Below are 115,343 nucleotides of genomic sequence, written 5' to 3'. Positions count from 1 at the left end.
ACCTATTTAATTATATCATAGTTAGATGAGTAAAAAGTGTTTATAAAAAATTTTTAAATAATTATATAACTAAATATTTATATAACCTTAAATTTTTCTCCTTCAAATTCAACTACATCTCCCGGTCTTATTTTTTTACCTCTTTGCGTACAAACTTCACCATTAACTTTTACCATTTCCTCTAAAACATAAATTTTTGCTTCTGATCCTAATGAAGCTACTCCACACCATTTTAAAAATGAATCTAACTTTATAAACTCAGTATTTATTTTTATTTCTTGCATAATTACTTAATCGGTGAATATTTATACTTTTTTTATTCACCGATTTACACCTCCATTTTTATCTTATTAATCTAACTGGTAAAACTAGATATTTAGCATTTTCCATATTTTTCCCTTTTATTACACATGGACTTACGCTTGATGTCATTTGCATAACCACTTCATCATCTTCCATATTCTTTAGAACATCTAATAAATATCTTGAATTAAATGCAATTTGTATATCTCCACCTTGCATATTTATAGATACTTCTTCTCTAACTTTTCCCAATTGAGAATTCGATGTTATAACTAATATATCTTCTTGAACATCTAATTTTATTAAATTACTATTTCCATCTTTAGCCATAAGAGAGGCTCTTTCAATACAACTTTGTAATTCTTGTTTATCCACATTTATAAGAATTTTATATTCTTGAGGTAAAAGAGATTCATAGTTAACATATTTTCCATCTAATAATCTTGAAATAACTTTTGTTTCGTTTAGATTAAATAGAATATGATTATTAGTAAATGTTATTCTAACTATATCTGATATATCTTCTAATATTTTTGAAACTTCATTTAAAGTTTTTCCTGGAATAACGACTTCTATTTCATTATCATTATCTAAAAATTCATTTTTAACAGCTAATCTATATCCATCTAAAGCAACTAAATTAAGAGTTTTGTTTTTAACTTCAAAAAGAATTCCTTGCAATATTGGTCTAGTTTCATCTTGAGCTATTGCAAATGCTGTTCCCTTAATCATATTTTTTAATATATTTTGAGGAACTTCAACTGTTAAGTTTTCATTTATACTTGGTAATAACGGATAATCTTCACCATCCATATAAACTAAGTTAAAGACTGACTTTTCACAAGTTATTTGTATAATATTATTTTCTAAAGTTTCTATTTTTACTTCTGAGTTAGGTAATTTTCTTATTATTTCACTAAATATCCTAGCATCAATAACTATTTTACCTATTTCTAAAACATCAGCTGGTAATTTAGTTTCTATAGATACATCCATATCAGACCCTATTAAAGTTAAGCCATCTTTATTTGCATTTATGTATATACCTTCTAAGATAGGCATCGTTGTTTTACCTGTTATAGCTTTCGTTACTATAGAAATAGCTTCTTGTAATTTTTGTTTTTCACATATAAAAATCATAAAATACCTCCTAATTTATAAACAATGATTAATATATTAAATAAGATAATATAGATATATTATTAATAATAATAGTAGTAGGGGCTGTTGATATGTGGAAAAGTACCTCTAACCATTAAAATTACTAAGTTTTTTATAAAAAAATATTGTGGATAAGTATAGCAAAAAAAACATACATTATCCACATTATTAACATTAAATATAATTTCTAAAAGTTATCCACACCTAATTCTAAAAAAGTTATGTACATCTGTTGATTAATTTTGAGTGAGTTTCTTTGTTATATCATTTACTGTATGTTGTAAGCTTTCATCAGTATTTAAACTATCAGAAATTTTTTCGTAAGCATGAATTACAGTAGTATGATCTCTCCCCCAAATTCTTCTCCTATTTTTGGCAATGACATATCTGTAAGTTTTCTACTTAAATACATAGCTATTTGTCTAGGATAGGACACGTTTCTAGTTCTTCTTTGAGACTTTAAATCTTCTACTCTTAGATTAAAGTATCCTGAAACGACATCTTGAATTACATCTATAGTAATATTTTTATTTTGCTTATTTGAGATAATATCTTTTAATGCTTCAGTTGCTAGATCAACAGTTATTTCTCTATTGGTTAATGAGGAATAAGCAACTATTCTTATTAAAGCGCCTTCTAGTTCTCTAATATTTGATTTAATTTTAGTAGCAATATAAACCATAACCTCATTTGCCACATTAAGGTTTTCTACATCAGCTTTTTTCTTTAAAATTGCCATTCGAGTTTCAAAGTCTGGAGCCTGAATATCGGCAATAAGTCCCCATTCAAATCTAGAACGTAATCTATCTTCTAAAGTAGGTATTTCTTTTGGTGGTCTATCTGATGATAGGATTATCTGTTTATTTGCTTCATGTAGAGCATTAAATGTATGGAAAAATTCTTCTTGAGTTCTTTCTTTTCCAGCAATAAATTGGATATCATCTATTAAAAGAACATCTACGTTTCTATATCTATTTCTAAATTCTTCGTTTTTATCATCTTTAATTGCATTAATAAGCTCGTTAGTAAATTTTTCAGATGAAACATAAGCTACTTTTGCACTTGAATTATTTTGTAATATATAATGACCTATAGCGTGCATTAAGTGAGTCTTTCCAAGACCAACGCCTCCATAAATAAAAAGAGGATTATATGCTTTAGCTGGGGCTTCAGCAACAGCTAAAGATGCAGCGTGAGCAAACCTATTACTATTACCAATTACAAATGAATCAAACGTATATTTAGGATTCAAAGTACAAGACATTTCGTCATTTACAGTAATAGATGCTTGATTTCTAACTTTTATTTTTTTTATTTCAACTTCTTCTTCTGCTTCTTGAAGCTCAGATTCAATTAAAAACTCTACTTTATATAATTTAGAGCAAGCAGCTTCTATTGAATTTACAACCAAGTCTTTATATCTTTTCTCCAAAATATCTTGAGTAAAAGAATTTGGAACACTGATTTTTATTTCGTGGGAAGATATAGAAATTGGTTCACAACTTTTAATCCAGGTGTTAAAGCTAACTTCACTCATTTCACCTTTAATAATATTTAATGTTTTTTCCCATAATAATTTAAGCTCAGTATCCATTGTATATCCTCCATAAAAAATAATTTTGAAATAATATAATAACAATATAGTAACAATATATCAACATAATTATTAACAGGTTATTCAGATTGTTGATAATAAATATATAAATATTCACATGTTAATAATTATGGTGATAAAAAAATAAAACAAAAGTTATCCACAAACAGATGATAATAAGTTTTTAACATTACTAACACTAGTATATATAGCTATTATTGTGTCTAATAAGTTTAAATTGCTATAATTTTTAGAAAAAATAAACAAGTTATCAACAATTTAATCCACAACTGTGGATAAGTATCCTTGCTAACAAATTTATTCACAGTCAATATTAATAATAACATAAGTTAAATAAAGGATTCAAGAAGTTATCCACAAAAATGTGAGTTAATATTTTCATTTATCAACAGGATAATGGAAATTATAGTGTATTGACAGGAAAAGGTGATATATATATAATAATAAAGTAAATTTAAAATACGAATAATATAGTTATTTACTATATATAAAAACATTTAAAGGGGGTGTAATGAAATGTTCATGACATACCAACCAAAAAAGAGACAAAGAAAAAAAGAACATGGTTTCAGAAAAAGAATGAGTACTCAAGGTGGAAGAAACGTTCTTAAAAGAAGAAGACAAAAAGGAAGAAAAAAATTAACAGCATAAGGGCCGCAATAAGTGGCCTTTTTTCTGCAAATGCAGGAAAAAAAGAGGAGGATGTAAGTTCTCATGATTTATAGAATAAGAAAAAATAATGAATTTAGAACTGTATATAAAAGAGGGAAGTCATTAGCTAATGGGCTTTTGGTTCTATATATATTTAATAATAGAAGAAATATAAATGAAGAAGGACACTATTATAATAGGATAGGAGTTTCTGTAAGCAAGAAAGTAGGAAACAGTGTAATCCGTAGTAGAAGTAAACGATTGATAAGTGAGAGCTATAGGCTTAATTGTGAAAACTTGAAAAATGGATATGATTTTGTATTTATTGCAAGAACTTCAATTAAGGATAAAACGTATTTTGAAGTAGAAGATGCAATGAAAAAACTTTTTTCAAAGGCAGGATTATATAATTAATGAAAGAATTAATGCTAAAGGCTATAATATTGTATAGGAAATATATTTCACCTACAAGACAACCATGCTGTAGATACATACCAACTTGTTCACAATATGCTATTGATGCAATAACTAAGTATGGGGCAATTAAGGGTGGATTTTTATCTATAAAAAGAATTTTAAGATGTAATCCATTTTCAAAAGGTGGATATGATCCAGTTAAATAAGGGAGGGAAGACATAAAGTATGATGTCGTTTTTATCGCCAGTGGCGGACTTTTTAGGGAAAATTTTTAATGGCTTGCATGAATTTATACTTCAATTATTTCATATGCAGCCAAGTGGGGTATCTTATGTATTAGCAATTTTCATTTTTACATTAATAATAAGATTACTTATATTACCACTAAATGTTAAGTCAACTAGATCAAATGCAAGACTTCAAGAAATTCAACCAGAATTACAAAAGTTGCAAAAGAAATATGCAAATGATCCTCAAAAAATGCAATTAGAATACTCAAAATTAATGAAAGAAAATAAAGTAAGTATGTTTGGAGGATGTTTACCAACTCTTTTACCATTACCAATATTATTTGCTTTATATTATGTATTTATGGCAATAAAACCAGGTGCAGGTATGGATACATCATTCTTATGGATACCAGATGTATTTGCAAAAGATCCTTGGTTTATATTACCGGTTCTTGCGTTCTTAAGTACGTACTTACCATCTGTTTTATTAAGTAAATCAATGCCTCAGAATCCAGATAGTCCAATGAATATGTCAACTATGAATATAATGATGTCTGGGATGATGGCGTTTATGGCTATTAATTTTAGTGCAATACTTGTAATTTATTGGGTAATAGGCGGAATCATTCAATTAGGTCAAACTTATTTCTTAAATTATTTACCATATAAGAAGAAGCAAGCAGAAAAAGCAAATAAAGATGCTGAATCAGCTGTAGTAAATGCTAAAAAGGCAACACCAAAAACTAAAAAAAGAAATTAATATGCTGTTAAAAGAGCATGTATAGGTGGGTGAATAGGGTATGAAAATATTAGAAATGACAGGGAAGACTGTAAATGAGGCTTTACAAAATGCATTAAAGCAATTAAGTGTAACAGAAGATAAAGTTGAAGTTGAAGTTATCGAAGAAGGAAATAAAGGGTTGTTAGGAATTATTGGTGTTAAACCTGCAAAAATTCTAGTGAAGGTTAAAAGAGACTATGTTGAAGAAGCACATAATTTTTTAAGAAGCGTATTAGATTCTATGAATGTAAAAGCTGAAATAAGAATTAAAGAAGATAATGATGTTATTTATGTTGATTTAACTGGACCTAAAATGGGACTAATAATAGGTTATAGAGGTGAGACATTAGATTCATTACAATACTTACTTTCTTTGGTCGTTAATAAAGGACATGATATACCTTATAAAAAAGTTGTTTTAGATACCGAAAACTACAGGAAAAAGAGGGAAGAGACTTTAAAAAGGGTTGCTAATAAAACTGCTTATAAAGTAGCTAAAAATAAAAGAAGTTTTAAATTAGAGCCAATGAATCCTTATGAAAGAAGGATAATTCACTCAACTCTACAGGAAAATGATCTTGTATGTACCTATAGTGAAGGTGAAGAACCATATAGAAGAGTAGTAGTAGATATTAGAAATAAATAAAAAGAAAGCCAATTTTGGCTTTCTTTTTATTTTCTTAAGTTTTGACTAAACTTAAATATTTTTGTAAAATGAATATTAGTTAAAATGGGTTATAATAAAAGGAAGGGAGCAAATTATAAGGAGGATAATTAATGAAAGAATTTGATACTATCTGTGCCATAGCTACGGCTTTAGGAGAAGGTGGAATTGCTATTATAAGAGTTTCTGGTGATAGAGCTTTAGATATAGTTTCTAAAATTTTTAAGCCTAAAAATGGAGCAGATATAAAGACAATGAAGACTTATACTATGAGGTATGGGCATGTTATAGATTTTGAAACGGAAGAATTAGTTGATGAAGTAATAATAAGTTATATGAAGGGACCTAGAAGCTTTACGGCAGAAGATACTGTAGAGATAAATTGCCATGGAGGAGTAACCTCTACTAATAAGGTTTTAGAGACGGTTATAAAGGCAGGAGCAAGAATTGCTGAGCCTGGTGAATTTACTAAGAGAGCATTTTTAAATGGTAGAATAGATTTATCACAAGCAGAGGCGGTTATGGATTTAATAACAGCTAAAACGGAATTAGCTATGAAATCTGCTTTAATGCAAAGTTCAGGTTCACTTTCCCAGGAAATAAATAAGTTAAATGAGTACTTATTAAACGTATTAGCTTTAATAGAATATGCAGTAGATTTTACTGAAGATGATGAAGAAATAGACCCAACAATACCTATAAGAGTAGCTGAAAGTTTAAATGAAGCTATAACCAATATGGATAGATTGCTTAAGAATGCTGAAGAAGGAAAAATAATTAGAGATGGATTAAGCTTAGCTATAGTAGGAAAACCAAATGTAGGAAAATCATCCCTTTTAAATGCATTGTTAAAGGAAAAAAGAGCAATTGTTACTGAAATAGCTGGAACAACTAGAGATGTAATTGAAGAATATATAAATTTAGACGGAATTCCAATTAAGATAATAGATACTGCAGGAATAAGAGATACAGAAGATGTTGTTGAAAAAATTGGAGTTGAGAGATCTAAAGAAAAGATTAAAGAAGCAGATTTAGTACTATTAGTTTTAGATTCATCAAGAGAATTAGACGCTGAAGATAGGGAGATTATAGAGGCTATTAGACATAAGAAATCTATTGTAATTTTAAATAAGATAGATTTAGAGAATAAATTAGATATAGAAATATTAAATGATTTTGAAAATATGATAAAGATATCAGCAAAAGAACAAATTGGAATTGATGGATTAAAAAATAAGATTAAGGATATGTTCTTTAATGGTAAAATAGATAGTGAAAGCTTAATAATATCTAATTCAAGACATAAGCAAGCTTTAATAAGAGCTAAAGAAAACTCAGAAAATGCTTATATTAGAGTTAAAAATAATGAATTCCTTGACTTAATATCAATATACGTAACAGCGGCATTGAAAGCTTTAGGAGAAATAACAGGATCAGAATTAGAAGAGGATTTAGTAAATAAAATATTTAGAGAATTTTGTTGTGGAAAATAGGAGAAGTGGAGATAATGAAATATAATGCGGGAGATTACGATATAGTAGTTGTAGGTGCAGGGCATGCAGGATGCGAAGCAGCGTTAGCATCAGCTAGAATGGGATTTAGAACATTAATTTGTACTATAAATCTTGATTCTATAGCCATGATGCCTTGTAATCCTAATATAGGAGGAACTGCTAAAGGGCATTTAGTTAGAGAAATAGATGCTTTAGGCGGTGAGATGGGTATAAATATAGATAATACATTTATACAATCAAGAATGTTAAATACATCAAAAGGACCAGCAGTACATTCACTAAGAGCTCAAGCTGATAAAAAGAAATATCAGGAGAGAATGAAAAGAGTTTTAGAAAATGAAAAAAATCTACAAGTTAGACAAGTAGAAGTTACAGACATTGAAGTTAAAGATGGAAAAATTATAGGAGTACACACTAAAAATGGTGCTTACTTTGGTTGTAAAGCTTTGATTTTAACTACTGGAACTTATTTAAGGGCTAGAATAATAGTTGGAGATGTAGAGTACAATAGTGGTCCAAATGGATTAGCAGCTGCAAATGAATTATCACAATCATTAATTAATTTAGGTGTAGAGTTAAGAAGATTTAAAACAGGTACTCCAGCTAGAATTAATATGAAATCAGTTGATTTTTCAAAAATGGTAGAACAACCAGGTGATGAAAAAATAGTACCATTTTCATTTATGAGTGAAAATATAGAAAGAGATCAAGTGTCTTGTTGGTTAACTTATACATCAGAGGAAACTCACAAAGTTATTCAAGAGAATATTGATAGATCACCAATGTATAACGGAATGATTGAGGGTGTAGGACCTAGATATTGTCCTTCAATAGAGGATAAGGTAATGAGATTTCCAGATAAATCAAGGCATCAGATATTCGTAGAGCCAGAAGGTGAAGATACATTAGAAATGTATGTTGGAGGTATGTCCTCTTCACTTCCGGAAGATGTTCAAATTAAAATGCTTAGAACAATAGATGGGTTAGAAAATGTAGAGATAATGAGAACTGCATATGCAATAGAATATGATGCAATAGACCCTACACAATTAAAGCCAACATTAGAATTTAAAAATATAGAAGGTTTATATGGAGCTGGGCAACTAAATGGTAGCTCAGGATATGAAGAAGCAGCATCACAAGGAATTGTAGCAGGAATAAATGCTTCTTTAAAACTTAAGGGTGAAGAACCAATGATATTAACTCGTTCAGATGGATATGTTGGTGTTCTAATAGATGATTTAGTTACTAAGGGAACTAATGAACCTTATAGAATGATGACTTCTAGGGCTGAGTATAGACTATTATTAAGACAAGATAATGCTGATTTTAGATTAACTGAGATAGGATATAAGGTTGGACTTGTTTCAGAAGAGAGATATTCAAAATTTTTAAAGAGAAAATCTGATATAGAAAATGAATTACAAAGAATAAAAGAGCTTCAAGTAACAAATAAAAAAGAAGTTAATGAATTCTTAATATCAATTGGATCTACAGAATTAAAAAAGCCAATTAAATTTTATGAGTTAATAAAGAGACCTGAAGTTGATTATTTTAGCTTATCAAGTTTAGATCCTGATAGACCAGAATATCCAGAAAATATAGGTGAACAAATTAATATAATTGCTAAATATGAAGGATATATAGATAGTCAACTAGAACAAGTTAATCAGTTTAGAAAATTTGAAAAAAAATTATTACCAGAAGACATAGATTATAATGATGTAAAAGGATTAAGAACTGAGGCTATTCAAAAGCTTTCTAATATTAGACCAGTAAGTATAGGCCAAGCATCAAGAATATCAGGAGTATCACCGGCTGATATATCTGTGTTATTAATATATTTAGAACATAAATATAAGAAAAAACAATAGTTTCTATGGAGGAATATATGGAATTTTTTGATTTAATGAAGACAGCAGCATCAGAAGCTAATTTAGATTTATCAGAAGAACAATACGAAAAATTTATAAAATACATGAGACTTCTTCAAGAATGGAATGAAAAGATAAATTTAACTGCAATAACTGAAGATGAGGAGATAATAAAAAAGCACTTTATAGATTGCATAAAGGCTTTTAAATCAGAACCAATAAGAAATGCTAAGACTATAATAGATGTTGGAACTGGAGCTGGATTTCCAGGATTACCAATAGCAATTATGAATTCAAATATAAAAGTAACATTATTGGATTCATTAAATAAGAGAATAAATTTTTTAAATACAGTGGTTAATGAATTAGGATTAGAAAATGTTACAACTATACATTCAAGAGCAGAAGATGGGGCTAGAAAGACCGAACTAAGAGAAAATTTTGATGTTGCAACTTCAAGAGCAGTAGCGAATATGGCTGTTTTATCAGAGTTTTGTATTCCATATGTAAAAAAAGGTGGATATTTTATTGCTTTAAAAGGCCCTTTAATAGATGATGAACTTAAAGATGGGGATAAGGCCATAAGAACTTTAGGTGGAGAACTAAAAGATATAATAGAAGTAAAAATAGAAGGTACGGACTTAAGACATAATATAGTTGAAATAAAAAAGATTAAGCAATGCTCTAAAATTTATCCTAGAAAGGCTGGTACAGTTAATAAAAAGCCTATTAAGTAGTTAAGTTAGTTTTAGTTATAAAAATAGACTTAATATGTCGATAATTATAACTAAATAGATGATTTGGTTAAAAATGTAAAAATATGAATTATTAGAGATCAATTTGTTCTACGATTTAATGAAAAAAAAGAAGGAAAATAAGAGAATAAAATAGAATTGTTAAATCATGGAATAAGTGGATGATTTACAAAAAAGAGGGATGGTTGGGTGCGCATATGAGTAAAGAAATTGTAAATATAAGTGTTGATAAGATTTTTCCTAATACTTATCAACCAAGAAAGTTTTTTAATGAAGAGGCATTAACGGAATTATCTCAATCAATAAAAGAACACGGAATTATTCAGCCTTTGACAGTTAGACGAAGAGGAGATAGTTTTGAATTAGTTGCTGGAGAAAGAAGATGGAGAGCGGCTAGACTTGCCTTACTAGAATTAGTTCCTTGCAATATAATAGAAATTACAGATACTGAATCAGCAGAAATAGCTCTTTTAGAAAACCTTCAAAGAGAAGATCTAAATTTTATTGAAGAAGCAGAAGCTTATTATAATCTTATAAATGATCATAAATTTACACAAGATGATTTAGCTAAAAGGATGGGAAAGAAGCAATCAACTATAGCAAATAAATTAAGACTTTTAAAGTTAAGTGAAAATGTTAGAACTATTTGTATAGATAATAAATTGACGGAGAGACATGCAAGAGCGTTATTATCTTTACCAAATGAAGAGATGCAGTTAAAGGTAGTTGAAAAAGTAGTTAAGAATGGTTTAAATGTTAAGAAAACAGAAGAACTTATAAATAAGGAATTACTTAAATTAGCAGGAGAACAACTAAATGATAAAAACAAAAAGAAAGTGAAAAGTGTTTTTCCAGCAAAGTTATATGTTAACACAATAAAGCAAGTTTTTGATAAATTTAATATACCAGCAGATTACAAGTTCAAAGATTCAGAAGAATGTATAGAGATAACTGTATCAATACCAAAGAAATAAAAAAATAAATATAAATTGACTTTTTTTAAAGAAATTATATTCAAAATTGAATATAATTTCTTTTTTTTATACTTATATTCATCTGTATCAGAAAAAATAAATAAAAATACTAATATTACATAATTTTTTATTAGGTTAATCTTTTAATATTATATAAAACTCTATATAATATTATTATATGGGAAGGGGGTGAAGCTCTATAATTAGAGCTTTATTATGAAAAAAATTTGTGTTTTTAATCAAAAGGGTGGAGTAGGAAAAACAACTACTAATATAAATTTATGTGCGTATTTAGCTATGGAAGGATATAGAGTTTTAACTATAGATATTGACCCACAAGGTAATACTACTAGCGGATTAGGGTTAGATAAAAGAAATTTAGAATTATCAATGTATGATGTTTTAACTTCAGATGCTTCACTTAATGATGTTATATTGAGAAGTGAATTAGTTCAAAATCTTTTTATTGCACCATCAACAATGGAATTAGCTGGTGCAGAAGTTGAGATAATAGGTAAGGAAAATAGAGAAACTATATTAACAAGTAAAATTAAAGAAATAGAAGATCAATATGATTTTATATTTATTGATTGTCCACCATCATTAGGGGTCCTTACAATAAATGCATTAACATCAGTAGAATCTGTTTTAATTCCAATACAATGTGAATTTTACGCATTAGAAGGAGTGGGACAATTGATGAATACTCTTCAATTGGTTAAGAAATCTTTAAATAAGGATTTAGATATTGAAGGTGTAATTATGACAATGTATGATTATAGAACTAATTTAAGTAATGAGGTATATGATGAAGTTAAAAATTTCTTTAACGAGAAAGTTTATAATACTAAAATACCAAGAAATATAAGGCTAGCGGAAGCTCCAAGTTTTGGATTACCGATAATGTTATACGATGAAAAATGTAAGGGTGCAAATGCATATAAAGAGTTAACAAAAGAATTTTTAAAAAAGCAATAAGAAGGTGAGAAAATATGAGTAAAAAATTTGCATTGGGTAAAGGTCTAGGAGCATTAATTCCAGAGGATATGGTGACAGCACCTACTAACGAGAAGAAGGAAGAAAGTTCAAAAACATTAATTTCTATTAATTTAATTAAAAGCAACAGTGATCAACCAAGAAAATTTTTTGATGATGATAAAATAGCAGAATTAGCAGAATCTATAAAACATCACGGAATTATACAACCGATTATATTAAAAAAGAATAAAGAGGATTATATAATTGTTGCAGGAGAAAGAAGATGGAGAGCAGCAAAGCTATTAGGGTTAAAAGAAGTTCCTGCTATAGTAATGAATTTAACTGATAAAGATATACTTGAGATATCATTAATAGAAAATATACAAAGACAAGATTTAAATCCTATAGAAGAGGCAGTTGCTTATAAAAAATTATTAGGTGAATTTAAATTAACACAAGAAGAATTAAGTAGACGAATAGGTAAATCTAGAGTTGCAATAAGCAATACTATGAGATTAATGAATTTAACTGAGACTGTTCAGCAATACCTTATGGATGGAGTAATTACAGAAGGACATGGAAGAGTATTATTAGCTATTTCAGATGAAAATCTTCAATGTGAAATAGCTCAAAAGGTAATAGATGAAAAACTTTCAGTTAGGGAATTGGAAAAATTTATAAAATTTTTAAATAAACCTAAAAAAAATATTGAGAGAAAAATAGAAAATAGTCCTTATTATAAAGATGTTACTGAAAGATTACAAGAATTCTTAGGTACTAAAGTTAATATTAGCAATAAAAATAATAAAGGAAAAATAGAGATTGAATATTATTCTGATGAAGATTTACAAAGAATATTAGAAATTATAAACCTATAAAATGTTTCACGTGAAACGAAATTTATTATATATAAAGATTGTTTCACGTGAAACATTTCAAGAAAGGATGATATAAATGCAAAATATAATAAATATGATAAATGATTACTCATCGTTTTTAATAATAGGATTAGCAGTAATTGTAATTCTACTATTTATAGTGGTTTTAGTGCTGATGAGATCAATTAACAAAGTAGAACTTAAGTATAGAAAGATGATGAGAGGAGTAAATAATAAAAATTTAGAAGCTCTTATAAATTCTAAATTGGATGAAATAGATAAAGCTGTTGAAAAATCAGAGGAGTCTATAAAACAATGTGAAATAACACGAGAAGAGATGAAAGATTGTGTTAATAAAGTTGCTATAATGAGGTACAAGGCATTTGAGGATGTTGGAAGTGATTTAAGTTTTTCAGTTGCAATTTTAGATTCTCATAATGACGGAGTTATGTTAACAGGAATTTATTCTAGACAGGAAAGTATTACATATGCGAAACCAATAGATAAAGGTATTTCAAGATATGAATTATCAGAAGAAGAGCTTCATGTTTTAAATGAAGCAATGAATAAGTAAAAAAAATAATAATAATAAACAGTATGAAATATAAAAATCATACTGTTTATTTTTTTATACTTACAGATATTTCATACTATCAAGAGAAGTATTTAGATATTTAGTATTATTACCTAATGATTTTAAAATAAAGTGAAATATTCCATTAGAAATACAATCAGCTAAAGTCATTACTGTGCATAATCTAGTATTTTGTAAAACCATAAATTCTAGATTACCAGCTATATTAACAACGCCTCGTATACTCATATTTCCTATAGGAGGCAAATTTTTATCTAATGCTAATCCAGGTCTTAAAGGTTTATCCTCTATAAAAACCTTGCCTATATTATGAATATCTCCTAAGCATGAATCTATAGCAATTATATATGGATTATTAAAAGTACTTTTTATTTTCTTAAAAGTATTTTCAACATTATTAGCATGAATAGGATTTTCTAGAGAACCATAAATATGAATGTTTTTACGAGAAATAAACTTTAATTTATATCCAACTAAAGGGCCTAGGGAATCACCAGTAGATCTATCAGTACCAATACAAATAAAAATTATATCTTTATTTTCTTTAATTAACTTATTCAGTTTATTACATAAATAATCTCTAACTTCTACATATGAGTTAGGAGAACATGCAGTTACCGAAAAACATTTGCTCATAAAAAAACCTCCTTTATTGAAATTATTGCCAATAAAGGAGGTTCATATTCAAATTTTTCATTTATCTATAATATTTCTACCCTTTTTAGAATAGTATAACAAACAACTAAAAGCATACAAAATACCATTCCCATAAGTCCATTTAGTTGTAGGCCTATAAACATCGCAGCTAATGTGGATATCGGGCTTATTCCAAGAGATGAACTCATGATTTTAGGTTCAAGTAACTGTCTAGAAACAAATACTAATAAATATAAAATAACTAATCCTATAGCTACAAAAAGATTTCCTTGATATAAAAAATATAATATTAAAGGTATATAGACACATGCCATACCAACTATAGGAAGCAAATCCAATAATCCTGCTAATATACTTAATAATAAAGCATAATCAATTTTAAAAATTAGAAAACCTATAAAAGTAATAAACATACTTAAAAATATTAAAAACATATAAGCTAATAAATAGTTAGCAATCATCTTTTTGCCATGCTTAATAGCGTTAAATATTTTTTTATTTCCTAGAGGAATAAGGTTATTAAATTTATCACTAGAAGCAGTTGCTACCTTTTCAGTAAAGAAATAGGTCGATAATAATGTAAATGCTATAACCATTCCTATATATGGAACATATCCAAAGAATGAAAATAATCCAGTTATTAATGATGTTACACCAGATACACCTAATTGTAAGAATTTATTAAGTGATTCAGTTGCTGTCTTAACTATATTATTCCATACAGAGGGATCAATAAGATTTAAATTATCAACTATGTTTTGAAAGAATGATCCTAATTCTGAGAAATAAGATGAAGAGTTACTTGATAAAAATTCTTGAAGAGTTTTAGCAACTGATACAAGTTCACTAGTTAAAGAACTTATAGCTAAAATTAATATAAATATAAATAATGAGAAAAATATTATTGTGGAAGCTAAAGAAGCTAGCCAAGATTTCATCTTAATTTTTTTTATTAAATATTTAGTTGGAGACTTTAATATTAGAGCAAATATTCCTGCTAATATAAAGGGTAAAGTAAATTTAATTGTACTAGTAAAAAATACAAATGATAATGTATATATTGTAAAGAAAAGAACTAGCTTAGAAATTTTATCTTGAAATTTATAATTATCATTTAAATTAGTATCTTTATCCAAAAGTTTCAACTCCCTTCTTAGAAATTTTATTTATTGAAGATAAAGCAAAATCTATATCTTCTTTTTTTGTAAAATAGCTTGTGCTTAATCTTATAGTTCCAGTAGGATAAGTTCCAATAGTTTTATGAGCTAGTGGAGAGCAGTGTAATCCAGATCTATTTTTAATTTCAAATATATTATCTAATATATAAGATACTTCAGCAGTATCCATACCATCAATATTAAATGAAACGCAAGTTGTAGATTTATCTCCTGTTATATCACCATAATACTTAATTTTATTTATATTAAGTAAGTTATTAATAAAATAACTATGAAGGGAATTATTATATTCATATATTGTATTTAAACCTTCTGAATTTATAAATTTTATTGCTTCTAGTAAACCTATTATACCTGGAGTATTAAGTGTTCCAGATTCAAATTTATCTGGTAAAAAATCCGGTTGATTTAAGTCGTGAGATAAACTACCAGTGCCACCTAAATATAAAGGCTTACATATTTTATTTAATTTATTATCTATGATGAATCCACCAATTCCTTGAGGACCTAATAAACTTTTATGTCCAGTAAAAGCTAATGCATTTAAGTTTAATTCAGAAAAATCTGTTTTTAAAACTCCAGCTCCTTGAGCCGTATCAAGAATAAAAAATACATTATGCTTTTTACAAAGTAAGCCTATCTCTTTTATTGGTTGAATGCTTCCTGTAACATTTGATGCTTGACTTATTATAATAAGTTTTGTGTTAGGTTTAATAAGCTTTTCTATATCTAATGGATTTATAAATCCTTGAGAATTAGCGTTTACTATATCTAATTCGATATTATTATTCTCTTTCATATAATAAAGAGGTCGAATAACAGAATTATGTTCCATAGAGGATGTAATTACATGATCTCCTTTAGATAAACTTCCTTGTATTAAAATATTTAGCGAAGTTGTTATATTATTTGTAAAAATAACATTTTCAATAAAACTGTAGTTAAAAAATTCTGCTAAAGCAGAACGAGTTTCAAACAATATACGATTTGTTTCTAATGAATTTGAATGATTTGAACGACCCGCATTCCCACCTATATGTGTAATGAAATTATAAATTGCATCAGCAACTGCTTTTGGTTTAGGAAAGGTAGTACTGGCATTATCAAGATATATACTCATTTTTACTCCTTCTTATTTATAAAATTATAATAAAATAATTATAAAATAATATGTAAAGAATTGCATTAAAATTTAAAAATATTATTAAAACAATGGTAAGATTTAAACATTTAAAAAGGAAAATAGTTATAATATAATTAATAACAAACGATAAAATTATTAGGAGGAAAAAGAGAAAATGAATTATTATATTATAGTATTTAAAAATACTTTAGATGCAATGACGGCAGAGAATAATTTATTAAAGGAGGAAATAGAATTTAAGATGATGCCAACTCCAACAGTTATAACTCAAAGTTGTGGATTGTGTGTAAGGATAGAAAATAAAGAGTATGTAGAAAAGATAATTAGTGAAAGTATAATTAATTATAAAAAAATATATATAAAAACAGAAAGTGGATATAATCAAATAAATTAATAATTATTAAAAGGTGATAATATGTATAATTATTTAATGTTTTTTGGATTAGAACCTATAGATGGTAGTTTAAAACTAATGATAAAATGGGAAGAAGTAGAAAATTTTATAGGTAAAGGAATAAGAATTATAAGTATACTTATAATAATGTACTTAACTATAAAAATAGGAAATAAAGTAATAGATAAATTTATTAAAAGGCAAATAAAAAGTAAACTTAGTTTTTCAATGAATGAGCAAAAAGCTATAACCATAGGAGCAGTATTAAAGAGTGCTTTAAAGTATGGTGTATATTTGACTGGAGTAGCTATAATTGTTGCAAATGTATTTTCAGGAGTTTCAGCAGCTGTTCTTGGTGCTGGAGGTTTTGCAATAGGTATAGGAGCTCAAAGTTTAGTAAAGGATTTAATTAATGGTTTTTTTATATTATTTGAGGATCAATACGGAGTTGGAGATCATATAAGCGTTGGACAATATACGGGAATAGTAGAAAATATTGGAATACGAACAACAGTTTTGAGGGATTTTACTGGAGACTTACATGTTATAACTAATGGATCTATATTAGAAGTAACTAACCACTCAAGAGGTGATATTAGATTTATAGTAGATGTAGAAATTGCTTATGAAGAAAATATTGAAGCAGCTATTAGTTTAATAACAAATGTATGCAATAAGTTTAAAGTCAATAACAAAGAAGAGATAAGAGGAGATATAGAAGTTTTAGGAGTTACATCATTAAATGCATCAGGAGTAAATATTAGAGTTATAGGAAGGGCTAAGCCTTTAAGCCAATGGAAAATGGAAAGAGAGTTAAGAAAAAATATTAAAGAAGCATTAGATGAAGAGGGAATAGAAATTCCATATCCAAAAACTCAAATAATAAAATCTAAATAGAAAATAAATGCATTATGGAAAATAGAATTAAGAGGTGGAAATATGATAGATACATTTGAATTAGGAGATATAATTGAAATGAAAAAACAACATCCTTGTGGTAGTAAGGCTTTTGAGGTTATAAGACTTGGAGCTGATATAAAAATAAAATGCACTGGATGTGGAAGAATAATAATGCTTCCAAGAAGTAAATTTCAAAAAGATGCTAAAAAAATAGTTAATATGTAACAATTAGAATAAAAAACTTGCAAAACAAAATTTAAACTGATAAAATATAAAATTGTAATCCCTGCTGTGCAATGCACAGCCATAGTCCGAGGGGAGGAGGTGAAAATGATGAGAAAGTACGAAACTATATTTATACTACACCCATCATTAGATGAAGAAGCTTGTAAAGCTAACATCGAAAAATTCAAGGGTGTAATAGAAAATGGTGGAGGAACTATAGAAAACGTTGATGTTTGGGGTAAGAGAAAGCTTGCTTACGAAATCTCAAAAGTTAACGAAGGTTTCTATACGTTAATCAACTTCAATGCTGATGCTGACCTACCAAAAGAGTTAGACAGAATATTCAGAATTACTGATGGTGTTTTAAGACACATCATTGTTAAACAAGAAGCGTAAGAGGTGATATTGTAATGAATAAGGTTATACTTATTGGAAGACTCACTAGAGATCCAGAGTTAAATTTTGCAGCAAACAGTGGAACTGCTGTTACAAGATTTTCTTTAGCTGTAAATAGACCATTCAAAAAAGATGAAACTGATTTTATCAATTGTATAGCTTTTGGTAAAACAGGAGAAACAATAGCGCAATATCTTACTAAGGGTAGACAATTAGCTGTTACAGGAAGCATTAGAACTGGTAGTTATGATGCTAAAGATGGAACTAAAAGATATACAACTGATGTAGTTGTAGATTCATTTGAGTTCATCGGTTCAGGTAATGGTGGAAGAGACCAAGGTTCATCAAATGGTGGATATGGTTATTCAAACCCTAATTCTGATAATTCAAGTTCATCAAATGATGCATTTGGTGGTATGAATTTTGATGAAGACATGACTCCTGTAGATGATGGAGATATGCCTTTCTAATGTCTAAATTTTTATAAGGAGGAACTAAGCATGAGAGATATGAAAAGATCTGGAAAAATGAGAAGATCTAAGAGAAAAGTATGTGCTTTCTGCGTAGAAAAAGCTGAAAATATAGATTATAAAGATATAACTAAGCTAAGAAAGTTCGTTACAGAAAGAGGTAAGATTTTACCAAGAAGAATTTCTGGAACTTGCGCTAAGCACCAAAGACAATTAACATCTGCTATAAAGAGATCAAGAAATATAGCATTACTACCATTCACAACTGAATAGTAGTAATTATAACCCCTGACGTGTCAGGGGTTTTTTGTTATAAAAAATTTTACTAATACATAAATAAAAGTGTAAATTTTATAATATTATAAATTTATATATGGTATAAAAGATAAATAACTTAAATTGTTTACATAATTTGTAATTGACATGTAGAATTTGTTGCATTAATAATAAATTATAATTAAAATATATATACAAGGGTATGTGAACAGGGGTGAAAAGAGTGAAAAGAGAGGACCTAAATATAATGGCTAATATAAAAATGATAGAAAAGCTTAAAGCCAATCTTTTATGTATAATTGGAGAATTCTATTATTTATTAACTAAGGGCAGCAACGTGGCTCAAGATGCCATTTTAAATTGTATATCAGGATCTATACTAATTTTGTATGTCTTAGGACAAAAGTTAGGGTACTCATGTGATGATGTAGATGATGATATGAAAAAGAAATTAAGAGCTGGTATAGCCGAAGGTCATGAATATGAAAAGGATGGTAGAAGTTTAAGTAAGCTTCAAGAGCATTTAAAGAAAAATCATTAATTAATGATAATTAGGAGGCTTTTATGAAAAAAAAGCTAGATAACATTAAGCCAATGATAATACCTCTAATGTTTGTAGGAGCGTGTATAAGTTTTTATTATATAAAGAGCACGTTACTTGGCTCAATATTACTTATAATATTTATTATATTTAGCGAAACAGAGTACATTGGTAGAAATAACTATCAAGATTCAATAGAGGAGTTAAATATAAATATAAATAACTCTATAAATCAAAACATATTTAATTTAATATTTCCAGTAGCATTAATAGATAAATGCGGAAAAATTATTTGGAGTAATTCTAAGTTTAATAAATTTACAGAAGAGGATCCAGAAGGACTAAATATAGTAAGTATAGCTAGAGGATTAAATTTGGCTAGATTATTAACTTGTGACAAAGATTTACATCAAAAAATTAGAATATTAGATTGTTTATATAGAGTATATGCAAGTAGTATTAAGCTAGAGGAAAGTGATGAAAATGTATATGTTGTTTATTTTAATGACATAAGTAATCTAAAAAATATAGATAATACTAAAGAGAGTATAATGTTAATAGAGGTAGATAATTTATCAGAGGCGTTAGAAACAACTAGTGAAAGTGATAGACCGATGTTAGTTGCAGAAGTTGAGAAAGCTATAAATACATATGCTCAAAAACTTAAGGCAATGATAACTAAGTACGATTCTAATAAGTATGTACTTTCTGTTCAGGATAAATATATTAATGAGGAAATAAATTCTAAATTTAATATATTAGATGAGATTTCTAAAATTGATAGAGGAAATACACTAGAAGTAACTCTTAGCATAGGTATTGGTAGAGGAGGAACATCTCCACAAGAAAACTATACTTTTGCAGTTACCGCAAAAGAACTCTCATTAGGTAGAGGTGGAGACCAAGTAGCAGTTAAAAGTAATGACAAAATAACATTCTTTGGCGGTAATAGTAGAGAGATAGAAAAAAGAACCAGAGTAAGAGCAAGAGTAATAGCACATGCTTTAAAAGAGTTAATATACGAAAGTAGTAATGTATTCATTATAGGTCACTCAAATCCAGACATGGATTGTTTTGGATCAGCTATAGGATTATCAGCTGTAGTAAAACAATTAGGTAAACCTTGTAATATTATTATTAATAATGATACTAACTCTATAAATTATTATTTATCAAAAATAGAAAGTGATGAGAAACATGAAGAGTTATTAATTTCACCAGAAGAAGCAAGGGCGCAAATGAATGATAAATCTCTATTAATAATAGTAGATGTTCACAATAAAGGGTATATTCAGAATTTAGATTTAGCAGAACAAGCTAATAGAAAAATAATAATAGACCATCATAGAAGAAGTCCAGATATAATTGAGGGTGCTATATTAAGCTATATAGAAGTATATGCATCATCAACTTCAGAGATGGTAACAGAATTAATTCAGTATATGGTTCAAAAGCCTAATATATCAAGAATTGAGGCAGAAGGCTTATTAGCAGGTATATTTATGGATACAAAAGGTTTTTCTTTTAAGGCTGGAGTGAGAACCTTTGATGCTGCTTCATTCTTAAGAGCACTTGGTGCAGATACTATAGAAGTTAAAAAAATGTTTACTGATGATTTGGATGATTATTTATTAATAGCAGATACAATAAAATCTGCAGAACTTAGTCATGGAGTAGCTATAGCTGTTACACCTGATAGATTAAAGGAAAGTTTTAAGATAGCTAGGGCTGCAGATGAGCTTTTAAATATATCAGGAATAGAAGTATGCTTTGTGATTGGAAAAATAAATGATAATGTTATAATAAGCGGTAGGTCAATAGGAGATATAAATGTTCAAGTTATATTAGAAGCTATTGGTGGTGGCGGTCATATGAATATGGCAGGAGCTAAGTTAACAAATATATCAGTAGAAAGAGCAAAAGAAATTTTAAAAGAATCAATTAAAAAAAACTTGAGGGAAGGTGAATAACATGAAAGTAATTTTATTACAAGATGTTAAAAAGTTAGGAAAAAAAGGTGATGTTATAGAGGTATCAGATGGATATGCAAGAAATTTCTTATTTCCAAGAAATTTAGTTCAAGAAGCTACAGGAAATAATCTGCATGTTTTAAATACAAAGAAAGAAAATGAAAGAAAGAAAAAGTTAGCTGAATTAGAAGCAGCTCAAAAATTAGCAGCAGAGTTAAAAGGAAAAGAAGTCACATTAAAGGCAAAAGGCGGAGATAATGGAAGATTATTTGGAGCTATAACAAGCAAAGATGTGGCTACATTAATAAATAAAGAATTTAACTTATCAATAGATAAAAAGAAGATAGTTATGGATACAATAAAAGTAGCGGGTGGATATGAAATAGAAATAAAATTATATCCAGAAGTAACAACAAAAATGAGAGTAATTATTGTGCCAGAAGCATAAGGAGGATTAGATTTGAAGTCATACGACGAAGAAAAGTTAGATGGTTTACTAGATAGTGGGCTGTCATTAGATGCACAGGTTAATGTATTAAATCAAATATTAGGCAATGTATTAGATGAAGGAGCTGTTAGGGCAAGAACTGTTAGATTTAAGCTTCAAAAGCATATAACTTCACCTAGTGTGTATGAAAGAGTATATGCACTAAATATGATAGCCTCAGATGGTAAGGGAACAAAATCAATACCAAATGCAGATAATGTAAGAGAAGTATTAGAGGATACTGTATATTTCATATCAGAGAACATAGCAAGAAAATATGTTCAAAATAAAGTTGAGTCACAAGTGGAAAAAGCGTTAGCTGAAAGACAAGATAAGTTTATGGATGATATGAGAGTTTCTATTATAAAGAAACAAAAGGGACCGGAAAGCACAAAAACTACAAAAAAATTAGAAAGGCTTAAGGAATTAGATTCAAAAAACATAAATAAAAATGTAATGAGTTTATTAAGACCTGAAAAATTTGAAGAAGTTGTTGGGCAACAAAGGGCAGTTAAATCTCTTATTTCAAAAATGTCGTCTCCATACCCACAACATATACTTTTATATGGACCTCCAGGGGTTGGTAAAACTTCAGCAGCAAGATTAGCCTTAGAATATGCAAAGAAATTAAGATTTACTCCTTTTGATGGAGATTCTAAGTTTGTTGAAGTTGATGGAACTACTTTAAGATGGGATCCAAGAGAAATAACAAATCCCCTATTAGGTTCAGTACATGATCCTATATATCAAGGTAGTAAAAAAGATTTAGCAGAGGTAGGAGTTCCAGAACCTAAGACTGGATTGGTAACTGAAGCTCATGGTGGAGTATTATTTATAGATGAAATCGGTGAATTAGATGAAATACTTCAAAATAAGTTATTAAAAGTTCTTGAAGATAAGAGAGTTGAGTATTCATCATCATATTATGATCCAGATGATGAAAATACCCCAGAATATATTAGATATTTATTTGAAAAGGGAGCACCAGCAGATTTTGTTTTAATTGGAGCAACAACAAGAGAACCAGGAAAAATAAATCCAGCACTAAGATCAAGATGTACAGAAGTATATTTTGAACCTTTATCAGCTGATGATATAGAAAATATAATATATAATGCTGCAGATAAATTAGATGTAAAACTTGAAGATGGTATTGCTAAATTTATAAGCAAATATACTGTTGAAGGTAGAAAAGCAGTAAATATTTTAGCAGATGCATATGGGTATTCTTTATATACAGCAGGAGAAGATGTTACCGAAGAACATTTTATAAAAATGAAGGATGTAGAAGAAGTAATTTCTGTTGGTAGATATTCACCATATGAAATTATAGAAGATATTAATAAATCTGAAGTTGGTCATGTATATGGTTTAGGTGTAAGCGGATTTATGGGATCTACTCTAGAAATTGAAGCGGCTGTTTTCCCAGCACATAAAAAAGGTGCAGGAGTTATTAAGTTTAATGATACAGCGGGATCAATGGCAAAGGATTCAGTATTTAATGCAGCATCTGTAATTAGAAAAATAACAGATAAGGATTTAAAAGATTATGATATACATGTAAATGTAGTTGGTGGAGGTAAGATTGATGGGCCTTCAGCAGGAGCTGCAATAACTATATGTGTTATAAGTGCACTACTTGATAGACCAATAAGGCAAGATGTTGCTATTACCGGGGAAATATCACTTAGAGGTAAAGTAAAGCCTGTTGGAGGAATATTTGAAAAGATATATGGTGCAAGAAGAAAAGGTATTAAGTTAGTAATAATACCAAAAGATAATGAAAAAGAAATTCCATTAGGATTGGAAGATATAGAAGTAAGAACTGTAAGTGAAATAGAAGAACTTATGGATATAGTATTTGAAAAATAATACAATAAATTAGGCTTTCCTAATGGGGAGTCTAATTTTATTTTTTATTATAATATTTATAAAATATTATTATTTTTATATTAGAAAAAATAAAAATATTAAATATATTATGTTTTATAAACAAGGTTTTGATATAATAACTTTAGCAATACTTGAGAGGAGGTTACATATGGATGCACCAATTATGAGAAGTTTGCCCCAAAGCATAGAAGCAGAGCAATCTGTTATAGGTTCTATGATAATAGATAAGAGTGCTATAGCAAGGGTTTTAGAAAAGCTAAATGAAGATGATTTTTATAGGGATGGACATAAGGTTTTATATAAAGCTATAAGAGAAATGTTTTCACAAGATATGGCTGTAGATCTAGTAACCTTATTAGAATATTTGAAATCAACGGATATGTTGGATAAAGCCGGTGGAGTAACTTATATATCAGAATTAAGTGCTTCTGTACCAACTACTGCAAACTTAAGTTCATATATAAAAATAGTTGAGGAAAAATCTTTATTAAGAAAATTAATTAAATCATCAACTGAAATTATAGAGGAAAGTTATAATAATCAAGATAAGGTAGATGGAGTTTTAGATAAAGCTCAAAAAAAAATCTTCGATATAGCTGAAAAGAAAGGTTCAAATGACTATGAACCTCTTTCAAATGTGTTAGAAAGAGGCTTCCTGGAAATAGAAAAGCTATTTAACAATAAAGGAAGTATTACAGGTGTAGGATCTGGAATTAGAGATTTAGATGCTAAGACTTCTGGATTCCAAAAAGGTGATATGGTGCTTATAGCAGCAAGACCATCTATGGGGAAGACTACATTTTCATTAAATATAGCTGAAAATGCTGCTTTAAAAGAAGGGAAAAGTGTAGTTATATTTTCCTTGGAAATGTCTAAGGAGCAATTAGCTTATAAGTTATTATGTTCTGAAGCAAGTGTAGATATGTTAAAGCTTAGAACTGGTAATTTAGATGATGATGATTGGGAAAGAATAGCTAGAGCAACAGGACCATTATCTAAAGCTAAAATCTTTATAGATGATACAGCAGGATTAAGTGTTATGGAAATGAGATCTAAGTGTAGAAAGATAAAAATGGAGCATGGAATAGACATGATACTTATCGATTACTTACAGCTTATGTCAGGGAGTTCAGGTAGTGAAAGTAGACAACAAGAGGTATCAGAAATTTCAAGATCTATAAAGGCCTTAGCTAAAGAGATGGAGTGCCCAGTAATAGCATTATCACAATTATCACGTGCTCCGGAGCAAAGAGCGGATCATAGACCTATGTTATCAGACTTAAGAGAATCAGGTTCAATAGAGCAAGATGCGGATGTTGTTATGTTTTTATATAGAGATGAGTATTATAACAAAGAGACTGAAGATAAAAATATTGGTGAGTGTATAATAGCTAAGCAAAGAAATGGTCCAGTAGGAACTGTTAAGATGGCTTGGATTGGAGCTCATAGTAAATTTGCAAACTTAGAATTAGTTTACAAGGAATAAAAGCTATGCAGCAGCATAGCTTTTATTTTTAACAATTTACTATTTTAGGCACTTTTAAATAAATTAAATTAGCTGAAATTTTATTTGTAATATTACAAATATCAATATCTTTTAAGTAAAATAATCTTTTATATTTTAAAGATTTATTATTTTTATTTCTTAAATTTAAATTTAAAATTAGAAAATTATTTATATATTTTAATAAAATCTCTTCTTTTTTAAATTCATTAAGAGATATAAAAATACTATAATAATTTTTATTTTCGGTTATATTAATTATAGGGTTATTATTTGAATTTTCTTTTAAGGAGTTAGAATTCATTAAGTCAAAAATAAATTTATTTTTGTTCATTTTAAATTTATTATAAATATTTTTATCGTCCATAGTCATACCTCCTTATATGTATTTATAGTTTGTGTTTTATAAAACAAGCTATCCTATGAGGCTTATGGTTGGATATATAAAATATAATTAAATAAGATAAAATTACAAATTAATATTAAGAATAGAGGTAGAGTAATGAATAAAAGAATTGGATTTATAGGTTGTGGAAATATGGGAAAGTCAATGGTAATGGGACTTTTAAAATCTAAATCTATAGGAAATGAAGATATATTAGTATCTACAAGAAGTAATGAATCAAAAGAAAAAATTGAAGAGGAAATTGGAGTTAAATGTACATTAAATAATGTTGAGGTAGCAAAATTTTCCGATATAATATTTTTAGCAGTTAAGCCTAATATGTATAAAAATGTTATTTTTGAAATAAAAGATAATTTAAAGGATAATGCAGTTATAATTACCATAGCTGCAGGAATAGAATTAAAACAAGTTGAAACTTGGTTTGGAAAAGACATAAAGATTATTAAGACTATGCCAAATACTCCTGCTTTAGTTGGTGAAGGAATGTCAGCTATTTGTCCCAATAAATTAGTTAAAGAAGAAGAATTAAATTATGTTTGTAATCTATATAAAAGCTTTGGTGAGTATGAAATACTAGCAGAAAAAGATTTTCATGGATTTATAGCCTTATGTGGATCATCTCCAGCATATGTATTCATGTTTATAGAAGCTATGGCTGATGCTGCTGTCAAATTAGGAATTCCAAGATCAAAAGCGTATAAAATGGCAGCACAAAGTGTTTTAGGATCAGCTAAAATGGTTTTAGAAACTAAAAAGCATCCAGGGGAACTTAAAGATATGGTTTGCTCACCAGGTGGAACAACTATAGATGCTGTAGTAGAGTTAGAAAATCAAGGATTTAGAAATTCTGTAATTAAGGGAATGGAGAAGTGTGCAGAAAAATCTAAAAGTATGTAATTTTAAATTAGAAAAAGAGCAGTTTTAAAGCTGCTCTTTTGTATTATATAACATTATAAAGATTCTAATATTTTATATATTATAAAGAGTTATTTTAATCTTGATACTCCACTTTTAATAGCAGCCTCTTTTACAGCTTCTGCAACTAGTTTTTGAACATTTATGTCAAAGGCTTTTGGAATTATAAAATCAGGGCTTAAATCATCTTTAGATATAGCGTTAGCTATAGCATAAGCAGCAGCTATTTTCATATCTTCATTTATATCACTAGCCATGACATCTAAAGCGCCTCTAAATATACCTGGAAATGCTAAAACGTTGTTCACTTGGTTAGGAAAATCTGACCTTCCTGTTCCTATAACTTTAGCGCCAGCTTCCTTAGCATCATCAGGAAAAATTTCAGGTATCGGATTAGCCATTGCAAATATAATTGAATCCTTATTCATAGTTTTAACCATTTCTTTAGAAACTAGGTTAGGAGCAGAAACACCAATAAATACATCAGCATTTTTAATTACATCTTTTAGGGTTCCAGTTTCTTTATTAGGATTAGTTATATTAGATAATTCTTCTAGGGATTCATTGATAAAGTCCATGCCGTTATATATAGCTCCAAATTTATCACACATTATTATGTTTTTAGCACCAGAAGATAGTAGTAATTTACAAATAGCAGAACCAGCGGCTCCAGAACCATTTATAACTATTTTTATATCTTCTAAATTTTTATTAACTATTTTTAAGCCATTTAGTAAACCGGAAAGAACAACTATTGCAGTTCCATGCTGATCATCATGAAAAACAGGAATATCTAATTTTTCTTTTAAAGCCTTTTCAATTTCAAAACATCTTGGAGCTGAAATATCTTCTAAGTTTATGCCACCAAAAGTTGGAGCAATTTTTATAACAGTATCTATAATTTCTTTTGTATCTTTAGTATCAAGTACTAGAGGAAAAGCATCAACATTTGCAAATTCTTTAAATAAAATTGACTTTCCTTCCATAACTGGTAAGGCAGCTAATGGTCCTATATCTCCAAGACCTAAAACAGCAGTACCATCAGATATTACAGCTACAGTATTCCATTTCCTTGTATATAAATAGGATTTTGAAGGATCTTTATGAATTTCTTTACAAGGTTCAGCAACTCCAGGCGTATAAGCTAAGCTTAAGTCCTTTTCGTTTTTTATTTTACACCTAGAAATAATTTCAAATTTACCCTTTAAATCTCCATGATATTTTAGCGCCTCTTCATAAATGTTCATAATAATGCTCCTTTTTTATATAAAATAGAATAAATAATAATACTTTACTTAAAATATAAATAACTACATATATATTATACGAATTATTATAAAATAATGCAAAAAAATATTCGCAAAAATATTGAAAGTTTCATTCTACTTTGTTACTATGATATGTGGATAGTAAAAAATCTAAATTTTTAATGCAAGGCTAAAAAATAGTCTTTTCATAAGGAGGCAATATTAATGTCAGCATTTATTGTTTTAGGGGCTCAATGGGGCGATGAAGGAAAAGGAAAAATGACAGATTACTTAGCAGAAGAAGCTCAAGTGGTTGTTAGATATCAAGGTGGAAATAATGCAGGTCATACTGTTGAAGTTGGGGATAAGCAATATAAACTTCATTTAATTCCTTCAGGAGTTTTATATGATGATAAATTAAATGTTATTGGAAATGGTGTAGTGGTAGATCCAGAAGCGCTATTTACAGAAATAGACTACTTAGAAGGAGAGGGTGTTAAGGTTACACCAGAAAAGCTTATTGTTAGTGATAGAGCTCAAGTTATAATGCCATATCACAAGGTTTTAGACAAATTAAAGGAACAAGCTAGAGGTAAAAATGACATAGGAACAACTGGTAAGGGAATAGGACCTTGCTATACAGATAAATTTGAAAGATGTGGAATAAGAATATGTGATCTTATGCACAAAGAAGTTTTTGCTGAGAAGTTAAAAGAAAATATAGATATGAAAAATGCTTATATAACTAAAGTTCTTGGTGGAGAAGCTTTAAATTATGATGAAATTTTAGAAAAGTATTTAGCATTTGCAGAAAGACTAAGACCTTTCGTTCAAGATACTTCAGTTAGAGTATATGATGAAATAAAGAAGGATAAGACTGTACTATTTGAAGGAGCACAAGGAATGCTACTTGATATAGATTACGGAACATACCCATATGTAACATCATCAAATACTACTGCTGGTGGAGTTGCTAATGGAGTAGGAATAGGACCAACTATGATTACTAATGCTGTTGGTATAGCGAAGGCTTATACAACAAGAGTTGGTAAAGGACCTTTCCCAACTGAATTATTAGATTCTACTGGAGATTGGATAAGAGAAAAAGGACATGAATATGGAGTAACAACAGGTAGATCAAGAAGATGTGGATGGTTAGATGCTGTTATATTAAAGACTACAGTAAGAGTATCAGGATTAACATCATTATGTGTTACTAAAATAGATACATTAGCAGGACTTGAAAAGCTAAAGATTTGTGTGGGATATAAGTTTGAAGATAAGGTTATAGATTATTTCCCAGCAAGTTTAGAAGATTTAGCAGAATGTGAACCTGTTTATGAAGAGTTTGATGGTTGGGGTGAAGAAGTAGCTAATGCAAGAAGCTATGAAGAATTACCTGAAAATGCAAAGAAATATTTAAGAAGAATAGAAGAACTAACAGAAACTAAGATTTCTATTATTGGTGTTGGACCAAAGAGAGATCAAACAATTAGAGTAACTGAAGAATTATAAAAAAAGAATTATCTAGAATATTTATTCTAGATAATTCTTTTTTATGGAATAAGTAGGACGGGAAAGTCGTATACTAGTAAATAATACAATTAACAACAGAGGTGAAAGTATGATAACAGAAGATATGACTTTAAATGATGCTATTTTAAAAAATCCTGGAGCACAATCTATATTAATGAGTTTTGGAATAGGATGTGGCATTTTAAATAAAAACGAAGAAGAAACACTCAAAGAGGCTTGCATTGAACATGGAGTAAATCTTGAAGTTTTATTAAGAGAATTAAATTTTAGTAGATATTATTAAATTTCACTATTATAATAAAATATCGCCCAATTTCAGGCTATATATAAAATTGACTAAAAAAAATCTTATGTATATAATTTTAATAAAATAATAAAAAAGATATTTAATTTATATTATATAGCAACAATATTAGAAGGATGGGTGGTATTTATGATAACTAAGGAGATGACTATTGGAGAGCTTATAAGAGAAAAGGCAGATGCAGCTGAAATTTTAATGAGTTTTGGAATGGGATGTGTTGGGTGTCCATCAGCTCAAGCAGAATCTTTAGAAGAAGCTGCAATGGTTCACGGATTAAGCTTAGAAGCTTTGTTAGAAGCTTTAAATAAGTAATAAATGAAATTAATTAGCTCTGTAGTAATAAAGTGACTACGGAGCTTTTATTTAATATTAAATTTAATATTACTTTGGAGGGAACTATGGGAGAACAATATTCAAAAGATTATCAGGTACATTTTTATGAAGCTGATTATAATTTAGACTGTACAATGACTTCTATAATAAATATTTTAGGGGATGTAGGAACTGAACAATCAGAAAAATTAGGAGTTGGAATAAACTATTTAGTAGATAAAAATATGGCTTGGGTTTTTTATCAATATGATGTAAAGATTATTAGATATCCAAAGTATGGTGAAAAACTAAAAGCAGTAACAGTTGCCAAGGGATTTAAGAAGTTTTATGCCATAAGAGAATATAGTATTTATGACGAAGATGGAAATAAAGTTGTAGAGGCTCAAGCTATATTCTTTCTAATAAATATAGAAAAAAGAAAAACTATGAGAATACCTGAAGAGCAGTATAAGGCTTACGGGTTAGAGTCTGATATAAAAGAGCCTTTTAAAATAGAAAGATTAGAGAAGTTACAAGAATCAACTTATGAGAAAGAATTTAAAATAAGATATAGTGACATAGATTTTAATAGACATGTTAATAATGCTAAATATGTAGAATGGGCAATAGAGTCTTTACCAATTGAGGTTGTAAGGAACTTTAAATTAGAAAATATAAAGGTAACTTTTGAAAAGGAATGTACTTATGGGGAAGAAATAAGAGCACTATCATCAGTAAGAAAAGAGGAAGATGGTAGTTTAATATCTATACATAGAATAGAATCTAAAGATGGTATAGAGCTTACAAAATTAATAGGAAAATGGATGAAAGTTTAATTTTTTAGTGTTACTATCACAATCTAGTTGTGATAGTAACACTTTTTATATTTATTTAGAATTTGCTATATTTTTAGCCACGCAATATCCAGAACTCCAAGCCCATTGAAGATTAAATCCACCACAATCGCCGTCTACGTCTAATATTTCACCACAAAAATATAAATTAGGAACTAATTTAGATTCAAGAGTTATAGGATCTACTTCTTTAGTATTAACGCCTCCAATAGTTACTTGAGCTTGATTAAAGCCGTTAGTACCTATACATTTAAATTTCCATTGTTTTAAAAGGTCTATAAGTCTTCTTCTATCTTTCCAATCTAAGTCATAACAAGGACAATGTAAATTAGTAATGCCAGCTTCTTTTAATAGTGTTGGAATTAATTTTTTATTAACTATACCTATTAATGAATCTAATACTGATCTATGGGAGAACATTGCTAGATGCCTTTCTATAAAGTTCTCTACATCTTCCAGAGATAGATTAGGCATCATATCTACAATTATTTCTACTTTTTTTCCTTTATGCAAAGCTTTAGATGCATGACCTGATAATTGTAAAATAGGAGGACCTGATATTCCGTAATCAGTGAAAAGTATTTCTCCGAATTCTTTTCTAATAGGTTTGTCATTAATTAATAGTATGGCATATCCATCAAATTTTATACCAGATAGTGCTTTTAAATGAGGATGCTCTAATTTAAGTTGAACTATACCAGGAAGAGGATTTATAATTTTATGCCCTAAGGATTTAGCTAATGAATGCCCAGAACCGTCAGAGCCTGTTTTAACAGCAGATTTTCCTCCACAGGCAAGAATTAATTTTTCACATGTGAATAATTTATATTCTTCATTACTTGTGGATAAATTGAAATTTTTCTTCCTGTGGATATCTTTTAATTTGCAATTTGTGTATAGAGGTATTCCTCTTTCTTCTAAAGCAAATCTAAAAATATCCACAACAGAAGAAGCCTGTAATGATTGTGGATACATTTTTCCACCTTTTAATTCAGTTATAGGTAAACCTAAAGAAAGAAAAAATGATTTAGTATCTTCAACCATAAAATTAGATAGTGAATTCACAAAAAAATTAGGATTTTCACTATGATAAGATAAAAACGGGAAAGATATTGTGTTATTAGATATATTACATCTACCATTACCTGTAGTTAAAATTTTCTTGCCAATTCTATCGGTGGCTTCTAAAATAGCTACATCTATACCGAAATCTTTGGCTGCAATAGCTGCAATTAATCCAGATGCTCCACCACCAACTATAATTAAATCATGATGTATCATAATATTTAATCTCCTTCATGTATATTTAAATAAATTTTATCATAGTAATATAAGTTATAAAACTATGGAATACTATTTTAAAGAGGTGAAATATATGAAAGTAAAGATTATAAATAAAGATAGTAGTGATTTTGAAAAAGAATTTAAAGTTAGAAGAATGAATTATGATCAATCTGTGGTTAATTATCCTAATTCAAAAGGTATAAATATATTTTTAAATAAAGATGTAAAATTTATTACAGAATCTGATATAGATGAGTTTTTAATTAAATATAAGGATTTTTTGAAAATAAAATTAAATAGAGGAATATCTATAAATTTATATAAAATATTATTAGATACTATACAAGAACAATTTAATGAAAAATTTTTATCTCTTAATTTATTAAAAGATAGATATAAAGTAAATAAGAGAGGTATTTGGGATAAAGAGGTATTAGCTATTGTTAATGAGCATATTCCGGTAAATATTATTGCAAGTGGCGAAAATTTCAAAAAAACAGGATATAATATTTCTGTGGAAGAAATAAATAAAGAGAAATTTTTTGAAATATGTCGTTTTGAAATTAAAAAAATTCAGAAGGAAATAAAGGAAAAAGAGACTCAACTTTCAAGATATGGACAGGGCTTAGATTGTCTAAAATCAAGGGTTGACCAGGTTAAATTACTAGAATGAAAAATATATAAAAATAAGTTTGAAATTAAATAAATAAAAAAGTTTTAAAAAAGTGTTGACACTATATTAAAATTTATGTATTATAGTTAATGTGCTCGGCAGGAGAAATGTTCCTGAAAGAAACGAGCAAAATTTAATATGGCTCCTTGGTCAAGCGGTTAAGACACCACCCTTTCACGGTGGTAACAGGGGTTCGATTCCCCTAGGAGTCACCATTTATTTTGGGCGCATAGCTCAGCTGGGAGAGCATCTGCCTTACAAGCAGAGGGTCACAGGTTCGATCCCTGTTGTGCCCACCAAAATTAAATGGCTTAGTAGCTCAGTTGGTTAGAGTACTGGCCTGTCACGCCAGGGGTCGAGGGTTCGAGTCCCTTCTAAGTCGCCATTTTAATTTTAAAAGATAACATAAAAAATAATATTTAAAGCTATTATATGCTGGCATGGCTCAACGGTAGAGCAGCTGACTTGTAATCAGCAGGTTGTAGGTTCGATTCCTATTGCCAGCTCCATATATGGCTCCTTGGTCAAGCGGTTAAGACACCACCCTTTCACGGTGGTAACAGGGGTTCGATTCCCCTAGGAGTCACCATTTTATTTTGGGCGCATAGCTCAGCTGGGAGAGCATCTGCCTTACAAGCAGAGGGTCACAGGTTCGATCCCTGTTGTGCCCACCAAAATTAAATGGCTTAGTAGCTCAGTTGGTTAGAGTACTGGCCTGTCACGCCAGGGGTCGAGGGTTCGAGTCCCTTCTAAGTCGCCATTTTAATTTTAAAAAAAGCATTAAATATTATAAAACAAAAAACTTAATATGGCTCCTTGGTCAAGCGGTTAAGACACCACCCTTTCACGGTGGTAACAGGGGTTCGATTCCCCTAGGAGTCACCATTTATTTTGGGCGCATAGCTCAGCTGGGAGAGCATCTGCCTTACAAGCAGAGGGTCACAGGTTCGATCCCTGTTGTGCCCACCAAAATTAAATGGCTTAGTAGCTCAGTTGGTTAGAGTACTGGCCTGTCACGCCAGGGGTCGAGGGTTCGAGTCCCTTCTAAGTCGCCATTTTTTTATTTAAAAAAATATATGCTGGCATGGCTCAACGGTAGAGCAGCTGACTTGTAATCAGCAGGTTGTAGGTTCGATTCCTATTGCCAGCTCCAAAAAGCTTTGGATAAATCCAAAGCTTTTTTGTTTTATAAAAATTTACGACATAGTAAGCTAAAGAAAATATAAAAAGGTAATGATTAAATTAAGTCATTACCTTTAATAATTATCTACGTTTCAAGTTTAATTGTATTCTAATGTCTTCTGCATAAAATTTATAAAGTTTAAAGTTTCCAACAAGTCTAGAATAAATTCTTTCACTATATATTTTTGTTATCATAGGAAGACTTAAGTTGGTAGATATAATCATTTTTTTGTTTTTAAGTAGCTTTTTATTAATTAAAGTAAATAATTCTGTTGCAGAGAATTCAGTAATTTGTTCTGCACCTAAATCGTCAATAATTAATAAATCGCAGTTTAATAAAAGTTCTTCTAGCTCATAGTTATTATTAAATCTTATATCTCTAAGACATTTTATAAGCTCATCAGATGTTTTATATACTACTAAAAAACCTCTATCCAATAAATCCTTGGCAATACACCATGATAAATAAGTTTTACCTGTTCCAGAATTACCATAGAATAATAGGTTAGAATTGTGATTTGAAAAGTTAGGTATATAATCTCCTTTTATAAACTCTATTATATTTTCTATGTTTCTTCTAGGAGAGAATTTATCTTCACCTATTTTATGATTAGAATATAAATTTATATCAAAATTGTTGAAATTATTAATTTTTACAGCTTCTTCTAAATCTGAATCTTGATAATATAATTTTACTAGTTTACTTTTATAACAAGAACATTTATTTACCCCTATATAACCTTCGTCCTTACATTTTGAACATTGATAATGAAGTGATAAATATTCAGGATCATATCCTTTTGATACTAAAGCTTCATATTTTTTAAATCTTAAATCAGTTATAGTATCTTTAATTTCTTCTATTTGTTTTTCGTTAAGTCCTTTAAGTATAGATAGAGACAAATTTAAACTTTGCTTTTGAATTAATTTATCTAATTCCATAATTTCAGGATATTTATTAGAAATTTCTTCTCTTCTTTTATTTAGTTTCTTTTGTTCGGTTGTTCGTATATTTTCATATATATTTGCTAATTCTTTTTGATATCCCTTAATCATCGCTATCCCATCCTAATAGTTTCTTTTCAAGAGAATCATAATCATATTCTCTTGGTGTAAAGTTATTAAATTTTAAATTAGATTTAGTATTAGGTGTATTATTAAAGTTTTTCTTAGCAGCTAGATTTTTAAATTTCGATTCTTTCTCTTCTATATCCTTAATTGTTTTTAAATTATCTCTATTCCAGCTTGATAATATTCCATCTATATACTTAAAATCTGGTCTATTTAATCTTTGTGAACATATATCACAAGCCTTTTTTATTATTTCTAGAGAAAAGTTGTATGTTGTAGTCCACTTTTCTAACATATCTTCTTGTGGTTTCATTATATCAGTATTTCGAATACCCAGGAATTTAAGAATTTCTCTATAAGTACCCCATTTATCTTCTGTTTTTCTTATGTAATTCTGAGCATCTTCTATAGTTTTTATATTCATTTCATGCCAAGCGATGGCTACCTTTTCTATATATCGAGTATTACTCTTCCCCCTAGAAATACAATATTCTATAATTAAAAGTATTAACTCAGATGAAAAGTTATAATCTTTTTTCCAACTAATATATGTTGTAAACTCTGTAGGAGATAATGGTCTTCCAAGAAGTCTTTCTATATCTTTTAACATACCGTTATTAGTTTCATCAGATAATTCATCTAGTAGATTAATTTCGTTAGATGATGCTGGGGTATCTATAGATAAATCTACAAAATCTATTTCAAAGTTTCCCATTTTATCAATAGGAACTAATTTTATAACACCTTCATCATTCCAGTAATTTAATGCATTTATAATATCGGATTCTAGTAGGTTTAATGATGAAGCTAATATTGAAGAGCTTATTCCAATTTCTCCACTCATATTATGTTTAAGCATTAATAAGTATACTTTAATAAATTCGCCTCTAGCTTTTGGCATATACTTTTCAATAAATACATTACTAATAGGAGTAAATTTTAAGGCTTTAGATTTAAGCATAAATGTACTCATTAATTTCTCCTCTACCTTTCTTTATATTTATTCACATTAAGTTAATTATATCAAAGTGAGTTATATCACTCAATAAAACAATTAAGGCATAAAAGGAATAATATTAAAATAGTTGGGAACATTATTAAATGTGTTGTTTAAAATACTATTAAAAAGGAAGGGAAAAATATGGTTTCAAAAAAGGATGCAGTTGGTGTCACGGTAAAAATAGTATTATTATTTATACCTGTAATTACAATACTGAATACTAATAAGAGTTATATTTTAGAAGCATATCTCAATAATAGTGTTATAGGATATGTAGATAGCAGAGCGGAGACTAGAGAAGTTTTTAGTGAAGTATTAGAAGAAATAAATATAGATTCTAAAAGTCCAGAAATTAATAATGAGAGAATTAGATATACAAAAATTACAGAAGGAAATGTGGCATTAAGTAACAAAAGTGAGATTAAAAAAAATATATTAGAAGCATTAACTGGTAAGGCTTCTGCATATGCATTGAGTTTATCAGGAGAAAAGTTAGGATATATGGCTTCTAATGATACGGTAAATAATATTTTAAAGTTAGCAACGGACAAACATATAAATGAATTAAATATAGATAGAACTGATGTTATATCAGCAGATATAGTATGTAATGTAAATTTGCAAGAAGAAACTACAGATATATCATCCATAAAAACAGAAGAGGAGTTAGCAGATAAAATATATAATATATCTAAAGAGAATACAGATTTAGTACAAATTAAAATAAAGACAAAAGAAATAGTTGAAGAAATTGTATCTCCTAAAACAGTTACTTCTTTAGATGAGAATTTATATATAGGTGAAAGTAGAATTGAAGAGGGAGAAGAGGGCATAAAGAAGGTATTAAAAGAAGTTACATATAAAAATGAAAAACAGGAAAATAATAATATTTTAGAAGAGACGATAATAAAAGAACCTGTAAATACTATTATACATAAAGGGAGTAAAAATCCTTATAAAGATGGGGTAGCTTTTTTATTACATCCAACAGTAGGTAAAACAGTAACTTCTGGATATGGTGAAAGGTGGAATTCTTTTCATAAGGGAATAGACATAGCTAGTAATATTGGGGATAAGGTAAATGCTGCCATAGAAGGAAAAGTAACATATGCCCAATACAATGATGGAGGTTATGGAAATTTAATAATTATAGAGCATGAAGGCAATATGACTACGTACTATGCACATTTAAGCGAAATATATGCCAAATTAGGGGATATAGTGAATACTGGAGATTTAATAGGGGCTGTGGGTAATACAGGTTTTAGTACAGGGCCTCATTTACACTTTGAACTTAGGGTAAATGGTTTACCAGTAGATCCAAGTAATTATATATTGAAACAAGAAAATAAGGCGTCTTAATAAAGGCACCTTATTTTTTTATAACTTTATTTATATTAACTTTTCCCTCTCCTTGATAATTCTTAGGCATATCAAATGGTTCACATGATACTTTTAATAAAGAAACAGTATCTTTAAAAGTTAAGCTAGGATCATTTTGATAAAGTAAAGCACAAATACCAGAAATATAAGCAGCAGCTAGTGAAGTGCCTGTATAACTTTTATAAGACGCATTTAACTTTTTAGGGTACATTTTAACCCCATTTTTTTCAGATATATAATTTACATTACAATTTAAAGAAACAATATCTACACACGCAGCGGCTATATCTGGTTTAGTATCTTTTTTTAATTTTCCGGCGGATGAATAGGGATAGGGTTTAATTATACTTGTAGTATCTATTCCAGCAACGGTTATACATTCTTTAGATAAAGCTATTCCTGTTATAGAGCCTTCGGAATTTTTATTACTACCACTAGGTACAACAGGCGTTATGTTTTTAGCTGTAGCTAATTTAAATATATTATCAAAGCAATTTTGTATAAAAGTATTGTAATATAAGAGTTCAAATGGTAAACAAAGAATCTTTATATTATATTTTTCACTTTCTTCAATCAAACACTCAATAGCGTAAAGCACATCTGAGACGAACCCTTTTCCCAACCTATCAAATGCTTTATAGCAATGTAAATTGCATTCAGGTGCAACACCACGATACATACCATTAGATTTTTCGCCACTACCAGCTAGTATACCGCAAGTACAAGTACCATGACCATTATCATCATATGGGTGTTTAAGATCAGATATTAGGTCTACAAATGTAGAGATTCGATTATAGGGAGTAAGTAAATCAGGATGAGGATAAACTCCGCTATCAACAATCCCTATTCCAACTCCCTTACCAGTTATGTTAGTTTTGCTAGATAATCTTGTTTTATTAGCTGTTGGGACACTCATTCCACATAAAAATAAATATTCATCAAAACAAATGTATTCAACTTCAGGATATTCTAAAAGCCTTTCTATTGCTTTAGTATTCAAATTGGCTGATATTATATTGCAAGGCTTTATATTTCTAATCAATTCACCTTTATAGGATGAAATTTTTTTTATTATTGAATCTTGGAATTTACTACACTTTATAATAACTCTATAATTTTTACGAATTTTAGAGGCCATACAGTTTTTTAGGTTGATGTCTAGCTTCTTATTTAAAGAGAACATATAATACTCCTAAAATTAATCACATTATATATTATATTAATAGGAGAGATTTTGTTAATAATAAGTTATAATTTCCATTTAAATATTACTATGCCTATAATCATTATGGCAATTCCTATAAATTCTTTCATGGAAAATGGAATTTTATCAGTTCCAAATAAACCAAAGGCATCTATAATACCTGCAGAGGTTAGTTGTGCTACTAAAATAATAGCTATGCCACAGGTAGCACCCATTGCACCAATACTTTTCATTACAGTGAATATTATGATGACTCCAAGCACTCCACCTAGTAAATAAAGTTTGTTAGCATCTTTAATTTCTTTGAAATTTCCTTTTCCAAAAAAGAATAAGATTATTAGAGTTAAGGCTAATCCAGTAGCCTGAACAAATGCATTTGTTTCCCAGGTACCTATTTTTTCTTCCAAACGAGTATTGAAAACTCCTTGTAAGCTCATTGATATTCCTGAGATTATAGCGCAAATAATTGCAAACATTAATATCACCTCAAGAATAGTATTCCAATCTAATATATAAATATGAAAAAACCTTCTGAGTTGCAGAAGGTTTTTTCATATTTATATATTAATAAAAGATTCTTTTATTTTGTATTCAGAATATCCTAATGTAATTCCAAGACTTATAAAGTCTTCAAGAAGAGTTAAGAAATGATCTTTAGATGGTGATATTGTTAAATCATTAATATCTATATAAAGATTTAAGAACTGATCACTTAAACAATAATCATTAGGTTTAACTCTAATATCAGTGATATCAGAATAATTTTTATCTAGTCCTATTGTTAAAATTTGACCAAGACAGTCTAAATATTTTTCAAATATTAGATTCATATTAATAGATGAATCCTCATCGATCCAATATTTATAACATTTAGTTTCATCAGCAAGTGAGCCAATCTTAATATGTAAATCTAGGTTCTTTCTAACTGATAATTTATACTGGTTTAATTTTGAATTAATATTAATCTTTTGATTTTTTTCTAGCTGAGCTTCAAAAAGTGATTTAGCATCCATGAAACATCCCCCTATTCTTAAGGACTCAATAAATCTATATTAAGGACTTACCAAGTTCTATTTTACAAAAAGTTTTGAAAATTGAAAAGTCCAGTAAACGACTACAGGTAAAATAAAATAAAATAAATTTTTGTAAATGAAAACTGCTTAATACATAAATAGTATTAAGCAGTTCCGTAAAACTTATGAATTTTGTTTTAAATGATAAGTTTTAATTAATGTTTCCTTTTTATTGCTAGACATTTTCCAAAGTTCAATTCTATTTACCTTTAGTATGTCTGATTTAGATTTTAAATTTATTTCTCCATCTGTTCTTTTCATATCTTTGGGAATAAAATTTAAATTAGCTATTGAAATATGCATAGGTATTTCGTTATTAAAATTCTTTATGTTAAATCCATGTAATTTTAAAGTATCATTTATTAATCTATTAAGCCTTTTAATATACCCTCTATCTTCTATTTTTAAATTAATAGTTTTATTGTATTCTGAAATGGAAACTTGATTGCACATTTGTATTTTGAAGTTTTTGTAAGGTTTGGTAATTTTATCTATAATTAAATCAAGTTTATCCATATTTGGATTATCTACTACTTCTAGAGGTATGTAGGGTGAAGGTGAATTTCTATTAGCTCTAAATTTTTTAGAAAGATTTCTCTGAACAGGATTCAAATTTTTATAAGATTCCTCATCGAATAATGCTACTAAATAATATTTCATAAATTTTAACCTCTCAAGTTAGTTAGCTTGCCTATAAACGGATAACAAGCTTTATTTTAAATTATAACATATAGAAAAAAATTTAAAAAGTAAGAATAATTAAAACTTTTACATAGAAAAATAAAATCTTGTAAGCTTTAGATATTAATGTAAATATATAATAAAATTAAGGAACTGCCCTAAAAACCGTATTTACCATAAAAAACTCTATTTAAATAATAGGGTTTTATGTTATAATGGGTAAGGTAGTTTTTAGTTGTTACAACTTGTAGCAATGTAAAGCATAATTAGGTTTATGCTATAAGGTAAGGTGGTTTTTATTATTTAAAGTTAAAACTACCTTTTAATGATAAATTTGGATAATAGACAGAAAAATAGGCAAGATTAATATATATAAATAATGATAAGGGTGAAAATGGATGGAAAAGTTAGTTATAAACGGAGGAAGAGCTTTGAAAGGCTCAGTTGATATTAACGGAGCTAAAAATGCTGCAGTTGCGATATTACCAGCAGCTATAATGGCGAGTGAAGGAAAATGCATTATTGATAATGTACCAGATATAGAAGATGTACATTGCTTAGAGAGAATTCTTAAAAGTTTAGGTTGTACAGTAAATAAAGTTGATAATAATACATTAGAGATAGATGCTACGGACGTACACAGTGTAAATGCATGCACAGAAGATGTAAGAAGAATGAGAGCATCTTATTATTTTATAGGGGCATTATTATCAAGATTCGGAAAAGCTAGAGTTGAACTTCCTGGCGGATGTCCTATAGGTGTAAGACCAATAGATCAACACATAAAAGGATTTGAAGCATTAGGTGCAAACGTAATAGTTGAAAATGGGGCAGTTATAATAGAAGCTGAACACTTACATTCAGCTAATATATTCTTTGATGTAGTTTCAGTTGGTGCAACAATAAATGTTATGATAGCCGCAACTTTAGCTGATGGAACAACTGTATTAGAGAATGTAGCAAAAGAACCCCACGTAGTAGATGTAGCTAACTTTTTAAATTCAATGGGAGCTGACATAAAAGGTGCAGGAACTGATGTTATTAGAATAAAAGGTGTAGAAAAATTGGTAGGATGTAATTATAGTGTTATACCAGATCAAATAGAAGCAGGAACATTCATGATAGCAGCAGTTGCTACAAAAGGTGATGTTACTATTAAAAATGTTATTCCTAAGCACTTAGAGTCAATAACTGCTAAGCTTACAGAAATGGGAGCTAATGTAGAAGAGGGTGATGATAGTGTTAGAGTATATGTAGATGGTTCTTTAAAAGGAATAAATGTTAAAACAACACCATACCCAGGTTTTCCAACAGATGTACAACAACCTATGTCAGCATTATTAAGTATTGTTCCAGGAAATAGCTTGATTGTTGAAAGTATATGGGAAAATAGACATAAGCATACAGAAGAATTAAATAAAATGGGTGCTAATATAAATGTAGACGGAAGAACAGCTGCAATAAGTGGAGTTGATAGATTGGTAGGGGCAAGAGTTAGAGCTACTGATTTAAGAGCTGGAGCAGCTATGGTTATTGCTGGATTAATAGCGGAAGGAAAAACTGAAATTATAGAAATAGAACATATAGATAGAGGATATCCTAATATAGAGTTTAAATTTACAGCTTTAGGTGCAGATATAACAAGAGAAGCTGAATAAATAAATCATGGGGGATAAATAAATGAAATTTTGCTCATTATATAGTGGCAGCAGTGGTAATAGTATATTTATTGCTTCAAATGAGGCAAAGGTATTAATAGATGCTGGGTTACCAGGTAAAAAAATAGATGAAGCATTAAAAAAGATAGGAGAGAATCCTAGCGATATAGATGGAATTTTTATAACCCATGAACATTCAGATCATATTAAAGGTGTTGGAGTGGTATCAAGGAAATATAATGTTCCTATATATGCTAATGCAAATACCTGGTCAGCTATGGAAAGTAGTATTGGAAAGATAAAAGAACATAACATAAAGATTATAGATAGAAGATCTACAATTTCAATAAAGGATTTAGATATAAAATCATTTAATATACCACATGATGCAATTGCGCCTTGTGGGTACACTTTACATTCAAAGGGAAAGTATGTAAGTGTTGCAACTGACTTTGGTATATATACTCAAGAAATAAAGGATAATATAAAGGATTCGGAAGTCATATTATTGGAGAGTAATCATGATGTTAGTATGTTAAAGTTTGGACCATATCCATACACTTTAAAGAGAAGAATATTAAGTGAAGTTGGTCATTTGTCTAATGAAGATTGTGGAAAAGCTATAGTTGATTTATTGAAACATCAAGTTGGTAAAAAGATAATCCTGGGTCATTTAAGTGGTACAAACAATCACCCAGATTTAGCATTTCAAACAGTGATAGATGTTTTAAATGAAAATAAAATAGTTCAAGGAAAAGATATTATGCTATCAATGGCAAGTAGACACGAGCCAAGCAATATAATAGAATTTTAATTATTGACTATACTATAAATTAGTATAGTAATTAAAAGACTTAATTACTAATAGTAGTTACTTGAAAAAATTACAATTAATTAGTATAATTCAAGTATAAATCATGTATAAATTAAGAGTAAAAAGGAGAAAGCATTATGAGTTTATATAAACAATGGACTGATATGGTAGTTGAATATGTTAAGACTAAAGGGGAGCAAGCTTTTTGGGCTGAATACACACAAATAGAAACTTCTATTTACAAAGATTTACTAGCAAATCATAATAAACAAGAAAATACAACAATTGAAGATTTAGCAAAGAAGTACGGAACAACAGCAGAATTTGTTATGGGATTTGTTGATGGAATAAATGACAGTTTAAATACAACATATGATTTAGAAACTTTAAAAGTTAATGATAAAATATTATTAGACATAAATTTAGAAAAGTTATATTTCAATATGCTAGATGCAAAAGCTGAATATTTATATAACTTACCACAATGGGATGCAATATTCTCAAAAGAAAAGAGAAAAGAAATACAAAAACAATACAGAGATTCTGTTATAGTAAGAAATGAAAATAAAATTGGAAGAAACGACCCTTGTACTTGCGGAAGTGGTAAGAAGTACAAAAAATGCTGCGGAAAGTAATAATATTTGAATATAAAAGCCTGATAAAAATCAGGCTTTTTTTGTTATAATAAAATTAAAATAAATGTGGATGGTGAATTGATATGGATAATAATGTTAAGTGGGTAAATGAGCAAAGAATATTAAGAACAATAGAAGCTTTAAAATCAAATAATATGAATGGATATTTAGTTAGTAATAAAGCTGAACTTTTGGCTAAGATAGAAGAATTAGTAAAAGAAGGATCTACAGTTTCTTGTGGAGGTTCTGTATCATTAGCAGAAAGTGGAGTATTAGATTACTTAAGAAGTGGAAAATATAACTTTTTAGATAGAGGAAAAGAAGGCCTTACACAAGAAGAAATAGGAAAAATATACAGAGGTGCATTTTCAGCAGATGCATACTTTACAAGTAGTAATGCAATAACAGAAGCAGGAGAGCTTTATAATGTAGATGGTAATGGAAATAGAGTAGCTGCTATGATTTTTGGACCGGAAAGGGTTATAGTGATTGTAGGTGTAAATAAATTAGTTAAAGATGTTGATGAGGCTATAAATAGAGTTAAATACGTTGCAGCACCAGCTAATGGAGTAAGGTTAAATAGACAAACTCCTTGTGCTAAAGTAGGTTATTGTATGGATTGCAAAAGCAAAACAAGAATGTGTAGGCAATATACATTAATTAAGAGTCAAAGCAATCCAGATAGAATGCATGTAATATTTATAAATGAAGAATTAGGATATTAAAATGTAGTAGATACTAGGACTTATAATATTAAGTTCTAGTATTTTTTGTGTCAAAAAACATCATTTTTAATAAATATATAATGAGTAGTATTTTAAGAAATAGGAGATTAAAATGTTTCAAATGCTTCCTTTTATATTTAAGGGTATGTTTAATGGAATGATGAATAATAATTACAACAATGGTTGGAATATGAATAATAATAATTGGAATATGAACAATAACTATAATAATTGGAATCAAAATAATAACTATAACAATGGATGGAATGGAAACAATAATCTAAACCTTGAAGACACATTTGCAAACACCTTTAATACAGTATTCACGCAAGTATTTAGTACGTTAATTAATAATACTGATTTAATTGATGATATAGTTGATAGTGTTATAAATAGTGATGTAGTAGCTTCAATGATGGATGAAATAGATGGATTAGGTGAAATAGATTTTAAAATAACAAATTACAACGATAAGTATTTAATAGACGGGGTCTTACCTGGAATTGATAAAAAAAGCATAGATATAGATTACGAAAATGAACGTGTTTTAATAAAGGTAAAAAAGAGTCAGGTGTTTAGTAATGGAGTAAATACAATGGTGGCGTTTGTGCAACCTGGAGAAAACATAGAAAAAAGTTTTTATGTTCCAGGTGTAGATAAAGCACAAATTAGAGCCACTTATAGAGACAATAATTTAAAAATTTATTTACCTAAAAAAACTAAAGAAGAAGAAGCAACAATAATAGATGTAGATGATTTTACCGAATCAAAATAATTTGTTAATATATAAATACAATAAACATACGAGGAGAACGTGGGATGAATATAACCTTAATTTCAGTAGGAAAATTAAAAGAAAAATACCTAAAACAAGCAATAGATGAGTACTCAAAAAGATTAAGTAGATATTGCAAATTAGATATTATAGAATTACCAGACGAAAAAACACCAGATAATGCTTCAGAAAAAGAAGAACTTCAAATAAAAGATAAAGAAGGGCAACTAATATTATCAAAAATAAAAGATAATATGTTTGTTGTAGCAATGGATTTAAAAGGAAAACAAATAACATCAGAAGAATTATCAGATTTTATAGAAAACTGTGGAGTTATGGGAAATTCAAACATAGCTTTTGTTATAGGTGGAAGCCTAGGACTATCACAAGATGTTATAAAAAGAGCAAACTATAAACTATGTTTTTCAAAAATGACATTTCCACATCAATTGTTTAGAGTTATGTTACTAGAACAAGTATATAGAGCATTTAGAATAATGAAGAATGAACCGTATCACAAGTAAGTGAGGTTTTTACTGAAATTGGATAAATAGAAGTAATATAATATTTATTTATAAAGATACTAATTTATATTGGTATCTTTATTCAGTTAGTGTAAAATATAAAAAGAATTGATTTAAAATATTTACGAAAAGAGGAAAAAATAGATGGAGAATAACGAAAAAGTTAATATATGGCATAATAGTATTCCTGTTGAAAAAAGTAGTTATATAAATGAAAATAATATTATTATATATAATGAAGAAAATTTTAAATTAGAAAAAGATAAACCAACTATGATAGACTTATTTTGTGGAGCAGGAGGATTCTCAGTTGGATGTGAGCTAGCAGGTTTTCAAAGTGTATTAGGTACTGATTGGTTTGAACCAGCACTAGAAACATGGAAATATAATCATCCAAATGCTATATCAATTTTAGGTGATATTAAAAATATTACTCCTGATTTATTAGTAGAAACATTACAAAAAGCAGGTGTAAAAAAAGTAAATTTAATTACTGGTGGAGTACCATGTCAAGGATTTTCTAGAGCAAATAGAAAGCATAATGATGAAGATGAAAGAAACTATTTATTTAGAGACTATATGAAAATTGCAGAGGCTTTTCAGCCAGATTATTTAATAGTTGAGAATGTTTCAGGAATGAAAACTACTGCAGGAGGTAAGTTCGTTGAAGAAATATTAGCAAGTATGGAGGAACTGGGGTATAATTCAACAGTAAAATTATTAAATGCCGCTGATTATGGTGTTCCTCAAATAAGAAAGAGAATAATATTTGTTGGGATAAAGAAAGGAAGAGGATTAGCGGAAATATTTAATTATCCAGAACCACAGTTTAAGGAAAAAGATAGTCAAACTGGATTATTAGATTCGAAGGAGTTACCACAATATAGAACAGTATATGATGCTATATCTGATTTACCTCCAATAGAAAGTAATGAAAATAGTGATAAGTATATTTCTAAGCCGTTAACAGAATATCAAAAGATTATGAGAGGAATGGATGATAACATTAATTTTACTAAGAGTGAAGAGTTATTTAATCATGTAGCTCCAAAGCATCCACAAGATACTATAGATAAAATAAGAAGTACTATTCCTGGAATGCCTATGTATGAAAAATTTAAGCAAAGGATAAGATTAACATGGGAAAAGCCTAGCCCTACACAGTTAGCGGGAGGAATAAGACCACAATTTCAATTTGGTCACCCTAGTATAGCAAGAGGTTTAACAATAAGAGAGAGAGCTAGAATACAAAGTTTCCCGGATAGTTATAAATTTTTGGGTGGAACTGTACAAGAAAGAGTTCAAACAGGAAATGCTGTACCACCATTAATGATTTATGCAGTAGCAAAAGAGATAATTAAAGATTTAAATAAAGTTTATAATAAGTAGAAAAGAGCCAGATGGCTCTTTTTTTTAAGGTTCAATTATATAGCCATCACCTAACCAAGAATTAACTATTATATGATAAATTTTATTATCAGTTTCATTAGTACTATATGAATTTGAACTTTCTAATATTGTATTATTTGATAATGGGCTAGAGCTATAAGCAAGACTACCAAAAACTATTTTTTTAAATTCATCAAATTTAATATCTTTATTAATTTTATTTAATAATCCTCTTTCTGATAATTCATTATAGAATGCAAGCAATCTTGATTGAGAATTAAGTACTTCATGCAATTTTTGTAAATCGCTATTACTAAAGTTAGGTTTACATTCAATAATAAGGAGCATATTATCTTTATAAGCAATTAAATCAGGTTTAAATGAATCTTTACTTCCTTTTTCCTTATTTGTACCAGATTTAATTTCAACAACTGGTAGATGGTCAACTCCTCTAGGTGGTTGTCCAGCTAGCAAAGTATAATTATTATTTTTAAGAATTCGTTTAGCACCATTATATACTTCTTCTTCACTAAGCATATTAAACACCTCTACTTTATATTAAATGATATTGAATCAGTAAATAATAACGCATTAGCAGTAAGATACCAATTGCAACTTTTAGTATTAGGATTATTAGGATTTTTGCTAAACCATATATTAGAATCTAGTTTAGGAAAATATAATACAAGGTTAGCGTTTTTTTGTGTTACAGAGGAACCATATCTACATAAAATATAGTCGTAAATAAATTGAGTTCCTGTGTAAGGGTCTTGTCGCTTACAAGAAGCAGGAGTCATACCAATATTATAAACGTAAGTATATTTTCTAGATAAAAATTCTTGTGGTACTTCTTGAATATTAAATTCAGAGCAAAACTCTTTTGTTGTGTAAGTTTTAACTGATGGTGGCATTTTAGCATATGATGGTCGATTTCTAAGTCTTGTATTATATTCATTTCTCATCCATTGAATATGATTTTTAAAGCTTGTACAATACTTATCAAAGTTACTTTCAATATAATCTTTTAGTATATATTTTAAAGTATTATTTTCAGAACCATCTGTAATTAGCTCACCATTAGTATCAGTAAGCCAATCTATTGAAAGTAAAGGGGTATCATGTATATCTAACATTTTAAAACTAGCTTCAAGAAGTCTAATATTTAAGTTACAAATTCCTGCGTATTCGCCATGTTTTTTAGCATCGAATGGATAATAATAAATAGTTGGAATGCCCAATTCAATAGCTCTTACTAATCTAGCGAATCTTTGTCCAACATTATGACCAGTAGGAACCTCTGAGGTTTTTTCTAATACAAGAATTGGAGAATTATCTTTTAAAACAATAATATCAGGTTTATCATACATAGTAATATCTTCTATTATTTTAGGATTATTTCCTCTTGGTTTTATTATTTCAAATGTAGCGTTATTAAAAATAGGATTTAGGTCTCGAAACCAACTAGCTTCAGTTAAGCTATCATAATAAATTGTAAGATTTGAATTCATAATATCAACCTCCTGATTATTTATAAATAATTGAGCTATAGAAACGTTTAAAGCATTAGAAATAGTTACAATTTTATCTAAGGTAATATTGATTTTACCTCTTTCAACATCTGAAATATAAGCTCTAGGTACTCCTGTTTTAATGGATAATGATTCTTGTGATAGTCCCAAGCTTGTCCTAAGATTTCTTATATTTATACCTAATAATAACCTTTCTTTCATAAATATCATCCTTTTTAAACGTGGTATGTAGTATATAAGCTACATATCTTTAGTATAGTTTGCATTAGAATTTATGTCAATATATAGAAAAGTAGTATATAATTATATTAAATCTTATAGCATTAGGAGAATAGATATGGTATTAAATAGTATTATAGTAGTACCTTTAAAAGAATTAAATTAGATGTTTGTGTATTTTAAAAGAATGGTAAATATATATTATAATGTTAATATTAGGTTTAGGAGGTATATGTTATCATGGATAATAATAGAACTAAAATAATAGAATTTCTTCAATGGAATGATAGAAATGGTTGTTATACAGATGAGAATTGTGATTTAGAAGATATACCAAGAATGACTTACGAAAATGCGGTTAAGTATTTCTTTGGTGTAATGAATGATGATTTCTACTATAGTATAACAGATAATATTTTTGAATTATCTTATGATGAAGTAATTAAATATGCTAAAGATAATAACTTCTATGATTCAACATATGAAAAGTTAAATCTATTAATAAATAATGATAAGCCAACAATAGAATTTTATAAAAGTTTAGTTTAGTAAAGCTCTTACTTGTATTTAGATATACAGGTAAGGGTTTTTTATATTTAGAAGGGAGAAAAGTATAATGAAAAAAGTTTATAAGGAAAGTCAATTAGTTGAATTAAATAATATACCATTAGAGGTTATTGAAAATATTAGAGGAACGATATCCATATTAAGCGAAGCATATGGAGCTGATAGAGATATAGAAGCTGACTTAGGTGGATATATAGTTATAGCAGAAAATATCGTAGATATCGAATTTCTAAAACAAAATAAATTACAAGGTTTAATACAAGAATATACGGATGTAATTAAATCTAGTGAAGGAGTTGATTGGACTTCTTCACTATTTTTACTTTCAAGTGATTATGCGATAGTAGTAGTAACAACAGAAGAACTTTCTAAATTCCTAATAGAATAAGATAGGGAGATTGAATAACATGAGTAAGAAGAATGAAGAGAAGGTAATCAAAGAAACTAAGTATTGTAAGATAATAAGCCAAGGAAAAGTTGGAGAGGGAGAGTATACATACTCAATAGAGAAAATCTACATCAAAGAACTAAAGAGGGATGAAGTAAGATTCTGTGTCTACAAGGCAACTAGAAGAGGTGATGAAACATACATTCCAAGAAGTCTTGATGTAACAGAGCTAGAACTAATAGAGCTAATAAAAGAGTCAATAAGAGAGAAAGTATTTTCAGAAGAATTCATTGAAATGTTAAAGCAAGAAATAAACCAAATCTAAAAGTCTTAATTGCTACAAGTATAGTGATTAAGACTTTTTTACATTTAAATAAAAGTATAGAAAGAGGGAGTATAAATGTTTAATAAAGATAATGTGTTCATTGCAGTTAATGAAGAAGTTTCTTTAATAATTCAGCAATATATAATAAGAGAAATTAAGAAGGTATTAGATAAATACAAGAGTATAGCAACAGAAGAAATAGGTAGTGTAGGAAAATTAATAAACAGTATAAGCTTAGAGAATTTCAGTAAAGTTCTAACAGAAAGTGCAACTAGAGAGCAACAGAAGAAATTGCTTCATATGATAATATCAGAGATAACTATAAATGAAACAAGAGAAATAGATTCAATAAAACTAAAAATAAATGATAGCTTGGTTGACTATATAAGTAAAGAAATATTGGAATGAGTGTATTGAATTTAGATATTGCTATATAGAGAATAATAGCAATGAAAATATAAAATATTGAGGTTGGTATAGATAAATAGTATAATTTTATCATGTAGAAATATTTATATTTATTAGGTAAATTAGAATTTGGGGAGTGAAATAATTGAAAGAGATTTGGAACAGACATAAAGAAAAGTTAATAACTTTTCTCTTATGTGGATTATTGTTTGTTGGCGTATTATCTATTATTGCCTTATTAGGTGGAGCGATAATGAAAATATTTGGGTTTGAATATGAGTCAATAGGGAGTATTATTCTGTTTTTTGTAATTGCAACAATTATTTCTTATCCTTTTAGTCTGATAGCTGAGGTATTGCCTAAAGTAGTTCTATCTTTTGGGAAATTGCCAAAACAAATGGCTATACTGTTTTATATTATCTTAGATACGTTTGCTACATTTTATGGTCTGCGTGTTGTCGATTATTTTATGCAGTCTGTTTCGGCAACAGATATTTCTATTATTATTGTATCTTTGATATTAGCTTTATTTGGAATAAATGATGTTGATAAAAAAACTAAAGGAACGGATTGACAAATTCCAGTTTAATTAATAGATGAATATAAAGAAACCTCACTTTATACTGATACGGAGAACCGTACCATAAGTGATACCCCAAATCTATGATTGGGTTGGTAGAACTTACTCAGTGAGCCGATGCGAGTCGAGTTTCAGCTAAGTCTAAAAATCTATGATTTGGGTAGCTGAACTTACATCTACAAAGGAATGTGAGTAGTGTATTTCCTTTAACCTTAGGCATTTATATAACTAGCCTAAGGTTATTTTTATAGGTGCAAATACCATGTCGTAAGCAGTAAGCTATTTACAAAACATGTTATAATAAAGAGTATGCAAAGCAGATAAAATTCAATATTTCAAATCAAATGTAAACAAGAATTTATAAAATAGATAATATTTAAAAGACTACACAATATTAAAATATAGGAAATTCAGGTGATAAATTATATTTTTGCAAAATAATTAATGGAGGATATTATTATGAGCGAAATTAAGTTTTATTCTGAATATGATATGGCATGTGGATAAGCAATTGAAAAAATAATTAAAAAAATTACTGAGAATGTAATAGATACTGATTGGTTAATTAGTGACTTGATAGAATTTCATAATATTATAAAATACATAGATATTGAACGTTTTGTAGATTATATTGCACAGCAGACAGGCGTTGTAAAACGTAGTGAAGAGCGTTACAATATAAGAAATAAAACGAATAGTTAATAAAAAATGGAGTGGATTAATGAAAGAATATATTGAACTAGGGTATGGGTATAATATAACAGAGAATGCAAGTAAGGATTATTTAGAACTAATTAAAATTAATAAAGACAGTAAAGTAGATATAGATCACATTAGAGGTATTTACAGGCGTGATAGATATGCTTTTTTTAAGCTAATAAATGAAATACTTTTAAGAGGTGGAAATTTTCATTTAGAGAAAGAACAAAATATATTAAAAAATATTACTATTGAATCAAATGAATTCATTTTTAAAAGCGAAAATGAATTTAGATCATTAGAAATTAATTTTGAGGAATATAATTTTGGAGATTTTCTTAACAAGTATAAAGTAGATAACGATAAATTCTTTAACTTCATGTTTATCGAGGCCTTCAAAGTTATTGATAGAAATGTAGATATTGAAAAATTGAAAGAAGAATTTATTAAAGTTGGATTTAAAATATTTAAAAAAGAAACTTTTGAAAGAAAATATATTGACAAAGTAAATAAAAAATGGAATACGATAAATGAAGGGCAGGAGGATAAAGAAACAGATAATGAATATCTAATTATAGAAGAATTAAATAATATAGTTACTTCAATTCCAGAAGATATTAAGTATAAGGAAGTAAAGGAAATTTTTTTTGAATCAAATGAGAGAATGTTTATAGATTATTGCATGAAGAATGATATTCTACTAATTAATGATTTAGATGGGAAATCTCTTTACAATTTTTCGAAGTTTAAAGGTATAGGTAAAAAGAAGTTTGATTTAGTTAAAGAAAAATTAGAAAATATTGAAGAGATTATACTAGCAATTGAATCTAAAATAGGGGGAAAATATGATGATGGAATTGAAACAAAATATGAAAAATATTTAGAGGAAATTAAAGAGTTGAACCTATTAAATGAAAAGATTGAAGATATATTTAATCAAAGAACATTCTTGACTTATTGTTATCAGAATAATAAGGAGAAGTTAAAGGATATATTAGAAGAGATAGAGACTGGTTTTATAAGAATACCTAAGATGGGAGCTACAAAATGTAAAAGGTTATTTAGTGAATTAGATGGACTAATAGATGATACTAAATCACTAAATAACCTTTTAGCGGATTTTATCATTAAAATTAATGAATATTGGTTTAAAAAAATAAAATTTAAAAAGATTAAAGATATAGCATTATTGCTAGAGATAGATTTAAATTTAAATGGTATTGGAGAGAAAACGTTTGAAGAAATTCAAAATACAAGGTTAGGTGATTATAGCTTAGATAAAGAATATAAAAAAGAAGTTGTAGATGTTATATGGAAAATTAATAACTTAATGGATATAGATAGTATAATAGAGACTTCTGTTAATAGTCTTAAGGATGACGATAAAAAAATATTAAAACAAAGGTATTTATTAGGAAATACCCTTGAGGAAATAGGTAAGGAATATAATTTAACAAGGGAAAGAATAAGACAAAAAATCATTAAGGCAAATGAAAATTTAATGAGAATGTATAATAACTATGATATTATAAGTAGTCTTAAATTAGAGTTTATTAATTCTAAGTTTATTGGAATTAGCGAAATACTTAATTTTGTTAATGAAGAAAATAGATCCGGAATTAAAATTTTCTTAGAATTAAGGGAAGATTTAATTTTTAAATATATGGAAATACTCACTTTAAATGATGATGGATATATTGAAGAATTAAATAATGAGATCGTAGAGTATTTAGATGAAGAGTTTATTATAGACGATGTTATAGAGGGATTAAATGAGATATATGAAATAGTAGGTTTTAAGGATTTAGAAAAATACAAAATAGAAAAACACTTAATTAAATTAGGATATAGAAAGTATGGTAAATTATACTCTAAAAATACACTTTCCCTACAAAAAGGATATGAGTGGATTGCTAATAGATATATTGAAAATTCGATAAGAATAGATGATGAGGGATTAGATCTATTAAAGAGGAAATATATTGAGATTTTTGAAGAGGATATTTCAGATAAGAGTATAAGAACTGTTGAAGCTAGGATAATGGAAAATCCTAATATGATTTGTATAGATAAGAGAGAATATATTCATATAACAAAATGGAATGTTCACGATGAAACAAAGCAGGTAGCAGATAAGGTCTTGGAAGATACATTGAAATTGGTTGAAATTACTACAGCTCAAGATGTTATAAAATATCATGAAAGTGAATTATCTAATGTAGGTATCCACAACAAGTATTATTTTTACTCCATAATAAAATATTTCTTTAGTGATAAATATAGTACAGGTAAGGGAAATACTATGTCTATAACTTATAATGCTAACAAGGATATTATGAGTAAAAGTAGGGAAGATATTGTCAAAGAGTACATTAGTGAAAATGGTGGAGCAGTATTGAAAAATGAAGTTTTAAGTGAACTTAGATGGGAACTATTTAAGTTAGAAGATACCATTTCAAAAAGTAATGAAATTATTAAGATTGGAAATTATATTACATTAATATCAAATGAACTATTAAGTGAAAATATAAAATCAAAGTTTAAATATATGGTAAGTGAATCATTAAGTAAATATGGAGTTGTATCTACACAACTTATTTATTCTAAGTCTATGACTGATACAGAACTATATACTTTCTTTAAATACTTTCATATTAAATCTGGGGAAGGGATTGCGGCTATTATTAAAATTTTAGATCCGTATTTAAAAGGACATACTAATTTACTGTACTATGAGGATAGTCAGGTAAGGTCACCAGAGGATATTGTCATAAGTAAATTTAGAGAAGTCCATAAAAAAGAAGAAATAAAGAGCCTGTTAAAGGAATTTGGATACAAAGAAGCTAGTATTGGAAATGTATTTACTAAATTAATAGAAGAGAAAGAGTACTATTTAATATCAAATGTAGAGATTGTTTATAAAGATAAACTAGAAGAAATAGAGGAAAATGTAATTAATAATGTATATAGCTTATTGGATTTAGAAATAGGTGAAAAGGAATATATTGTGGTTAATAATATATCAAGATTAAGAAGAAAGTTACCTAGAATTGATTTTACTTGGGAGCCAGAGTTAATATCTAGCTTAGTGAATGGAAATAAGTATAAAAGAGTAAAAAGAGTTTACAATGATTATGTTGGAGGAACAGATAGAGTAATTTTAGTAAAAGATAGTTCTTCAATTGAAAGGTTTGATGAGTTGGTTAAACATATTATTACGAATGAATACAATGGAGTAAAACATATTGATCATATACATAAGTTCTTATTAGATCAAGGTGTAATATATAATAATGAAAAAAATAGATCGTTACCTTATGAAATATTAGCATCAGAATTATTTGAAATTGATGAAATGGGAAGATTTAAGATTAAGGAGTAGTTAATGAGTTCTTTAAGTGATTTAGATCTGCAATTTAAATATAGATCGAATAAAGACAAGCTTAGTATAGATTTTTATGAAAAGTGTTTAAATGTAAGTTCAAGATATGATAGAGCAGTTGGGTATTTTACAAGTTCAAGCTTATCAGCACTTGGAGAAGGTTTAGAAAGGTTTATAAAAAATGATGGGAAAATTAGAATAGTTGCTAATCCTTTATTAGAAGAAGGCGATTATAAAGCTATATTAAGAGGAGAAAAGGCAAAAGAGGATATTATAGAAAAGGCACTATTAAGGCAAATAAATATTTGTAAGGATACAATAAAAAATGATTCACTTAGTACTTTAGCTTATCTTATTAGTGAAGGAAAATTAGAGATAAAAATAGCTTTTTCAAAAGCTAATATATTGTATCATGAAAAGTTCGGTATTTTTTATGATAATTTTGGAAATAAGGTCGCTTTTTCAGGGTCAGCAAACGAAACCTTAAGTGGATTAGTTAATAACTTTGAAAAGGTAGATGTCTATTTTGGAGAAAATGAATTATATAGAATAAATGATATGATAGATGATTTTGAAAATCTTTGGATTAATAAAACAGAAAAGTTAACTGTTATAAATATACCAAATGCAGTTTTATTAAATATGATAAGCTTCAATAAGAAAAGTAGCAATAAAAAAGAAGTAAAACCAAGGCCATATCAGCTTGAAGCTATAAAAGCTTTTAAAGATAATGAATGGAATGGAATATTTGAAATGGCTACAGGTACAGGTAAAACTATTACTAGTTTATTAATTACAAGGGAATATAAAAAAGAGAAAAAAAGAATGTTTTTAATAATACTAGTTCCATTTACTCATCTTGTAGATCAATGGATAGATAACTGTAAGCTACTTGGATATAAGCAAATAATTAAATGTTATGGAAGTAAGACTTCATGGATGACTAAGCTCGAAAGTAAAGTAAGGGATTTTAACATTGGTATAAGTGATTTAGAAGTTGCAATTACCACATATAAATCAGCTTCATCAATAGAGTTTAATGATATTATAAGTAGGATAAAAAATAATGGGTTTATTATAGGTGATGAATGCCATTATTTTGGAGTTAGATCACTAACAAACAATAAATTTGGAGATATAGATGCAAGACTAGGTTTATCTGCAACCCCAGATAGATGGTGGGATGAAATAGGTACAGATAACTTAAGAAGTTATTTTGGGAAAACTGTATACGAATATGGAATGAGTGAAGCAATAAAAAATGGTATATTAACAGAGTATGAATATAATCCAGTTATATGTAATTTAGATGAAGCGGAAATATTAGAATACGAAAAGATAACCAGAAGGATACAAAAGTTCACACTAAAAGAAAATAAGACATATGAAGATAAAAAGGCTATTGAAGAGTTAAACAGAAAAAGAAGTTTAACTTTATCTAAAGCAAAAAGCAAAATAGATATATTAATTAATTTATTAAAAAAGGAAGATATAAAAGAATTAAAGCATACATTGATTTATTGTGCACCAGGGGATATTGATAAGATTACTAAGATAGTAGCAGATTTAGACATAAGAATATATAGGTTTGATTCGAGAGTTGATAATAGTGAAAGGGGTAAGATACTAAAAAGGTTTAATGAAGGGGATATACAAGTACTAGTTGCTATCAAATGCTTAGATGAGGGGGTTGATATACCAGCAACAAGAAAGGCTTTCTTTTTAGCATCAACATCTAATCCACGTGAATTTGTTCAAAGAAGAGGTAGAATACTTAGAAAATCAAAGGGGAAAAATCTAGCGGTCATTTATGACTTTATAGTTATTCCTAGTCAAGCAGAGGAAAAAACATATATAACAATTGCAAAAAAAGAAATGCCAAGATTTGCTGAGTTTTCAAAATATGCTATTAATCAACATAATAGTAGAATGATAATGAGAAAATATTTAGAAATAGTAGATTTAGAACATTTAATGGATAAGTTGCCATGGGAAGTATATAGAGAGCTAAAGGAGGAGTTTGAAAATGAGTAGAGAAAAAACAAAGCTAGATATAAATATGGACTTAAAGGAAAAGATTAATTCATTAGATCCTAATATTGCATTTTTAGCTAATGAGGTATTAGCTGATATTGAAAAAGGAAAGACAGAAAATCAAATAAAAGAGTTCATTAGAGATGAGATAACGGAAATTGTAAAAGAGGAGATAAGATAAATGCAATTAAATAGTATTATAGTGAATAATTTTAGGCAGTATTATGGAGAACAAAAAATTGAATTTGCTAAAGGGGATAAAAATGTAACAATTATATTTGGAGAGAATGGAAAAGGTAAAACAGGTTTATTTAGAGCTTTGATATTTGGAATATTTGGGGAAAAGCATATAAACCAAGATAATAAGAATGATGAGATACATCTTGTAAATTTTAATGCATTGGAAGAAAGTAACGGTTATCCTGTTGAGGCATGTGTGACAGTAAATTTTACTCATAAACAAAAGGAATACATTATAAAGAGAAAAGTAGTTGGATATAAAGCAGATAATAAGATAACTGAAAAAATAAACGGAATAGAATTAAGCATAAAAGATGAAAATGGAAATTATGATAACAAAAACGATCTTACTGATGATGAAAAAAATAAGCTAATAGGAAAGGTTTTTGATTCAAAAATTAAAGATTTCTTTCTTTTTGACGCTGAAAGAATTGAAACATTAGCAAAAACAAATAAAGAATCTAAGTTAGAAGTGGAAAACGGAATAAAAAATCTGTTAAACATAGATAAGTTACAAAAGGCTATAGATATAACCTGGGATTTAGTAAAAGAGGAGAGACGTAATATTAGTAGTAGAGTTAATAATAGCGAAGTTACTAAATGTGAAGAAAATATAAAAAGTATAGAGGAAGAAATAAAGAACATTGAAGAAATAATAGATACAAAGAAAAGTGAAGAATTAGCATGTCAAGAAGAAATAGAATCAATAGACAAGAAATTAAGAGAAAATGAGTCAATTAGACTTATTCAAGATAAGATCAAAGAAAAGAAGATTAATAAAGCAACCAAAGAGGATCTTTTAACTTCTGAAAAGCAAGCTATAAAAGAAAAAAGTTTTTATAAATGTCATATGCTTTTAATGGAGCCTATATATGAGATGGCTAAGGATTACTTAGGACAAGTTGCGATTAAGCAAAAAGATTTAATTCCTTTAGAAATAATACAAAAATCTTTAAATGATGAGATTTGTAGCTGCTGTAAGGTTGATCTATCAAAAAATATTGAAGCTTATAATGAAATAGTTAAGCTTAAAAAGAACTTTAAAAGATCTGAATTAACTCCTTTGATTTCTGAAATAACTAATACTATTAATGAATTTTTACAAGAGAAACATAAAGAGTTAGATAGTATAAAAGTAAGGCTATCTAAGATTAGAGAAATTAAAGATGAAGTAGAAGAGATTCAAGAAGAAATAAACGAGTTAAATGAAGAATCAAAAGGAAAAAGTAAAGGAACAGCTAATCTTGAAGAACTAGAAAAAACTAAAAAAAGATGTGAAGAAAATAAAGAAAATCTAAAAAAGGATATTGGTAATTTAGAAGGAAGAAAAGATTCTTCAATAGATGTTCTTAATAATGAAAAAAGAAAATATGATAGGCTAATAAGCGAAAATGAAGCAGTTAAATTTGATTCTAAAAAATTAGAATATATGAAAAAATTAAATGAAGATCTACAAAATATTTTAGATGGGTATAGTGAAACCATGAGAAAAAATCTTATGGAAGAAACTACAGAGATATTTAAGAAGCTGATAGACAAAAAGGATAAGGCGCTTATTAGTAAAATAAATATTAATCATAAGTATGAAATACAAGTTATAAATAGATTAGAAACTATAATTACACAAGATATATCACAAGGGCAAAGACAAATAGTAGCTTTAGCATTTATAACTGCATTAGCAAAAGTTGCAGGTGGGGATGAGTCCTCAATAGACTTCTCACTATTTATGGATACACCTTTTGGTAGAGTAAGTGGTAATAATAGAGATAACTTAATAGAAAACATACCTTCATTAGCCAATCAATGGATATTATTGTTGACTGACACTGAGTTAACTATAAGCGAAGAGTTTAAAATTAAAGAAGTTGGAAAGCTAGGTAAATGGTATAAGTTGAATCAGATTTCTGATGGATATTCAAAAATTGAAGAAGTAAGTTTAGATAGTAAAATGGCTACAAGGGGGTAAATAAGAATGGATTTTTTAAGAGACCAAGGTTTAATATATACAAGTAAAAAATATGAGGAAATATATATATTCTTAAAAGAGAGATATGATATAAGTTATGATCAGTTATTTACTTTATGTGCTGTAGTAGGCTTTAAAAACAATAGAGCTTTAGAAAGAGAATCAAGAGGAAGAGAGTTTAGAGGTAGTTATCTAAAAAGAGATAATAAAGCAAGCTTATACTCTATTATTTTAAATGATGAAGATTTAGGAAAGCAGATTGATTCTTTTGAGAAAAGTGAATATCAAAAGGAATGTATCAAAAAACTAGAGAAATATGCTGAGGGTGGCATGGAAATACTCGTAGAAGAAGTATTCAGAGGAAAATTGGGAACTAATAAGTTAGATGAAAGATATGATGAATATATTATTGATATAATTAGTTATGTTTATGAAAATAGTATAGAGTTGCCATTCTAGGTTAGAATTAATTCTTTAATATTATTTTATGTTAAGAAATATTGAAATGCTGGGTTTTAACTCATAAATTATTTGATTTAATACTAATATATGTAATTATATTAAGAATAGATGATGAAAATTTGTTAGTAAGTTGATTGTTTAATATTTTTTTATTTGGCGCTAGTTCTTAAATTGATTTTTCATAATAATTAATTTTTATCGATATATTTATACAAAAAATTAAATGAAATAAAAATTTGATTTAATTTTTAATAAAAAGTATAATTATATTTAATAAATGATTTAAATTAATTTTATTAATAGGGGGATAAATCATGAGAAAAATAAAAAAATCATATATAGCACTTTTTTTAGGAATAATATTAATATTAAATCCATCTATAGTTAGTTACTCTTTTGATAATAAAGAAGTAAAAAATGTAGATACTAAGCAAGATAACCAATTAAAAGATGTAGTATACCTTACAGGTGGACAGGGGCCTACTTTTCAAGGCGATGGAACGTTAAGTAATCCGTATCAAAATATTAAAACTGCACTTGATAATGTAAAACAAGGTGGAACTATTAAGATTACTGGAAAGTTCAGGTATTGGAAATATGAGGAAACACCTTCATTATTAAATCGACCACTTATAATAGATAAAGAAGTAACCATTGTAGGGGCAGAGGGAAACAATGAATTTCTTGTAAGGGCACCAATTCAATTGGGCGCAAATGTTACCTTTGCAAACCTTAACATGCAGTTTTGGGCATCTAATGAATTGATGCCAGGTGTACCAGATAGTGGTTTACCACAAACACCTGTAGATGAAGGGACACAATTTAGAAGTGGTAGAACAATTTACCTAGCAGGATATAAATTAACACTAGATAATATAAATACCTGTATTAATGTTATTTCATATCAAAGGGAGTATCGTCCGTATATTAGTGGAGGAACATTTATAGAAGGTGGGCAAACAGGTCCTAAGGCAGTTCTTGAGGTGAAAAACCTTAATAGCGGAACAGAATTTGCTGGAATATATGCAGGAGATTATTGGGTACAAAGAAATTATCCTGTAGAACTTAACGTTAAAGGAAGAGTTTTAGATAAAACAATTCATTCAGGAGGAATAATGGTTCCATCTAAGAGTGATGTTGTAATTAATTTAGGTAATAAAACAAGAGTAAATACAATTAATACAGAAAAACACGATGCTAATGTAGATGTTAATATAAAAGGTGGAGGAGGCATGACAAATGCAACTCTTAATGGGATAAGAAACTTAACTATAGAAAGTGGAGAAATAGTAGAACTAAAGAAAGATAGTAAGTTTGAAGTAGAAAATATTACTCTAAAAAGTAACTCATTATTAGATTTAAGGAAAATTAATGGAAATGCTAAAATAAATGGGAATTTCATAGGGGAGACTAATAGTAGTATTGATGCTGGAAGTATATATTTAGATAATGGTAAAATTTTAGAAGTTGGTGGAGATGTAGAGGGAACTACAATATTAAATAAATTTAGACTAGAAGTTATACCTGTTAAAGAAAATGCTACTTATATAAGAGCGAAGGCAAATGCTACAGGTGATTTTGTAATAAAACCAAACTATCAACAATCTCATTATAAATTAGTAAAAAATATAAATGATGGCTCTTATACTACATGGAATGTTACCCGTAATGATATCAGTAATAAAGATATTTTTAAAGAAATCAGATGGACAAATGAAGATAATGTGATTTTAAAACCTTCAAGTAGTGAAGACTATATTTTTTATTATGAATTTATAAATGATAAAGATGAAGTATATGTACCTGTTGTAGATGATTGGAAGGATATATCTGTAACTTTAACAAGAAAAAATGGTACTGTTCTAAATTTAGATGATAACTTTGATGAAGATATGTCTATGGGAACTTATGTTGATCATGATAAACCTTATGTTTTATTACAGTTTTCACCACAATTTATTAATAAGAATATGCCAGAAGAACTTACATTAAAAATTAATCATAAAGATGAAAAGGCTATTTCAAGAAAAATTTATGTTGGGGAAAAAAAGCCTACTACAACTATTTTAGATTTAGCTACTGCAGCAAGTAAATATAACTTACAAAAGGGGCAAGATGGATATGAGGATATTTATGATTTAAATAATGACGGCATAATTGATATTTTTGATATAGTAGCTATATCAAAATCAATGACTAATTAACTTCTAAAAATAGTATATCCTCATAAAAAGATTAATAATGCAATTGTAAATAATTGAATTAAAATAAATATTTTATTAAGTACAGTAGAATATAATGTTAAATTATATAGCTACGTACTATACTTTTAAGAGAAATATAAAAAATAGGATATATTTAAGCTCTTCTATTAAGGAGGAGCTTTTTTTAGTGTAATAAATCTTCACATAACCATCACATATTAATCACCAAACCTTTAAGTTTAAAACAATAAGACCTCACTTAGTCCTATTAAACTATAGATATAACGGAAGGGAAGGTGAAGGATTATGGCGTATAGAAAAATTTATTGGAGAATGATAGCAGCGATTTTAGGGACATCACTTGTTTTGTCAGGATGTTCAAATAAAAATAATGTAAATAGTGAAAGTGCAAAACAGATAGAAGTAAATCCAGATATGAAAATAAGTCCTTTATCTGTAGAGTATAAAGAATCAGATTATTACATTGATTGGAAAAAGGAAGATTATACAACACTAGATTTAAGTTCAAAAAATGAAACTATTTCTAAGAGTGGTGTTTATGAGATAAAGGGTACTTTGGAAGAAGGAAGTTTAGTTGTTGATGTAGATAAAAACAATGATAGTGGTGTAGTCTACTTAGTATTAAATGGTGTAAATATCTCTAGTAATGATTCAGCACCAATCTATATTAAAGGAGCTAAAAAGGTAGTTATTATCTTAGAAAATGGAACTGAAAATACTATATATCAAGGATCTCAAGTTGTAGTAAATGATTCTAATGAACCTAGTGCTGCGATTTATTCCAAAGCAGATTTAAGCATTACTGGGGAAGGAAGCTTAAAGGTTACTTCAGATTATAATGATGGGATAACAAGTAAAGATGATTTGAAAATAACTAATGGAAATATAGAAATTAATGCTAAATCTGATGGAGTTGTAGGAAAGGATTTGTTAGCAATAGAGAAAGCAAATATTACTATTAAAGCAGGAAAGGATGGTATGCGTTCAACAAATGATATAGATGAGGGAAAAGGAAATATAGTTATTGAGGATGGAAACTTTACTGTTGAAGTAGATGAAGATGGTATACAAGCTTACGGATTATTACAAATAAGTGGAGGTAATTTTAATATAATTACAGCAGGTGGTGCAGATTTAAATACAGAGATAAAAGGAGATATGGGTGGAGGAATGATGTGGGGTAAGCCTCAAGATCCTTACAATTCACAGATGCAACAAGTACCTGAAATGCCACAAAATCCACAAATGCCACAAACATCTGAGATGCCACAAATGCCACAAAAACCTGAAATGCCACAAGCATCTGAAGAAACTCAAGTGGCTGAGGCAACGGAAGAAGATAGTGCAAGTAATAATGCTATTCAAGGTGGTAGCTTACTTTTAACTAATGGTACATTTAATGTTTCATCTTATGATGATGCTCTTCATAGCAAAGGGGATTTAGAAATTCAAGGTGGAGAATATACAATAGCCAGTGGTGATGATGGTATCCATGCTGATGGAACTGTACATATTGTTGATGGTAAAATTGATATAACAACATCTTATGAAGGAATAGAAGGAATTAATTTCACTCTTGATGGAGGAAATATTAATCTAGTAGCTAAAGATGATGGAATAAATGTAAATGATTCTAATGGAATATTAACTATTAATGGTGGTCAAATTCATATAAATGTAAGCGGAGATGGAGTAGATTCAAATGGTACTATTAAAATGACAGATGGTATGGTTACTGTTGATGGACCAACTAATAATGGAAATGGTGCAATTGACTATGATGGAAGTCTTGAAGTTTCAGGTGGAACTTTAATTGCTGTAGGAAGTTCAGGTATGGCACAGGCTCCTAACTCAGGAAGTCAGAATTCTTTACTAATGACATATAGTACAACTCAAGCTGAGAATACAAAGATAGTAATAAAGGATAGTAACAATAAAGAAATTGTAAGTTATACACCAAGTAAGGCATATAACTCTTTAGCAATATCAGTTCCAGAATTACAAAAGGATAATACTTATACTATTTATGCAGGTGAGGAAGAGGTTGTTAGCTTTAAATTATCTGATACAATAACATATCTTAATGAATCTGGAGTTACAACGCAACCGGCTTGGGGTCCAGGAGGAGGTCATGGTGGAATGAAAAACCATGGCAATGGAAATCAAATGATGCCACCAAATGGAATGGAAGATAGCCAACAAGGAGGTCAGATGCCTGTACCATCAATGAATAATGAAAATATAAATGGATAAGAATCAGTGAAAGGAGTAACTTATATGGCACAAAAAACATTTAGACGATATGAGCTTAAATTTATAGTTAATAAAGAGGCTTTTCAGCGTATTACAGCAGAGCTTCCTAAGTACATGAATCTAGATAAACACTGTAGTGATATGGGAACATATATGATTCATAATATCTATTTTGATACACCTGATGATGAGATAATCCAAAAGTCATTAGCAAAACCATATTATAAGGAGAAGTTAAGATTACGATCTTATACTAATCCTATAAGAATGGAAGATAAGGTATTCTTAGAACTTAAGAAGAAAATAGGTGGAATAGTTAATAAGCGTCGAGCGACAATGACATATCAAGAAGCTATAAACTTTATCCGTAAAAGAGAATATCCTAAGAATTGTTCTTATTTAGATGAACAGGTACTAAAGGAAATAGAAGTTTTTCTCAATCGCTATTCAGTAGAAGCAAAGGCTTATCTTAGCTATAAAAGAATTGCATATTATGGTAAGGAAGACCGTGAGTTTCGTGTTACTTTTGATGAAAATATACTAACTCGTAGGGAAAAAGTTAATTTTACATCAGGTGATTATGGAATGGAATTATTAAATAACAAGTATTTAATGGAAGTGAAGATTATTGGTGCTATTCCACTTTGGTTAGCTAAATTACTATCAGAGCTTAAGGTATATCGAGGTGGTTTTTCAAAGTATGGAGAAGAATATAAACGATATCTTAAACAGAAAGATAATATTTTACAGGTAGTTTAATGTAATGGAGGAAAGAGGAAATGTTAGAAAGATTATTTACAAGTAGTGTTGCAGAGACTCTAACTTTAAGGGGGACAATTATTATTGTTTTTGCAGCGTTATTATTAGGATTAGGAATTAGTTTAGTCTATCGTTATATACATAGAGAAGAGGATTATTCAGCAAGTTTTACTGTTACACTTATTATGTTACCAGCTATTATTGCAATGATTATATTTTTAGTAGGAAGCAATGTAGCACGTGCTTTTAGCTTAGCAGGAGCGTTTAGTTTAATTAGGTTTAGAAGTGCGCCAGGAGATGCGAAGGATATTGCTTATGTATTTTTCACATTAGGAGTAGGTCTTGCTTGTGGTATGGGATATATAGGGTATGCAGTTCTATTTGCAGTTATTATTTGCATGGTTATGTATATTCTTTATAAAGTAGAGTTCGATGTAGACAAGAGAAGAAGTATGCGCTTAAAGATTATATTACCAGAGGATATGGAATATGAAGGTGCATTTGATGAAATTATGAAAAAATATACTTATAATTATAAGCTAGTAGGTGTTAAAACTAAAGAATTTGGTTCTTTATTTGAATTACTTTATGAGGTTGTATTAAAACCGGAAACTCAATCAAAAGTTTTTATTGATGAACTAAGATGTAAAAATGGTAATCTAAATATTATGTTAGGCATGAAAGAAAGTAAAGAAAACTTGAAATTTTAGTTAGTTATTTAATTTAAAATATTTTACGAGAATTTCCAAAACCTTTTATGTGAATACTATTATGGAAATAATATAAAAAATATAATCCTTTAAGGTTATTAATATTTTTGTGAAAGAGTTTTTGTTAATAATATTAATAAAAGTTATATAAGAAATATAGTAGTTAATCTATAATAGTATATAGTGAGGTGAGGAATATGGCTAAAATATTAGTGGTGGATGATGAAGAAAAACTACGTGGCGTAATAAAGAAGTATGCAGAGTTTGATGGATATGAGGTAATAGAGGCTGCTGATGGAATGGAAGCTGTTCTGAGATGTGAAAAAGAAGATTTTGATATTATTATTATGGATGTGATGATGCCAGAATTAGATGGATTTTCTGCTGTTAAGGAAATCCGTAAAAGCTCAGATGTACCTGTCATAATGCTATCAGCTCGTGGAGAGGAATATGATAAACTCCATGGTTTTGATTTAGGTATAGATGACTATGTTGTTAAACCATTTTCTTCTAAGGAAATTATGAGACGTGTAAGTGCAATTTTAAGAAGGGTTGGTACCAATGTGCAGAAAATCAATCATGATTTATTTAAAAAAGATGGATTAGTGGTTGATATTACAGCTCATAAGGTAACTATAGACGGGGAAGATATAGATATGTCACCTAAGGTTTATGAGTTATTGTTCTATATGATTCGTAATAAAAATATTGCTTTAAGTAGGGAGCGTCTTATTACTGAGGTATGGGGATATGATTATTTTGGTGATGATAGAACACTAGATACCCATATTAAATTACTAAGACAGGCTTTAGGTAAGTACTCTAAGTTAGTTGTAACTTTACGTAATATAGGCTATCGGTTTGAGGGATAGATATGAAAAATCTAGGGATTAAATGGAAAATATTTTCTTATCTACTATGCTTTTGCGCCATACTTTTATCAGTACTTTGGATTTTTCAAACAGTATTATTAAGTAGTTTTTATCGAAGTATTAAGGTAAAAGAGACTAAAAAAACAGTAAAAGAGATTGTTAGTTTAATAGAGAATAATGAAGATTTAATGCCAGTAGCTTCAGAACTGGCAAGTCGTAATGAAAGTTATATTGAGGTAATGACCTCAGAAGGAATAACTTTAGTTTCTGTTGGAGATATGAAAAATAGAATACAGATGGATAAAAAACACATTCTTTTATCAAAATTAAAGAATGGTGAATATGTGGAGTACTATAATAAGAAATTAGAACCCCATAATATGTATCCTCAGAATGATTTTAAAGATAGAGGACCAATTGAATCTATTATGTATATTAAAGAGGCCTCTAATGGTCAAATTGTTTTAATTAACTCTATGATTTCTCCGGTGAATGCTACAGTAAATACTTTACGTTATCAACTTTACATTATAACAGGGCTTATGATTTTATTTTCTATTGTATTTGCTATAATTATTGCCCATAGAGTCTCTAAACCTATTGAAAAATTAAATAAAAGTGCAAAATATTTAGCAAAAGGTAAGTATGATATTAATTTTACTCATGAAGGTTATAGAGAGATTGGAGAATTATCAGATACATTAAATGTAGCATCTATTGAGTTAAATAAAGTTGAAAGTTTAAGGAGAGAGCTTTTAGCAAATATATCTCATGATTTAAGAACTCCTTTAAGTCTAATATATAGCTATGCAGAAGTTATGCATGATTTTCCAGAGGACATTACATCAGAACAAACACAAACAATAATGGATGAGATAGAAAGATTATCTTCATTAGTGAATGATGTATTAGATATATCTCAATTAGAATCAGGAAATCAAAGTTTAACTATGAATAGATTTAATCTAACCAAGAATTTAGAAGCAACGTTAGAGAGAATAGAGGAGCTTGTACGATCAAAAGGATATGAACTAGAGTTTAGCGCAGAGAAAGAAGTTTGGGTAGAGGGCGATGAAATTAAACTAACTCAAGTTTTTTACAATCTACTAATTAATGCAATAAATTATACTGGTGAAGATAAAAAAGTGAGTGTGCGTCAGCTTGTTGATAGTGATAGTGTAAGAATTGAGGTTATAGATACAGGAGATGGAATTGCTAATGAAGATATACCTTATATTTGGGAACGTTATTACAAAGTTGATAAAAATCATAAACGTGCTATAACAGGAACGGGGCTAGGGTTATCCATTGTAAAAAAGGTAATGGAAATGCATGGAGGTAATTACGGTGTTGAATCAGAGCAAGGAAAGGGAAGTACTTTCTGGTTTACATTAAAAAAAGCGTGATATTAGGCTAATGTTGATAAGATATATTATAAAAATATAACTAAGACTTTAAATTATATGCACAAAAGAGGTAAAAGGAATACTTTAGGAATACTTTGATAAAAGTATTCCTTTTATATTTAGAATCCCTTCTTTTTTGCTTCTAATCCACTTTCATTAAGAGCAGGTTTTTCAATGGTAGTATTAAAGCTATTTTTAGCTTTTTGACCTTGAGATTTAGTACCATTTTTTAAGTAATTTTCTTTAGAAAGATCTTTATAGTTTTTACTATCCATATTTTATTTACTCCTTAAATATTTTGTTACTTTTAGTATGGATAACTAATGTTAAAATATCCTAGAAATATTTGTTAAATAGTAATATTAAATTTAAAATAAAAGCAAAACAGTTTTATTGAGTAATATTGTGTAAATTATTAATATTTAATAGCGTAAAAAATAAAAATACATAAAGAAAATATTTACATAAATTAGAATAAATGTTAATATATTATTGTCAGAATAGTACTGTCATAATGTTATTTTCAAAATAAGATATTGAAATTTCTTGGAGGGAATATTATGTTAAGCAAAAAGACATTGGTTAAAGTTTTAGCAGTAACATTAAGCACAGGTATATTATTAAATAATGTAGATACAAGTATATTAGCAGATGTTATAAATCAAAAAAATGATGCGACGGAATTCTGGGCAAGCAATCCTGAAAAATTTGAAGATAATAGAGAGAAAGCCCATTCTACTATGATGCCATTTAATACAATTGAAGAAGCATTAAATAATCCTAATTACTCAGATTATTCAAACTCAACTAACTATCAAACATTAAATGGAGATTGGAAATTTAATATAGTAGATAAACCATTTCAAGATATAAAAGATTTCTATAAGTCTGATTATGATATTAGTGGATGGGATACTATATCTGTACCATCAAGCTGGCAACTACATGGATATGATCAACCAAGATATAATGACACAGCATATCCTTGGGAATATCAAGAGACACAACCTAACCCGCCAGATGTACCAACAGATTATAATCCAATAGGCTATTATAAGAAATCGTTTACCATACCTGAAGGATGGACTGATAGAGAGATATTTGTTTCTTTTCAGGGAGTAGAATCTGCTTATTATTTATATATAAATGGAGAATATGTGGGATATAGTGAAGATAGTTTTACAGGACATGATTTTAATATAGGCAAACATTTAAAAGAAGGAGAAAATGAAATTGCAGTTAAAGTTCATAGATGGAGTGATGGTAGCTGGTTAGAATCACAAGATATGATTAAGATAAGTGGGATATTTAGGGATGTATTCTTATACTCTACACCTAAAGCACATCTTAGAGACTATACAGTAGTTACTGATTTAGATGAACAATATATAAATTCACAATTAAATGTAAAAGTAGATGTTGCCAATTATGGATTAGAGAATGATGGTAAATATACGATAAAAGGTTTAGTTTACAATGAAAATAAAGAATTAATTAAGGAGCTATCTCAAGAAATAAATATAAATTCATCAAATAATGAAGATACTGTTGCTGAACTTAATACAATAGTTGAAAATCCAAAAAAATGGTCAGCAGAAACACCAAATTTATATACGATTGTTATTGCTCTTGAAGATGAAGAGGGAAATATAATAGAAACAATAAGTAATAAATTTGGGTTTAGAGAAATAGAAATATCAAATAGTCAGGTTAAAATAAACGGACAACCAATATCCTTTAAGGGAGTAAATAGACATGAATTTCTCCCAGATTCAGGTAGAACTTTAACAGAAGAAAGTATGATTAAAGATATAGAGCTTATGAAGCAGAATAACATAAATTCTGTTAGGTCATCTCACTATCCAAATGATCCAAGATGGTATGATTTATGTAATGAATATGGATTATATGTAATGGATGAAGCAAATGTAGAAACACATGGAAGATTAGATGAAATTCCACAAAGTAAACCAGAGTGGAAGGAAGCAGTTATAGATAGAGAAAGATCTATGGTAGAAAGATCAAAAAATGAAACATCTATAATAATGTGGTCACTAGGAAATGAGTCTAGTGGAGGAGAAAACTTTGAACATGCAGCTAATTGGATAAGAGAAAATGATCCTACAAGACCGATACATTATGAACCATATAGAGATGTAGCAGATGTATATGGAAGAATGTATAGAACAATAGAGGAAATGGAAGCTTATGCACAAGATACAGATAACAAAAAACCTTATATTCAATGTGAATATGCCCATGCTATGGGAAATAGTGTAGGTAATTTACAAAAATATTGGGATGTATTTGACAAATATGATAATATGCAAGGTGGTTATATTTGGGATTGGGTTGATCAATCAATAAAAATGACAGATGAAAAGACAGGAGAAGAGTACTTTAGCTACGGTGGAGACTGGGGAGATGGAGATTTTACAGATGGAAATTTCTGTGCAAATGGATTAGTGTCAGCCGACAGAACAGTACAACCTGAACTTCAAGAGGTAAAAAAAGTATATCAAGAAATAAAGATAAAAGATGTAGATGTTATACATGGTAAAATTAACATTAAAAATGAACTTTTATTCACAAATGTAGATGAATATCAAGGAAATTGGGAGTTAAGAGCAGATGATGAAGTTATACAAAAAGGAAACTTTGATATAAACATAGATCCATTGTCAAATAAAGATATGGTAATACCATTTGAAACGCCAGAAATAATACCGGGAACAGAGTATTGGTTAAATATAAGTTTTACTTTAAAGGGAGATGAATCTTGGGCAGGTATAGGACATACAGTTGCAAAACAACAATTTAAGCTTCCGTTTAACAATCCATCAGAAAAAGCTTTAGATATAACATCAATGTCTCCAGTTAATGTAAAAGAAAACAATAATGCTGTATCAATAGAAGGTAATGAATTCGATGTTAAAATCAATAAAGAAACAGGAGCTTTAGAATCGTATAAGCTTAATAAAAATGGTGAAAAGGTTGAATTAATACAAGAACCTCTAGTACCAAATTATTGGAGAGCTTTAAATGATAATGATAAAGGGAATGGAGCAGAAGAAAGATTAGCAACATGGAAAGAAGCAGGAAAAAATTCAAAAGTTAAAAATATTAATGTTGTAAAAATAGATAATAAGGCTATTAAAATAGAATTAGAATTAACTGTTCCAACAGAAGTAGAATCAACATTAAAGTTAGATTATACGGTTTATGGAAACGGTGAAGTAGTAATAAGTAATACATTAAAAGCAGGTGAAGGTTTATCAGAAATACCTGAAATAGGTATGATGCTTCAATTACCTTCAGAATTTGAAAATGTAACTTGGTATGGAAGAGGACCAGAAGAAAACTATATAGATAGAAATACAGGTTATGATATTGGCGTATATAATAAAAAGGTAGACGAGTTCTTTATACCATATATAGAACCATCAGAAACAGGAAATAGAACAGATGTAAGATGGGTAACACTGACAAATAATAATGGAGTTGGTTTAATGGCATCTGGTTTACCAACAATAGAATTTAATGCGTTAGAATATACACCAGAGGAGCTTTCTTCAGGAAAACGTCATCCACATGAGCTTGAAAAGGCAGGAAATGTAGTATTAAGACTTAATTATAAACAAATGGGCGTAGGAGGAGATACTAGCTGGGGTGCAACTCCACATCCAGAATTTATGATGGAAAGTGAAAAAATGTATAATTACACATTTAAGATAAATGGGATAACTAAAGAAGATTCACCAATGGAAATAAGCAAAATTAACTCGAGTTTGCAAATGAATTTAGTAAACGATATCAAGGCAAATGGAGTAAGTATACAAAATTTTGATGAAAATATTACAGAATATGATATAGAGTATTTAGAAGGTTCATTAGATACTCCTCCAGTAATAGAAGTTGAAACAGCTAATGATAATATAAAAGTAGAAGTTAGGGATTTAGAAACAATATCAGGTATAGCTACGGTTAAAGTAGTTTATAACGATGAATTATTAGGGAAAATATTTAATAAGACTTATAAATTAAACTTTAATACTAATAATGTAGTTTATGCATCAGATGTAGATTGGGAAAGTGCAACATCAGGAATGTATGAAGTTAAAAAAGATCAGACAGTAATTGGAAATCCATTAAGAGTGAAGGTTAATAATAATATAACTATATTTGATAAGGGAATAGGAACTAATTCAGATTCAAAAATAGTTTATAATTTAGAAGGTAAGGATTATGAAAAGTTCGAAGCATATGTTGGTTTAGATAGAGGGGTATCAGGTTATGGTCCATCTATATTAGCTAGAGTGGAGGCTGATGGAGTAGAAGTATTTAATAGTGGAAGAATTTATAGTACTTGGAATGCTCCTAAAGTAGAAGTAGACTTAAGTGGTGTTAAGGAATTAGCCTTATATATTGATTCTTATGACGAAAACATTAAGTATGACCATGGTACATGGGCAGATGCTAAATTTATTAAAAATGCTAAGAGTACAGATACATCGCTTTCAGAAATAAAGGTAAATGGAAAAGCAATAAAAGACTTCGATGCAAAAAAATATCAATATGATATAGTATTACCAAAAGGAACAACAGAAGTTCCAGAGGTAACGGTAACAAAAGTAAATGAAAATGCTAAAGTGTTTATTACAAATACAGATAATATTCCAGGAGAAACAGTGATAAAGGTGTTATCAGAGTCAAGTGCAATGAATACTTATAAAATAAAGTTCACAACAGATGAAAAAGTAGAGGTATCAAAAGAGGAATTAAATGCATTGGTAGAGAAAATTGAAAGTTTAAATGAAACTGAGTATATTCCATCAACTTGGAAAGCCTTACAAAAGGAATTAGCAAAATCTAAGAAGGTATTAGCTAATTCAAGTGCAGCACAAAAGGATATAGATAAGGCTTATAATGACTTAAATAGAGCTTATTCAGAGTTAATATTAAAACCAAATAAAGATAAATTAGAAGAGTTAATAAATAAAGCTGAAGGTCTTGATTCGAAACAATATACAAAGAAAAGCTGGAGTAATCTGAAAAAAGCATTAGCAGCAGCGAAAAAGACTTTTACTAATGAAGAGGCAACTGAAGATGAGGTAAAAGAAGCTGAAAAAGAATTAGATTTTACTATACAAAATCTTGAACTAAATGATAAAGGAAGTAGCGGTTCTAATGGAACTGGAAGTGAAAATTTACCGAATACAGGAGGTACACCGGCAGCTACTGTAGGATTAGTTGGAATAATTACAACAGCAATAGGTTTTTATATAAAAGAAAGAAAAAGAAAAAATTAAAATAGTAAAGATATTTACAAAAAAGTAAGAGAGTGTTGATTTATATTCAATACTCTCTTACTTTTTATAAATAAAAGAAATATGAAATTATAATAACAGAATATATTCTTATAATATCTGCAAACAATAAAAGGATAAAAGTGAAAAGTTAATAGATTTATATAAGGCAAATAATTAACATATTTTTCTTGTGAAAAGAATTACATAAATTTATTGACGAACTTGTACGTACATGATATTATGAAAACATAAAAGATGTACGTACAAGTTTAAGTAGGAGGAACTATTATGGGAAAATTTATTGATGATTCAAAAGCTTTACTTGAATATGTAGGTGGGAAAGAAAATATTGGAGCAGTTACACATTGTGTTACTCGCATGAGATTTGTGTTAAAAGATACATCATTAGCAAATAAAGAAAAGATTGAGAGTTTAAAGTCTGTAAAAGGAACATTTATACAAGCTGGTCAATTCCAAGTTATAATAGGGAATTCAGTTGGAGATTTTTACAATGATTTTGTAAAGATATCTGGCGTAGAAGGAACGAGCAAAGATGATGTTAAAGATGCAGCAAAATCTAATATGACTTTTATGCAAAGACTTATGGCAAATTTAGCAGAAATATTTTCACCACTTATTCCAGCTATAATAGTTGGTGGATTAATATTAGGATTTAGAAATTTAATTGGAGATATTAAATTTTTTGAAGATGGTACAAAGAGTTTAATAGAAATATCACAATTTTGGGCAGGAACACATAGCTTTTTATGGTTAATAGGAGAAGCTATATTCCACTTCTTACCTGTAGGTATTACATGGGCTATAACTAAGAAAATGGGAACTACCCAAATATTAGGTATAGTTTTAGGGATTACGTTAGTATCACCTCAACTTTTAAATGCGTATGCAGTATCTAGTGGTGGAGAAATTCCTGTATGGGATTTTGGATTTGCACAAGTTAATATGATAGGATATCAAGCTCAAGTTATTCCAGCTATACTTGCCGGTTTCTTATTAGTATATCTTGAAAAATTCTTTAGAAAAATTACACCAGCATCAATTTCGATGATAATAGTTCCATTTTTCGCTTTAGTACCAACTGTACTTATTGCACATGTTGTACTAGGACCAATAGGTTGGACAATAGGCTCATGGATATCAACAGTTGTATATGCTGGTTTAACATCATCATTCAGATGGTTATTTGCAGGAATATTTGGATTTGCTTATGCACCATTAGTAATTACTGGATTACATCATATGACAAATGCAATAGATCTTCAGTTAATGGCTCAAGTGGGAGGAACATCATTATGGCCAATGATAGCTTTATCAAATATAGCTCAAGGGTCAGCAGTTTTAGCAATGATATATTTACATAGAAAAAGTGAAGAAGAAAAGCAAGTTTCAATACCAGCTTGTATTTCAGCTTACTTAGGCGTAACTGAACCAGCTTTATTTGGTATTAACTTAAAATATGGATTCCCATTTATTTCAGGAATGATAGGATCAGGTATAGCAGCTATAATATCAGTAGGATCAGGGGTTATGGCTAATGCAATAGGTATTGGTGGTATCCCAGGAATCCTGTCAATTCAACCAAATAGTATACCGATGTTTGCAGTATCTATGGTTGTTGCGATAGTTGTACCTTTTATATTAACAGTAGTAATAGGTAGAAAGAAAATAAATGTAGCATAATTTAAAGTAAATAAATTTAATAAGAGATATATGGATAATATATATGATAAGTATATATTATCCATTCTTTACTAGATAAGGGGAGATAAATAAAATGAAAGATTTTAGAGAAAGTGTAGTTTATCAAATATATCCTAAATCATTTAATGATTCTAATGGAGATGGAATTGGAGATATAAACGGAGTAACTAAGAAATTAGATTATTTAAAGTTATTAGGTATAGATTATATATGGCTAACACCCATTTACATATCTCCACAAAAAGATAATGGTTATGATATTGAAGATTATTATAAAATAGATCCAAGAATGGGTACTATGGATGATTTTGAGAATTTAGTAAAGGAAGCTAAAAAAAGAGGTATAGAAATAATGCTAGATATGGTATTTAATCATACTTCAACAGAACACTGGTGGTTTAAAGAAGCACTAAATGGTAATGAAAAATATAAGAATTTTTATATTTTTAAGAAAGGTAAAAATAATGGGGTTCCTACAAACTGGCACTCTAAATTTGGTGGTAGTTCATGGGAGTATGTTAAGGAATTAGATGAATATTATCTTCATCTATTTGATGTTACTCAGGGAGATTTAAATTGGGATAATGAAGAAGTAAGAAATGAAATATACAGTATAGTTAACTTTTGGATTAAAAAGGGGGTAACTGGATTTAGATTAGATGTAATTAATCTTATATCTAAACCAGAGCTTTTTGAGAATGATAGTAGTGGTGATGGAAGAAGATTTTACACCGATGGGCATAATATACATAAATATATAAAAGAACTTAATAAAAATACTTTTGGTAAATATGAAAATATAATTACAGTGGGAGAGATGTCATCAACTTCAGTAGAAAATTGTATTAAATATTCAAACCCTGAAGAAAAGGAACTTTCTATGGTGTTTAATTTTCATCATTTAAAGGTGGACTATGTAAATGGTGATAAATGGACTTTAATGGATTTTGATTTTATGATGCTAAAAGATATATTTAAAAAGTGGCAAGAAGAAATTCAAGAAGGTAATGGATGGAGTGCTTTATTTTGGTGCAATCATGATCAGCCTAGGGCAATTTCTAGATTTGGAAACGATAAAGAGTATATTAATGAAAGTGGTAAGATGTTAGCTACTACTATTCATATGATGAGAGGAACACCTTATATTTATCAAGGTGAAGAATTTGGTATGACTAATCCATATTTTGAATCAATAGAAAAATATAGAGACGTTGAATCCATAAATTATTATAATATATTAAAAGAAAAAGGTGAATCAGAAGAGAAAATTTTAGAGATATTAAAAGCTAAATCAAGAGATAATTCTAGAACTCCTATGCAATGGAATAATAAAGAAAATTCAGGATTTACAACTGGAGTTCCATGGATACCTATAGGAAAGTTATCTAAGGAAATAAATGCAGAGATTGCAATTAAAGATAGTAATTCAATATTTAATTACTATAAAAAATTGATAAAATTAAGAAAAGAGTATGATGTGATTTCTAAAGGAAATATAAAAATGATATTAGAAAATCATAATAAGGTATTAGCTTATGTTAGAAACTATGAAAATAAAAGTTTAATAGTTTTAAATAATTTTTATGGAGAATATACTAAGGTAAATATTCCTACAGAATTATTAAACAATAATTATAATATATTGATATCAAACTATTCAGATTCAAGTAAATTATGTGAAGAAATTACTCTTAAACCATATGAATCCATTGCTTATTATATTGAGAAATAGGAGTTATTTATGTTAAAATAACTCTGGTGATAAAATGGATAAAAAGTATTTAAATATATATAATACAATAGTAAATCAAATAGAGAATAATGAGTATCAAGCAAATGACAAATTACCTTCTGAAAAAGATATAATGAATAATTATAATGTATCTAGAGATACTGTGAGAAAGGCTTTAAATATGTTAGAGCAAAATGGATATATACAGAAAACTAAGGGAAAAGGTTCTTTTGTTTTAGACATAGGTAAATTTAACTTTCCAGTATCAGGTGTAGTTAGTTTTAAGGAGCTTGCAGAAAAGTTAGGCATGAATGTAGATACTGATGTTAAGGATTTAGAGTGCATAATTCCTAAGAAAAACATTGCAAGAGGATTAGAACTAAATGAATATGATAAGGTATGGAGAGTTGTAAGAGTTAGATCAATAGATAATGAGAAAGTAATATTAGATAAAGATTATATTGTGGAAAAATTTGTTGAAAATCTTACTCATGATGTCTGTAAGGAATCCTTGTATAAATATATAGAAGGAGAGTTAGGATTAAAGATTGCATATGCAAAAAAAGAAATAACAGTTCAGAATGCAACAGAAGAAGATAAAAAACATCTAGATATGAAGGGATTTGAAATGATAGTAGTAGTAAAAAGCTATATTTATTTAGATGATACTAGTTTATTTCAATATACTGAATCTAGGCATAGACCTGATAAATTTGTTTTTGTGGATTTTGCAAGAAGATGTTAAAGATGTAGTGAGATTATTATTTATAAATATGAAAAGTTGGTTGAGGCCAACTTTTTTTATTTTTCTTATAGTAGGGGAAATGATGAATATGAAAATATAAATACTTAAAGAGTGTAATATTTTTTTAGTAATTTTGTAATCATATACTAAATAAAAAAATATATAATTTACATTTATTTTGAATATCTATCATAATTACCATATTAAGATAACTAATTAAAGAAATTTTGATATGCTTTATTTTATATGTAAATGAAGATAGACGATAAAGAACACTCTATTTGTATGTATTGACATATAAAACATAGAGTGCTTTAATATAGTTATTAAAATAGTTTTAAAAAGTTATTTAATAACTGTATTAAGGAGCAAATTTATATGGCGAATTCAGGAACTATAAGAAATATTAATATTAATAACATTAGAAAAGCATTAGGAGCAAATGAATCTATTAGCAAAAGTGATTTAGCTAAATATATAGGGTTAAGTTTTCCTACTGTTAGTAATACAATAGAATATTTAATTAAAAAAAATGAAGTAATTGAGGTAGGAATACAGGATTCCTTAGGAGGAAGATGTGCTAAAAAATATAGTTTAAATCCAATGTATGCACTTTCATTATCATTGTATTTAGAGGGTTTTAAATTATGTTGGATAGTAAATGATTTTTGCGAAAATAAAATTGAATCAGGAAGTGTAATTTGTAAAAGTGATATATTGATGGAGATAGATAAGGTAGTATCATTAATAAAGTCAAAATACCCTCAACTTGCAAGTATAATGATAGGAGTTGCAAGTAATGTTAATGATGGAAAAATTATATCTGAAATGGAGTATATAGAATTACAAGGTGTAGATATAGTTAAATATTTTAAAGATAAATATGATATTCCGGTAAATATTGAAAATGATATGAATGTGGCTGCAATAGGTTATTGGGAAAGACATGAAAATAATGATATAGAAGCAGTAGTAAGCATATACATGGGTGAAAATGGAGTAGGATCAAGTTTAGTCATTAACGGTAAAGTATGGGGAGGAGCTTCGAATTTTGCTGGTGAGATACACTATCTTCCAATTTGTGAAGACAATAAGATATACCCTATATGTGGATTTAGAGATATAAATATTGTTGAGTATTATGGAAATATAATACAATCCTATATTGCGTTAGTAAATCCTAATTTGATAGTTCTTTATAATAATTCCTATATAGAGAATAAATTAGATGAAATTAAGAATTATTGTAAAAGTAGAGTACCAAGAATAGTAATACCAGAAATTATAATTTCTAATGAATTTAGAGCTGATTATGAATATGGTTTAAATAGTATGGCAAATGAGTTAATTAGTTAGTTATTTAGAGTTTAATATTTAATATAAATACTGGAGGAATATATGAGATATTTACATGTAGTTTTTGATATTGATGGAACCTTGATAGATTCTGAAAAGGCAGTTTTAAAATCTTTGCAGAAAACTCTTTTAGAGGTAAAGGGAGTAAATGTGAACTTAAGTGACCTTAAGTTCGCTTTAGGAATACCAGGAAGAGATGCTTTATTAAAATTGAATATAGGTAATTTAGAGCAAGTAGAGAATATGTGGAATGAATATTATAATGACTATTTAGATGATATAAAGCTTTTTAATGGAATTAGAGAAGTAATAGAGGAGTTAAAATCTAAATCTATTAAGTTAGGAATTATAACTTCTAAAACTAGAAAGGAATATGAAACTGATTTTATGAGATTTGAATTAGATGATTATTTTGATGTGGTAATTTGTGCTGATGATACTCTTAAGCATAAGCCAGATGGTGAGCCAATGGAAAAGTACTTAAAAATAGCTAATGCTAAAAAAGAAGAAACAATATATATTGGGGATTCAATATATGATATGCAATGTGCCAAAAATGCTGAAGTTGATTCTATATTAGCGTTATGGGGGCGAGAAGATTTAGATACTTTAAAAGCAACATATAAATTAAATTCTCCTAAAGATATATTAGAAATTATAATTTAATAAAATAATTATAGTATTTTTAATAATGAAAAGGAGTATTAGTTAAAAGCTTAATTCTTATATTCAACATTCGTTTAATGTATTATATAATATGAAAAGTATAATATAAGTGAGGTGGTGTTGAAATGAATATGCAAAAATATAATAAAAATAATCCGAAGCTTGTTAACTCTGTAGTGTGCGCTATAGATATATTAGGTTTTTCGCAAATGATAATAAACTCGTGTACAGACGGGTATGGTAATGATTTGCTGAAAGAAATTAGTTACCTTATAAATAAGAATAAACAATGTATAATTCCCAATAAGTATAGTGAGGGTAAAATAAAGATATATACTGATAATATGATTGTTGGGTATCCTATAAAAGATGATGGTGAAGAAGAGTTAGATGAAATATTAGATAATGTATCTGAATATCAATTTAATTTATCTTTAGAGGGCTTATTTGTTAGAGGCGGTGTGAGCATAGGAGAGTTTTATATAAATGAAGATATTGTTTTTGGACCGGCTCTTTTAGATGCTCATAATACAGAAAGTACTTTAGCTTGCTACCCTAGAATTATATTAGATAATAAAACTGTAAATAGATTGCAAAAGTATATAAATTATTATGAGGTTGCTCCACAACAGAATAAAATACTTATTGATAGTGATGGACAATGGTTTTTAAATTATTTAAATACTATATTTAAATATTATACAGAATGCGATAATGAATATGAATTTGATATGGTTAAAATTAATTTACTTATGAGGCATAAATTAAAAATTGAAGAAATGTTAGATTTACATAAAGAAAATATAACGGTATGGGATAAATACGTGTGGACGGCAAATTATCATAATTATTTTTGTGATTTAAATTTTCCTGATGAAAGACAACTAAAAATATCAAGAAAGAGTTTGCTTTCATGGCCTAGGCAGATTTCAAATAGTGATTTTTAATTCTATAAAATAGTTATTTTTAATAGAATTAAAATTTATTTTTATTAAATAATTCAGAAAAGTATTGAAATAAAATTTTTATTATGATATAATAAAATTGTAGCAAAATGCTAACAAAATGGATTTCATTTAGGTAAATAGTTTCTCATAAATTAGAGATTATTATCAATTTAGAATCTTTAATTTTAGGAGGAATATTTATGACAGATAAGATAATTATATGTAAAGATTGTGGAAGTGAATTCGTATTTTCAGTAGGAGAACAAGAATTCTACAAAGAAAAGGGATTCGATAATGAACCTACAAGATGCATATCTTGTAGAAGAGCTAAAAAAGAACAAAATAGAAGATAATTTTAGATTATTATAAGAGCCATCTAATAAGTAATAGCTTATTAGATGGCTCTTTTAATTTTTGATTACATTATTTGTTTAGAACCATGAAATTAGCATTAATTAAAGTTTTTAAATGTGCTAAATAGTAATTTGGGATTTTTATCCTTTATAGGATTCTCATTTAATATATAAGTAAATTTAATATTTACATAATGTATCAAATTTTAATGTTACTGAATATAATATTAGTAAAGAATAATAAGTAGGAGGTACACATTTATGATAAACTCCAAATGTTATTACCCAGATTATGAAGATGAATATAAGTGCAAGTGTTATGGTAATTTAATTAAATCAATTGAATTTCAATTTGATGAAAGAGCAGATGGCGATGATGTTCCTGTATCTATAGATCCTACAAATCCAACTCAAATGCTTGAAGTAGCTTTTAAAAAAGTTTGTCCAGGAGATATAGTATGGTTAAGCGGTGTTGTAGTATTAGATCATGAATATGAACAAGATTTAGAAGATGAAGAGGAAGAGGATAAGAGGGAAGAGGAAAGTGCTAATATTACAATAATTATTCAAAAAACTTCTTCATTAATAGACACACCTAAACCTATTTACACTTTAGAAGTAGATCTTGCACCAGCAAGTGATGATGTAGCAATACCATTTTCACATGTAGATGTTGAAACTACAGAACTTTCTAATGTGAGATATAAAGTTTTAGTATATTCTGATGAAGAAAATCCTGAAGATGTTGATATAGAAGGTCCAAATACTTTAACAGCCATTAGATTTATAAAGGGAAATAGATCTTAAAGATTTATTAAAATAATATTAAAATATGTTTCAATATTATTTTACGAATTATTTAAACTGTCAATAATATAGTATTCAAATTAGGAGCTGCGTTAAACAGCTCCTTTATAATATACAGTATTAAAATTTTAATAAGTGAAACTTATTTTTACTGCTTAGTATTTTAATTAATTAAAAGTTATATTCATAAACAAATATATTAAGTTTTTCATTAAAAGAATTAAATCGAATCTCTTTTTCTATTAATCGTTTAAAGTTTTGGCTATCATAGAATCCATAATTGCAACGAGTATCTGTATATAAATATAAAGACTTTACTTCCATGCTTTTCATATAATTAAATAAATAATTTACTAAGGTTTTTCCAACTCCAAGACCTCTAGATTCTTTAGATACAATGAATAATTGTATGCAACCCTGAAATTTTTCTTTTTTACCTCGAATAATCTCTTTATATGTGTCTGAGATTTTTGAGAATTCTTTAAGTGCCTTTTTATTTTCTTTATTAGATATAATTAGTTTGAAGCTAGTAGCAGCAATACTTATAATATTATGAGATTTTCTTAAACGGTGTTTATCTTTTTTTGAATCACCTAAAATAAAACCAATAACCTTATTATCTTTTTCAGCTACCTTACTAAATGAGCTTGCTAAAATGCAGTCTTGCAAATAAATATTTAAAACTAAATCTAAAAACCCCTTATCTTTAATAAAATTATTAAAGCCAAAAGCATCTCCAATTAGCTCTTTAACTCTACTATAATCTTCTCTAACCAATTCTCTATATATTACGTTACCCATATTTATACACTATCCTTTCAATAATTAAAAAATCTTCAGTATTTTTTATAAATACCGTATAATGATAATAATATGTACTCTAAGAGGAGAGTCAAGTATGGTTTAATAATTTATAAGGATAGTGATTAAGGTGAAAAATCTATTTTCAATTGGTGAGATTTCTAAAATTAAAGAGATTACAATAAAGGCTTTAAGGTATTACCATAAGGTGGGGATTCTTATTCCAAGATATATAGATGAGAAAAGTGGATATAGATATTACTCTATAGATCAATTTATTTATATAGATATTATAAAAGGATGTAGAGCTTTAGGAACTAGTATAGCTGAGCTTCAAGAAATATTTAAAGAATGCAATACAGATAAGTTAATAGAATTTCTGCAATTAAAAAGAATAGAGGCGAAAAAAAATATAAGTAAAATGGAAGAAATAATAAAAAATATTGATAGATTGAATATGGAAGTAGAACAATCTAAAAATATATTAAACAATGATGAAATGGAAATTAGCTTCTTTAAGAAAAGATATATAATTGTAGTACCATGTAAAGAAGTTGGAAGCTTAAAAGAACTTATTTATTACTCAGATTTAGAGAAAGTGATTCATGAAAGAGATATAGATGTATATATGGAAAGGGGAATCATATATAATATTGAATCTAATGGAAATGTAAAACCAGGGTATGTTTTTAATACTATTAAAGATGATATTAAAAGTAAAGATGATAATTATATAAAGGTATTGCCTGAAGGTAGATATTTAACTTTAGCTTATAGTAAAGCAAATGAAGAAATACAAAGAGAAAAATTATTTAATTATATAGAGAAAAATAAGTTGAAGATTAGAAGTTTTATTGAAATAGATTTATTTAATGATTTTTTTAATATAGAATCCTATAGTTGTCAAATACAAGTATTTATAGAAGATGATGAATTAATAAAGTAAATAAGATTTTAATAAGTAAATTAATAAAGATGTACAGGAGAAAAAGCAATGAATTTTATAGCTATAGATTTTGAAACAGCTAATGAAAAAAGAAATAGCCCTTGTTCTATAGGGATTGTTGTAGTTAAAGATAGTAAAGTAGTAGAGAGAATTCATTATTTAATAAGGCCTAAAGAAATGAGATTTATGCCAATTAATATTGGAATTCACGGTATAAGACCGAGTATGGTGGAAAATGAATTAGAATTTAATCATATATGGGATAAAATTAAGGATTATTTTAATGATAGTTTAGTTATAGCTCATAATGCATCATTTGATATATCTGTATTAAGAAACACTTTAGAACTCTATGGGTTAAAATTACCTTGTTTTGAGTATATTTGCACAATGAAGCTGTCTAGAAATTTTTATTATAAGCTGGATAATTCTAAATTAAATACAGTAAATAAATTTTTAGGGTATGAGTTTAATCATCATGATGCATTAGCAGATGCATTAGCTTGTAGCAATATATTACTTAATATATCAAAAGAGTTAGATACAAAAGATGTTGGAGAAATATCAAAATTATTAGGGGTAACTATAGGTCGTGTTTTTACCAATGGATACACTCCATCTTCAACTAAGGGAAGAGTTTATAAAGTATCTAATAAGGAAAGTTTAAGTAAGAATGAAATAGAAGAGTTTAATATAGATGCTTTTAAAGATGAAGTTATTGTATTTACAGGGGGTTTATCATCTATGACAAGGGATGAAGCTACAGTATTAGTTAGAAAACTTGGTGGGAGTGTAGGTAGCTCGGTAACTAAAAAAACAACTTGTATAGTAACTAACACAAAAGATATAAATGATTTAAAGAGAGAAGAAATGAGCAATAAGCTTAGAAGAGCTGTTGATTTAAAAGATAAAGGACAGAAAATAAAATTTTTAAGTGAAGACGAATTCTTAAAAAAGTCAATATTAATTAAATGCTAACACTAAAAATATCCTGTGGAGTTTCAATAGTTTATTAAAAATTAGATTAGGAAGGAATTTAGAATGGCAAGAAAGATAAAAATACTTACTAATGAAGGTTTAAAATCTGATAACCAGAAAATAGATAGAAGAAAATTAGGATATTACTATACTCCAAAATTTGTTGGTGAGTATATTGCATTAAGAATGACTAGTTTTCATATTGGAAACAGAGTTCTTGATCCTTGCTGTGGAAAAGAAGAGTTATTGTCAGTCTTCATATCAAATAAGATGGATATAGATGGGATGGATATTATTAAATATAAAGAAAAATATAACTGTAATTTTTATAATGATAATTTTATTGATTATTATTGTAATAGAAAAAAGTCTAATAAACTAGAGTTAAATTATGATTATTATATAGCAAATCCTCCGTATAACTGTCATGAAGTTGATTTTATTAAAAAGAATAAAAGTGTTTTAAAGCCCTATTTTAATGATGTTGGAGTTCACAATATGTATAGTATGTTTATATCCGCCATTATAGACTTTGCTAAGCCTAATTCAGTAATTGGTCTAATTACACATGATTCATTTTTAACAGCTAAATATCATGAAAGTCTAAGAAAAAAGATAATAGCAGAGTGTGCTATACATGAAATAACTATGTGTCCTACAGACTTATTTTTAAATCAAGATGCAGATGTAAGAACCAGTATTATAATTTTACAAAAAGGAAAAGAAAATCAGGGGAAGATAATTGTAAATAATAGACCTAAAAACACGGAAGAACTAAGAAAAATATTAAAATCTAACCTTAACAAAAAATATGAAAAAAAATATTTATTGAAAGATATAGTATTACAGGATTTAAAGGATAATTCGGAATTTATTATAGAATGTCCTGATGATATAAGGAGACTATTTAATGGAAAAAGATTAGGAGATTTTTATAAGTGTATTACTGGAATTTCAACAGGAAATGATAAGGTATATTTATCGAGAGATAAAAAAGATCCATATACTATACCATTTTATAAAAATCCAGGTAAGGATAAATTTTATACAAATAAAAATATTTATTTGCATAAGAATTTTCTTAAATTTGATAAAGAAATAAAGAACTTTATAGTAAGAAATAAAGACTTTCTATATGAACCGGGGATAATATGTTCATCTATGGGGGTAGACTTTACTGCATGCAAATTTCCTAAAAATAGTACATTCGGAGTAAATACTAATATTATATGTACTGAAAATGACTCATGGTGGTTATTAGCATATTTAAATTGTAAACTAGTAACATATATAGTAAGGGGAATTCTAATTAGAAGTAATATGATAACATCCGGATATGTATCAAGAATACCTATGATTAAATTTTCAGTTAAGGAAAAAGAACAGCTAAGTTATCTTGCAAAAGAGGCTTATTATGGCGTTCTTAATAAAAAAGATATTAAAAATATAACAGATGAAATAGATAGTATAGTTAATAAAGCTGCAAAAATATCTAGTAAAACTATTAATTTTATAGGGTTATTTAAAGATGATTTAATAAGAAATACTTAGGATTGAGATAAAGAATTAATTACTATAAAAATTATAAGTATAATATATTTAATAAAATAAGTGAGGAGGAACTAAAAGGAAGTGGTATAGTACTTCTTTTACATTTTAAAATATGAAGAAGGTAGCTAAAATACAAAAACCTAAATTTATAGATGATTTAGAAATTATAAATGATATTTATGAAGAAATAATTATCCAAGAAAAAATTCAAAATAAGCTTATAGAAAATATAACTATAGAAGATAAAAATGATATAGGATTAACCATAGATTCCTGTGTATTTAAAAATGTTATATTTAATAATTGTGCTTTCAAAAATGTTGATTTATTAGATTCAAAATTTGAGAATTGCGATTTATCTAATATTGATTTTACAGGAGGGTTAATAAATAGAGTAGAATTTATTAATTGCAAATTAGTAGGAGCAAGATTTGATGAGGCAAGCTTAAAAGATGTACTTTTTGAAAATGTATCAGCTAAGTATTCAAATTTTTCATTTGCAAGATTTAAAGGTATAAATATTGTAGAATCTAATTTTCAAGATAGTACATTTCAAGAAATTAAGCATGAAAAGATGTATTTAAAATATGTTGATTTAACTAATGCCTATTTTAATAAAACTTCCTTATCTAAGATTAATCTTACTACGTGTGATATAAGTGGAATTGATATACAAATAAAAGATTTAGAAGGTGCAATAGTTACACCTGTTCAGGGATTAGATTTAACGAGACTAATGGGATTAGTAATAGAATAAGATTTTATTTAAATTTAAAAATTGGAATTTAACAGTACAAATTTAATAAATAATTTGTACTGTTTTTTAATTTTAGAAAAAGAAGTACAAATACTAATAGGTATTTACTTATCAATAATATAAAAATTAAGAATTTGTTATACCTGAAATTAATGATAAAGAAGTATTAGAAAAGTTAAAGAAACATAAAATGTGGGAAGAATTTGATAAAAGATGTTTAGGATGAGGTAGTTGTACAATAGCTTGTAGTACTTGTACTTGTTATACAGCAAAAGATGTAGTATATGATGATGCTGGAAAAATTGGAGAAAGAAGAAGAGTACAAGCATCTTGTCATATTGATGGATTTGATGAAATGGCAGGTGGACATAAGTTTAGAACAACTAATGGAGATAAAATGAGATATAAAATTCTTCACAAGATACATGATTATAAGGAAGAATTTAAAGATAATCATATGTGTGTAGGTTGTGGAAGATGCACAGATAGATGTCCAGAAAATATTTCAATAACAGCAACTATTAATAAAGTAGCTAAGGCGGTAGAAGAGATAGTGGAGGGAAAATAAGTGAGTGATAATATATTAACACCAAAAGCATATGAAATCATTAGTGTAACTAAAGAAAGTAAACAAGAATATACCTTTAGAGTTGCAACTGACATTGTTCCAGAGCATGGTCAATTTTTACAATTATCTATTCCTAAGGTTGGAGAAGCACCTATATCAGTTAGTGGATTTGGACCAGGATATTTAGACTTTACTATTAGAGCTGTAGGAAAAATTACTGATGAGATATTTAATTTACAATCAGGAGACGAGATTTTTCTAAGAGGTGCTTACGGTAAGGGATGGCCAATAGAAAAGTTTAAGGGTAAAAATTTAGTTATAGTAGCTGGGGGAACAGGTGTTGCTCCTGTCAGAAGTATGATTAAAAAACTATACAATGAACCAGAATATGTAGAAAGTTTAAATTTAGTTTTAGGATTTAAAAATGAAGAAGGAATTTTATTTAAAAATGAATTAGAACAATGGAAAGATAAATTTAATACAATTTATACATTAGATAATGATGAAAAAGATGGTTGGGAAAAGGGATTAGTTACAGCACATCTTAAAAAATTACATTTAAGTAGCTTCTATAATAATTATGAGGTTGTTATAGTTGGTCCACCAGTAATGATGCATTTCACAGCTTTAGAATTTCTAAAGCTAGGAATTCCAGAAGATAAAATATGGGTTTCATTTGAGAGAAAAATGTCTTGTGCAGTGGGTAAATGTGGACATTGTAGAATAGATGAAACTTATGTATGTTTAGAGGGTCCTGTATTTAATTATACAAAGGCTAAAACATTATTAGATTAGGAGCGTGGAGTATATGAATCATGATATAGATATTAAAAAAGTAAGAATTAATTGTTATCGTCAATCTAAAATTCCAGGCGAATTTATGCTACAAATGCGTATTCCAGGAGGAACTGTTAATGCTAAATATCTAACAACTATTCAGGAAATTGCAGAGAATTGGGGTAATGGTACTTTTCATGTAGGTATGAGACAAACATTTGATATACCAAGTATAAAGTATGAAAATATTCCGGAAGTCAACGAGTTTATAGAAGATATTTAAGAGAAGTTGAAGTAGAAGACTGTAATTGTAATATGGAAGTTGATAAAAATGGATATCCAACAATAGGAGCAAGAAATATAATGGACTGCATAGGAAATACTCATTGTATTAAGGCTAACATAAATACAAAGGAACTAGCTACTAAAATAGAAAATCTAATTTTCCCATCACATTATCATATAAAGGTTTCAGTTGCAGGTTGTCCAAATGATTGTGCTAAAGGACATTTTCAAGATTTTGGAGTTATTGGGCAAGCAAGAATGGAATATCATCCAGAAAGATGTATAGGATGTGGTGCCTGTGTTAAGGCTTGTGAACACCATGCGACAAGAGTTTTGAGCTTAAATGAAAAAGGTATGGTTGATAAAGATTCTTGTTGTTGTGTAGGTTGTGGTGAATGTGTATTAGCTTGCCCAACAAGTGCATGGACTAGAAAACCAGAGAAGTTTTATAGAGTAGTCATAGGGGGAAGAACTGGAAAGCAAACACCTAGAATGGGGAAGACATTTGTAAATTTTGCGACAGAAGAGGTTGTTTTAGGTATATTTGGTAATTGGCAGAAGTTCTCTGCATGGGCATTGGATTATAAACCAGAATATTTACATGGAGGACATTTGATAGATAGAGCTGGATATCATAAGTTTAAAGAAATAATATTAGATGGAGTTAAATTAAATTCTGAAGCTTTGGTAGCAGAAAATATATTCTGGGCAGAAACAGAATATAGATCAAACTTTAATGTTAAGCCTATTAGCCTTCATAAGAGTATAGAATCTAATAGAGAGTTAGATGAATATAAATAAAATTTATTTATATTCATCATAAGAAATCTTACACTCATTTGTATTAATATTATATCTTTTAATTTTATTGTATAAGGCATTTCTACTTATTCCAAGTTTACTTGCAGCCTTAGTCATATTTCCATTACAAATACAAATAGCTTTTTTGATTTCAGCCTGTTCTAAAGCTAAAAGGGGAGTTATATTATTAGTTGGAATTTTAGGTGGAGTTTCATTTAGGGAATAGGTATCTATAATATTCCCTAGATTATCATATGTTAAGCAATGACATTCAGCTAAATCTATTTCATATGTAGTGACACCATTTAAAGCTACTAAGTTTTCTACAAAATTTTCAAGTTCTCTTATATTTCCTGGCCAGCAATAAGAAATCATTTTTTTGAATAAGTTTTGTGAGATTTTAGGAATAGATTTATTTAGTTTTTTACTTTTAATATTTAGAAAATGATTAAGTAGTACAGGTACATCACCTATTCTTTCTTTTAAAGGAGGAACCTTAATTGGTAATACACTTAATCTGTAATAAAGATCACTTCTAAAATTACAATTTTTAATTTCTTCTTTTAGGTCCTTATTTGTTGCTGCAATAACTCTAACATCGATATCGATTGAATTTTTGCCACCTATTCTAGTTACACATGATTCTTGTAAAACTCTTAATAGAGTTACTTGCATTTCTAAAGGCATTTCGCCGATTTCATCTAAAAAAATAGTTCCTCCATTGGCTAATTCAAATTTACCAGGAGCGCCTCCTTTTTTAGCACCTGTAAATGATCCACTTTCATATCCAAACAATTCACTTTCTATTAGGTTTTTAGGTATAGCACCACAGTTAACAGCAATAAAGGGTCCATTAGATCTATCACTATAATTATGTATAGATTGAGCTAACAATTCCTTACCTGATCCACTTTCACCGTTAAGAAGGACAGCAGAAGAATTTTTTGAAATGGCTTTACATTCATTTATAACTTTTTTTATTTGAGGACTTTGCCCTATGATGTCTTCAAATGTATATTTAGCTTGAAATGTTGAAAATTTATTATCCAGATTAATGGGATGATTAATATTTTTAAAAACTATGATATATCCTTGTACTTTACAATTTTCGTATATAGGAGAAATATGGCAAGATAAATTTCTATTTGTTTTAGGAATAAAAATATTTTCATAAACACATAAATCTTTATTATTGTTTGATAGAAGTTTAAAGAGCGAAGGATACTCATAAATAATATTTATATTTGAACAGGAATCATCATGTAATCCTAATAATTCCTTTGCAATATCATTTATATATTCAATATGACCTAATAGGGAAAATGACATAATACCTAATGGTATAGATTCTAATAATTTTCTATCAGAAAAAGAACTCATAGAACATCCCTCCAAAATTATATTAATAGTATTAGTTTTTATCATAAAATAATTTATATTTCAAAATACGTTAAAAATAATTAATTTATTAAAAATAAAGACTAAGTTATAATTTCATATTTTATCATAAGAGAATAAGATGTAAAGCATGAACTCAAGGTAATTATAAAACCTAAAATAAGGGCAAAAAGAATATTTATAAAAATTTCTCACTGTAATCTTTAATTACAGTGTAATTAAAGATTACACATATATGTACATAAAAAGTACTATTTAAAAATTAGATAGATATAAATTTAACAATATTATATGAATTAATGATAAAAATTTTTTGGCATGAAAATTGCTTAATATATTTATGAAGTAAATAAAAAATTATTCAAAGAGAGAGGGAAATTTTTATGAAAAACAAAAAGAATAAATTTGCATTAGGAATTATATTTGGAATTATAGTTGGAATAGCCTGGGGGCTTGATGGTGTTCTTATGGGACAATTAGGGGGAAATTCAATTTTTGAAGGGTTTGAATTATCACCACTTGTTACTGCATTATTCCATGATGGATTTTGCTTTTTTTGGATAGCATTAGCGTTAATATTCTCAAAACAATTAAAAGGAGCATTTTCATTATTAAAAACTAAAAAAGGAATGGTTACTATAGTAGCTGCAATAGTTGGAGCACCTATAGGAATGAGTGCATATCTTTTAGCTATTAAATATGCTGGAGCACCATATGCTTCAAGTATATCAGTTATATATCCAGGAGTTGGAGCGGTATTATCATACTTTATATTAAGAGAGAAATTATCACTAAGATCTGTAGTTGAAATAGCAATAAGTTTATTTGGTTCTTTTATGTTAGGTTTTAATCCATCAGCTGATATGCCTGAAAAATTCTTTACAGGAGTTTTATTTGCTTTAGTAGCAGTAGCTGGTTGGGCTTTAGAAGGTGTTATTATAGGTTTTGCTATGAGAAAAGTTAAGGGCGAGGATCACATAAAGGCAACACCACAACAATTTTTATGTGTTAGATATTTAACATCATTATTAGCATATGCACTTATAGTTGTACCAGTAATTGGAGGATATAAAGTTGCAGGTGATATTGTATCAAATGGATTAGTGTTTAAATATGCAGGAATAGCTATTCTTGGAGCTATAACTTATTTAGCGTGGTATAAAGCTGTAGATTTAATAGGTGCAGCAATGGGAACAGCATTAAATAGTACAGCTAGTTTATGGTCAATTATATTCTCAGCAGTATTATTCGGAGTAAATATAACTCCTAAATTAGCATTTTGGGGAACTATAATTGTTGTTGGAGTCTTTGTATTTGCTATAGATCCTAAAAAATTATCAACAAAAAAAGTTACTAATTAATTAAGGTTTAGGAGAAAATAAAATGTTAAAAGAACAAATTATTAAGAATATGCAAAATATCGTTGAAAATTGTATGGGAGATGAAGAGGCTGCCTGTGTAGCCACATGTCCTATGCATACAGATGTAAAAGAATATGTAAGGCTAATCAAAGAGGATAAAGGCGAAGAGGCTATAAGAGTAATAAGAGAAAAATTATTTATTCCAGGTACATTGGGAAGAATATGTGCACATCCTTGTGAAAAAGAATGTAAATGGAAAGAAGCAAAAAGTCCCATGGCAATAGCTTCATTAAAAAGGTATGCAGCTGATAATTTTGATAGAGAAGAAAATTGGGATTTAACAATTAAAAATAATTTAGATAAGAAAGTTGCTATTATAGGATCAGGTCCTGCAGGTCTTCAAGCAGCTTTAGACTTAAGAAAAGAAGGGGTGAAAGTAACTGTTTTTGAAAAGCTACCTGTAAGAGGTGGAATGATGTCAGTTGGTATACCTGAGTATAGATTACCAAGAAATATATTGGAAAAAGAGTTAACTTATCTAGATAAGTTAGGTGTTGAATTTAAGCTTGGAGTAGAGATAGGAAAAAATTTAGAATTTGATAATATCATAAATGATTTTGATGCTGTAGTTGTAGCAGTTGGGAAACATCAAGGAAGAGTTGATAAAAGTTTAGAAAACGGTGATGCTCAGGGAGTATATTCAGCAGCTGATTATTTAAGAGAAGTTTCATTAACAAGAAATGTAGAAAAGATTGGTAGAAAAGTTTTAGTTGTAGGTGGTGGAGATGTTGCTATGGATTGCTGTAGAGTTTCAAGACGACTGAATAAAGTTGAAGAAGTATTTTCAATTTGTTTAGAAGATAGTTTTGATACTATGACATCATCGGACCACGAAATAAAAGGTGCTATAGTAGAAGGAATTAATTTTAATCATGCTAGAGCTATAAAATCAATAGAAGTTATTAATGGAAGAGTAAATAAAGTAGTATTAAAAAAATGTACAGCTATGTTTGATGAAGAAGGAAGATTTTCACCAAGTTATAATGAGGATGATACTACAGAGATAGAGGTTGACACTATAGTATTTGCAATAGGGCAAGATGTTGAAGGATCTTTTGCTAAGGATATATTAGTTCAGAGAAGAAATTCCACATTTGAGTGTGACAAATTAACACTTCAATCCTCAAAAAATAACAAGGTGTTTATTGCTGGAGATGCATCAGGAGAATCTGTTATAGTTGTACAAGCTATGGCAACAGGAAGAAGAGCAGCTCAATCTGTAGTTAGATTTTTAAATAAGAAGAGTTTAGTTGAAGGAAGAAAAATAGAAGATACTTGGACATTCAATACTAACCTAGATATGCCAACAAATTGGGAAGGTATAGAATACTTAAGAGAAGGGATGAAAGAGTTAAGTGTTAAAGAAAGAATAAACTCTTTTGATGAAGTTAATCTTGGATATACAAAAGAAGAAGCATTAAGAGAAGCTAATAGATGTAGACAATGTGTATGTAAAAAGTGCATGAAGGAATGTATTATGTTAAATGATTATACTGATTGTCCTAAAAATTTATTTAAGCAATACTTAGAAAATGGATATGAAAATATGGATAAGATGATAGCATTTTCATGTAATGAATGTAATCAATGTACTTTAGAATGTCCAAAATCTTTAGAGTTGGCACCAAATTTTATTGCTATAAAGGAGCAATATAATTTAGACAATAATGGTATTAATGTTATTGATGGATTAAAACCTTTTGATAAGTCACAAGAAATGGAATGTAGTGAAGAGTATTCAACTACAGTTTTAGCTAGTAAAGAAAAGAAAACTAAGTATTTATTTGTGCCAGGTTGTACAGTACCAGCATATAGTCCCGAACTAGTAGAGAAGACATTAGAGCATTTAAGGGCTACATTAGACGGCGAAGTAGGTTCTATGCTTCAGTGCTGTGGTAAAGTTACTAAGCTTATTGGAGAAGATGAAAAGTTTAAGGAAAGAAATAAAAAAGCTGTAGAAAAAGTTAATGAAACTAATGCAGATGTAATAATAACCGTATGTCCATCTTGTTATAATGTATATAGTGAAACAACAGATAAAAAGGTTATAGCTTATTGGGATTTAATAAAAGATAAAATAGGTTTACCAGAAGGACAAGAGGGGATTGGAGAAGGTTCAGATATAGTGTTTAATTTCCATGATTCATGCGTAACTAGAAATGTAACTTCCCATCATGAAAGCGTAAGATGGATTGTTGAAAAATTAGGCTATAAATATGATGAAATAGAGAGAAGTGGAAACAATACCAGATGTTGTGGCGTTGGAGGAATGGTTTGTAGTTCAAATCCAGAATTATATGAAAGAGTATATAATAGAAGAGCTAGTGATTTTGCATCAAATCATATAATATCATATTGTGGTTCATGTAGAGGAACGATAGAAGCTACAGGATTAGATTCTATACACATATTAAATTTAATACATGAAGATAAGTACACAAAAGATAAAGCTAAAAAGAGAGGCTATGCGTCAGAAGAAGAAATGTGGAAAAATAGATTAGAAACTAAGAAAAGATTAGATAGCTCTAATATTAAATAAATTTAATTAGAATAGAAAGTCTTCTAAATCACTATACTAAAAGTAAGTGAAAGGAGATTTAGAAATGAAAAAAATAGTACTAATAAGACATGGGCAGAGCTTGTGGAATTTAGAAAATAGATTTACAGGATGGACAGATGTAGATTTATCAGATAATGGCCTTATAGAAGCTAGAAAGGCAGGAAGGATTCTTAAGGAGAATGGATTTACTTTTGATTTAGCCTATACATCAGTACTTAAAAGATCTATAAGAACATTGTGGATAGTTTTACATGAAATGGATCTTATGTGGATTCCGGTATATAAATCATGGAAGCTAAATGAAAGACACTATGGGGCTTTACAAGGTCTAAATAAGGAAGAAACAGCCAAGAAGTATGGAGAAGAACAAGTTCATAAATGGAGAAGATTTGTAAATGAAACCCCACCAAAACTGGAGAAAAGTGATCCAAGATATGCAGGAAACGAAATTAAATATAAGAATTTATCTGAAGATAAAATACCACTTACAGAAAATTTATCTGATACAGAAAAAAGAGTATTAGATGAATGGAATAATGTAATAGTACCTAAATTAAAAGAAAATAAAAAGATAATAATATCTGCACATGGAAATACATTGAGAGCTTTAGTAAAATATTTAGATGATCTTTCAAGTGATGGTATAGCTAATTTAAATATTCCAACAGGAACTCCTTTAGTATATGAGTTAGATGATAATTTTAATCCTATTAAACATTATTATTTATCATTAGACGGAAAGGTTCCGAAAGAAAAAACTGAAAAATATATAAAATAATTAAGAGCTAAAATAGTTAAATTAATACTATTTTAGCTCTTTTGTTATAAAAATAGAAATAATAAAATGGTAGGAAATAATTCTTTAGAAATTTGTTAATTTTTATATTGACACTAAAGAAAAATACATTTAATATAATAACATATTAAACCTATAGGTATTGTAGGGAATGTAAAATAAAAAGGGGGATATTATGAATACTACGTTCTTATCAGAATTTCTTATGATTACTAATTTTAAAACAATACTGCTAATGTTACTACTAATAGGGGTATTTTTTATAGTTAGAAAAGTGGAAAAGAAAAATACACAATTTTCAACTCGTATGATTTTAGCTACTATTTTGGGTTTAGGACTTGGGACGTTAATTCAAGTTTTAGCGGGTTTTCCAGATAATCCAACTAAAGTTCAATGGATAAATGAAGTAATTAAATGGTATGGATTAATAGGTAATGGATTTATGGATTTATTAAAGATGTTAGTTGTGCCATTAGTATTTATTTCAATAATAAGAGTTATAATAAATATGAAAAAGGGTGAAAATTTAGGTAAACTTACAATTAGATCAGTATTAGTTCTACTTGGAACAACAACAATAGCAGCAATAATAGGTATTATTATAGGTAATTTATTTAAACTTGGGGTAGGTTTAGAAATTGTTGAAGCGAAAACAGATATAAAAGAAATTAAATCTATAGTAGATACTTTAAGAGGTCTTATTCCATCTAATCCAGTACAAGCAATGGCTGAAGGAAACGTTGTTGCAGTGGTTATATTTGCAGGATTTATAGGATTTGCTATGCAGAGACTAAAGAATAATTTCCATCAAGAAATTAAACCAGCTATAGATTTAGTGGAAGCAAGTTATAAGATTATTACAAAGGTTGCTTTAACAGTAATAAGATTTATGCCATATGCAGTAATACCTTTATTATCTAATACAATTGCAGGTAGAGGACTATCTTCAATTATTAGTGTTATTAATTTTATTTTAGCCTTATATGTAAGTGTAGCGATAATGTTTGTAATTCATCTAATTATAATTACTTTAAATGGATTAAATCCTATTAAATATATAAAGAATGTTTCAGAACCATTAATATTAGCATTTACTTCAAGATCAAGTGTTGGAACATTACCAGTTACTATAGAAACATTATCAGATAAAGTTGGATTAGAGAAAGGTATTGCAAGTTTTGTAGCTAGTCTAGGGGCAAATGCAGGAATGAATGGATGTGCTGCTATATATCCAGCATTAATGGTAGTGACAATAGCAAATATTTCAGGAACAGAGATGAACTTTAGTTTTTATATTATGTTAGTAGTTATTATAGCTATAAGCTCTTTAGGTATTGCAGGATTGCCAGGAACAGCAACAATGTCTGTTTCAGTTGTAATATCAGGTATGGGGATGGGGGGTTACTTCCCTCTTATAGGAGGAATACTTGCAATAGATCCTATTCTTGATATGGGGCGTACTATGCTTAATGTAAATGGATCTATGGTTACAGCAGCTACAGTAGCAAATAGTTTTAATGAGATAGATAGAGAAGTTTTTAATAGTAATAAATAATAAATAGGCTCCTTAACAAAGTAATGTTATGGAGTCCTTTTTCTTGATTTTTCAAAATTAAGTACATATAATTGTAGGTAATATAGAGGTTTTAGGAATGGTGATTAAATGAAAATTTCAACAAAAGGAAGATATGGTTTAAGAGCGTTAATTGATATATCTATATATTCATTTTCAGAAACAGTAACATTAAAGAGTATTTCAGAGAGGCAAGATATATCAGAAAGATATTTAGAACAAATTTTTTCGTCATTAAGAAAAGGTGGCGTAATAAAATCTAAAAAGGGGCCTCAAGGTGGATACTTCTTATCAGAAGAGGCAAATAATCTAACTATAGGGGAAATATTAAGAATATTAGAAGGGGATTCAAATTTAATAAATATAGAAGAAACAGATAATGAAATGGAAAAGTTTATTTGTGAAAATCTATGGGAAGTAGCTAACAAAAGAATAAAAGATTTTTTTAACTCTATTACATTAGAGGAGTTATCTACTAAATACAAAGAGAGTACAGTAAATATAATGTATTATATTTAAAGGTTAAGTATATTTTAATTGTAAATTAGTTAAATTAATAAATAGAGGTGAGTAAGATGCCTAAAAAGACAAGTAAAAATAATGATTTATTAAATAGTGTAAAAAGAACAACAGCTCCAAAGATATATTCTTTATTAGTAGAATTAGTAAATGATGAGAGAGAAGACTTAGCGGAAATGGTGTTAAAAATAGATTATTTATTGAAGTACACAAGCAATTGTATAAATCATAAAGATTTTGAAGAAGCAAAGGAATCACTACAAAGAGCTGAAGAAAGAATTAAGCTATTAAAAGAAGAACATATAGATATAGATTATTTACAATATCTATACGATGGAATAAAGAAAAAGTGTAAGTAGAGGAATAGGCATATAGCTTATTCCTTTTTTTATTAAAAAAGGAAATTATAAAACAATATTATAATTTCCTTAAGTATTTTGAGTAAATAATCTCAAATTCTCCACTGCAGGTGATTCTATACCATATATAATATAAATATTGTAAGCCAATCTATCTGCCGAAGGACTACCTCTAAATAGTCCGTTCTATGCACAATGTGCCTTTATCTGACGTAGTCACCTTTAATTAATAAGAAGTTTATTATCTTCTCTTTTTCTTATTAGCTACTTCTATATTTACTTTTCTTTTATTTAACTTAAGACCTATACATTTATCCATAACCTTCTTTTGAACATCAGGAGTAACGTTAACGAAAGCAAAGTTTTCTAATATATCTATATCGCCAATAGCAGAAGCTTTTATTCTAGCAGTATCCTTTATAAAGTTTACTAAAGATTTTGGGTTTATTCCATCTCTTCTACCTACTGAGAAGAATAAACGAACATCTTCACTTTTTGGAGCCTCTAGAACATTTGAAGTATAAGTTGATAATAATTCATCATTAAACTTGCTTTTTATAAGAGCTGCAATTATTTCTACTGAATCATATTTTTGATTTAATTCAACAGCAACTGGTATAAATTTATCGTAATCAGCTTTCTTTAATGTAGCATCAACATCATCAATCATTGATTGTGATTTATTTGAGAATATTTCATCTACTGTAGGAACTGACTTCTTAGTTATATCTCCCTTAGTAACTGATTTTATTTGTTTTAACATAGAAAATTCTTTTGGTGCTATTAAAGAATAAGCAGTACCTTCTCTATTAGCTCTACCTGTTCTACCTATTCTGTGAACATAGCTTTCAACGTCTTGTGGTAAATCATAGTTTATAACATGAGTTACACCTTCAACGTCTATACCTCTAGCAGCAACGTCAGTAGCTATTAAGAAGTTTAATGACCCTTCTTTAAATTTCTTTAAAGTTCTTAATCTGTGAGCTTGTGACATGTCTCCGTGCATACCTTCAACAACATATCCTCTTGATTGCATACCTTCAACTAATTCATCTACGCCTTTCTTTGTTTTACAAAAGATTATAGCAGAAGATGGATTATCGAAATCTAATATTCTACAAAGAGCTTCAAATCTTGTCTTTGGAGCAACTTCAAAGAAGTGTTGCTTTATTTTTGAAACTGTCATAGCTGATTTTTGAATAGCAATATGCTTAGCATCTTTTTTCATGTAGCGCTTAGCTAATCTTTTAATTTGTGGTGGCATTGTAGCTGAGAATAATAAAGTTTGTCTTTCTTCAGGAAGTTCCTTTATTATATCTTCTAAATCATCTATAAAGCCCATGTTTAACATTTCATCTGCTTCATCTAAAACTAAGAATCTAACAGTTGATAGAGAAAGTGTTTTTCTCTTAATATGGTCTAAAACTCTACCAGGAGTACCAACTACTATATTAACATTTCTCTTAAGAGCTCTTATTTGATGAGTTATAGGTTCTCCTCCGTAAATTGGTAAAATATTTAAATGATCATATTTAGATAATCTTGTAAGTTCGTCATTAACTTGAATTGCTAATTCTCTTGTTGGAGCAAGAATAATAGCACTAAGTCCGTCTTTAGCGTCAATATTATTAATTATTCCACAACCAAATGCAGCTGTCTTACCAGTACCAGTTTGAGCTTGACCTATAAGGTCATTTCCTTCAAGTGCTACAGGAATAGCTTCTGATTGTATTTGAGATGGTTTTTCAAAACCTAATTCATTAATAGATTTTAAAAGGGTATCTTTAAGCCCTAAGTCACTAAATTTAATTTCTTTCATTCAAAATCCTCTTTCTTTTTTTACTAAAAATAATTTATACTTAAATCTAAGTAGATTTATTTCCAATATATTTATTAATTTAACATCAACTTTCTTAGTATACACTATATTGATGAAATATGCTCGTATTATTTATTAACAAATTAGAGTTATTTTGTATAAAATTTAATTTTTTTATTAATTTAGGTAATGAAAGCGTTTTATAAAGCTAAAAGCTATATTGTATAGTATTGACAAAAAAGACAAACTATATTTAAAAATTAATATACTATTAATAAAAGTGATAAAATGTAAATAAAAATTATAACTAAAGGAGTGTTTTATTATATGGCAGTGACTTTAGAAAAAAGTTTGTTATTTTATGATAATTTACATACCCCTATAGGAAACATTTGTATAATAATGGACGAAAAAGGTGTAAGAAAAATAGAAATTATTGAAGAGCAATGGTGCAAATTTTTAAATCTAAACTCAGACATAAAGTTAGATAAGAATAGATGTAAAGATGTTAAAAATCAAATAGATGAGTATTTCAGAGGAGAAAGGAAGAGTTTTAATATTCCTATATCTATTAACTCTACAAGATTTAGACAACAGGTGTGGAAAGAGTTGAGCAAGATACCTTATGGAGAAACTAAAAGTTATAGTGAAATTGCTAATAATATAGGTAATCCAAGGGCTGTAAGAGCAATAGGGCAAGCTAATAGGGGTAATCCTTTGCCTATAATAATTCCATGTCATAGAGTTATTAGTAAAAGTGGAGCTTTAATAGGCTATGCTGGTAATTATACAAACATACAAAAAATATTATTGGATCACGAAAAAGTGTATAAGTAAATTTTTATGGTAAGTTATTAATAAAAATAATACAAATTGAAAATAAAGAAAGAAAATTAATTGTAATATTATGTAAAATTTAAAATGCAATTAATTTTCTTTTTTTATTATACTCCCTTTTTTATTTTTATAAATTTTAATGATAAAAAATTTATAAATTATATTATTAGTAATAAATTAGTAAAATAAAAAATATAAAATTAGTATTTAATTAGTAATAAAATAGTAGTATTATATTAATATAAATAGTAGAATTCTATGAGTGAGGTAATAAATGGATAGACAAATAATAAATGAATTCAATAGATTATATTTTAGTAAAAAACAATTAGAGAGAAGAATATATGATAAGGAAGAATTGGAATATATATGGAAAATTATAGAAAAAGAAAGAGGAGAAAATTCTGTTGAAATATTATTTAAGGAAATTAAAAATGTAAAATTATGGTTTAATATAACGGATGATATAAAGCAAAATATAGAGTTTATAAAAAGAGTTAATGAAAGTGAACTTTTAGACTATTTACCTAATAGAAGTAAAAGTAAGTTTTTAGAAGCTAATATTAAGATAGATATAAATTCAAATTTAGAATTAAATAAAACAAATTTAATTGATGGTAATTTAGATAGTAAGATATTGTCAAACATTTACGATGTTTTACAAAATATAGAAAGTTATGGTGTGCAATTAAATATTAATAGTATAAAACAGATATATTTAGATATCTTTAAAGAAGATAATGCAATAAATGAAGCTCAAATTAAGGATATATTGGAGTTTTTAGAAGTTAAGGATAGAATTAGTCCAATAATAAAGATAGCTATAGTATATTTTTATATTATAAGATTTAAACCTTTTAGTAAGTATAGTGATATAATGGCGGGAATACTCACATATATGTATTTAATAAGGCAAGGTTATGGAATATTTAAATATTGTTCACAGAGTCATATAATTTTAGGAGAGCAGAAAAAGTATTATAATGCTATAGAAAATAGTAGATGTAGTAATGGTGATATAACATATTTTATAAGATATTATATAAATTCAATGAAATTAGCTATAGATTTATTAAATAAAGATGTAAACTGTAAATATGGTAAAAAGATAATAAAAGAACTTTTAGAAAGAAATAATGTCTTTTTAGAAAATAGACAAATTGATTTTATAAACAAGAGTATAAGCACTAATAATAAAATTGTAACAATAGAGGACTATAAAAGAGAAAGTAAAGTATCCTATGAAACAGCTAGAACAGATTTGAACAATTTAATAACATTAGGATTTTTTAAGATAAATAAGGCAGGAAAAAAATATGAATATTATTTTAACGATATTCCTACGATAATAGAAAGTTTTGAGGAATAAATGATGTTGACAATTCTCTTTAATTGATAGAAAATACTGTAGTGTAATTAAAAATATTTTTAGTTTATATCGAGCAGATGGGCGGCGAGACTACCCATAGGCTCTTTTTTTATGTAAAAATTAAAGTGGAGAGGGGAGATAACAAGTGAAAAATGTCTTGAAGGACAAAGTTTTTATGAAAACCATGCTGAGCTTAGCACTTCCTATAACATTCCAGAACTTTATAACATCATCACTAAATCTAGTAGATAACTTGATGATTGGAAAATTAGGAGAAGAGGCAATAGCTTCAGTTGGACTAGCTAATCAATATTTCTTTATTTTTATGTTATGTTTATCAGGTATAAACGCAGGAGCAAGTGTTTTTATGGCTCAGTATTGGGGAAGAAAGGATACTTCAAATATTAAAAAGATATTAGGTATTGATATAAGTGTAGGGTTTATAGCATCGATTATATTTGGTGGTATAGCATTAATATTCCCAGAAATAATAATGAGAATATTATCAAAAGATCCGAGAGTAGTAGAATTAGGTTCAAGCTACCTTAGAATAGTTTCTATAAGTTATTTATTTACTAATGTTACTCAAGGGTTTTCAGCAGCTTTAAGAAGTACAGAGCAACCTAAGGCACCGATGTATGCAAGTTTATTAGGTGTTTTATGTAACGCCTTTTTGAACTGGATATTTATATTTGGAAATTTAGGTGCAAAAGAAATGGGGGTAGCAGGAGCTGCCTTAGCTACAACAATTGCTCGTTTAATTGAAATGATATATATAGTATTTATGGTTTACTTTAAAAAGAATATAGTATCAGCAAACATAAAAGAACTATTTGGGTTTAACGTTGATTATATAAGAATGTATTTTAAAACATCAACTGCTGTTATTTTAAATGAATTATTATGGTCACTTGGTATGACAGCATATTCAATTGCTTATGCTCAAATAGGGACAAGTGCTGTTGCAACTATGCAAATATCAACAACTTTAAATAATATGTTTATGGTATTATCTATAGGGCTTGCTAGTGCAGCGGCAATAATGGTTGGTAATAAAATTGGAGCAAAACAGGAAAAAGTTGCTATTGATTATTCAATAAAACTTGAAGTGGTAGCTCCTATATTAGGATTGTTAGTTGGAGTATTATTATGGATTACTACACCATTAATAGTTAAACCTTTTAGTGTTACACCTGAAACAACTAAAAATACTATTACGGTATTAAGAATAATGGCTATATTCTGCCCGTTAAGATTTTATAATGTACTTATGATAGTTGGAATATTTAGAGGTGGCGGAGATACTTTATATTCAACATTAGTACAATTAGGAACAATATGGTGCTTTGCAGTTCCACTATCTTTTCTAGGAGCAACATTATTAAAGTTCCCAATAACGGCGGTTTACTTCTTAGTGTGTTGTGAGGAGCTTGTTAAATTCTTTTTTGAAAGAGCTAGATTAAAATCAGGTAAGTGGTTAAGAGATGTAATTGGAGAAACCCAAGGAGAAGTAGCTTAGTATATAAAGAGAGTTAAAGCTTAATATAATTAAGGGTAAAAAAGATTTTTATAAGTAAAAAACATCTTACAGATTAATTTTGTAAGATGTTTTTTTATATTAGAGATATTATTACAAACCATTTATGATAAAAATCTATTTAATAATAAGTTTTCTAATTGTTTGGTAATTTGCTTTTTATTATATTTTGAACGGTTTTTGGTAGCTCGTCCTGTTCCTCTTTAGTAAGATGAGCAGTTTCTATTAGTGGATGAATATATAATTCTACTTCGGCAGGTCTAATCCATGGTCCTTTAGAGCCTTCCATTATTTTATAAGAACCATTCATAGTAATAGGAACTATAGGAGCTTTAGATTTAGTGGCAAGTTTAAAGCTACCAGCTTTAAAGTCAGCCATTTTATCACCTTTACTTCTTGTGCCTTCTGGGAAAATAACCATTGAATCGCCATTTTTTAGGTTTTTAATTCCATGTATAATAGCTTCACCAGCTTTTCTGATATTACTTCTATCCATAAATACACAATTCATGAATTCCATCCAAGTTCTTACTCCGGCCATTTTCTTTATTTCAGTTTTTGCAATAAATCCTTTTGGAACATCAATTTGACTCATATATATAGGAATATCAAAGTTTCCTTGGTGATTTCCAACAAATAATACGGTTCTATCTTTAGGTAAATTTTCAGCACCATAAATAGTAACTTTAACACCAGCAACTTTTAGTAAACCTCTAGCCCATCCAGATGTATATTTATGAACGTATTCTTTCTTTTCTTGTAGAAGTCCATTCTTTTCAAGTCTTTTAACCTTAAAAATTGCAGGGATACTCATAATAAGACTTAAGAAAAAATATATATACCATATAATACTTCTAATCATAATAAATCAATCCTTTCCTTCTTATAACATCTATAATAATTACATAATATAAAGTATATAACAAACTAATAATATATAAAAGCAAATAAAAGGTTAATAATTCTACAAATTTTGAGAATGGTAGATTTCCTAGGAAATAAAATATGTAAGCAAATGGTTTACAATATTGACATTTTGTAGTTATTAGTATACAATTTACTTTGTTAGATGTGTCTCCATAGTTCAATGGATAGAACAGTCCCCTCCTAAGGGACAGATACAGGTTCGATCCCTGTTGGGGATACCATTAAAACCCGTAAGTCTAAAAATAAGGCTTGCGGGTTTTGTTTTTAAGTTTTAGGAAAATATTAACGTAAATCTTTCAGGCAGAGGAGATAAGGACGTAGCAGAACTTAAAGATAGATTAATAAATATTTAGAAATATAATATAAAGCAGATTAGAAGAGTGTAGTTTTTAAAACTAACTCTTTTAAATCTGCTTTTATCTTTATAAAATAAGAATAAAGATTTAAAAATTTTAAAAAACTTTAAAGTGAATATTATTCTATAAAAAAATTACATATGATATAATAGGAATTATTAGAATTTTAATACATTAGGAGTGTGATTATTTTTGGAGAGTTATACGTGGCAAATAGTATTGTTAATTATACTATTAGTTATGTCAGGATTTTTCTCAATGTCTGAAACGGCTTTAATGGCTTTAAGCAAAATAAGAATTAGGCATATGGTTGAAGAGGGAGTTAAAGGGGCTAAGCTAGTAGAAAAACTAACAGAAGAACCTAATAAGCTATTAGGAGCCATACTTATAGGGAATAATATAGTAAATATAGGAGCATCAGCATTAGCAACATCATTAGCTTTAAAAGCTTTTGGTGAAAGCGGAGTAGGAATTGTTACTGTAATAATGACTGTATTAGTTCTTATATTTGGAGAAATAACACCAAAATCAATTGCTAAGCAAAAATCAGAAAAAGTAGCTTTAAGAGTAAGTAAAATTATTAATTTAACAGTAAAGATATTTAAACCATTTATTGCTATTTTTACAGCGATATCAGGTATATTTATAAAGTTATTAGGATGTAATCCAAAAGCGTCAGAGCCATTTATTAAAGAGGAAGAACTAAGAACAATGGTGGGTGTTAGTGAAGAGGAAGGTGTATTAGAAGGCGTTGAAAAAGAAATGATATTTAACGTTTTTGACTTTGTTGATGCTCAAGTAAAAGATGTAATGGTTCAAAGAGTTGATGTAATAGCTGTGGATGTTAATGCCACATATGATGAAGTTTTAGAAGTTATAAAAACAGAACAATTCTCAAGAATACCTGTTTATAACCAAACTATAGATGATGTAGTTGGAATTTTAAATGTTAAAGATTTAATAATGGCTGAAAGAAATAAAGAGGACTTTAAGGTCATTGACTATATGAGGGAACCTTATTACACATTTGAGTTTAAAAAGATAAAAGAGTTATTTAGTGAAATGAAGAAGACAAGAAATCATATAGCAGTAGTTTTAGATGAGTATGGTGGAAATGTTGGTATAGTAACTATAGAAGATTTAATTGAAGAAGTATTCGGAGATATTGAAGATGAATATGATGATGAAAATAATGAAATAGAAGTAGTTAAAGAAGATGAATATATTGTAGATGGAAGTGCAAGGTTAGATGATATTAGTGATCTAATAGGAGTAAATATGGAATCAGAGGAATTTGACTCTGTAGGTGGCCTTATAATTGGAGAACTTGGTAGATTTCCAGAACAAGATGAAGAAATTACCAGCAATAATATTAGATTTGTTGTTGAAGATATAGACAAGAATAGAATTAAAAAGGTTAGGATATATACCTAGTTAGAGCTGATTACGAATATTTTATATTTGTAGTCAGCTTTTATAGTTAAGAAAGGATGAATAGATTTGAACTTTATGGAAGTAGCTATAGAGGAGGCTAAGAAAGCTTATATTAAGGGTGAGGTTCCCATTGGTGCTGTAATAGTTAAAGATGGAAATATAATTTCTAAAGCTCATAACTTAAAAGAGGCTTTAAAAAGACCTACAGCACATGCAGAAATAATGGCAATAGAAGAGGCTTGTGTTAAATTAGATAACTGGAGACTTAATGGATGTGAAATGTATGTTACATTAGAACCTTGTCCTATGTGTGCTGCTGCAATAGCGCAAAGCAGAATATCAAAGTTGTATATAGGAACTTTTAATAAGGATATGGGGGCATGTGGATCAACTATTAACTTATTAGATTATGATATATTTAATTTTTATGTAGATGTTAAATGGTGCTATAATGAGGAGTGCAGTAAGATTCTAACTGAATTTTTTTATAGTAGAAGAAACGGTAAGTAATAATAGAAAGAAGAGGATATATGAAATTAAAAAGAAAAATAAGAATATTAACTTTAACTATTTTACTTGGAATAATAGGTCTATTAAGTATAGTATCTATTAAATATATAAAAGAGGAAATAAAAAAGCAAACTATTAATAGGCTTAGGGATACATCAGCGTTAATTGCATCCGTTCCTTTAATTCAAGATAATTTAAATAAGCAAAATGGAAGTATAGTTATACAGAATTACACAGAAAAATTAAGGCTTAAAACTGGATTATTATTTATAACTGTTATAGATATGGAGGGGAGACGTTACTCTCACCCATTAAAGGAATATATAGGTCTTAGGTTTAGTGGAGGAGATGAGGCTGCTGTACTGAGTTATGGAGGAAGTTACATTTCTGAATCTATAGGTCATTTAGGAAAATCTATAAGAGCATTTTCTCCAATTTATAAAGATGGAGAGCAAGTTGGAGCTGTTTGTGTTGGAATGTTATCTGGAGATTTAAAAAATGAAGTTATATCATTTTTATCTAAAATGATGCCTATATTTATAACAACAGTAATTCTTGCAGTAATAGGGGCAACACTATTATCCATAAACATAAAGAAATCCATATTGGGATTAGAGCCAAAAGAAATAGCACTTTTATTAAAGGAAAAAGAGTCCATAATTAACAATATTAATGATGGATTAATTGCAGTAAATGATATAGGACAAATTAATCTTATAAATGATAGGGCTAAAGAAATTTTAAAAATAAATAATGATGATGTATATTATAGAATAACTGATTTATTAATGGAAACATTAATGGATAAAAAGGCTATGCATAATGTTGAAATTAGAATTCCAAATGGTATAAGAATAATGAGTAATTTTACAGCTATTTTAAATAAGGAAGGCAAAACACTTGGAGCTATAGTTACATTTCAAGATCTAACTAAGGTATCGCAAATGGCGGAAGAACTTACAGGAATACGAGAGTTAACATGGGATTTAAGAGCTCAAAATCATGAGTTTTTAAACAAGCTTCATACTATTGCTGGACTTATTCAGTTGGAAGAAAGTGATAAAGCATTAGAATATATTTTTGATACAACTGAGGTAAGAAGTGAAATAGCACAGATTATTGGAAAGATAGAAAACCCCACATTACAGGGGATTATATTTGCAAAATATAATTCAGCTCAAGAAGCTAAAATAAAATTTGAGCTAAGTAGTAATTCATATATGAAGAGTATTCCTAATAATATAAAAGTACAGGATATGGTTAGTATATTAGGAAACCTTTTAGAAAATTCTATTGAAGAATTGAAGGGTAAAAAGGATGGATGGATTTTTCTAGAGATTAGGCAAGAAGAAAATTTAAAAATTGTTGTTAAAAACAATGGTGCTAAAATTCCTGATGATATGAAAGAAAATATATTTAAGAGAGGATTTAGCACCAAAGAAGGGGAGAGAGGATTAGGGCTTTATAGCATAAATGAGATAATAGAAGCTTCTGGTGGGAAATTAACTTTAAAATCCCAGAGTATAACAGAGTGGATAGTTGAAATCTAATTTTGGAGGAAAACCGATGATTAATGTTATCTTAGTAGAAGATGATCCCATGGTAAGAGAAATAAACTATAAATTTTTAATGAAAATTGATGGGTTTAATGTAATTGGACAAGTTGATAGTATAGAATTAGCAAAGAAAAAAATAAGAGAAAGTGATGCCGATATAATATTATTAGATGTTTTTTTACCAGATGGAAGAGGTGTTGACTTATTGAGATGGATAAGACAAAATAACATAGATTTAGATGCACTTCTTATAACTGCAGACAACTCCTTAAATACTGTAAATGAAGCATTTAAATTTGGAGCTGTGGATTATTTGGTCAAACCATTTACTTTCAAACGCTTTAAGGAAGCTTTTGAGAAATATAGAGATAGGCATGATAAGCTAATAGAGAAAAAAACTTTAAATCAAGAAAGCATAGATGAATATATATTAAATTCAGGTAAGAGGAATACAGATAATAAACATAATGACTGTGATGGGGAACTTGCAAAGGGATTAAATAAGAATACATATAATGAAATTTGGAAATATATAAGTAGTAATATTACTGGAAAGTTTACGGCAGATGAATTGGCTGACAATGTGGGATTAGCTAGAGTAACTGTTAGAAGGTATTTAGAGTATATGTGTAAAGAAGAAAAGTTGAATCTAAATTTTGAATATGGTAAAGTAGGAAGGCCTGTTCATTATTATGAAGCTAAGCGATAGAGCTTAGCTTCTTTTTTTAGACCAAAAAGACCAAAATAAACAAAAAGACCACAATATTGTTTAGAGAATGATTAGAAAATATAATCTAAATAGGGTAATAATACCCTTGTATAAATTGGTTTTAGGGGGATGTAATAATGAAGAAGAAATTATTAGCGTTAGTAATGTCAGTTGCTATTGCTATTCCAGCAGTATCTTTTGTTGGATGCGGAAGTACTCAAAGTGCTGATGTTGTTATTATAGGAGCTGGTGGAGCTGGGTTAGCAGCAGCAGTTCAAGCAAAACAAGATGGTGCTAAAAATGTAGTCGTACTAGAAAAGATGCCATTAGTTGGAGGAAATACTAACAGAGCATCAAGTGGTATAAATGCAGCTGGAACTAAGTATCAAGAAGAAAAAGGAATAGAAGATTCTGTAGAAACTATGATAGAGGATACTATGAAGGGTGGACATCAAAAGAATAACCCTGATTTAGTTAAAAAGTTAGCTGAAGATTCAAATGGATCAATTGAATGGTTAACAGATTTAGGAGCAGATTTAACAGATGTAGGTAGAATGGGAGGAGCTTCAGTTGATAGATGTCATAGACCAACTGGAGGAGCTGCTGTTGGAGCACATTTAGTTGATACATTAAAGAAAGCTGCTGAAAAGAAAGAAGTCGATGTAAGACTTTGGAATAAGGCTGAAGAAGTAGTACTTGATAAAGAAGGAAAAGTTTCAAGTGTTAAAGCTACTAATAAGGAAGGAAAAGAATATGTTATAAATACTAAAGCTGTTGTAATTACATCTGGTGGATTCTCAGCTAATCAAGAATTAGTTGTTAAATACAACCCAGCTTTAAAAGGATTCTCAACAACTAACCACAATGGAGCAACAGGTGATTGTATAGAAATAGCTGAAAAGCTTGGTGCAGACTTTGTTGATATGAAAGAAATTCAAACTCATCCAACTGTTGTACCAGAAAAAGCAGTTATGATAGCAGAAACTGTAAGAGGTAATGGAGCTATTTTAGTAAATAAAGAAGGTAACAGATTCTTTAATGAACTAGATACAAGAGATGCTGTTTCAAAAGCAATATTAAGTCAAAAAGATGGAATGGCATATATAATATTTGATGACGGTTTAAGAAAAGGCTTAAAGCAAGCTGAAGAATATTTTAACATGGGACTAGTTACAGAAGGAGATTCTATAGAAGATTTAGCTGGAAAACTAGAAATGGATGGAGCTACATTAAAAGCTACAATCGAAAAATATAATGGTTTTGTTTCAGCAAAAAATGATTCAGACTTTGGAAGAACTTCAATGAAGAAAGAATTAAATGAAGGTAAATTCTACGCAATACCAGTAGCACCAGCTGTTCACCACACAATGGGTGGAATTAAGATAGATACAAATGCTAAAGTTGTAAATAAAGATGGAAATACTATTCCAGGATTATTCGCAGCAGGTGAAGTTACTGGAGGAGTTCATGGTGCAAATAGATTAGGCGGAAACGCTTTAGCAGATATAATTGCATATGGAAGAACTGCAGGAAAAAATGCTGTAGATTTTATAAAAAAATAATTAATTAAGTTTCGGAGGAAATATATATGAAGAAATTAGGAGCTATATTAGCATCAACAGTTTTAGCAGCTACTTTATTAGTAGGATGCGGAGGTGGAAAGTATGTTGACGGTACTTACACTGGAGAAGGTAAAGGAAATGCTGGTAGTATTAAAGTAGAAGTTAAAGTAGAAAAAGGTAATATTTCAGATATAAAATTAGTGGAAAGTCATGAAACTCAAACTCTAGTAGATGGAGTTAAAGAAAGCATGTTCCCAGATATAATAAAGAAACAAGGAACAGAAGACGTTGAAGCTATAAGTGGAGCTACAAATTCATCAAAAGGTGCTTTACAAGCTGTAAATGATGCTTTAAAACAAGCTACTAAATAATTTATATAGTATGTTAAAAATAGAGGGATTATAAAAACCCTCTATTTTTTTATATAGAATTATTAATAAATTTTTAATTGATATAAGTAACTTTAAAGGCGTATAATGGTAAATAACATAATAATAGCAAAGGAGTGAGTTTATATGGACCCAATAGCTTTTGAGGCATTTGGCATAGAAATTAGATGGTATGGAATAATAATATCAATGGGTGTTATTGCAGCAATGATTTTAACATATTTTATGGCTAAAAAGAAAAAGCTAGATTTTGAAGTTATTATAGATGCATTTTTATGGGTATTTCCATTCTCTATAATAGGAGCTAGGTTATATTATGTAGCTTTTGAGTATCAAAATTATCATAGTTTTATGGATGTAATAAACATAAGGCAAGGGGGAATGGCTATACATGGAGGTGTAATAGCTGGACTTATAGTAGGAGTTATATTTGCAAAGGTTAGAAAAATTAATTTTTTTGAATATGTAGACATAGTTATGCCAGGAGTTATATTAGCTCAGGCTATAGGTAGATGGGGAAATTTTATGAATCAAGAGGCACATGGTGGCCCTGTCACTAAGGAGTTTATAAGTAAATTTCCTGAGTTTATACAAAATGGAATGCATATAAGTGGAGTGTATTATCATCCTACTTTTTTATATGAATCAGTTTGGAACTTATTAGTGTGTGGAATATTAATATATATTCTTTTAAAGAGTGAAAAATCAGAAGCTGGAGTCATATTAGGAAGTTATATGATGTTATATTCATTAGGAAGATTCTTTATAGAAGGATTAAGAACTGATAGTTTAATGTTTTTGGGATTAAGAATAGCCCAAATAGTAAGTATTATTGGAATTTTATTAGGAATAGGTCTAATAGTCTGGGTCAAAAAAAGAAAAAATTTATATTAGTAATATAAGTTTTTATTAAGAGAATTTAGTATAATAAACTAAATTCTCTTATTTATTTGAAATATAATACTGAATTTACAGATAAAATATAGATATACATAATGTATAGTATGTTTTGTGTATTGCAATATACACTTGTATATGATAATATAGGAAAGTAGTTAAAATTAAATAGCTATTATATGGAGAGATGTCCGAGTGGTCGAAGGAGCACGCCTGGAAAGCGTGTATAGGGGCAACTCTATCAGGGGTTCAAATCCCCTTCTCTCCGCCATGCCGTGCTAGATGGGGAGTTAGCGGTGCCCTGTAACCTGCAATCCGCTATAGCAGGATTGAATTCCTGGCATAGGCTTTAATTTGTAGGGTCTGCCCTATGTAAGTGGTGTTGATGGTCGGGTCCCATGCGACGTAAGTGCATGAACCTCGTCAGGTCCGGAAGGAAGCAGCGATAAGTGATTACTGCGTGTGACATGGATCAATCTTACCAGAGCTAACTGCATAGGTAACGCCTATAGATTACTGTCAAAGCCAGGTGCACGGTTTTTTAATTAAAACCTTTCTCTGATGGAAAGGCTTTTTTAATGTATAGGTAAATTTATCATTAATTAATATTATTTAAATTAAATAATATAATGATTTTTAATTAAATTTAGGTTACTCTTCAATAGGATTAACATACAATAGGACAAGAAAACGAGGGAAGTTTGTAAGAACTACCCTCGTTTTCTTATTTACTTAAGTTTATAAAAGTATATTTTAATCCATTTTTAGAATCTATTTTTTCTTCAGATTTAAAATCTATATTCCAATCATTTAAATTAATCTCAGGGAATTTAGTATCGCCTTCAAAATCTTTATTAATAATAGTTAAGTAAAGCTTATTACTATGAGGAAGAAGAGCTTTATAAATTTCTCCACCACCAATTATAAATGCTTCATTTTCAGAGTTTTTATAATTAGATATAACATCATTTAGGTTATTATATACCTCTACCATGTCTGAATCTACCTTAAAGTTAGTATCTCTTGTTATAACAATATGCTTTCTATTAGGTAGTATGCCGGGTAATGATTGAAAAGTTTTTCTTCCCATTATAATTATATTTCCAGATGTAATCTCTTTAAACCTTTTAAGGTCTTCAGAAATATGCCATAAAAGTTTATTGTCTCCACCTATAATGCTATTATTTGCCTTTGCAACAATTATAGATAACATTAAACAGATACCTCCATTTTAATTGCTGGATGATATTCATAGTTTTCTAGTTTTATATCATCTGGAGTAAAATCATAGAAGTTTTTAATTTCTGGATTTATCCAAAGCTTAGGAGCATCATATTCATCGTTTGCCCTAGATAATTGCAATTTCATTCCTTCTACTTGATTTTCGTAAATATGTGCATTATTAATTACATGTGTAAATAATCCTGGCTTAAGTCCTGTAACTTGAGCAATTAAATGAACTAATACAGCATATTGACTTGTATTAAATGGTACTCCTAATGGAATATCACCAGAACGTTGAATAAGCATACAGTTAAGCTTACCATCAGTAACATCCCACATAGTTAAGAAGCAGCAAGGTTGTAATGTCATATGAGGAAGGTCTTCTATATTCCACATAGTCATTAACATTCTTCTATCTTGAGGATTAGTTTTTAAAGTTTCTATAAGCTTATCTATTTGGTTAAACTTAGCTATTTGATAACCATAACCTCTACCAATAGTGTTATTTTCATCAACCCATTCATCCCAAATGTGTACATTTTGTTCTTGTAGTTTTGTTACGTCATTAGATTGATCTTTATATATCCATAGCATTTCTTTAACTGCTGTTTTAAATGCAACAAATTTTGTTGTTAAAATTGGAAATTCTTTTTCTAAATTAAATTGCATTACTTGATGTGGAAGTTTATATGTAGATACCCCAGTTCTATTATTGTCGTAATAACCATTATCTAAAATATCTTGTACTATAGTTAAATATTTTTTATCGTAAAGACTCATTATTATACCTCCAATATTTTAATTATTATATTTTATCATAAAAGTTATTACAAAAATAGAACTAAGTAACTGGATATTTTAGTATGAAAAATATTTAGGGTTTTATAAATAAAGTTAAAGTTATTTTATTTAATTTGTTCATAAATAGATAGTATTGTATAATGAAATATAAGTAAGGATACTTAAAGATTTCGTTTAAGAAAGAGAGGTAATTAGCATGGCGTATACAGCTTTATATAGGGAGTGGAGACCTAAAACTTTTTATGATGTTGTTGGTCAAGAACATATAACCACTACTTTAAAAAATCAAATATTAAATGATAGAATTGCCCATGCATATCTTTTTTGTGGAACAAGAGGTACAGGAAAGACATCAACAGCAAAGGTTTTTGCAAAGGCATTAAATTGTTTAAATCTTAAAGATGGTGAACCTTGTAATGAATGTGAAATGTGCACAAAAATAAATAATGGATTAGCAATAGATGTAACGGAATTAGATGCAGCTTCAAATAATGGTGTAGATAAGATAAGAGATATTATAGATGATGTAAAGTATCCACCTCAAGAGGCACATTTTAAGGTTTATATAATGGATGAGGTTCATATGTTGTCAACAGGAGCAGTAAATGCTTTTTTAAAGACTTTAGAAGAACCACCAAATAACGTAATATTTATATTGGCAACTACAGATCCACAAAAATTACCTATAACTATTCTTTCTAGATGTCAGAGATTCGATTTTAAAAGAATAAATAATAGTGATATTATAGCTAGGCTTAGAAAGATTGTAACGGAACAAGGTGTTTTTGCAGATGACAAGAGTTTAGCACTTATAGCAAGAGTTTCAGATGGTGCTATGAGAGATTCTTTAAGTATATTAGATCAAGCTATTGCAATGGGTGATGGAAGTGTACAGTATGAAACTCTAATAAATATGTTAGGTTTAGTAACAAATGAGTATTTATTTAATTTAACTAATGCAATAACACAAAGAAATGTAGAAAAATCAGTAAATATAATAGATGAAGTTGTTTATTCGGGAAAAGATATGTATCTATTTATAAAGGATTTAGTTGCTCATTATAGAAATATTTTAATGGCAAAGGTAACTAATAATCCTGAAGAAGTATTAGATATGTCAGAGGAAAATATTAGCTTAGTTAAAGAGCAAGCTTCTAGAATAAGAGCTGAAGAAGCTATGAGGTGTATTAGAATACTTCAAGAGGCTGAAGGGAATGCTAAGTTAAGTAAACAAGCAAGATTATATTTAGAGCTTGCAGTAATAAAAATGTGTAAAATAGAATATGATACGTCTAATGAAGTTATATTATCAAGAATAAACAAGTTAGAAGAAGGGCTTAAAAATGGTAGTTTAAAAGTTGTATCAGAGATGCCTAAAGCAAAGAAAAATAACAATATAGATGAATCTAAAAAAATATCAGTACAAAAAATAAACGAAAAATCTAAAGAAATTAAGGGTAATGAAAATTCAAATGTAAAGATACAAGATATACAAAGGGCTTGGAAGGATATTTTAGAAAGAATAAAAACCAGAAGAGCAATGATAGTATATGCATCTTTACTTACAGGTAAGCCAGTAGAATGTAAAG

The 115,343-nt window shown here is 28.3% G+C and carries 107 protein-coding genes, 13 tRNA genes, 1 other RNA gene and 3 pseudogenes (1 of these 124 running past the window's edge); 100 read left to right on the top strand and 24 right to left on the bottom strand.

All coding sequences use genetic code 11. The features are described from left to right. Nucleotides 1-77 precede the first annotated feature (77 nt). The 3 genes and pseudogenes from yaaA to dnaA all read right to left on the bottom strand — a co-directional run bounded on the left by yaaA (nt 78) and on the right by dnaA (nt 3,058). Complete coding sequence (gene yaaA / locus CP523_RS07700) at nt 78-284, bottom strand: S4 domain-containing protein YaaA (RefSeq protein ID WP_066673867.1); 207 nt, start codon at nt 282-284, stop codon at nt 78-80. A 58-nt stretch (nt 285-342) separates the two neighbouring features. Beyond that, nucleotides 343-1,443 carry a DNA polymerase III subunit beta gene (gene dnaN / locus CP523_RS07695; RefSeq protein ID WP_066673865.1) on the bottom strand — a complete coding sequence of 367 codons (1,101 nt, stop codon included), beginning with the start codon at nt 1,441-1,443 and terminating at the stop codon, nt 343-345. A 257-nt stretch (nt 1,444-1,700) separates the two neighbouring features. After that, nucleotides 1,701-3,058 (bottom strand): annotated as a pseudogene (gene dnaA / locus CP523_RS07690) (chromosomal replication initiator protein DnaA). Between the two features lie 537 nt (nt 3,059-3,595). On the opposite strand from dnaA, the gene rpmH reads away from it, so the two are divergent. From rpmH to CP523_RS07630, 12 genes are all read left to right on the top strand, one after another. Next, on the top strand, nt 3,596-3,730 hold the full coding sequence (rpmH, locus tag CP523_RS16575) for a 50S ribosomal protein L34 (protein ID WP_066673861.1): 135 nt from the start codon (nt 3,596-3,598) through the stop codon (nt 3,728-3,730). A 63-nt stretch (nt 3,731-3,793) separates the two neighbouring features. Beyond that, on the top strand, nt 3,794-4,144 hold the full coding sequence (gene rnpA / locus CP523_RS07680) for a ribonuclease P protein component (RefSeq protein ID WP_066673859.1): 351 nt from the start codon (nt 3,794-3,796) through the stop codon (nt 4,142-4,144). Next, the gene (gene yidD / locus CP523_RS07675; RefSeq protein WP_066673858.1) at nt 4,144-4,353 is read left to right on the top strand and encodes a membrane protein insertion efficiency factor YidD; all 210 of its coding nucleotides are present in this window, start codon (nt 4,144-4,146) and stop codon (nt 4,351-4,353) included. Before rnpA ends, yidD begins: the two co-directional genes overlap by 1 nt. Nucleotides 4,354-4,372: 19 nt before the next feature. Further along, complete coding sequence (yidC, locus tag CP523_RS07670; protein ID WP_066673856.1) at nt 4,373-5,137, top strand: membrane protein insertase YidC; 765 nt, start codon at nt 4,373-4,375, stop codon at nt 5,135-5,137. Between the two features lie 40 nt (nt 5,138-5,177). After that, nucleotides 5,178-5,804 (top strand): RNA-binding cell elongation regulator Jag/EloR, encoded by a 627-nt coding sequence (gene jag, locus CP523_RS07665; protein ID WP_066673854.1) that lies wholly within the window; start codon nt 5,178-5,180, stop codon nt 5,802-5,804. A 131-nt stretch (nt 5,805-5,935) separates the two neighbouring features. After that, nucleotides 5,936-7,315, top strand: a complete 1,380-nt coding sequence (gene mnmE / locus CP523_RS07660; RefSeq protein ID WP_066673853.1) for a tRNA uridine-5-carboxymethylaminomethyl(34) synthesis GTPase MnmE — start codon at nt 5,936-5,938, stop codon at nt 7,313-7,315. Between the two features lie 14 nt (nt 7,316-7,329). Next, the gene (gene mnmG / locus CP523_RS07655) at nt 7,330-9,210 is read left to right on the top strand and encodes a tRNA uridine-5-carboxymethylaminomethyl(34) synthesis enzyme MnmG (RefSeq protein WP_066673889.1); all 1,881 of its coding nucleotides are present in this window, start codon (nt 7,330-7,332) and stop codon (nt 9,208-9,210) included. Between the two features lie 17 nt (nt 9,211-9,227). Beyond that, nucleotides 9,228-9,947, top strand: a complete 720-nt coding sequence (gene rsmG, locus CP523_RS07650; protein WP_066673851.1) for a 16S rRNA (guanine(527)-N(7))-methyltransferase RsmG — start codon at nt 9,228-9,230, stop codon at nt 9,945-9,947. Between the two features lie 215 nt (nt 9,948-10,162). Next, entirely contained in the window at nt 10,163-10,939 is a 777-nt protein-coding gene (noc, locus tag CP523_RS07645; RefSeq protein ID WP_066673888.1) for a nucleoid occlusion protein, read from the top strand. A 216-nt stretch (nt 10,940-11,155) separates the two neighbouring features. Beyond that, nucleotides 11,156-11,917, top strand: coding sequence for a ParA family protein (locus CP523_RS07640; protein ID WP_066673849.1), 762 nt, complete (start codon nt 11,156-11,158; stop codon nt 11,915-11,917). A gap of 14 nt (nt 11,918-11,931) precedes the next feature. Then, nucleotides 11,932-12,795: a ParB/RepB/Spo0J family partition protein gene (locus tag CP523_RS07635; protein WP_066673842.1), complete on the top strand. Its 864-nt coding sequence runs from the start codon at nt 11,932-11,934 to the stop codon at nt 12,793-12,795. Nucleotides 12,796-12,871: 76 nt separating this feature from the next. Next, nucleotides 12,872-13,369 (top strand): DUF4446 family protein, encoded by a 498-nt coding sequence (locus tag CP523_RS07630; RefSeq protein WP_066673840.1) that lies wholly within the window; start codon nt 12,872-12,874, stop codon nt 13,367-13,369. A gap of 60 nt (nt 13,370-13,429) precedes the next feature. Here CP523_RS07630 and yyaC read toward each other — a convergent pair whose 3' ends face one another. The 3 genes from yyaC to CP523_RS07615 all read right to left on the bottom strand — a co-directional run bounded on the left by yyaC (nt 13,430) and on the right by CP523_RS07615 (nt 16,345). Beyond that, nucleotides 13,430-14,026 (bottom strand): spore protease YyaC, encoded by a 597-nt coding sequence (gene yyaC, locus CP523_RS07625; RefSeq protein ID WP_066673838.1) that lies wholly within the window; start codon nt 14,024-14,026, stop codon nt 13,430-13,432. Between the two features lie 65 nt (nt 14,027-14,091). Next, nucleotides 14,092-15,183 (bottom strand): sporulation integral membrane protein YtvI, encoded by a 1,092-nt coding sequence (ytvI, locus tag CP523_RS07620; protein ID WP_066673836.1) that lies wholly within the window; start codon nt 15,181-15,183, stop codon nt 14,092-14,094. Then, nucleotides 15,176-16,345, bottom strand: coding sequence for an aminotransferase class V-fold PLP-dependent enzyme (locus CP523_RS07615; RefSeq protein ID WP_066673834.1), 1,170 nt, complete (start codon nt 16,343-16,345; stop codon nt 15,176-15,178). The genes ytvI and CP523_RS07615 overlap by 8 nt, the downstream gene beginning before the upstream one ends. A 178-nt stretch (nt 16,346-16,523) precedes the next feature. Here CP523_RS07615 and CP523_RS07610 point away from each other — a divergent pair, with 178 nt between their 5' ends. From CP523_RS07610 to CP523_RS07560, 11 genes are all read left to right on the top strand, one after another. After that, on the top strand, nt 16,524-16,763 hold the full coding sequence (locus CP523_RS07610; protein ID WP_066673832.1) for a putative Se/S carrier protein: 240 nt from the start codon (nt 16,524-16,526) through the stop codon (nt 16,761-16,763). A gap of 21 nt (nt 16,764-16,784) precedes the next feature. Further along, entirely contained in the window at nt 16,785-17,660 is an 876-nt protein-coding gene (locus tag CP523_RS07605; protein WP_066673830.1) for a mechanosensitive ion channel family protein, read from the top strand. 42 nt (nt 17,661-17,702) lie between these two features. Further along, entirely contained in the window at nt 17,703-17,888 is a 186-nt protein-coding gene (locus tag CP523_RS07600) for a DUF951 domain-containing protein (protein WP_066673828.1), read from the top strand. A gap of 108 nt (nt 17,889-17,996) precedes the next feature. Next, nucleotides 17,997-18,284, top strand: coding sequence for a 30S ribosomal protein S6 (gene rpsF / locus CP523_RS07595; RefSeq protein WP_066673826.1), 288 nt, complete (start codon nt 17,997-17,999; stop codon nt 18,282-18,284). Nucleotides 18,285-18,298: 14 nt separating this feature from the next. Beyond that, nucleotides 18,299-18,754, top strand: a complete 456-nt coding sequence (locus tag CP523_RS07590) for a single-stranded DNA-binding protein (protein WP_066673824.1) — start codon at nt 18,299-18,301, stop codon at nt 18,752-18,754. A 30-nt stretch (nt 18,755-18,784) separates the two neighbouring features. Beyond that, complete coding sequence (gene rpsR / locus CP523_RS07585) at nt 18,785-19,027, top strand: 30S ribosomal protein S18 (RefSeq protein ID WP_066673821.1); 243 nt, start codon at nt 18,785-18,787, stop codon at nt 19,025-19,027. 226 nt (nt 19,028-19,253) lie between these two features. Next, a complete protein-coding gene (locus CP523_RS07580) occupies nt 19,254-19,571 on the top strand; it encodes a MazG-like family protein (protein ID WP_066673819.1) in 318 nt (105 codons plus the stop codon). Between the two features lie 23 nt (nt 19,572-19,594). Then, nucleotides 19,595-21,541: a DHH family phosphoesterase gene (locus CP523_RS07575; protein WP_066673817.1), complete on the top strand. Its 1,947-nt coding sequence runs from the start codon at nt 19,595-19,597 to the stop codon at nt 21,539-21,541. A gap of 1 nt (nt 21,542) precedes the next feature. Then, on the top strand, nt 21,543-21,989 hold the full coding sequence (gene rplI / locus CP523_RS07570) for a 50S ribosomal protein L9 (protein WP_066673815.1): 447 nt from the start codon (nt 21,543-21,545) through the stop codon (nt 21,987-21,989). Between the two features lie 12 nt (nt 21,990-22,001). Next, nucleotides 22,002-23,900 (top strand): Lon family ATP-dependent protease, encoded by a 1,899-nt coding sequence (lonC, locus tag CP523_RS07565; RefSeq protein ID WP_066673814.1) that lies wholly within the window; start codon nt 22,002-22,004, stop codon nt 23,898-23,900. A gap of 169 nt (nt 23,901-24,069) precedes the next feature. Continuing rightward, the gene (locus CP523_RS07560) at nt 24,070-25,407 is read left to right on the top strand and encodes a replicative DNA helicase (protein ID WP_066673812.1); all 1,338 of its coding nucleotides are present in this window, start codon (nt 24,070-24,072) and stop codon (nt 25,405-25,407) included. Nucleotides 25,408-25,435: 28 nt separating this feature from the next. Here the strand turns inward: CP523_RS07560 and CP523_RS07555 are convergent, their stop codons facing one another. Continuing rightward, the gene (locus CP523_RS07555) at nt 25,436-25,792 is read right to left on the bottom strand and encodes a hypothetical protein (RefSeq protein ID WP_120140749.1); all 357 of its coding nucleotides are present in this window, start codon (nt 25,790-25,792) and stop codon (nt 25,436-25,438) included. A gap of 135 nt (nt 25,793-25,927) precedes the next feature. Here CP523_RS07555 and proC point away from each other — a divergent pair, with 135 nt between their 5' ends. Next, nucleotides 25,928-26,728: a pyrroline-5-carboxylate reductase gene (gene proC, locus CP523_RS07550; protein WP_066673811.1), complete on the top strand. Its 801-nt coding sequence runs from the start codon at nt 25,928-25,930 to the stop codon at nt 26,726-26,728. Between the two features lie 89 nt (nt 26,729-26,817). Here the strand turns inward: proC and CP523_RS07545 are convergent, their stop codons facing one another. Further along, the gene (locus CP523_RS07545; RefSeq protein WP_066673806.1) at nt 26,818-27,993 is read right to left on the bottom strand and encodes an NAD(P)-dependent malic enzyme; all 1,176 of its coding nucleotides are present in this window, start codon (nt 27,991-27,993) and stop codon (nt 26,818-26,820) included. Nucleotides 27,994-28,218: 225 nt separating this feature from the next. Between CP523_RS07545 and CP523_RS07540 the strand changes: the two genes are divergently transcribed. The 4 genes from CP523_RS07540 (at nt 28,219) to CP523_RS07525 (ending at nt 30,981) form a co-directional block, all read left to right on the top strand. Continuing rightward, complete coding sequence (locus CP523_RS07540; RefSeq protein WP_066673804.1) at nt 28,219-29,508, top strand: adenylosuccinate synthase; 1,290 nt, start codon at nt 28,219-28,221, stop codon at nt 29,506-29,508. Nucleotides 29,509-29,617: 109 nt separating this feature from the next. After that, a complete protein-coding gene (locus CP523_RS07535) occupies nt 29,618-29,812 on the top strand; it encodes a DUF1858 domain-containing protein (protein ID WP_066673802.1) in 195 nt (64 codons plus the stop codon). Between the two features lie 150 nt (nt 29,813-29,962). Beyond that, entirely contained in the window at nt 29,963-30,145 is a 183-nt protein-coding gene (locus CP523_RS07530) for a DUF1858 domain-containing protein (RefSeq protein WP_066673800.1), read from the top strand. An 86-nt stretch (nt 30,146-30,231) separates the two neighbouring features. Continuing rightward, entirely contained in the window at nt 30,232-30,981 is a 750-nt protein-coding gene (locus tag CP523_RS07525) for an acyl-[acyl-carrier-protein] thioesterase (RefSeq protein WP_066673798.1), read from the top strand. 51 nt (nt 30,982-31,032) lie between these two features. On the opposite strand, the gene CP523_RS07520 is transcribed toward CP523_RS07525, so the two are convergent. After that, nucleotides 31,033-32,280 carry a BaiN/RdsA family NAD(P)/FAD-dependent oxidoreductase gene (locus CP523_RS07520; RefSeq protein ID WP_120140748.1) on the bottom strand — a complete coding sequence of 416 codons (1,248 nt, stop codon included), beginning with the start codon at nt 32,278-32,280 and terminating at the stop codon, nt 31,033-31,035. A gap of 94 nt (nt 32,281-32,374) precedes the next feature. Here CP523_RS07520 and CP523_RS07515 point away from each other — a divergent pair, with 94 nt between their 5' ends. The 12 genes from CP523_RS07515 to CP523_RS07460 all read left to right on the top strand — a co-directional run bounded on the left by CP523_RS07515 (nt 32,375) and on the right by CP523_RS07460 (nt 34,109). Further along, nucleotides 32,375-32,956, top strand: coding sequence for a hypothetical protein (locus CP523_RS07515; protein ID WP_066673794.1), 582 nt, complete (start codon nt 32,375-32,377; stop codon nt 32,954-32,956). Between the two features lie 140 nt (nt 32,957-33,096). Next, nucleotides 33,097-33,171, top strand: a tRNA-Glu gene (locus CP523_RS07510). A gap of 8 nt (nt 33,172-33,179) precedes the next feature. Beyond that, a tRNA-Val gene (locus CP523_RS07505) sits at nt 33,180-33,255 on the top strand. Between the two features lie 9 nt (nt 33,256-33,264). Further along, nucleotides 33,265-33,341: transfer RNA gene (locus CP523_RS07500), tRNA-Asp, on the top strand. 49 nt (nt 33,342-33,390) lie between these two features. Continuing rightward, a tRNA-Thr gene (locus tag CP523_RS07495) sits at nt 33,391-33,465 on the top strand. Between the two features lie 5 nt (nt 33,466-33,470). Then, nucleotides 33,471-33,545, top strand: a tRNA-Glu gene (locus CP523_RS07490). A 9-nt stretch (nt 33,546-33,554) separates the two neighbouring features. Then, nucleotides 33,555-33,630, top strand: a tRNA-Val gene (locus CP523_RS07485). A gap of 9 nt (nt 33,631-33,639) precedes the next feature. After that, nucleotides 33,640-33,716, top strand: a tRNA-Asp gene (locus CP523_RS07480). Between the two features lie 50 nt (nt 33,717-33,766). Continuing rightward, a tRNA-Glu gene (locus tag CP523_RS07475) sits at nt 33,767-33,841 on the top strand. A gap of 8 nt (nt 33,842-33,849) precedes the next feature. After that, nucleotides 33,850-33,925: transfer RNA gene (locus CP523_RS07470), tRNA-Val, on the top strand. A gap of 9 nt (nt 33,926-33,934) precedes the next feature. Next, nucleotides 33,935-34,011: transfer RNA gene (locus CP523_RS07465), tRNA-Asp, on the top strand. Between the two features lie 23 nt (nt 34,012-34,034). Beyond that, nucleotides 34,035-34,109 (top strand) — tRNA-Thr (locus CP523_RS07460). A 110-nt stretch (nt 34,110-34,219) separates the two neighbouring features. Here the strand turns inward: CP523_RS07460 and CP523_RS07455 are convergent. Together CP523_RS07455 and CP523_RS07450 are read right to left on the bottom strand one after the other, a co-directional pair. Then, on the bottom strand, nt 34,220-35,194 hold the full coding sequence (locus tag CP523_RS07455) for an ATP-binding protein (RefSeq protein WP_066673792.1): 975 nt from the start codon (nt 35,192-35,194) through the stop codon (nt 34,220-34,222). Beyond that, nucleotides 35,187-36,182 (bottom strand): DnaD domain protein, encoded by a 996-nt coding sequence (locus tag CP523_RS07450; RefSeq protein WP_066673790.1) that lies wholly within the window; start codon nt 36,180-36,182, stop codon nt 35,187-35,189. Before CP523_RS07450 ends, CP523_RS07455 begins: the two co-directional genes overlap by 8 nt. 168 nt (nt 36,183-36,350) lie before the next feature. Here CP523_RS07450 and CP523_RS07445 point away from each other — a divergent pair, with 168 nt between their 5' ends. Further along, nucleotides 36,351-37,571, top strand: a complete 1,221-nt coding sequence (locus CP523_RS07445; RefSeq protein WP_066673788.1) for a peptidoglycan DD-metalloendopeptidase family protein — start codon at nt 36,351-36,353, stop codon at nt 37,569-37,571. Nucleotides 37,572-37,581: 10 nt separating this feature from the next. On the opposite strand, the gene CP523_RS07440 is transcribed toward CP523_RS07445, so the two are convergent. The 4 genes from CP523_RS07440 to CP523_RS07425 form a co-directional block, all read right to left on the bottom strand. Further along, nucleotides 37,582-38,778, bottom strand: coding sequence for a S8 family serine peptidase (locus CP523_RS07440; protein WP_066673786.1), 1,197 nt, complete (start codon nt 38,776-38,778; stop codon nt 37,582-37,584). 65 nt (nt 38,779-38,843) lie between these two features. Beyond that, nucleotides 38,844-39,275 carry a DMT family transporter gene (locus tag CP523_RS07435; RefSeq protein ID WP_066673784.1) on the bottom strand — a complete coding sequence of 144 codons (432 nt, stop codon included), beginning with the start codon at nt 39,273-39,275 and terminating at the stop codon, nt 38,844-38,846. Between the two features lie 81 nt (nt 39,276-39,356). After that, nucleotides 39,357-39,812: a dUTP diphosphatase gene (locus tag CP523_RS07430; RefSeq protein ID WP_066673782.1), complete on the bottom strand. Its 456-nt coding sequence runs from the start codon at nt 39,810-39,812 to the stop codon at nt 39,357-39,359. 183 nt (nt 39,813-39,995) lie between these two features. Continuing rightward, the gene (locus tag CP523_RS07425) at nt 39,996-40,532 is read right to left on the bottom strand and encodes a hypothetical protein (RefSeq protein WP_066673780.1); all 537 of its coding nucleotides are present in this window, start codon (nt 40,530-40,532) and stop codon (nt 39,996-39,998) included. Nucleotides 40,533-40,951: 419 nt separating this feature from the next. Here CP523_RS07425 and CP523_RS07420 point away from each other — a divergent pair, with 419 nt between their 5' ends. The 7 genes from CP523_RS07420 (at nt 40,952) to CP523_RS07390 (ending at nt 47,073) form a co-directional block, all read left to right on the top strand. Then, on the top strand, nt 40,952-42,211 hold the full coding sequence (locus CP523_RS07420) for a UDP-N-acetylglucosamine 1-carboxyvinyltransferase (RefSeq protein ID WP_066673778.1): 1,260 nt from the start codon (nt 40,952-40,954) through the stop codon (nt 42,209-42,211). A 22-nt stretch (nt 42,212-42,233) separates the two neighbouring features. After that, entirely contained in the window at nt 42,234-43,025 is a 792-nt protein-coding gene (locus CP523_RS07415; protein WP_066673776.1) for an MBL fold metallo-hydrolase, read from the top strand. Between the two features lie 137 nt (nt 43,026-43,162). Further along, nucleotides 43,163-43,660 carry an SEC-C metal-binding domain-containing protein gene (locus tag CP523_RS07410; protein ID WP_066673774.1) on the top strand — a complete coding sequence of 166 codons (498 nt, stop codon included), beginning with the start codon at nt 43,163-43,165 and terminating at the stop codon, nt 43,658-43,660. An 83-nt stretch (nt 43,661-43,743) separates the two neighbouring features. After that, nucleotides 43,744-44,385, top strand: a complete 642-nt coding sequence (locus tag CP523_RS07405) for a lactate utilization protein (protein ID WP_066673772.1) — start codon at nt 43,744-43,746, stop codon at nt 44,383-44,385. A 112-nt stretch (nt 44,386-44,497) separates the two neighbouring features. Continuing rightward, nucleotides 44,498-45,160, top strand: a complete 663-nt coding sequence (locus tag CP523_RS07400) for an Hsp20 family protein (RefSeq protein WP_066673770.1) — start codon at nt 44,498-44,500, stop codon at nt 45,158-45,160. Nucleotides 45,161-45,204: 44 nt separating this feature from the next. Continuing rightward, nucleotides 45,205-45,684 (top strand): 23S rRNA (pseudouridine(1915)-N(3))-methyltransferase RlmH, encoded by a 480-nt coding sequence (rlmH, locus tag CP523_RS07395; RefSeq protein WP_066673769.1) that lies wholly within the window; start codon nt 45,205-45,207, stop codon nt 45,682-45,684. Nucleotides 45,685-45,828: 144 nt separating this feature from the next. Continuing rightward, nucleotides 45,829-47,073, top strand: a complete 1,245-nt coding sequence (locus CP523_RS07390) for a DNA cytosine methyltransferase (RefSeq protein WP_120140747.1) — start codon at nt 45,829-45,831, stop codon at nt 47,071-47,073. A gap of 24 nt (nt 47,074-47,097) precedes the next feature. Here the strand turns inward: CP523_RS07390 and CP523_RS07385 are convergent, their stop codons facing one another. Further along, nucleotides 47,098-47,610, bottom strand: a complete 513-nt coding sequence (locus CP523_RS07385; protein WP_120140746.1) for a hypothetical protein — start codon at nt 47,608-47,610, stop codon at nt 47,098-47,100. 11 nt (nt 47,611-47,621) lie between these two features. Further along, nucleotides 47,622-48,803 (bottom strand): helix-turn-helix domain-containing protein, encoded by a 1,182-nt coding sequence (locus CP523_RS07380; RefSeq protein WP_120140745.1) that lies wholly within the window; start codon nt 48,801-48,803, stop codon nt 47,622-47,624. A 258-nt stretch (nt 48,804-49,061) separates the two neighbouring features. Between CP523_RS07380 and CP523_RS07375 the strand changes: the two genes are divergently transcribed. From CP523_RS07375 to CP523_RS07300, 16 genes are all read left to right on the top strand, one after another. Continuing rightward, a complete protein-coding gene (locus tag CP523_RS07375; protein ID WP_120140744.1) occupies nt 49,062-49,370 on the top strand; it encodes a hypothetical protein in 309 nt (102 codons plus the stop codon). 67 nt (nt 49,371-49,437) lie between these two features. Then, nucleotides 49,438-49,776, top strand: coding sequence for a hypothetical protein (locus CP523_RS07370; protein WP_120140743.1), 339 nt, complete (start codon nt 49,438-49,440; stop codon nt 49,774-49,776). Nucleotides 49,777-49,795: 19 nt separating this feature from the next. Continuing rightward, nucleotides 49,796-50,101 carry a hypothetical protein gene (locus tag CP523_RS07365; protein ID WP_120140742.1) on the top strand — a complete coding sequence of 102 codons (306 nt, stop codon included), beginning with the start codon at nt 49,796-49,798 and terminating at the stop codon, nt 50,099-50,101. A gap of 75 nt (nt 50,102-50,176) precedes the next feature. After that, nucleotides 50,177-50,509 carry a hypothetical protein gene (locus CP523_RS15990; protein ID WP_162925920.1) on the top strand — a complete coding sequence of 111 codons (333 nt, stop codon included), beginning with the start codon at nt 50,177-50,179 and terminating at the stop codon, nt 50,507-50,509. A 145-nt stretch (nt 50,510-50,654) separates the two neighbouring features. Then, nucleotides 50,655-51,083 (top strand): regulatory YrvL family protein, encoded by a 429-nt coding sequence (locus CP523_RS07355; protein WP_049178069.1) that lies wholly within the window; start codon nt 50,655-50,657, stop codon nt 51,081-51,083. Between the two features lie 727 nt (nt 51,084-51,810). Next, complete coding sequence (locus CP523_RS07350; protein ID WP_066673768.1) at nt 51,811-55,170, top strand: sigma factor-like helix-turn-helix DNA-binding protein; 3,360 nt, start codon at nt 51,811-51,813, stop codon at nt 55,168-55,170. 3 nt (nt 55,171-55,173) lie between these two features. Beyond that, nucleotides 55,174-57,204 (top strand): DEAD/DEAH box helicase family protein, encoded by a 2,031-nt coding sequence (locus tag CP523_RS07345; RefSeq protein WP_066673766.1) that lies wholly within the window; start codon nt 55,174-55,176, stop codon nt 57,202-57,204. Continuing rightward, nucleotides 57,197-57,385: a CxC ATPase DNA modification system associated small protein gene (locus tag CP523_RS07340; RefSeq protein ID WP_066673765.1), complete on the top strand. Its 189-nt coding sequence runs from the start codon at nt 57,197-57,199 to the stop codon at nt 57,383-57,385. The genes CP523_RS07345 and CP523_RS07340 overlap by 8 nt, the downstream gene beginning before the upstream one ends. Further along, nucleotides 57,386-59,413 carry an AAA family ATPase gene (locus tag CP523_RS07335; RefSeq protein ID WP_066673764.1) on the top strand — a complete coding sequence of 676 codons (2,028 nt, stop codon included), beginning with the start codon at nt 57,386-57,388 and terminating at the stop codon, nt 59,411-59,413. 6 nt (nt 59,414-59,419) lie between these two features. After that, nucleotides 59,420-59,872 (top strand): hypothetical protein, encoded by a 453-nt coding sequence (locus CP523_RS07330; protein WP_066673759.1) that lies wholly within the window; start codon nt 59,420-59,422, stop codon nt 59,870-59,872. A 317-nt stretch (nt 59,873-60,189) separates the two neighbouring features. Next, nucleotides 60,190-62,079 carry a hypothetical protein gene (locus CP523_RS07325; RefSeq protein WP_066673757.1) on the top strand — a complete coding sequence of 630 codons (1,890 nt, stop codon included), beginning with the start codon at nt 60,190-60,192 and terminating at the stop codon, nt 62,077-62,079. Nucleotides 62,080-62,385: 306 nt separating this feature from the next. Next, nucleotides 62,386-64,353 carry a carbohydrate-binding domain-containing protein gene (locus CP523_RS07320; RefSeq protein ID WP_066673755.1) on the top strand — a complete coding sequence of 656 codons (1,968 nt, stop codon included), beginning with the start codon at nt 62,386-62,388 and terminating at the stop codon, nt 64,351-64,353. 24 nt (nt 64,354-64,377) lie between these two features. Next, on the top strand, nt 64,378-65,112 hold the full coding sequence (locus CP523_RS07315; protein WP_066673753.1) for a polyphosphate polymerase domain-containing protein: 735 nt from the start codon (nt 64,378-64,380) through the stop codon (nt 65,110-65,112). A 20-nt stretch (nt 65,113-65,132) separates the two neighbouring features. Then, complete coding sequence (locus tag CP523_RS07310) at nt 65,133-65,822, top strand: DUF4956 domain-containing protein (RefSeq protein WP_066673751.1); 690 nt, start codon at nt 65,133-65,135, stop codon at nt 65,820-65,822. Between the two features lie 197 nt (nt 65,823-66,019). Next, nucleotides 66,020-66,694, top strand: a complete 675-nt coding sequence (locus tag CP523_RS07305; protein ID WP_066673750.1) for a response regulator transcription factor — start codon at nt 66,020-66,022, stop codon at nt 66,692-66,694. A gap of 2 nt (nt 66,695-66,696) precedes the next feature. Then, complete coding sequence (locus CP523_RS07300) at nt 66,697-68,100, top strand: sensor histidine kinase (protein WP_066673749.1); 1,404 nt, start codon at nt 66,697-66,699, stop codon at nt 68,098-68,100. A 119-nt stretch (nt 68,101-68,219) separates the two neighbouring features. Here CP523_RS07300 and CP523_RS15985 read toward each other — a convergent pair whose 3' ends face one another. Beyond that, nucleotides 68,220-68,375 carry a hypothetical protein gene (locus CP523_RS15985; RefSeq protein WP_162925970.1) on the bottom strand — a complete coding sequence of 52 codons (156 nt, stop codon included), beginning with the start codon at nt 68,373-68,375 and terminating at the stop codon, nt 68,220-68,222. Between the two features lie 285 nt (nt 68,376-68,660). Between CP523_RS15985 and lacZ the strand changes: the two genes are divergently transcribed. From lacZ to CP523_RS07255, 9 genes are all read left to right on the top strand, one after another. Continuing rightward, the gene (gene lacZ / locus CP523_RS07295) at nt 68,661-73,409 is read left to right on the top strand and encodes a beta-galactosidase, LacZ type (protein WP_066673748.1); all 4,749 of its coding nucleotides are present in this window, start codon (nt 68,661-68,663) and stop codon (nt 73,407-73,409) included. Between the two features lie 288 nt (nt 73,410-73,697). Beyond that, nucleotides 73,698-75,110, top strand: coding sequence for a PTS system trehalose-specific EIIBC component (gene treP / locus CP523_RS07290; RefSeq protein WP_066673747.1), 1,413 nt, complete (start codon nt 73,698-73,700; stop codon nt 75,108-75,110). Nucleotides 75,111-75,204: 94 nt separating this feature from the next. Further along, complete coding sequence (treC, locus tag CP523_RS07285) at nt 75,205-76,863, top strand: alpha,alpha-phosphotrehalase (RefSeq protein ID WP_066673746.1); 1,659 nt, start codon at nt 75,205-75,207, stop codon at nt 76,861-76,863. 34 nt (nt 76,864-76,897) lie between these two features. Continuing rightward, nucleotides 76,898-77,608 carry a trehalose operon repressor gene (gene treR / locus CP523_RS07280; RefSeq protein WP_066673745.1) on the top strand — a complete coding sequence of 237 codons (711 nt, stop codon included), beginning with the start codon at nt 76,898-76,900 and terminating at the stop codon, nt 77,606-77,608. Between the two features lie 378 nt (nt 77,609-77,986). After that, nucleotides 77,987-78,964, top strand: a complete 978-nt coding sequence (locus CP523_RS07275) for an ROK family protein (RefSeq protein ID WP_066673743.1) — start codon at nt 77,987-77,989, stop codon at nt 78,962-78,964. A gap of 42 nt (nt 78,965-79,006) precedes the next feature. Continuing rightward, nucleotides 79,007-79,630, top strand: coding sequence for an HAD family hydrolase (locus CP523_RS07270; RefSeq protein WP_066673741.1), 624 nt, complete (start codon nt 79,007-79,009; stop codon nt 79,628-79,630). Nucleotides 79,631-79,755: 125 nt separating this feature from the next. Then, entirely contained in the window at nt 79,756-80,577 is an 822-nt protein-coding gene (locus tag CP523_RS07265) for a hypothetical protein (RefSeq protein WP_066673739.1), read from the top strand. A 200-nt stretch (nt 80,578-80,777) separates the two neighbouring features. Continuing rightward, the gene (locus CP523_RS07260; protein ID WP_066673737.1) at nt 80,778-80,930 is read left to right on the top strand and encodes a zinc-ribbon domain-containing protein; all 153 of its coding nucleotides are present in this window, start codon (nt 80,778-80,780) and stop codon (nt 80,928-80,930) included. Nucleotides 80,931-81,191: 261 nt separating this feature from the next. Beyond that, nucleotides 81,192-81,737: a hypothetical protein gene (locus tag CP523_RS07255; protein WP_227909548.1), complete on the top strand. Its 546-nt coding sequence runs from the start codon at nt 81,192-81,194 to the stop codon at nt 81,735-81,737. 171 nt (nt 81,738-81,908) lie between these two features. Here the strand turns inward: CP523_RS07255 and CP523_RS07250 are convergent, their stop codons facing one another. Next, on the bottom strand, nt 81,909-82,538 hold the full coding sequence (locus tag CP523_RS07250; RefSeq protein ID WP_066673735.1) for a GNAT family N-acetyltransferase: 630 nt from the start codon (nt 82,536-82,538) through the stop codon (nt 81,909-81,911). 130 nt (nt 82,539-82,668) lie between these two features. On the opposite strand from CP523_RS07250, the gene CP523_RS07245 reads away from it, so the two are divergent. From CP523_RS07245 to asrC, 7 genes and pseudogenes are all read left to right on the top strand, one after another. Next, on the top strand, nt 82,669-83,484 hold the full coding sequence (locus CP523_RS07245; protein WP_120141057.1) for a MerR family transcriptional regulator: 816 nt from the start codon (nt 82,669-82,671) through the stop codon (nt 83,482-83,484). A 48-nt stretch (nt 83,485-83,532) separates the two neighbouring features. Further along, nucleotides 83,533-84,462: an exonuclease domain-containing protein gene (locus tag CP523_RS07240; RefSeq protein WP_066673733.1), complete on the top strand. Its 930-nt coding sequence runs from the start codon at nt 83,533-83,535 to the stop codon at nt 84,460-84,462. Between the two features lie 63 nt (nt 84,463-84,525). After that, nucleotides 84,526-86,013 carry an N-6 DNA methylase gene (locus tag CP523_RS07235; protein WP_066673732.1) on the top strand — a complete coding sequence of 496 codons (1,488 nt, stop codon included), beginning with the start codon at nt 84,526-84,528 and terminating at the stop codon, nt 86,011-86,013. A 112-nt stretch (nt 86,014-86,125) separates the two neighbouring features. Further along, complete coding sequence (locus tag CP523_RS07230) at nt 86,126-86,770, top strand: pentapeptide repeat-containing protein (RefSeq protein ID WP_066673730.1); 645 nt, start codon at nt 86,126-86,128, stop codon at nt 86,768-86,770. A gap of 139 nt (nt 86,771-86,909) precedes the next feature. Beyond that, nucleotides 86,910-87,338 (top strand): annotated as a pseudogene (locus CP523_RS07225) (4Fe-4S dicluster domain-containing protein); the annotation flags it as partial. Next, nucleotides 87,339-88,133, top strand: a complete 795-nt coding sequence (gene asrB / locus CP523_RS07220) for an anaerobic sulfite reductase subunit AsrB (RefSeq protein ID WP_066673725.1) — start codon at nt 87,339-87,341, stop codon at nt 88,131-88,133. It abuts the pseudogene before it with no gap. Nucleotides 88,134-88,146: 13 nt separating this feature from the next. Continuing rightward, a pseudogene (gene asrC, locus CP523_RS07215) lies at nt 88,147-89,201 on the top strand (sulfite reductase subunit C). A 3-nt stretch (nt 89,202-89,204) separates the two neighbouring features. Here asrC and CP523_RS07210 read toward each other — a convergent pair. Next, nucleotides 89,205-90,581: a sigma-54 interaction domain-containing protein gene (locus CP523_RS07210; RefSeq protein ID WP_227909549.1), complete on the bottom strand. Its 1,377-nt coding sequence runs from the start codon at nt 90,579-90,581 to the stop codon at nt 89,205-89,207. Nucleotides 90,582-90,982: 401 nt separating this feature from the next. Here CP523_RS07210 and CP523_RS07205 point away from each other — a divergent pair, with 401 nt between their 5' ends. The 6 genes from CP523_RS07205 (at nt 90,983) to CP523_RS07180 (ending at nt 97,827) form a co-directional block, all read left to right on the top strand. Further along, entirely contained in the window at nt 90,983-91,960 is a 978-nt protein-coding gene (locus CP523_RS07205) for a DMT family transporter (protein WP_120140741.1), read from the top strand. A gap of 22 nt (nt 91,961-91,982) precedes the next feature. Next, nucleotides 91,983-94,559: an FAD-dependent oxidoreductase gene (locus CP523_RS07200; RefSeq protein ID WP_066673721.1), complete on the top strand. Its 2,577-nt coding sequence runs from the start codon at nt 91,983-91,985 to the stop codon at nt 94,557-94,559. Nucleotides 94,560-94,623: 64 nt separating this feature from the next. Then, nucleotides 94,624-95,358, top strand: a complete 735-nt coding sequence (gene gpmA, locus CP523_RS07195) for a 2,3-diphosphoglycerate-dependent phosphoglycerate mutase (protein ID WP_066673720.1) — start codon at nt 94,624-94,626, stop codon at nt 95,356-95,358. Nucleotides 95,359-95,551: 193 nt separating this feature from the next. After that, entirely contained in the window at nt 95,552-96,931 is a 1,380-nt protein-coding gene (locus CP523_RS07190; RefSeq protein WP_120140740.1) for a cation:dicarboxylate symporter family transporter, read from the top strand. 108 nt (nt 96,932-97,039) lie between these two features. Continuing rightward, nucleotides 97,040-97,468, top strand: a complete 429-nt coding sequence (locus CP523_RS07185) for an RrF2 family transcriptional regulator (protein ID WP_066673718.1) — start codon at nt 97,040-97,042, stop codon at nt 97,466-97,468. 56 nt (nt 97,469-97,524) lie between these two features. Next, entirely contained in the window at nt 97,525-97,827 is a 303-nt protein-coding gene (locus CP523_RS07180; protein ID WP_066673716.1) for a hypothetical protein, read from the top strand. Between the two features lie 241 nt (nt 97,828-98,068). Here the strand turns inward: CP523_RS07180 and CP523_RS07175 are convergent, their stop codons facing one another. Next, nucleotides 98,069-99,646, bottom strand: coding sequence for a DEAD/DEAH box helicase (locus tag CP523_RS07175; protein WP_066673714.1), 1,578 nt, complete (start codon nt 99,644-99,646; stop codon nt 98,069-98,071). Nucleotides 99,647-99,973: 327 nt separating this feature from the next. Between CP523_RS07175 and CP523_RS07170 the strand changes: the two genes are divergently transcribed. The 3 genes from CP523_RS07170 to CP523_RS07160 all read left to right on the top strand — a co-directional run bounded on the left by CP523_RS07170 (nt 99,974) and on the right by CP523_RS07160 (nt 103,371). Continuing rightward, nucleotides 99,974-100,483, top strand: coding sequence for a methylated-DNA--[protein]-cysteine S-methyltransferase (locus CP523_RS07170; RefSeq protein WP_066673712.1), 510 nt, complete (start codon nt 99,974-99,976; stop codon nt 100,481-100,483). A 274-nt stretch (nt 100,484-100,757) separates the two neighbouring features. Further along, the gene (locus CP523_RS07165) at nt 100,758-101,852 is read left to right on the top strand and encodes a Fic family protein (RefSeq protein WP_066673711.1); all 1,095 of its coding nucleotides are present in this window, start codon (nt 100,758-100,760) and stop codon (nt 101,850-101,852) included. Between the two features lie 145 nt (nt 101,853-101,997). Then, a complete protein-coding gene (locus tag CP523_RS07160; protein WP_227909550.1) occupies nt 101,998-103,371 on the top strand; it encodes an MATE family efflux transporter in 1,374 nt (457 codons plus the stop codon). A gap of 154 nt (nt 103,372-103,525) precedes the next feature. On the opposite strand, the gene CP523_RS07155 is transcribed toward CP523_RS07160, so the two are convergent. Next, nucleotides 103,526-104,251, bottom strand: a complete 726-nt coding sequence (locus CP523_RS07155; RefSeq protein WP_066673709.1) for a lysophospholipid acyltransferase family protein — start codon at nt 104,249-104,251, stop codon at nt 103,526-103,528. A gap of 211 nt (nt 104,252-104,462) precedes the next feature. On the opposite strand from CP523_RS07155, the gene CP523_RS07150 reads away from it, so the two are divergent. From CP523_RS07150 to ffs, 10 genes are all read left to right on the top strand, one after another. Then, a tRNA-Arg gene (locus CP523_RS07150) sits at nt 104,463-104,537 on the top strand. Between the two features lie 327 nt (nt 104,538-104,864). Further along, nucleotides 104,865-106,106 (top strand): HlyC/CorC family transporter, encoded by a 1,242-nt coding sequence (locus CP523_RS07145; protein WP_120140739.1) that lies wholly within the window; start codon nt 104,865-104,867, stop codon nt 106,104-106,106. Nucleotides 106,107-106,181: 75 nt separating this feature from the next. Next, complete coding sequence (locus CP523_RS07140) at nt 106,182-106,616, top strand: nucleoside deaminase (RefSeq protein ID WP_066673875.1); 435 nt, start codon at nt 106,182-106,184, stop codon at nt 106,614-106,616. Between the two features lie 20 nt (nt 106,617-106,636). Beyond that, nucleotides 106,637-108,166 carry an ATP-binding protein gene (locus CP523_RS07135; RefSeq protein WP_066673707.1) on the top strand — a complete coding sequence of 510 codons (1,530 nt, stop codon included), beginning with the start codon at nt 106,637-106,639 and terminating at the stop codon, nt 108,164-108,166. Between the two features lie 16 nt (nt 108,167-108,182). Continuing rightward, nucleotides 108,183-108,881, top strand: a complete 699-nt coding sequence (locus tag CP523_RS07130) for a response regulator (RefSeq protein WP_066673705.1) — start codon at nt 108,183-108,185, stop codon at nt 108,879-108,881. A gap of 137 nt (nt 108,882-109,018) precedes the next feature. Next, complete coding sequence (locus CP523_RS07125; protein ID WP_066673702.1) at nt 109,019-110,443, top strand: flavocytochrome c; 1,425 nt, start codon at nt 109,019-109,021, stop codon at nt 110,441-110,443. A 26-nt stretch (nt 110,444-110,469) separates the two neighbouring features. Beyond that, the gene (locus tag CP523_RS07120) at nt 110,470-110,814 is read left to right on the top strand and encodes an FMN-binding protein (protein ID WP_066673700.1); all 345 of its coding nucleotides are present in this window, start codon (nt 110,470-110,472) and stop codon (nt 110,812-110,814) included. Between the two features lie 144 nt (nt 110,815-110,958). After that, a complete protein-coding gene (lgt, locus tag CP523_RS07115) occupies nt 110,959-111,726 on the top strand; it encodes a prolipoprotein diacylglyceryl transferase (RefSeq protein WP_066673698.1) in 768 nt (255 codons plus the stop codon). Between the two features lie 184 nt (nt 111,727-111,910). Next, nucleotides 111,911-112,000 (top strand) — tRNA-Ser (locus CP523_RS07110). A gap of 2 nt (nt 112,001-112,002) precedes the next feature. Beyond that, an RNA gene (gene ffs / locus CP523_RS07105) (signal recognition particle sRNA large type) lies at nt 112,003-112,266 on the top strand. 187 nt (nt 112,267-112,453) lie between these two features. Here the strand turns inward: ffs and CP523_RS07100 are convergent. Next, a complete protein-coding gene (locus tag CP523_RS07100; protein WP_120140738.1) occupies nt 112,454-112,942 on the bottom strand; it encodes a dihydrofolate reductase in 489 nt (162 codons plus the stop codon). Then, the gene (locus CP523_RS07095; RefSeq protein WP_066673694.1) at nt 112,942-113,733 is read right to left on the bottom strand and encodes a thymidylate synthase; all 792 of its coding nucleotides are present in this window, start codon (nt 113,731-113,733) and stop codon (nt 112,942-112,944) included. The genes CP523_RS07100 and CP523_RS07095 overlap by 1 nt, the downstream gene beginning before the upstream one ends. Before the next feature lie 217 nt (nt 113,734-113,950). Here CP523_RS07095 and dnaX point away from each other — a divergent pair, with 217 nt between their 5' ends. Next, nucleotides 113,951-115,343: the 5' portion of a DNA polymerase III subunit gamma/tau gene (gene dnaX, locus CP523_RS07090; RefSeq protein ID WP_066673692.1), read on the top strand. 224 nt of this gene lie beyond the right edge of the window; the window shows 1,393 of its 1,617 coding nt (coding positions 1-1,393); its start codon is at nt 113,951-113,953; its stop codon lies beyond the right edge, outside the window.

Source organism: Clostridium septicum, assembly GCF_003606265.1.
Classification (GTDB): domain Bacteria; phylum Bacillota; class Clostridia; order Clostridiales; family Clostridiaceae; genus Clostridium; species Clostridium septicum.
Note: the sequence above shows the minus strand (reverse complement) of the source record. Positions and strands in the feature narration are given on the sequence as shown.

Excerpts from the sequence above, each read along its gene's own strand:
- yaaA (WP_066673867.1), bottom strand. The coding sequence starts at position 284 with ATGCAAGAAATAAAAATAAATACTGAGTTTATAAAGTTAGATTCATTT.
- dnaN (WP_066673865.1), bottom strand. The coding sequence starts at position 1,443 with ATGATTTTTATATGTGAAAAACAAAAATTACAAGAAGCTATTTCTATA.
- rpmH (WP_066673861.1), top strand. The coding sequence starts at position 3,596 with ATGTTCATGACATACCAACCAAAAAAGAGACAAAGAAAAAAAGAACAT.
- rnpA (WP_066673859.1), top strand. The coding sequence starts at position 3,794 with ATGATTTATAGAATAAGAAAAAATAATGAATTTAGAACTGTATATAAA.
- yidD (WP_066673858.1), top strand. The coding sequence starts at position 4,144 with ATGAAAGAATTAATGCTAAAGGCTATAATATTGTATAGGAAATATATT.
- yidC (WP_066673856.1), top strand. The coding sequence starts at position 4,373 with ATGATGTCGTTTTTATCGCCAGTGGCGGACTTTTTAGGGAAAATTTTT.
- jag (WP_066673854.1), top strand. The coding sequence starts at position 5,178 with ATGAAAATATTAGAAATGACAGGGAAGACTGTAAATGAGGCTTTACAA.
- mnmE (WP_066673853.1), top strand. The coding sequence starts at position 5,936 with ATGAAAGAATTTGATACTATCTGTGCCATAGCTACGGCTTTAGGAGAA.
- mnmG (WP_066673889.1), top strand. The coding sequence starts at position 7,330 with ATGAAATATAATGCGGGAGATTACGATATAGTAGTTGTAGGTGCAGGG.
- rsmG (WP_066673851.1), top strand. The coding sequence starts at position 9,228 with ATGGAATTTTTTGATTTAATGAAGACAGCAGCATCAGAAGCTAATTTA.
- noc (WP_066673888.1), top strand. The coding sequence starts at position 10,163 with ATGAGTAAAGAAATTGTAAATATAAGTGTTGATAAGATTTTTCCTAAT.
- CP523_RS07640 (WP_066673849.1), top strand. The coding sequence starts at position 11,156 with ATGAAAAAAATTTGTGTTTTTAATCAAAAGGGTGGAGTAGGAAAAACA.
- CP523_RS07635 (WP_066673842.1), top strand. The coding sequence starts at position 11,932 with ATGAGTAAAAAATTTGCATTGGGTAAAGGTCTAGGAGCATTAATTCCA.
- CP523_RS07630 (WP_066673840.1), top strand. The coding sequence starts at position 12,872 with ATGCAAAATATAATAAATATGATAAATGATTACTCATCGTTTTTAATA.
- yyaC (WP_066673838.1), bottom strand. The coding sequence starts at position 14,026 with ATGAGCAAATGTTTTTCGGTAACTGCATGTTCTCCTAACTCATATGTA.
- CP523_RS07615 (WP_066673834.1), bottom strand. The coding sequence starts at position 16,345 with ATGAGTATATATCTTGATAATGCCAGTACTACCTTTCCTAAACCAAAA.
- CP523_RS07610 (WP_066673832.1), top strand. The coding sequence starts at position 16,524 with ATGAATTATTATATTATAGTATTTAAAAATACTTTAGATGCAATGACG.
- CP523_RS07605 (WP_066673830.1), top strand. The coding sequence starts at position 16,785 with ATGTATAATTATTTAATGTTTTTTGGATTAGAACCTATAGATGGTAGT.
- CP523_RS07600 (WP_066673828.1), top strand. The coding sequence starts at position 17,703 with ATGATAGATACATTTGAATTAGGAGATATAATTGAAATGAAAAAACAA.
- rpsF (WP_066673826.1), top strand. The coding sequence starts at position 17,997 with ATGAGAAAGTACGAAACTATATTTATACTACACCCATCATTAGATGAA.
- CP523_RS07590 (WP_066673824.1), top strand. The coding sequence starts at position 18,299 with ATGAATAAGGTTATACTTATTGGAAGACTCACTAGAGATCCAGAGTTA.
- rpsR (WP_066673821.1), top strand. The coding sequence starts at position 18,785 with ATGAGAGATATGAAAAGATCTGGAAAAATGAGAAGATCTAAGAGAAAA.
- CP523_RS07575 (WP_066673817.1), top strand. The coding sequence starts at position 19,595 with ATGAAAAAAAAGCTAGATAACATTAAGCCAATGATAATACCTCTAATG.
- rplI (WP_066673815.1), top strand. The coding sequence starts at position 21,543 with ATGAAAGTAATTTTATTACAAGATGTTAAAAAGTTAGGAAAAAAAGGT.
- CP523_RS07560 (WP_066673812.1), top strand. The coding sequence starts at position 24,070 with ATGGATGCACCAATTATGAGAAGTTTGCCCCAAAGCATAGAAGCAGAG.
- CP523_RS07555 (WP_120140749.1), bottom strand. The coding sequence starts at position 25,792 with ATGGACGATAAAAATATTTATAATAAATTTAAAATGAACAAAAATAAA.
- proC (WP_066673811.1), top strand. The coding sequence starts at position 25,928 with ATGAATAAAAGAATTGGATTTATAGGTTGTGGAAATATGGGAAAGTCA.
- CP523_RS07545 (WP_066673806.1), bottom strand. The coding sequence starts at position 27,993 with ATGAACATTTATGAAGAGGCGCTAAAATATCATGGAGATTTAAAGGGT.
- CP523_RS07540 (WP_066673804.1), top strand. The coding sequence starts at position 28,219 with ATGTCAGCATTTATTGTTTTAGGGGCTCAATGGGGCGATGAAGGAAAA.
- CP523_RS07535 (WP_066673802.1), top strand. The coding sequence starts at position 29,618 with ATGATAACAGAAGATATGACTTTAAATGATGCTATTTTAAAAAATCCT.
- CP523_RS07530 (WP_066673800.1), top strand. The coding sequence starts at position 29,963 with ATGATAACTAAGGAGATGACTATTGGAGAGCTTATAAGAGAAAAGGCA.
- CP523_RS07525 (WP_066673798.1), top strand. The coding sequence starts at position 30,232 with ATGGGAGAACAATATTCAAAAGATTATCAGGTACATTTTTATGAAGCT.
- CP523_RS07520 (WP_120140748.1), bottom strand. The coding sequence starts at position 32,280 with ATGATACATCATGATTTAATTATAGTTGGTGGTGGAGCATCTGGATTA.
- CP523_RS07515 (WP_066673794.1), top strand. The coding sequence starts at position 32,375 with ATGAAAGTAAAGATTATAAATAAAGATAGTAGTGATTTTGAAAAAGAA.
- CP523_RS07455 (WP_066673792.1), bottom strand. The coding sequence starts at position 35,194 with ATGATTAAGGGATATCAAAAAGAATTAGCAAATATATATGAAAATATA.
- CP523_RS07450 (WP_066673790.1), bottom strand. The coding sequence starts at position 36,182 with ATGAGTACATTTATGCTTAAATCTAAAGCCTTAAAATTTACTCCTATT.
- CP523_RS07445 (WP_066673788.1), top strand. The coding sequence starts at position 36,351 with ATGGTTTCAAAAAAGGATGCAGTTGGTGTCACGGTAAAAATAGTATTA.
- CP523_RS07440 (WP_066673786.1), bottom strand. The coding sequence starts at position 38,778 with ATGTTCTCTTTAAATAAGAAGCTAGACATCAACCTAAAAAACTGTATG.
- CP523_RS07435 (WP_066673784.1), bottom strand. The coding sequence starts at position 39,275 with ATGTTTGCAATTATTTGCGCTATAATCTCAGGAATATCAATGAGCTTA.
- CP523_RS07430 (WP_066673782.1), bottom strand. The coding sequence starts at position 39,812 with ATGGATGCTAAATCACTTTTTGAAGCTCAGCTAGAAAAAAATCAAAAG.
- CP523_RS07425 (WP_066673780.1), bottom strand. The coding sequence starts at position 40,532 with ATGAAATATTATTTAGTAGCATTATTCGATGAGGAATCTTATAAAAAT.
- CP523_RS07420 (WP_066673778.1), top strand. The coding sequence starts at position 40,952 with ATGGAAAAGTTAGTTATAAACGGAGGAAGAGCTTTGAAAGGCTCAGTT.
- CP523_RS07415 (WP_066673776.1), top strand. The coding sequence starts at position 42,234 with ATGAAATTTTGCTCATTATATAGTGGCAGCAGTGGTAATAGTATATTT.
- CP523_RS07410 (WP_066673774.1), top strand. The coding sequence starts at position 43,163 with ATGAGTTTATATAAACAATGGACTGATATGGTAGTTGAATATGTTAAG.
- CP523_RS07405 (WP_066673772.1), top strand. The coding sequence starts at position 43,744 with ATGGATAATAATGTTAAGTGGGTAAATGAGCAAAGAATATTAAGAACA.
- CP523_RS07400 (WP_066673770.1), top strand. The coding sequence starts at position 44,498 with ATGTTTCAAATGCTTCCTTTTATATTTAAGGGTATGTTTAATGGAATG.
- rlmH (WP_066673769.1), top strand. The coding sequence starts at position 45,205 with ATGAATATAACCTTAATTTCAGTAGGAAAATTAAAAGAAAAATACCTA.
- CP523_RS07390 (WP_120140747.1), top strand. The coding sequence starts at position 45,829 with ATGGAGAATAACGAAAAAGTTAATATATGGCATAATAGTATTCCTGTT.
- CP523_RS07385 (WP_120140746.1), bottom strand. The coding sequence starts at position 47,610 with ATGCTTAGTGAAGAAGAAGTATATAATGGTGCTAAACGAATTCTTAAA.
- CP523_RS07380 (WP_120140745.1), bottom strand. The coding sequence starts at position 48,803 with ATGAAAGAAAGGTTATTATTAGGTATAAATATAAGAAATCTTAGGACA.
- CP523_RS07375 (WP_120140744.1), top strand. The coding sequence starts at position 49,062 with ATGGATAATAATAGAACTAAAATAATAGAATTTCTTCAATGGAATGAT.
- CP523_RS07370 (WP_120140743.1), top strand. The coding sequence starts at position 49,438 with ATGAAAAAAGTTTATAAGGAAAGTCAATTAGTTGAATTAAATAATATA.
- CP523_RS07365 (WP_120140742.1), top strand. The coding sequence starts at position 49,796 with ATGAGTAAGAAGAATGAAGAGAAGGTAATCAAAGAAACTAAGTATTGT.
- CP523_RS15990 (WP_162925920.1), top strand. The coding sequence starts at position 50,177 with ATGTTTAATAAAGATAATGTGTTCATTGCAGTTAATGAAGAAGTTTCT.
- CP523_RS07350 (WP_066673768.1), top strand. The coding sequence starts at position 51,811 with ATGAAAGAATATATTGAACTAGGGTATGGGTATAATATAACAGAGAAT.
- CP523_RS07345 (WP_066673766.1), top strand. The coding sequence starts at position 55,174 with ATGAGTTCTTTAAGTGATTTAGATCTGCAATTTAAATATAGATCGAAT.
- CP523_RS07340 (WP_066673765.1), top strand. The coding sequence starts at position 57,197 with ATGAGTAGAGAAAAAACAAAGCTAGATATAAATATGGACTTAAAGGAA.
- CP523_RS07335 (WP_066673764.1), top strand. The coding sequence starts at position 57,386 with ATGCAATTAAATAGTATTATAGTGAATAATTTTAGGCAGTATTATGGA.
- CP523_RS07330 (WP_066673759.1), top strand. The coding sequence starts at position 59,420 with ATGGATTTTTTAAGAGACCAAGGTTTAATATATACAAGTAAAAAATAT.
- CP523_RS07325 (WP_066673757.1), top strand. The coding sequence starts at position 60,190 with ATGAGAAAAATAAAAAAATCATATATAGCACTTTTTTTAGGAATAATA.
- CP523_RS07320 (WP_066673755.1), top strand. The coding sequence starts at position 62,386 with ATGGCGTATAGAAAAATTTATTGGAGAATGATAGCAGCGATTTTAGGG.
- CP523_RS07315 (WP_066673753.1), top strand. The coding sequence starts at position 64,378 with ATGGCACAAAAAACATTTAGACGATATGAGCTTAAATTTATAGTTAAT.
- CP523_RS07310 (WP_066673751.1), top strand. The coding sequence starts at position 65,133 with ATGTTAGAAAGATTATTTACAAGTAGTGTTGCAGAGACTCTAACTTTA.
- CP523_RS07305 (WP_066673750.1), top strand. The coding sequence starts at position 66,020 with ATGGCTAAAATATTAGTGGTGGATGATGAAGAAAAACTACGTGGCGTA.
- CP523_RS07300 (WP_066673749.1), top strand. The coding sequence starts at position 66,697 with ATGAAAAATCTAGGGATTAAATGGAAAATATTTTCTTATCTACTATGC.
- CP523_RS15985 (WP_162925970.1), bottom strand. The coding sequence starts at position 68,375 with ATGGATAGTAAAAACTATAAAGATCTTTCTAAAGAAAATTACTTAAAA.
- lacZ (WP_066673748.1), top strand. The coding sequence starts at position 68,661 with ATGTTAAGCAAAAAGACATTGGTTAAAGTTTTAGCAGTAACATTAAGC.
- treP (WP_066673747.1), top strand. The coding sequence starts at position 73,698 with ATGGGAAAATTTATTGATGATTCAAAAGCTTTACTTGAATATGTAGGT.
- treC (WP_066673746.1), top strand. The coding sequence starts at position 75,205 with ATGAAAGATTTTAGAGAAAGTGTAGTTTATCAAATATATCCTAAATCA.
- treR (WP_066673745.1), top strand. The coding sequence starts at position 76,898 with ATGGATAAAAAGTATTTAAATATATATAATACAATAGTAAATCAAATA.
- CP523_RS07275 (WP_066673743.1), top strand. The coding sequence starts at position 77,987 with ATGGCGAATTCAGGAACTATAAGAAATATTAATATTAATAACATTAGA.
- CP523_RS07270 (WP_066673741.1), top strand. The coding sequence starts at position 79,007 with ATGAGATATTTACATGTAGTTTTTGATATTGATGGAACCTTGATAGAT.
- CP523_RS07265 (WP_066673739.1), top strand. The coding sequence starts at position 79,756 with ATGAATATGCAAAAATATAATAAAAATAATCCGAAGCTTGTTAACTCT.
- CP523_RS07260 (WP_066673737.1), top strand. The coding sequence starts at position 80,778 with ATGACAGATAAGATAATTATATGTAAAGATTGTGGAAGTGAATTCGTA.
- CP523_RS07255 (WP_227909548.1), top strand. The coding sequence starts at position 81,192 with ATGATAAACTCCAAATGTTATTACCCAGATTATGAAGATGAATATAAG.
- CP523_RS07250 (WP_066673735.1), bottom strand. The coding sequence starts at position 82,538 with ATGGGTAACGTAATATATAGAGAATTGGTTAGAGAAGATTATAGTAGA.
- CP523_RS07240 (WP_066673733.1), top strand. The coding sequence starts at position 83,533 with ATGAATTTTATAGCTATAGATTTTGAAACAGCTAATGAAAAAAGAAAT.
- CP523_RS07235 (WP_066673732.1), top strand. The coding sequence starts at position 84,526 with ATGGCAAGAAAGATAAAAATACTTACTAATGAAGGTTTAAAATCTGAT.
- CP523_RS07230 (WP_066673730.1), top strand. The coding sequence starts at position 86,126 with ATGAAGAAGGTAGCTAAAATACAAAAACCTAAATTTATAGATGATTTA.
- CP523_RS07210 (WP_227909549.1), bottom strand. The coding sequence starts at position 90,581 with ATGAGTTCTTTTTCTGATAGAAAATTATTAGAATCTATACCATTAGGT.
- CP523_RS07205 (WP_120140741.1), top strand. The coding sequence starts at position 90,983 with ATGAAAAACAAAAAGAATAAATTTGCATTAGGAATTATATTTGGAATT.
- CP523_RS07200 (WP_066673721.1), top strand. The coding sequence starts at position 91,983 with ATGTTAAAAGAACAAATTATTAAGAATATGCAAAATATCGTTGAAAAT.
- gpmA (WP_066673720.1), top strand. The coding sequence starts at position 94,624 with ATGAAAAAAATAGTACTAATAAGACATGGGCAGAGCTTGTGGAATTTA.
- CP523_RS07190 (WP_120140740.1), top strand. The coding sequence starts at position 95,552 with ATGAATACTACGTTCTTATCAGAATTTCTTATGATTACTAATTTTAAA.
- CP523_RS07185 (WP_066673718.1), top strand. The coding sequence starts at position 97,040 with ATGAAAATTTCAACAAAAGGAAGATATGGTTTAAGAGCGTTAATTGAT.
- CP523_RS07180 (WP_066673716.1), top strand. The coding sequence starts at position 97,525 with ATGCCTAAAAAGACAAGTAAAAATAATGATTTATTAAATAGTGTAAAA.
- CP523_RS07175 (WP_066673714.1), bottom strand. The coding sequence starts at position 99,646 with ATGAAAGAAATTAAATTTAGTGACTTAGGGCTTAAAGATACCCTTTTA.
- CP523_RS07170 (WP_066673712.1), top strand. The coding sequence starts at position 99,974 with ATGGCAGTGACTTTAGAAAAAAGTTTGTTATTTTATGATAATTTACAT.
- CP523_RS07165 (WP_066673711.1), top strand. The coding sequence starts at position 100,758 with ATGGATAGACAAATAATAAATGAATTCAATAGATTATATTTTAGTAAA.
- CP523_RS07155 (WP_066673709.1), bottom strand. The coding sequence starts at position 104,251 with ATGATTAGAAGTATTATATGGTATATATATTTTTTCTTAAGTCTTATT.
- CP523_RS07140 (WP_066673875.1), top strand. The coding sequence starts at position 106,182 with ATGGAAGTAGCTATAGAGGAGGCTAAGAAAGCTTATATTAAGGGTGAG.
- CP523_RS07135 (WP_066673707.1), top strand. The coding sequence starts at position 106,637 with ATGAAATTAAAAAGAAAAATAAGAATATTAACTTTAACTATTTTACTT.
- CP523_RS07130 (WP_066673705.1), top strand. The coding sequence starts at position 108,183 with ATGATTAATGTTATCTTAGTAGAAGATGATCCCATGGTAAGAGAAATA.
- CP523_RS07125 (WP_066673702.1), top strand. The coding sequence starts at position 109,019 with ATGAAGAAGAAATTATTAGCGTTAGTAATGTCAGTTGCTATTGCTATT.
- CP523_RS07120 (WP_066673700.1), top strand. The coding sequence starts at position 110,470 with ATGAAGAAATTAGGAGCTATATTAGCATCAACAGTTTTAGCAGCTACT.
- lgt (WP_066673698.1), top strand. The coding sequence starts at position 110,959 with ATGGACCCAATAGCTTTTGAGGCATTTGGCATAGAAATTAGATGGTAT.
- CP523_RS07100 (WP_120140738.1), bottom strand. The coding sequence starts at position 112,942 with ATGTTATCTATAATTGTTGCAAAGGCAAATAATAGCATTATAGGTGGA.
- CP523_RS07095 (WP_066673694.1), bottom strand. The coding sequence starts at position 113,733 with ATGAGTCTTTACGATAAAAAATATTTAACTATAGTACAAGATATTTTA.